At 63.2% G+C, this 113,011-nt stretch carries 108 protein-coding genes and 1 tRNA gene (2 of these 109 only partly in view); 77 read left to right on the forward strand and 32 right to left on the reverse strand.

Annotated features, from left to right (window positions below):
- Together gltA and gltX are read right to left on the reverse strand one after the other, a co-directional pair.
- Positions 1-751 carry the 5' portion of a citrate synthase gene (gltA, locus tag Amn_RS13425; protein WP_067962369.1) on the reverse strand. 539 nt of this gene lie to the left of the window's left edge, so the window shows 751 of its 1,290 coding nt (coding positions 1-751); the start codon lies at positions 749-751; its stop codon lies off the left edge, out of view.
- A gap of 184 nt (positions 752-935) precedes the next feature.
- Positions 936-2,363: a glutamate--tRNA ligase gene (gene gltX, locus Amn_RS13430; protein WP_286298042.1), complete on the reverse strand. Its 1,428-nt coding sequence runs from the start codon at positions 2,361-2,363 to the stop codon at positions 936-938.
- A 101-nt stretch (positions 2,364-2,464) separates the two neighbouring features.
- Between gltX and Amn_RS13435 the strand changes: the two genes are divergently transcribed.
- Entirely contained in the window at positions 2,465-5,026 is a 2,562-nt protein-coding gene (locus Amn_RS13435; RefSeq protein WP_286297714.1) for a ComEC/Rec2 family competence protein, read from the forward strand.
- A gap of 127 nt (positions 5,027-5,153) precedes the next feature.
- Here Amn_RS13435 and lexA read toward each other — a convergent pair whose 3' ends face one another.
- From lexA to Amn_RS13465, 6 genes are all read right to left on the reverse strand, one after another.
- Entirely contained in the window at positions 5,154-5,870 is a 717-nt protein-coding gene (gene lexA, locus Amn_RS13440; protein WP_067962367.1) for a transcriptional repressor LexA, read from the reverse strand.
- 105 nt (positions 5,871-5,975) lie between these two features.
- Complete coding sequence (locus tag Amn_RS13445) at positions 5,976-7,181, reverse strand: molybdopterin molybdotransferase MoeA (protein ID WP_286297718.1); 1,206 nt, start codon at positions 7,179-7,181, stop codon at positions 5,976-5,978.
- On the reverse strand, positions 7,182-7,664 hold the full coding sequence (gene moaC, locus Amn_RS13450; protein WP_286297720.1) for a cyclic pyranopterin monophosphate synthase MoaC: 483 nt from the start codon (positions 7,662-7,664) through the stop codon (positions 7,182-7,184).
- Position 7,665: 1 nt separating this feature from the next.
- Positions 7,666-8,475 carry an indole-3-glycerol phosphate synthase TrpC gene (trpC, locus tag Amn_RS13455; RefSeq protein WP_286297722.1) on the reverse strand — a complete coding sequence of 270 codons (810 nt, stop codon included), beginning with the start codon at positions 8,473-8,475 and terminating at the stop codon, positions 7,666-7,668.
- A gap of 4 nt (positions 8,476-8,479) precedes the next feature.
- The gene (gene trpD / locus Amn_RS13460; RefSeq protein WP_286297725.1) at positions 8,480-9,490 is read right to left on the reverse strand and encodes an anthranilate phosphoribosyltransferase; all 1,011 of its coding nucleotides are present in this window, start codon (positions 9,488-9,490) and stop codon (positions 8,480-8,482) included.
- Positions 9,487-11,382, reverse strand: coding sequence for a SurA N-terminal domain-containing protein (locus Amn_RS13465; RefSeq protein ID WP_067962358.1), 1,896 nt, complete (start codon positions 11,380-11,382; stop codon positions 9,487-9,489). Before Amn_RS13465 ends, trpD begins: the two co-directional genes overlap by 4 nt.
- A gap of 147 nt (positions 11,383-11,529) precedes the next feature.
- Here Amn_RS13465 and tpiA point away from each other — a divergent pair, with 147 nt between their 5' ends.
- The 20 genes from tpiA (at position 11,530) to Amn_RS13565 (ending at position 29,814) form a co-directional block, all read left to right on the forward strand.
- On the forward strand, positions 11,530-12,294 hold the full coding sequence (gene tpiA / locus Amn_RS13470; protein WP_067962354.1) for a triose-phosphate isomerase: 765 nt from the start codon (positions 11,530-11,532) through the stop codon (positions 12,292-12,294).
- 155 nt (positions 12,295-12,449) lie between these two features.
- On the forward strand, positions 12,450-12,899 hold the full coding sequence (secG, locus tag Amn_RS13475; RefSeq protein ID WP_154386025.1) for a preprotein translocase subunit SecG: 450 nt from the start codon (positions 12,450-12,452) through the stop codon (positions 12,897-12,899).
- A 262-nt stretch (positions 12,900-13,161) separates the two neighbouring features.
- The gene (locus tag Amn_RS13480) at positions 13,162-14,211 is read left to right on the forward strand and encodes a L,D-transpeptidase (RefSeq protein ID WP_312870920.1); all 1,050 of its coding nucleotides are present in this window, start codon (positions 13,162-13,164) and stop codon (positions 14,209-14,211) included.
- 149 nt (positions 14,212-14,360) lie between these two features.
- Positions 14,361-15,998, forward strand: coding sequence for a CTP synthase (pyrG, locus tag Amn_RS13485; protein ID WP_154386024.1), 1,638 nt, complete (start codon positions 14,361-14,363; stop codon positions 15,996-15,998).
- Between the two features lie 61 nt (positions 15,999-16,059).
- Positions 16,060-16,602 carry a DUF1697 domain-containing protein gene (locus Amn_RS13490; protein ID WP_182573881.1) on the forward strand — a complete coding sequence of 181 codons (543 nt, stop codon included), beginning with the start codon at positions 16,060-16,062 and terminating at the stop codon, positions 16,600-16,602.
- Positions 16,603-16,653: 51 nt separating this feature from the next.
- A complete protein-coding gene (locus Amn_RS13495; protein ID WP_286297734.1) occupies positions 16,654-17,499 on the forward strand; it encodes a VOC family protein in 846 nt (281 codons plus the stop codon).
- The gene (gene kdsA / locus Amn_RS13500; protein WP_067962342.1) at positions 17,496-18,329 is read left to right on the forward strand and encodes a 3-deoxy-8-phosphooctulonate synthase; all 834 of its coding nucleotides are present in this window, start codon (positions 17,496-17,498) and stop codon (positions 18,327-18,329) included. Before Amn_RS13495 ends, kdsA begins: the two co-directional genes overlap by 4 nt.
- Positions 18,330-18,418: 89 nt before the next feature.
- Complete coding sequence (locus Amn_RS13505) at positions 18,419-18,622, forward strand: dodecin family protein (RefSeq protein ID WP_067962338.1); 204 nt, start codon at positions 18,419-18,421, stop codon at positions 18,620-18,622.
- A gap of 92 nt (positions 18,623-18,714) precedes the next feature.
- Positions 18,715-19,080 carry a PRC-barrel domain-containing protein gene (locus Amn_RS13510; protein WP_067962336.1) on the forward strand — a complete coding sequence of 122 codons (366 nt, stop codon included), beginning with the start codon at positions 18,715-18,717 and terminating at the stop codon, positions 19,078-19,080.
- 435 nt (positions 19,081-19,515) lie between these two features.
- Positions 19,516-20,790, forward strand: a complete 1,275-nt coding sequence (gene eno, locus Amn_RS13515) for a phosphopyruvate hydratase (protein ID WP_067966597.1) — start codon at positions 19,516-19,518, stop codon at positions 20,788-20,790.
- Positions 20,791-20,923: 133 nt separating this feature from the next.
- On the forward strand, positions 20,924-21,253 hold the full coding sequence (locus Amn_RS13520; protein WP_154387072.1) for an FtsB family cell division protein: 330 nt from the start codon (positions 20,924-20,926) through the stop codon (positions 21,251-21,253).
- A 173-nt stretch (positions 21,254-21,426) separates the two neighbouring features.
- Positions 21,427-22,470, forward strand: a complete 1,044-nt coding sequence (gene pdhA / locus Amn_RS13525) for a pyruvate dehydrogenase (acetyl-transferring) E1 component subunit alpha (protein WP_067962334.1) — start codon at positions 21,427-21,429, stop codon at positions 22,468-22,470.
- Between the two features lie 14 nt (positions 22,471-22,484).
- A complete protein-coding gene (locus Amn_RS13530; RefSeq protein WP_154387071.1) occupies positions 22,485-23,873 on the forward strand; it encodes a pyruvate dehydrogenase complex E1 component subunit beta in 1,389 nt (462 codons plus the stop codon).
- Between the two features lie 18 nt (positions 23,874-23,891).
- The gene (locus Amn_RS13535; RefSeq protein WP_154387070.1) at positions 23,892-25,268 is read left to right on the forward strand and encodes a pyruvate dehydrogenase complex dihydrolipoamide acetyltransferase; all 1,377 of its coding nucleotides are present in this window, start codon (positions 23,892-23,894) and stop codon (positions 25,266-25,268) included.
- Positions 25,269-25,318: 50 nt separating this feature from the next.
- Positions 25,319-25,957: an SGNH/GDSL hydrolase family protein gene (locus Amn_RS13540; RefSeq protein ID WP_154387069.1), complete on the forward strand. Its 639-nt coding sequence runs from the start codon at positions 25,319-25,321 to the stop codon at positions 25,955-25,957.
- Between the two features lie 3 nt (positions 25,958-25,960).
- Positions 25,961-26,542 (forward strand): GNAT family N-acetyltransferase, encoded by a 582-nt coding sequence (locus Amn_RS13545; RefSeq protein WP_067962329.1) that lies wholly within the window; start codon positions 25,961-25,963, stop codon positions 26,540-26,542.
- 15 nt (positions 26,543-26,557) lie between these two features.
- Complete coding sequence (gene lpdA / locus Amn_RS13550) at positions 26,558-28,003, forward strand: dihydrolipoyl dehydrogenase (protein ID WP_286297745.1); 1,446 nt, start codon at positions 26,558-26,560, stop codon at positions 28,001-28,003.
- An 82-nt stretch (positions 28,004-28,085) separates the two neighbouring features.
- Positions 28,086-28,367 (forward strand): GlsB/YeaQ/YmgE family stress response membrane protein, encoded by a 282-nt coding sequence (locus tag Amn_RS13555; protein ID WP_067962325.1) that lies wholly within the window; start codon positions 28,086-28,088, stop codon positions 28,365-28,367.
- A 12-nt stretch (positions 28,368-28,379) separates the two neighbouring features.
- Positions 28,380-29,342, forward strand: coding sequence for a lipoyl synthase (gene lipA / locus Amn_RS13560; protein ID WP_067962324.1), 963 nt, complete (start codon positions 28,380-28,382; stop codon positions 29,340-29,342).
- A gap of 10 nt (positions 29,343-29,352) precedes the next feature.
- Positions 29,353-29,814, forward strand: a complete 462-nt coding sequence (locus Amn_RS13565) for a type II toxin-antitoxin system RatA family toxin (protein WP_067962323.1) — start codon at positions 29,353-29,355, stop codon at positions 29,812-29,814.
- On the opposite strand, the gene Amn_RS13570 is transcribed toward Amn_RS13565, so the two are convergent.
- Complete coding sequence (locus tag Amn_RS13570) at positions 29,790-30,296, reverse strand: CinA family protein (protein WP_067962320.1); 507 nt, start codon at positions 30,294-30,296, stop codon at positions 29,790-29,792. The genes Amn_RS13565 and Amn_RS13570 overlap by 25 nt on opposite strands.
- Positions 30,293-31,516: a bifunctional 2-C-methyl-D-erythritol 4-phosphate cytidylyltransferase/2-C-methyl-D-erythritol 2,4-cyclodiphosphate synthase gene (locus Amn_RS13575; protein WP_067962318.1), complete on the reverse strand. Its 1,224-nt coding sequence runs from the start codon at positions 31,514-31,516 to the stop codon at positions 30,293-30,295. Before Amn_RS13575 ends, Amn_RS13570 begins: the two co-directional genes overlap by 4 nt.
- A gap of 139 nt (positions 31,517-31,655) precedes the next feature.
- Between Amn_RS13575 and dusB the strand changes: the two genes are divergently transcribed.
- From dusB to hflX, 9 genes are all read left to right on the forward strand, one after another.
- Positions 31,656-32,684: a tRNA dihydrouridine synthase DusB gene (gene dusB, locus Amn_RS13580; RefSeq protein WP_154387068.1), complete on the forward strand. Its 1,029-nt coding sequence runs from the start codon at positions 31,656-31,658 to the stop codon at positions 32,682-32,684.
- On the forward strand, positions 32,681-33,817 hold the full coding sequence (locus Amn_RS13585) for a two-component system sensor histidine kinase NtrB (RefSeq protein WP_067962316.1): 1,137 nt from the start codon (positions 32,681-32,683) through the stop codon (positions 33,815-33,817). Before dusB ends, Amn_RS13585 begins: the two co-directional genes overlap by 4 nt.
- On the forward strand, positions 33,814-35,271 hold the full coding sequence (gene ntrC, locus Amn_RS13590; RefSeq protein WP_067962314.1) for a nitrogen regulation protein NR(I): 1,458 nt from the start codon (positions 33,814-33,816) through the stop codon (positions 35,269-35,271). The genes Amn_RS13585 and ntrC overlap by 4 nt, the downstream gene beginning before the upstream one ends.
- A 94-nt stretch (positions 35,272-35,365) precedes the next feature.
- Positions 35,366-37,699, forward strand: a complete 2,334-nt coding sequence (locus tag Amn_RS13595; RefSeq protein ID WP_376769283.1) for a sensor histidine kinase NtrY-like — start codon at positions 35,366-35,368, stop codon at positions 37,697-37,699.
- Entirely contained in the window at positions 37,689-39,050 is a 1,362-nt protein-coding gene (ntrX, locus tag Amn_RS13600) for a nitrogen assimilation response regulator NtrX (protein ID WP_067962312.1), read from the forward strand. The genes Amn_RS13595 and ntrX overlap by 11 nt, the downstream gene beginning before the upstream one ends.
- A 54-nt stretch (positions 39,051-39,104) precedes the next feature.
- Positions 39,105-40,481, forward strand: coding sequence for a Trk system potassium transporter TrkA (gene trkA, locus Amn_RS13605; protein WP_067962310.1), 1,377 nt, complete (start codon positions 39,105-39,107; stop codon positions 40,479-40,481).
- A gap of 79 nt (positions 40,482-40,560) precedes the next feature.
- Positions 40,561-41,424, forward strand: a complete 864-nt coding sequence (locus Amn_RS13610) for a D-amino-acid transaminase (RefSeq protein ID WP_067962309.1) — start codon at positions 40,561-40,563, stop codon at positions 41,422-41,424.
- 139 nt (positions 41,425-41,563) lie between these two features.
- A complete protein-coding gene (gene hfq / locus Amn_RS13615; protein WP_018428055.1) occupies positions 41,564-41,809 on the forward strand; it encodes an RNA chaperone Hfq in 246 nt (81 codons plus the stop codon).
- Positions 41,810-43,198, forward strand: a complete 1,389-nt coding sequence (gene hflX, locus Amn_RS13620; protein WP_067962308.1) for a GTPase HflX — start codon at positions 41,810-41,812, stop codon at positions 43,196-43,198.
- Positions 43,199-43,312: 114 nt separating this feature from the next.
- Here hflX and mazG read toward each other — a convergent pair whose 3' ends face one another.
- On the reverse strand, positions 43,313-44,137 hold the full coding sequence (mazG, locus tag Amn_RS13625; protein WP_286297763.1) for a nucleoside triphosphate pyrophosphohydrolase: 825 nt from the start codon (positions 44,135-44,137) through the stop codon (positions 43,313-43,315).
- 157 nt (positions 44,138-44,294) lie between these two features.
- Between mazG and crcB the strand changes: the two genes are divergently transcribed.
- The 6 genes from crcB to Amn_RS13655 all read left to right on the forward strand — a co-directional run bounded on the left by crcB (position 44,295) and on the right by Amn_RS13655 (position 49,494).
- Complete coding sequence (gene crcB / locus Amn_RS13630; RefSeq protein WP_067962305.1) at positions 44,295-44,672, forward strand: fluoride efflux transporter CrcB; 378 nt, start codon at positions 44,295-44,297, stop codon at positions 44,670-44,672.
- Between the two features lie 35 nt (positions 44,673-44,707).
- Entirely contained in the window at positions 44,708-45,691 is a 984-nt protein-coding gene (locus tag Amn_RS13635; protein WP_192316709.1) for an RluA family pseudouridine synthase, read from the forward strand.
- Between the two features lie 35 nt (positions 45,692-45,726).
- A complete protein-coding gene (locus Amn_RS13640) occupies positions 45,727-46,377 on the forward strand; it encodes an HAD family hydrolase (protein ID WP_067966594.1) in 651 nt (216 codons plus the stop codon).
- A gap of 146 nt (positions 46,378-46,523) precedes the next feature.
- A complete protein-coding gene (locus Amn_RS13645; RefSeq protein ID WP_286297768.1) occupies positions 46,524-47,450 on the forward strand; it encodes a DMT family transporter in 927 nt (308 codons plus the stop codon).
- Between the two features lie 2 nt (positions 47,451-47,452).
- Entirely contained in the window at positions 47,453-48,247 is a 795-nt protein-coding gene (locus Amn_RS13650; RefSeq protein WP_067962301.1) for an ATP12 family chaperone protein, read from the forward strand.
- A gap of 206 nt (positions 48,248-48,453) precedes the next feature.
- Positions 48,454-49,494: a glutamine synthetase beta-grasp domain-containing protein gene (locus Amn_RS13655; protein ID WP_067962299.1), complete on the forward strand. Its 1,041-nt coding sequence runs from the start codon at positions 48,454-48,456 to the stop codon at positions 49,492-49,494.
- A gap of 95 nt (positions 49,495-49,589) precedes the next feature.
- On the opposite strand, the gene Amn_RS13660 is transcribed toward Amn_RS13655, so the two are convergent.
- Complete coding sequence (locus Amn_RS13660; RefSeq protein WP_286297774.1) at positions 49,590-49,895, reverse strand: ribbon-helix-helix domain-containing protein; 306 nt, start codon at positions 49,893-49,895, stop codon at positions 49,590-49,592.
- A gap of 201 nt (positions 49,896-50,096) precedes the next feature.
- Between Amn_RS13660 and Amn_RS13665 the strand changes: the two genes are divergently transcribed.
- The 3 genes from Amn_RS13665 (at position 50,097) to Amn_RS13675 (ending at position 52,715) form a co-directional block, all read left to right on the forward strand.
- Positions 50,097-50,492, forward strand: a complete 396-nt coding sequence (locus tag Amn_RS13665; RefSeq protein ID WP_067962290.1) for a VOC family protein — start codon at positions 50,097-50,099, stop codon at positions 50,490-50,492.
- A gap of 68 nt (positions 50,493-50,560) precedes the next feature.
- Entirely contained in the window at positions 50,561-51,094 is a 534-nt protein-coding gene (locus Amn_RS13670) for a twin-arginine translocation signal domain-containing protein (RefSeq protein WP_286297777.1), read from the forward strand.
- A gap of 49 nt (positions 51,095-51,143) precedes the next feature.
- Entirely contained in the window at positions 51,144-52,715 is a 1,572-nt protein-coding gene (locus tag Amn_RS13675; protein ID WP_286297779.1) for a GMC family oxidoreductase, read from the forward strand.
- A 136-nt stretch (positions 52,716-52,851) separates the two neighbouring features.
- Here the strand turns inward: Amn_RS13675 and glnA are convergent, their stop codons facing one another.
- Positions 52,852-54,261 carry a type I glutamate--ammonia ligase gene (gene glnA, locus Amn_RS13680; RefSeq protein ID WP_067962285.1) on the reverse strand — a complete coding sequence of 470 codons (1,410 nt, stop codon included), beginning with the start codon at positions 54,259-54,261 and terminating at the stop codon, positions 52,852-52,854.
- A gap of 49 nt (positions 54,262-54,310) precedes the next feature.
- The gene (locus tag Amn_RS13685; protein ID WP_055976860.1) at positions 54,311-54,649 is read right to left on the reverse strand and encodes a P-II family nitrogen regulator; all 339 of its coding nucleotides are present in this window, start codon (positions 54,647-54,649) and stop codon (positions 54,311-54,313) included.
- Between the two features lie 321 nt (positions 54,650-54,970).
- Between Amn_RS13685 and Amn_RS13690 the strand changes: the two genes are divergently transcribed.
- Positions 54,971-56,470 (forward strand): NAD(P)H-hydrate dehydratase, encoded by a 1,500-nt coding sequence (locus Amn_RS13690; RefSeq protein ID WP_286297785.1) that lies wholly within the window; start codon positions 54,971-54,973, stop codon positions 56,468-56,470.
- Positions 56,471-56,842: 372 nt separating this feature from the next.
- On the opposite strand, the gene Amn_RS13695 is transcribed toward Amn_RS13690, so the two are convergent.
- Positions 56,843-57,589 carry an SDR family NAD(P)-dependent oxidoreductase gene (locus tag Amn_RS13695; protein WP_067966585.1) on the reverse strand — a complete coding sequence of 249 codons (747 nt, stop codon included), beginning with the start codon at positions 57,587-57,589 and terminating at the stop codon, positions 56,843-56,845.
- Positions 57,590-57,727: 138 nt separating this feature from the next.
- Between Amn_RS13695 and Amn_RS13700 the strand changes: the two genes are divergently transcribed.
- Positions 57,728-58,354, forward strand: a complete 627-nt coding sequence (locus Amn_RS13700) for a TetR/AcrR family transcriptional regulator (protein WP_154387073.1) — start codon at positions 57,728-57,730, stop codon at positions 58,352-58,354.
- A 43-nt stretch (positions 58,355-58,397) separates the two neighbouring features.
- On the opposite strand, the gene Amn_RS13705 is transcribed toward Amn_RS13700, so the two are convergent.
- The gene (locus tag Amn_RS13705; RefSeq protein WP_286297787.1) at positions 58,398-59,198 is read right to left on the reverse strand and encodes a DUF72 domain-containing protein; all 801 of its coding nucleotides are present in this window, start codon (positions 59,196-59,198) and stop codon (positions 58,398-58,400) included.
- Between the two features lie 217 nt (positions 59,199-59,415).
- Here Amn_RS13705 and Amn_RS13710 point away from each other — a divergent pair, with 217 nt between their 5' ends.
- Positions 59,416-59,961, forward strand: a complete 546-nt coding sequence (locus tag Amn_RS13710) for a hypothetical protein (protein WP_286297790.1) — start codon at positions 59,416-59,418, stop codon at positions 59,959-59,961.
- Between the two features lie 298 nt (positions 59,962-60,259).
- Positions 60,260-60,889, forward strand: coding sequence for an MBL fold metallo-hydrolase (locus Amn_RS13715; RefSeq protein WP_154387061.1), 630 nt, complete (start codon positions 60,260-60,262; stop codon positions 60,887-60,889).
- 71 nt (positions 60,890-60,960) lie between these two features.
- On the opposite strand, the gene uvrA is transcribed toward Amn_RS13715, so the two are convergent.
- Positions 60,961-63,882, reverse strand: a complete 2,922-nt coding sequence (gene uvrA, locus Amn_RS13720; RefSeq protein WP_067962280.1) for an excinuclease ABC subunit UvrA — start codon at positions 63,880-63,882, stop codon at positions 60,961-60,963.
- An 851-nt stretch (positions 63,883-64,733) separates the two neighbouring features.
- Here uvrA and Amn_RS13725 point away from each other — a divergent pair.
- Positions 64,734-65,444, forward strand: a complete 711-nt coding sequence (locus tag Amn_RS13725; protein WP_246765287.1) for an aspartate/glutamate racemase family protein — start codon at positions 64,734-64,736, stop codon at positions 65,442-65,444.
- Between the two features lie 183 nt (positions 65,445-65,627).
- On the opposite strand, the gene Amn_RS13730 is transcribed toward Amn_RS13725, so the two are convergent.
- The 3 genes from Amn_RS13730 to Amn_RS13740 form a co-directional block, all read right to left on the reverse strand.
- Positions 65,628-65,837 (reverse strand): hypothetical protein, encoded by a 210-nt coding sequence (locus Amn_RS13730; protein WP_154387060.1) that lies wholly within the window; start codon positions 65,835-65,837, stop codon positions 65,628-65,630.
- Positions 65,838-65,984: 147 nt separating this feature from the next.
- Positions 65,985-66,164 (reverse strand): hypothetical protein, encoded by a 180-nt coding sequence (locus Amn_RS13735; protein ID WP_067962273.1) that lies wholly within the window; start codon positions 66,162-66,164, stop codon positions 65,985-65,987.
- Between the two features lie 10 nt (positions 66,165-66,174).
- Complete coding sequence (locus tag Amn_RS13740) at positions 66,175-66,369, reverse strand: hypothetical protein (RefSeq protein ID WP_286288176.1); 195 nt, start codon at positions 66,367-66,369, stop codon at positions 66,175-66,177.
- Between the two features lie 228 nt (positions 66,370-66,597).
- On the opposite strand from Amn_RS13740, the gene Amn_RS13745 reads away from it, so the two are divergent.
- The 8 genes from Amn_RS13745 to Amn_RS13780 all read left to right on the forward strand — a co-directional run bounded on the left by Amn_RS13745 (position 66,598) and on the right by Amn_RS13780 (position 74,254).
- The gene (locus Amn_RS13745; RefSeq protein ID WP_286288178.1) at positions 66,598-67,884 is read left to right on the forward strand and encodes an extracellular solute-binding protein; all 1,287 of its coding nucleotides are present in this window, start codon (positions 66,598-66,600) and stop codon (positions 67,882-67,884) included.
- A gap of 185 nt (positions 67,885-68,069) precedes the next feature.
- Positions 68,070-68,960, forward strand: a complete 891-nt coding sequence (locus tag Amn_RS13750) for a carbohydrate ABC transporter permease (RefSeq protein WP_067962267.1) — start codon at positions 68,070-68,072, stop codon at positions 68,958-68,960.
- Positions 68,957-69,838, forward strand: a complete 882-nt coding sequence (locus Amn_RS13755) for a carbohydrate ABC transporter permease (RefSeq protein ID WP_286288183.1) — start codon at positions 68,957-68,959, stop codon at positions 69,836-69,838. Before Amn_RS13750 ends, Amn_RS13755 begins: the two co-directional genes overlap by 4 nt.
- Positions 69,835-70,710, forward strand: coding sequence for an ROK family protein (locus Amn_RS13760; protein ID WP_286288185.1), 876 nt, complete (start codon positions 69,835-69,837; stop codon positions 70,708-70,710). The genes Amn_RS13755 and Amn_RS13760 overlap by 4 nt, the downstream gene beginning before the upstream one ends.
- On the forward strand, positions 70,707-71,447 hold the full coding sequence (locus Amn_RS13765) for a GntR family transcriptional regulator (RefSeq protein ID WP_067962259.1): 741 nt from the start codon (positions 70,707-70,709) through the stop codon (positions 71,445-71,447). Before Amn_RS13760 ends, Amn_RS13765 begins: the two co-directional genes overlap by 4 nt.
- 21 nt (positions 71,448-71,468) lie before the next feature.
- Positions 71,469-72,263, forward strand: coding sequence for a sugar isomerase domain-containing protein (locus Amn_RS13770; protein ID WP_286288190.1), 795 nt, complete (start codon positions 71,469-71,471; stop codon positions 72,261-72,263).
- A gap of 237 nt (positions 72,264-72,500) precedes the next feature.
- Positions 72,501-73,094 (forward strand): single-stranded DNA-binding protein, encoded by a 594-nt coding sequence (ssb, locus tag Amn_RS13775; RefSeq protein WP_067962255.1) that lies wholly within the window; start codon positions 72,501-72,503, stop codon positions 73,092-73,094.
- A gap of 260 nt (positions 73,095-73,354) precedes the next feature.
- A complete protein-coding gene (locus Amn_RS13780; RefSeq protein WP_067962253.1) occupies positions 73,355-74,254 on the forward strand; it encodes an HNH endonuclease in 900 nt (299 codons plus the stop codon).
- A 38-nt stretch (positions 74,255-74,292) separates the two neighbouring features.
- Here Amn_RS13780 and Amn_RS13785 read toward each other — a convergent pair whose 3' ends face one another.
- Positions 74,293-74,898 carry a nucleotidyltransferase domain-containing protein gene (locus tag Amn_RS13785; protein ID WP_067962251.1) on the reverse strand — a complete coding sequence of 202 codons (606 nt, stop codon included), beginning with the start codon at positions 74,896-74,898 and terminating at the stop codon, positions 74,293-74,295.
- Positions 74,899-75,061: 163 nt separating this feature from the next.
- The gene (locus Amn_RS13790) at positions 75,062-75,691 is read right to left on the reverse strand and encodes a MarC family protein (RefSeq protein ID WP_154387050.1); all 630 of its coding nucleotides are present in this window, start codon (positions 75,689-75,691) and stop codon (positions 75,062-75,064) included.
- Positions 75,692-75,986: 295 nt separating this feature from the next.
- On the opposite strand from Amn_RS13790, the gene gyrA reads away from it, so the two are divergent.
- On the forward strand, positions 75,987-78,797 hold the full coding sequence (gyrA, locus tag Amn_RS13795) for a DNA gyrase subunit A (RefSeq protein WP_067962248.1): 2,811 nt from the start codon (positions 75,987-75,989) through the stop codon (positions 78,795-78,797).
- A 111-nt stretch (positions 78,798-78,908) separates the two neighbouring features.
- Here gyrA and Amn_RS13800 read toward each other — a convergent pair whose 3' ends face one another.
- Entirely contained in the window at positions 78,909-79,061 is a 153-nt protein-coding gene (locus Amn_RS13800) for a hypothetical protein (protein ID WP_165915867.1), read from the reverse strand.
- 206 nt (positions 79,062-79,267) lie between these two features.
- Here Amn_RS13800 and coaD point away from each other — a divergent pair, with 206 nt between their 5' ends.
- The 6 genes from coaD to tgt all read left to right on the forward strand — a co-directional run bounded on the left by coaD (position 79,268) and on the right by tgt (position 83,584).
- Entirely contained in the window at positions 79,268-79,768 is a 501-nt protein-coding gene (coaD, locus tag Amn_RS13805; RefSeq protein ID WP_067962246.1) for a pantetheine-phosphate adenylyltransferase, read from the forward strand.
- Positions 79,769-79,881: 113 nt separating this feature from the next.
- Positions 79,882-80,376, forward strand: a complete 495-nt coding sequence (locus tag Amn_RS13810) for a peptidylprolyl isomerase (RefSeq protein ID WP_246341036.1) — start codon at positions 79,882-79,884, stop codon at positions 80,374-80,376.
- 27 nt (positions 80,377-80,403) lie between these two features.
- Positions 80,404-80,919: a peptidylprolyl isomerase gene (locus Amn_RS13815; RefSeq protein ID WP_067962242.1), complete on the forward strand. Its 516-nt coding sequence runs from the start codon at positions 80,404-80,406 to the stop codon at positions 80,917-80,919.
- A 6-nt stretch (positions 80,920-80,925) separates the two neighbouring features.
- Positions 80,926-81,375 carry a DMT family transporter gene (locus Amn_RS13820; RefSeq protein ID WP_067962240.1) on the forward strand — a complete coding sequence of 150 codons (450 nt, stop codon included), beginning with the start codon at positions 80,926-80,928 and terminating at the stop codon, positions 81,373-81,375.
- Complete coding sequence (gene queA / locus Amn_RS13825; protein WP_067962238.1) at positions 81,375-82,451, forward strand: tRNA preQ1(34) S-adenosylmethionine ribosyltransferase-isomerase QueA; 1,077 nt, start codon at positions 81,375-81,377, stop codon at positions 82,449-82,451. Before Amn_RS13820 ends, queA begins: the two co-directional genes overlap by 1 nt.
- On the forward strand, positions 82,448-83,584 hold the full coding sequence (gene tgt, locus Amn_RS13830) for a tRNA guanosine(34) transglycosylase Tgt (protein WP_067962236.1): 1,137 nt from the start codon (positions 82,448-82,450) through the stop codon (positions 83,582-83,584). Before queA ends, tgt begins: the two co-directional genes overlap by 4 nt.
- Positions 83,585-83,594: 10 nt before the next feature.
- On the opposite strand, the gene dinB is transcribed toward tgt, so the two are convergent.
- Entirely contained in the window at positions 83,595-84,842 is a 1,248-nt protein-coding gene (gene dinB / locus Amn_RS13835) for a DNA polymerase IV (protein WP_286288220.1), read from the reverse strand.
- Between the two features lie 144 nt (positions 84,843-84,986).
- Between dinB and Amn_RS13840 the strand changes: the two genes are divergently transcribed.
- From Amn_RS13840 to Amn_RS13850, 3 genes are all read left to right on the forward strand, one after another.
- Entirely contained in the window at positions 84,987-85,961 is a 975-nt protein-coding gene (locus Amn_RS13840) for a threo-3-hydroxy-L-aspartate ammonia-lyase (protein ID WP_067966584.1), read from the forward strand.
- Between the two features lie 191 nt (positions 85,962-86,152).
- Positions 86,153-86,914 carry a class I SAM-dependent methyltransferase gene (locus Amn_RS13845; RefSeq protein WP_286288227.1) on the forward strand — a complete coding sequence of 254 codons (762 nt, stop codon included), beginning with the start codon at positions 86,153-86,155 and terminating at the stop codon, positions 86,912-86,914.
- A gap of 127 nt (positions 86,915-87,041) precedes the next feature.
- The gene (locus tag Amn_RS13850) at positions 87,042-88,664 is read left to right on the forward strand and encodes an ABC-F family ATP-binding cassette domain-containing protein (protein ID WP_067962231.1); all 1,623 of its coding nucleotides are present in this window, start codon (positions 87,042-87,044) and stop codon (positions 88,662-88,664) included.
- On the opposite strand, the gene Amn_RS13855 is transcribed toward Amn_RS13850, so the two are convergent.
- On the reverse strand, positions 88,665-89,075 hold the full coding sequence (locus tag Amn_RS13855; protein ID WP_067962229.1) for a DUF4864 domain-containing protein: 411 nt from the start codon (positions 89,073-89,075) through the stop codon (positions 88,665-88,667).
- Between the two features lie 269 nt (positions 89,076-89,344).
- Between Amn_RS13855 and Amn_RS13860 the strand changes: the two genes are divergently transcribed.
- The 6 genes from Amn_RS13860 to Amn_RS13885 all read left to right on the forward strand — a co-directional run bounded on the left by Amn_RS13860 (position 89,345) and on the right by Amn_RS13885 (position 95,138).
- Positions 89,345-89,581, forward strand: coding sequence for an Lrp/AsnC ligand binding domain-containing protein (locus tag Amn_RS13860; protein WP_067966581.1), 237 nt, complete (start codon positions 89,345-89,347; stop codon positions 89,579-89,581).
- A 153-nt stretch (positions 89,582-89,734) separates the two neighbouring features.
- Positions 89,735-91,147 carry a circularly permuted type 2 ATP-grasp protein gene (locus tag Amn_RS13865; protein ID WP_067962228.1) on the forward strand — a complete coding sequence of 471 codons (1,413 nt, stop codon included), beginning with the start codon at positions 89,735-89,737 and terminating at the stop codon, positions 91,145-91,147.
- A 17-nt stretch (positions 91,148-91,164) separates the two neighbouring features.
- Complete coding sequence (locus Amn_RS13870; RefSeq protein WP_067962227.1) at positions 91,165-92,106, forward strand: alpha-E domain-containing protein; 942 nt, start codon at positions 91,165-91,167, stop codon at positions 92,104-92,106.
- 12 nt (positions 92,107-92,118) lie between these two features.
- A complete protein-coding gene (locus Amn_RS13875) occupies positions 92,119-92,913 on the forward strand; it encodes a transglutaminase family protein (RefSeq protein ID WP_067966579.1) in 795 nt (264 codons plus the stop codon).
- Between the two features lie 34 nt (positions 92,914-92,947).
- Positions 92,948-93,679: a proteasome-type protease gene (locus tag Amn_RS13880; RefSeq protein WP_067962223.1), complete on the forward strand. Its 732-nt coding sequence runs from the start codon at positions 92,948-92,950 to the stop codon at positions 93,677-93,679.
- A 46-nt stretch (positions 93,680-93,725) separates the two neighbouring features.
- The gene (locus tag Amn_RS13885; RefSeq protein ID WP_286288239.1) at positions 93,726-95,138 is read left to right on the forward strand and encodes a pyridoxal phosphate-dependent decarboxylase family protein; all 1,413 of its coding nucleotides are present in this window, start codon (positions 93,726-93,728) and stop codon (positions 95,136-95,138) included.
- Positions 95,139-95,205: 67 nt separating this feature from the next.
- Here the strand turns inward: Amn_RS13885 and Amn_RS13890 are convergent, their stop codons facing one another.
- Complete coding sequence (locus Amn_RS13890) at positions 95,206-95,862, reverse strand: TerC family protein (RefSeq protein ID WP_067962220.1); 657 nt, start codon at positions 95,860-95,862, stop codon at positions 95,206-95,208.
- Between the two features lie 362 nt (positions 95,863-96,224).
- Between Amn_RS13890 and Amn_RS13895 the strand changes: the two genes are divergently transcribed.
- The gene (locus tag Amn_RS13895; RefSeq protein WP_067962218.1) at positions 96,225-96,998 is read left to right on the forward strand and encodes a DeoR/GlpR family DNA-binding transcription regulator; all 774 of its coding nucleotides are present in this window, start codon (positions 96,225-96,227) and stop codon (positions 96,996-96,998) included.
- Positions 96,999-97,037: 39 nt separating this feature from the next.
- Here the strand turns inward: Amn_RS13895 and Amn_RS13900 are convergent, their stop codons facing one another.
- Entirely contained in the window at positions 97,038-97,544 is a 507-nt protein-coding gene (locus tag Amn_RS13900; protein WP_067966576.1) for a BA14K family protein, read from the reverse strand.
- Positions 97,545-97,731: 187 nt separating this feature from the next.
- Between Amn_RS13900 and Amn_RS13905 the strand changes: the two genes are divergently transcribed.
- Positions 97,732-98,124, forward strand: a complete 393-nt coding sequence (locus tag Amn_RS13905; protein ID WP_154387039.1) for a hypothetical protein — start codon at positions 97,732-97,734, stop codon at positions 98,122-98,124.
- A gap of 119 nt (positions 98,125-98,243) precedes the next feature.
- Here Amn_RS13905 and Amn_RS13910 read toward each other — a convergent pair.
- A tRNA-Lys gene (locus tag Amn_RS13910) sits at positions 98,244-98,319 on the reverse strand.
- 262 nt (positions 98,320-98,581) lie between these two features.
- Between Amn_RS13910 and Amn_RS13915 the strand changes: the two genes are divergently transcribed.
- The 5 genes from Amn_RS13915 (at position 98,582) to Amn_RS13935 (ending at position 104,165) form a co-directional block, all read left to right on the forward strand.
- On the forward strand, positions 98,582-98,920 hold the full coding sequence (locus Amn_RS13915) for a hypothetical protein (RefSeq protein ID WP_067962214.1): 339 nt from the start codon (positions 98,582-98,584) through the stop codon (positions 98,918-98,920).
- Between the two features lie 221 nt (positions 98,921-99,141).
- Complete coding sequence (locus Amn_RS13920) at positions 99,142-99,888, forward strand: cytochrome c biogenesis CcdA family protein (protein WP_067962212.1); 747 nt, start codon at positions 99,142-99,144, stop codon at positions 99,886-99,888.
- Between the two features lie 99 nt (positions 99,889-99,987).
- Positions 99,988-101,355 (forward strand): bifunctional UDP-N-acetylglucosamine diphosphorylase/glucosamine-1-phosphate N-acetyltransferase GlmU, encoded by a 1,368-nt coding sequence (glmU, locus tag Amn_RS13925; RefSeq protein ID WP_286288249.1) that lies wholly within the window; start codon positions 99,988-99,990, stop codon positions 101,353-101,355.
- Positions 101,356-101,501: 146 nt separating this feature from the next.
- A complete protein-coding gene (glmS, locus tag Amn_RS13930; RefSeq protein ID WP_263007202.1) occupies positions 101,502-103,325 on the forward strand; it encodes a glutamine--fructose-6-phosphate transaminase (isomerizing) in 1,824 nt (607 codons plus the stop codon).
- Positions 103,326-103,409: 84 nt separating this feature from the next.
- On the forward strand, positions 103,410-104,165 hold the full coding sequence (locus tag Amn_RS13935) for a DUF502 domain-containing protein (protein WP_067962205.1): 756 nt from the start codon (positions 103,410-103,412) through the stop codon (positions 104,163-104,165).
- On the opposite strand, the gene recG is transcribed toward Amn_RS13935, so the two are convergent.
- A complete protein-coding gene (gene recG / locus Amn_RS13940; protein ID WP_286288259.1) occupies positions 104,117-106,225 on the reverse strand; it encodes an ATP-dependent DNA helicase RecG in 2,109 nt (702 codons plus the stop codon). The two genes, Amn_RS13935 and recG, sit on opposite strands and share 49 nt — an antisense overlap.
- 92 nt (positions 106,226-106,317) lie before the next feature.
- Between recG and Amn_RS13945 the strand changes: the two genes are divergently transcribed.
- Positions 106,318-106,605 (forward strand): FAD assembly factor SdhE, encoded by a 288-nt coding sequence (locus tag Amn_RS13945; protein ID WP_182574191.1) that lies wholly within the window; start codon positions 106,318-106,320, stop codon positions 106,603-106,605.
- A gap of 8 nt (positions 106,606-106,613) precedes the next feature.
- Positions 106,614-110,114: a transcription-repair coupling factor gene (gene mfd / locus Amn_RS13950; RefSeq protein ID WP_286288264.1), complete on the forward strand. Its 3,501-nt coding sequence runs from the start codon at positions 106,614-106,616 to the stop codon at positions 110,112-110,114.
- Positions 110,115-110,182: 68 nt separating this feature from the next.
- Here mfd and Amn_RS13955 read toward each other — a convergent pair whose 3' ends face one another.
- The 3 genes from Amn_RS13955 to Amn_RS13965 form a co-directional block, all read right to left on the reverse strand.
- Complete coding sequence (locus tag Amn_RS13955) at positions 110,183-110,650, reverse strand: GNAT family N-acetyltransferase (RefSeq protein ID WP_067962200.1); 468 nt, start codon at positions 110,648-110,650, stop codon at positions 110,183-110,185.
- Between the two features lie 303 nt (positions 110,651-110,953).
- On the reverse strand, positions 110,954-111,631 hold the full coding sequence (locus tag Amn_RS13960; RefSeq protein ID WP_286288267.1) for a DsbA family oxidoreductase: 678 nt from the start codon (positions 111,629-111,631) through the stop codon (positions 110,954-110,956).
- 28 nt (positions 111,632-111,659) lie between these two features.
- On the reverse strand, positions 111,660-113,011 hold the 3' portion of the coding sequence (locus Amn_RS13965; RefSeq protein WP_502874724.1) for an extracellular solute-binding protein. 469 nt of this gene lie beyond the right edge of the window; 1,352 of the gene's 1,821 nt are visible here — the last part of the coding sequence; the start codon falls outside the window, past its right edge; the stop codon is at positions 111,660-111,662.

Raw genomic sequence — 113,011 nt, forward strand, 5'->3', positions numbered from 1 at the left:
CGAACGGATTGGCACCCGACGAGCCGGCGAGGCGCACGGTCGAGGTCGAGGCGTTCTGTTCGTGGTCGGCGTGCAGGATGAAGATGCGCTCCATGGCGCGGGCCAGCACCGGGTTGACCTTGTACTCCTCGCACGGCACGGCAAAGCACATGTGCAGGAAGTTGGCGGCAAAGTTCAGCTCGTTCTTGGGGTAAATGAACGGCTGGCCGATGTGGTACTTGTAGGCCATCGCGGCGATCGTCGGCATCTTTGCGATCAGGCGGATCGAGGCGACCATGCGCTGGTGCGGATCGGAGATGTCGGTCGAGTCGTGATAGAAGGCCGACAGCGCGCCGACCACGCCGCACATCACCGCCATCGGGTGTGCGTCGCGGCGGAAGCCGGTGAAGAAGCGCGACATCTGCTCGTGCACCATGGTGTGGCGCGTGACGCGGTAGTCGAAGTCGTCCTTCTGCGCCTTGGTCGGCAGTTCGCCGTAGAGCAGGAGGTAGCAAACTTCGAGAAAGTCGCCGTGCTCGGCGAGCTGGTCGATCGGATAGCCGCGGTGCAGCAGGACACCGGCGTCGCCGTCGATGAAGGTGATTTCCGATTCGCAACTTGCGGTGGAGGTGAAGCCCGGGTCGTAGGTGAATGCGCCGGTCGTTGCGTAGAGCGATGCAATGTCGATCACATCTGGTCCGACCGTTCCGCCGCGGACCTTGAACTCGTGGGTCTGGCCGCGGAACTCCAGTTTGGCGGTCGAATCAGTCATCGCATACTCCTTAGTGCTGAGTTGCCGCCTTGCGCGGCGCAATCGTCATAACAAGGCAACCCATTAGGCCCGGAACGCTTGAACTCGCTTCCCAGCTTTCCCGCTGCTTTCAAATTGACCTGTTGCCGCAATGTTGCACCGCAACAGCCTCATTTCAATGCAAAACTAGGAAAGCACTGCTGACCTAATCGATTTGATCAAGAATGCGGGCTAGACTTTCGTCGCGCCCTAGAACGGCGAGCACATCGAACACTCCGGGGGAAGTGCTCTTGCCCGTCAGGGCGGCCCGCAAAGGCTGCGCCACGCCGCCCAATTTAAGATTTTCGCGGCCGGCAAACTCGCGGATCGCGGCCTCTGCATTGGCCGCCGTCCAGTCGGCGGCAGCGACCGTCGCGAGCGCCGCATGCGCGCCCTTGAGGATATCCTTGGCTGGGCCGGCGAGCAGGCCGGCGGCCTTCTCATCGAGCGGCAGCGGACGCTGGGCAAACAGGAAGCCTGCGCCGTCAGCCAGTTCGATCAGCGTCTTGGCACGCTCCTTGAGGCCTGGCATGGCGGCAAGCAGCTGTGCCTTGCGCGTGTCGTCGAGCCCGCCGAGGATGGCATCGCCGCCGGGCAGATAGGGCAAGGTGGCAACGAAGATGTCGAACAGCTTCTTGTCGTCCATCTGGCGCATATGAACGCCGTTCAGCGCCTCGAGCTTGGCAAAGTCGAAGCGTGCCGCGCCCTTGTTGACGTCCTCGATCTCGAACCAGCTGATCATGTTCTCCATGCTCATCACCTCGTCGTCGCCATGGCTCCAGCCGAGGCGGGCGAGGTAGTTGAGCAGGGCCTCAGGCAAATAGCCCATGGCGCGATAAGCATCGACGCCGAGCGCGCCATGGCGCTTGGACAGTTTTGCGCCGTCCGCACCATGGATCAGCGGGATATGCGCCATCACCGGCACGTCCCAGCCCATGGCGTTGTAGATGACGGTCTGGCGCGCGGCGTTGGTCAGGTGGTCGTCGCCACGGATGATGTGGGTGACGCCCATGTCGTGATCGTCGACGACGACAGCATGCATGTAGGTCGGTACGCCGTCCGAACGCAGGATGATGAAATCGTCGAGATCCTTGTTGGGAAAGCGCACATCACCCTGCACGCGGTCGAGCACCAGCGTCTCGCCGTCCTGCGGCGCCTTGATGCGAATGACCGGCTTGACGCCAGCCGGCGCCTCGGACGGGTCGCGGTCGCGCCAGCGGCCGTCATAGCGTGGCGGCTTGCCCTCGGCGCGCGCCTTCTCGCGCATCTCGGTCAGCTCTTCCTGCGAGGCGTAGCAATAATAGGCTTTGCCCATGCGCACGAGTTCTTCGGCCACCTCGCGATGGCGCGGCGCACGCTCGAACTGCGAAATCGGCTCACCCTCCCAGGTCAGGCCGAGCCAGGTCAGGCCCTCGAGGATCGCTGCAGTTGCGGCGTCGGTCGAGCGCTCGCGGTCGGTGTCCTCGATACGCAGCAGCATGGTGCCGCCGGTGTGGCGGGAATAAAGCCAGTTGAAGAGAGCGGTACGCGCGCCACCAATGTGCAGATAGCCGGTGGGCGAGGGGGCGAAGCGGGTGACGACAGGCATGGCGATTTCCAAGGGAAGCAGTGCGCTTGGCCGAAAAACCGGCGGCGCATGGCGTTTGTGTGCGGTTGATGTAGCATAGAAGGTCTGGGGCGCAAGAGGCAGGCCCGATGGGCGACCGCATGCGGGAGGGGCAGGCCGGTAACAATCCGGTGGTCGAAGCCAGCGAGCGCGACTTGCTGACCTCTCCAGCCGTGCCTGCCGTTGCGTGGACACCACCAGCTCTGCCCGAGAGAGATGCTGCTCCTGACGCCGATGCATCGCCGTTTCAGCGAGGACACAAGTCCTGGCTACGGCAAGGATCGCAATTGCTGGTCGGTCACCGGATCACCGCACGATCCACCCTGGCCGCGATCGAAACGGAACTCGACCGCGGTGCGGCGTTCCTGATTCTTCCGGTTTTTCTGGCCGCCGGTGCCCTGGTGTATTTCGCGCTTCCGAATGAGCCGGATCTCGCGCCGCTCGTCATTGTGTCAGCGACACCGGCCGTCCTCGCCTTCCTAACGCGCGGACGGCGGCCTGTTCACTACGCGCTGGCCGCACTCGCCGCCTCAATGCTCGGCATGGCGGGTGCAAAGTTCGAGACGGAACGCATGGCAACGAAGATGCTGGGCGCCGAGATCTCGACTGCCATCACCGGGCGCGTCGTCGAAATCGACAATCTGGACAAGGGCAGGGTGCGGCTGACGCTCGACGTTCTGGCGACCGCGCGCCCGGTCTTGCGTTATACGCCCGATCGGGTGCGGCTCGTTGCCCGCAAGCTTCCTGAGGGCGTCATGGCGGGGTCCGAGGTGACGGGTTATGTCAGGCTGATGCCGCCGTCCGGGCCTGTGCGGCCGGGCAGCTATGATTTTTCCTTCGAAAGCTATTTCGACGGCATCGGCGCCAGCGGCTTTTTCATGAAAGGCCCGGAGTTTGCTGCAACCACCCAGCCGCTGTCGGCCAGTGATCGTGCATTCGCGTCGATCGAGAATGTGCGCCAGAAGATTGCCCAGCGTATTCGCGACCGCATTGGCGGTCCGGAGGGCGAAATCGCGGCTGCCCTGGTCGTCGGCGTGAGCGGCGGCATTCCCGAGGATGTCAATGAGGCGCTGCGGCGTACCGGGCTCTACCACATCATCTCGATCTCGGGTCTGCACATGGCGATGGTCGCAGGCACGGTCATGCTTTTGATGCGGCTAGGCTTCGCCGCCTTTCCCGGCTTCACCTCGCACCGGCCGGTCAAGAAGTACGCGGCAGGCGCGGCACTGCTCGCCACCGGTGGCTATCTGTTCATTTCAGGCGCCGAGGTCGCGGCGCAACGCAGCTTCATCATGCTGGCGGTGATGCTGACGGCCGTGCTGCTCGACCGCGCAGCACTCACCATGCGCAACCTGGCGATCTCGGCCGTCGTCGTGATCATGATCTCGCCCCACGAAGTCGTCGGGCCGAGCTTCCAGATGTCGTTCGCCGCAACGGCAGCCCTCGTTGGCGCATATGCCTGGTGGTCGGACCGGCGGGAGGAGCAGGCGCTGCCGGTCGGTCAGAGATCGCTGCCGTCCAAAATCTTGCGCTGGCTTGCGACAGTTGCGATAGGTCTCGCCGCGACGTCGGTGATTGCCGGGCTCGCGACCAGCGCTTTTGGCGCATGGCATTTCCAACGTGTCTCGCCCCTCAGCCTGTTCGCCAATCTGGCAGTCAGCCCGTTTGTGTCTGTCCTGGTCATGCCCTTTGCCGTCATGGCTGGCATCTTCATGCCGCTTGGACTCGACGGCCCTTTCCTCGACACGATGGGCTTCGGCCTGAAGGCAATGATTGGCATCGCCACCTGGTTCTCCGAGCGCTCGCCGGTCGATGCGGTCGGCCTTGTCTCGTCACATGCGGTATTGTTGCTCACTGCAGCACTCGTCATCGCGTCGACGGCAACGACCTGGCTGCGCGCCGCCGCACTGCCATTCGCGGCCCTTGGGCTGCTGACGGTCGTGGAAACGGAAACGCCCAACGTTCTCGTTTCGGAAGATGGCCGCCTCGTCGGCGTCCCGGTCGACGATGGCAAGCTGGCCGTCAATCGCGTCCGGCCGAACCAGTTCACCGTCGACAACTGGCTGCGCGCGCTGGCGTCGGAAACTCTCGTCACCCCGGCCCGTTCGGCCGCGAATGCAACGAACGGGACTGTCCGTTTGCCCAGCGAGACCGGCTCACAGCCAACAGCCGAGGCAGATGTCGCCGGTACGATACCCGGCAAACCAGTATCTGGAGAGCTAAACGCCGTCGGCGCGGACGCCTTCGTCTGTGACAGCGGGCTGTGCACGGTTCAACAACCGGAGGGGGCACGGATCGTCCATGCGGCGAATGCGAGCGCCGCTGCACGAGCCTGCGACAACGCGGATCTCATCGTCGTCGACGATGCCACGGCAAGCGACGTCTGCCCCGGCGTGGCCGTGCTCACCAAGCGCGAGCTGGCGCGCCTTGGCAGTGCGTCGATATTCATCACAGCCGCGGCGGCTGGCGTAGATCGGGCGGTCGAGATACGCCACGCCGTGGCGGAACCGTACCGCCCGTGGCATGCGCAGCGCCAATTTTCGCGCGAGGCGAGGGGCCTTCCACCCTACAAGCGAGCGGAGATGCCCCCGAAGACACCTGCCGGGGCAACCACGGCGCACCCGAAAGCGCCGACTGCGACCACACGGTGAGTCCGAAATCTGTACCCGCCGTCGCAGAGCCGTCAGATACGGCACGATAGCAACAGGGCAGATCAGTCCGGCTTACAGATTGCAGCAGGATGGACAGGCCGAGGTGGCGGAAACGCAGCCCCGGCAATCAATAGCGGCGGATCAGGCCGACAAGCTTGCCCTGCACCTTGACCCTGTCCGGTCCGAAGATGCGGGTTTCATAGGCAGGATTGGCGGCCTCAAGAGCGATCGAGGCACCCTTGCGGCGGAAACGCTTGAGCGTCGCTTCTTCGTCGTCGACGAGGGCGACGATGATCTCACCGGGATTGGCCGTGGTCGAGCTGCGGATGACCACAGTGTCGCCGTCGAAGATGCCGGCCTCGATCATCGAGTCGCCCTTGACCTCGAGCGCGTAATGCTCGCCGCCCATGATCATGTCTGGCGGCACCGAAATCGAATGCGTCTTGTGCTGGATGGCGTCGATCGGCACACCGGCAGCGATGCGTCCCATGACGGGAATGGCAACCGCCGAAGCAACATCGTCGTCATTGCCGGCCGACATGCTGCGTGACGGCTCGGGTTTGCGGCCGAGGCTACCCTCGATGACGCTGGGCGAGAACTTCTTCGCCGCGTTGAGGCCAGGCGCGATCGAATCGGGCAGGCGCAGCACTTCAAGCGCGCGCGCCCGGTTGGGCAGACGCCTGATGAAGCCGCGTTCTTCGAGCGCCGTGATCAGGCGATGGATGCCGGACTTGGAGGCGAGGTCGAGTGCTTCCTTCATCTCGTCGAAGGACGGCGGAATACCCGCTTCCTTCAGCCGCTCGTGGATGAATAGCAAAAGCTCGTGTTGTTTACGCGTCAGCATCGCCACCCCCGAGGAATCAGAAGAAAAACAAACCCAGAACAAACACTATCTGTTCCAGTTGTGTTCCGCAACTGTTGATATTTCGTGAAGGGTGGAAGGTGCTGCTCAGCGCAACATCATCACCTGGCAGGCGCTGCCGGCTTCGACTGCAGGCGCGAAGGGCACCCGCACGATGGCGCAGTTGGCGTCGGCCAGCGTGCGCAGCATCGAAGAGTCCTGGATCAGGTAGGGTGTGACGACGAGACCCTCAGCGGTCTCGCGCGCATTCGCGCGGACAAAGTCCTGGCGCAGGTCGTTGGCCGCCATTGCCGTGTCGAGAATGCCGTTGCGCATGTCGGGTGAATAAGGGCGGCCGCCAAGCTTCGCCAGCAGAGGTTTCAGGAAAATCTGCGAGCAGATCAGGCTGGCGACCGGATTGCCCGGCAGGCCGACGCAGCGGCTGTTGCCGAGCCGGCCGAACATCAGCGGCTTGCCCGGGCGCATCGCGATCTTCCAGAAGTTGAGATCCATGCCGAGATCGGTCAGGACACGGTGAACGAGGTCGTGGTCGCCGACCGAAGCGCCGCCCAGCGTGACGATCACATCGGCGTCGGCGGCGAGCGCCTTGGCGACCAGTGCGGAGATTGCCTCGGTGCGGTCGGCGGCGATGCCGAGATCGAGTACGCGCGCGCCAACCGACTGAACGATCGCTGCGACGCCATAGGCGTTGGAGGCGATGATCTGGTCGGGCCCGGGATTGCTGCCCGGCGGCAACAGCTCGTCGCCGGTGGCGATGATGGCGACCAGAGGCGCCCGCAGCACTTCGACGCTGGGATGATTGGCAGCTGCGATCAGCGAGAGCGCTGCCGGGTCGAGCACACGTCCTGCATCAAGGATGAGGTCGCCCTGCTTGAAGTCGAGGCCCCTGGCGCGGATGTTGCGGCCAGCAAGCGTTGGCTCGAGCACCGCGATCTCGCCATTGCCGAGATCGCGAACGTTCTCCTGAATGACGACGGTATCAGTGCCTTGTGGCACCGGTGCGCCGGTGAAGATGCGGACGCACTCGCCTGGTCCGACGGTGCCCGTGAACTGCTTGCCGGCGGGTGCCTGGCCGATAACCTTGAGCTGCGCCGGCAGTGAAGCGATGTCGGCGGCCTGGACGGCGTAGCCATCCATGGCGGAGGCGTCAAAGGGCGGCTGGGTGCGCAGGGCGTGTAATGGAGCCGACAGCACGCGGCCTGATGCCTGGGCAAGGCCGACAGTTTCCGTGCCGCGTGGTTCGGCAGCGTCGAGCAGGCGCGCCAGGGCGTCGGCGACGGGCAGCAGCGCCATCTATTCGGCAGCCTTGTAGTCGCCCGACTTGCCGCCGGTCTTCTCGACCAGCCGGATGCCGGAGATCACCATGCCGCGATCGGCGGCCTTGGCCATGTCGTAGATGGTAAGGCAGGCGACCGAGGCAGCCGTCAGCGCTTCCATCTCGACGCCGGTCTTGCCGGTGACGCGGGCAAGCGCAGTGACGCGCAGGCCGGGCAGCGCCTCATCTGGCTCGATCTCGACCGAAACCTTGGTCAAAAGAATGGGATGGCAGAGCGGCACGAGCTCATGGGTGCGTTTGGCCGCCATGATGCCGGCGATGCGGGCGGTGCCGAGCACGTCACCCTTCTTGTCGTTGCCCGACAGGATCAACGCCAGTGTCTCCGGGCGCATGACGACATGGCCTTCGGCAATTGCCGTGCGTGTCGTCTCGGCCTTGTCGCCGACGTCGACCATGTTGGCCTCGCCGGTGGCGCCGATATGGGTGAGGGTGGTTGCCATGTCAGGCGCTTGCCAGGGCTGCGCCATCGAGCAGCGCACGCGTCGCCGAGGTCACGTCGGCCTGCCGCATCAGGCTTTCGCCGACGAGGAAACTGGAGATGCCGGATTTCTGCAGACGCAGGCAATCGGCATGCGTGAAGATGCCGCTTTCGCCGACCAGCAGCCGGTCTGCCGGCACCATCGGCGCGAGGCGCTCCGACGTGTCGAGGCTGACCTCGAATGTGCGCAGGTTGCGGTTGTTGATGCCGAGCAGGCGCGACTGAAGCTTCAGCGCGCGTTCTGTCTCTTCTTCGTCATGGACCTCGACGAGCACGTCCATGCCGATTTCGAACGCCTCATCCTCGATACGCCTGGCATCGTCGTCGCTCAGGCTCGCCATGATGATCAGGATCGCGTCCGCGCCCCAGGCACGTGCTTCGTGCACCTGGTAGGGTTCGAACATGAAGTCCTTGCGCAATGCCGGCAAGGCGCAGGCGTCGCGCGCGGCGGTCAGGAACTCCGGTGCGCCCTGGAAAGACGGCGTGTCGGTCAGCACCGACAGGCAGGCAGCGCCGCCGTCGGTATAGGCCCTGGCGAGCGCCGGCGGATCGAAGTCGGGACGGATCAGGCCTTTGGACGGGCTCGCCTTCTTGATCTCGGCGATCAGGCCAAAGCGGCTTTCACTGTGCCTGGTTTCGAGTGCCGCGAGAAAGCCGCGCGGCTTGGTGACGTCGCGGGCGCGCGCCTTGAGCTCGGCGAGCGGCAGCAGCGCCTTCGCTGCGGCGATCTCGTCGCGCTTGTAGGCTTCGATGCGGCGCAGGATATCGGCCATGTCTCTATCCGTTCGAAACGGCGACCAGTCGGTCGAGCACTGCCTTGGCGCGGCCGCTGTCGATTGCCTCGGCGGCAAGCGACACGCCTTCGCCGATCGTTGCAGCCTTGCCGGCAACGACTAGGCCGGCACCGGCATTCATTAGCACCGTGTCGCGATAGGCACCCTTGGCACCTTCGAGAACCCCGCGCAGGGCAGCGGCATTGTAGGCGGAATCGCCGCCGCGCAGCTCTTCGCGCGTATGCTTGCTCAAGCCGACCTGTTCGGGCGCCAGCGTAAACGTGGTGATCACACCGTCCTTGAGGGCTGCGACATGGGTCTCACCCGTCGTGGTGATCTCGTCATAACCATCGCCGTGGACCACCCAGACGTGCTGGGCGCCAAGTTCCTTCAGCGTCTCGGCCACCGGACGCACCCATTCGGGCGAGAACACGCCAACCAGTTGGCGGTTGACGCCGGCGGGATTGGAGAGCGGGCCGAGCAGGTTGAAGATGGTGCGGGTGCCAAGTTCGACGCGGGTCGCGCCGACATGCTTCATCGCCGGGTGATGCGCCGGCGCGAACATGAAGCCGACGCCGGCGTCATGGATGCAGCGGCCGATCGCCTCGGGCGTGAGGTCGATGTTGACGCCAAGGGCGGTCAGAACGTCGGCGGCGCCGGTCAGCGAGGACAGGCCGCGATTGCCGTGCTTGGCGACAGGCACACCTGCGCCCGCGATGACGAAGGCCGAGGCAGTCGAGATGTTGACGCTGTGCGAACCGTCACCGCCGGTGCCGACGATGTCGATGGCATCGGCAGGGGCTTCGACGCGCAGCATCTTGTCGCGCATGGTGGCAACGGCGCCCGATATCTCGCTTACGGTCTCGCCGCGCACCCGCAGCGCCATGAGAAAGCCACCGATCTGGCCGGGCGTGGCTTCGCCCGACATGATGATGTCAAAGGCCTCGCGTGCCTCCTCGAAGGTGAGAGGGGTGCCCGCGGCGACCTTGGCGATATGCGGCTTGAGTGCGCTCATGGCGTTCCCACCGCAAGTGCGCGGGTGATCGCCGCCTGGTTGATCGTTGCTTGATACTCGCCCTGGAGCTGGGCGACGATCTGGTCGAGCAGGTCGTCCGACATGCCCGAGGCAAACTGCTTCTGCGCGTCCTCTGGCACCGCGCTCTTGTCCGCACCGGCAGGCTCGAACACTTCGGCGACCTTGAACAGAATCTGCGCATCGCCGGCAGGGGCGGGGACGATGCCAGTGCCGCCCTGGCCCATTGCAAACATCGCGGAGGCACCCTCGCGGCCAAAATCGGCATCGTCGGCCTCGCGCTTGAGGCCGCGCTTGGTCTGCTTTTCGAGCTTGAGTTCGCCGGCGATCACGTCGAGCGAGGCACCGTCCTTGAGGCGCTTCTCCAACTCGTCGGCTTTTGCCTTGAGACGCTTCGTCGCTTCGGCAGCGGTCCAGTCGGCGACGACCTTCTCGCGGACCTCGTCGAGCGTGCGGTCGCGGGCAGGCGTGATCTCGTCGACCTCGTAGAAGACGAAACCATTGGTGCCGACATTGAGCGGCGGGTTTTCGGTGCCGGATTCGGCGGTGAAGGCCGCCTGGATCAGGTTGCGCGAGTCCGGCAGGTCGTTGACGATGGTGCCGTCTGGCTGCTGGCCGGCGCGGTCGATGGCATCGATCGTCACCATCTTGAGCTTCAGCTTGTCGGCGGCAGCCTTCATCGACTCACCTGCGGCGCGGGCGTCCTCGTAGGAGTCGTGCACGTCGAGCAGGATGCGGTTGGCTTCGGCCAGCGCCAACTCCTTGCGGATCTGGTCCTTGACCTCGTCGAAGGTCTTGACGGTTTCCGGCGTGATCTCGCTGACGCGGACCAGCACTGGGCCGAAAGCGCCCTGGACGACGTCGCTGACCTGATTGGCCTGCAGCGCGAAGGCGGCGTCGGCGACCGCCTTGTCGGCGATCCTGTCCTTGGTCAGCGAGCCGAGGGCCACGTCAGCCGCGGTCTTGCCCTGGTCGGCGACAACCTTGTCGAAGGTCGCACCACCCTTGATCGCATCGGAAGCAGCCTTGGCCGCATCGGCGCTCAGCACAAGCTGGTCGATCTTGCGCGTCTCGGCGGTGGTGAAGTGCGACTTGTTCTTGTCGTAGTCCTGGCGCGCCTGTTCTTCGGTCACGGCTGCGGCATCCATGATGTCTTCCGGCTCGAGCTTGACGTAGCTCAGCTTGCGGAATTCAGGGGCGGCGTAGTTCTTCTTGTTTTCCTCGAACCAGGCCTTGAGCACGTCGTCGCCCGGTGCCGCGATCGGCTCGACGAGCGACTTGGGCAGCGGCAGGTAGTCGATGGTGCGATCTTCGCCGCGGTAAAGTGCGACGGCGCGCAGGAAGGTATCAGGAGCCTCGAGGCCGTCGGAAACGGCTTCGACGATTTGCTGGCGGACCGCAACCTGGGCGCGGTTCTTCAGATAGTCTTCGGGGCGCATGCCGATCTGGCGCAGGATGTATTCAAAAGCCTGGCGGTCGAACTTGCCGTCGGCGCCGCGGAAGGTCGGGTCGTCCCAGGTGAGTTCGGCGAGGCGGTCCTTGGAGAGGCCGAGGCCGAGCTTGCGTGCCTGTTCGTCGAGCACCGCACCGGCGACGAGCTGCGAAAGCACCTGGTTGTCGATGCCGAGCGCGTTGGCCTGGTCGCGGGTCAGGCGCTGGCCGAACTGCTGCGACATGACGTTCAGCTGGCGGTCATAGGCGAGGCGGTATTCGACACCTGTAACATGCGTGCCGCCGGCCGTGACCACCTGGTCGCCGCCGAATTGGCTCATCATCTGACCCGAGATGCCCCAGATCGCGAAGCTGACGACGAGGAGCAGAAGCAACAGCTTCGCAACCCAGGTTCCAGCAGCACTTCGCATCGATTCGAGCATGTAACAGATCCCGTATACGCGCATTGTCGCATGCGCCTGCATGAACGAAGCGCAATAGCGCCCTTCGCCGCCAGTGTCGATTGCTTTGTGGCTTGTTTTTGGTAGTGAGGTTGCCCGAGCGAACATCGATTTCGAGGGAAGAGCACTATGACGCCAGGAATCCGCCCACTCGTTGCCGGCAACTGGAAAATGAACGGCACCAGCAACTCGCTCAACGAATTGCGCAACATTGCCGGCGGTTTTATGAGCGGCCTCGATGCCGAGACCGACGCGCTTCTGTGCGTGCCGGCGACGCTGCTTTCGCGTGCTGCCGAGATCCTGCACCGAACCCCGGTCAAGATGGGTGGCCAGGACTGCCATGCCAAGGAGAGCGGCGCCCATACCGGCGACGTTTCCGCCGAGATGCTCAAGGACGCCGGTGCCAGCCACGTCATCGTCGGTCACTCGGAGCGCCGCACCGACCATGGCGAAACCGACGAGATCGTGCGTGCCAAGGCGGAAGCGGCTTGGCGCGCAGGGCTGGTTGCCGTCATCTGTGTTGGCGAAACCCATGCCGAGCGGGAAGGCGGAACGACGCTGCAGGTATTGTCGCGCCAGATCGAAGGCTCGGTGCCGACGACGGCAACGCCTGCCAATGCTGTCATCGCCTATGAGCCGGTCTGGGCGATCGGCACTGGCTTGACGCCCACGGCTGCCGATGTCGCCGAGGCGCATGCCCATATCCGCGAACGCCTTGCCGCGAAGCTGGGGGCGTCGGCTGCCAAGATGCGCATTCTCTATGGCGGTTCGGTCAAGCCGTCCAATGCCAACGAATTGCTGGCTGTCGCCAACGTCGATGGCGCATTGGTCGGCGGCGCCAGCCTCAAGGCGGCAGATTTCCTCGGCATTGCCGACGCCTATCGCAAGCTCTGATTCACCACACGTGACCGTTGCAAAGGCAACGAGTCACCCCATATTCGGCCGGCGGGCTTGGAAATGCCTAGAAAGCATTGTATTGAGCCGCCTCCGGAGTGCCGGGCGCTTTTGTGCGCGGCCCTCCCACGTCAGGAAAGATCCCAGGAAGCGCAATGGAAACCGTCCTCATCGTCATCCACTTGATGGTCGTGCTCGCCCTTGTCGGCGTTGTGCTCCTGCAGCGCTCTGAAGGCGGCGGCCTCGGTATCGGTGGCGGATCGGGCTTTATGACGGCGCGCGGCGCTGCCAACGCGCTGACTCGCGCCACCGCCATCCTCGCGACGGTGTTTTTCGTCACGTCGCTGACGCTGTCGATCGTTGCCCGTTACGGCGCCAAGCCGACCGACATCCTCGACCGCGTGCCGACTACCCAGAGTGGAACCACCGGCGGCAACGGCGTTCTCGACCAGCTCGGCGGGTCGACCGCTCCGGCTGCTCCGGCATCAGACGCCACGGCACCCGCGGCACCCGCGACTCAGCCCGCCGCGCCTGCCGCTTCGGGCACCGAGCAGCCAGCTCCGGCCACGCCGGCGGCCCCTGCGACGCCGCAGGTTCCTAACTAATTATTTACCCTTTGCCGCAACCTGTTGTTGTTTGAACACAGTTGCGGCAAATGCCGCGTCAATCACGACAATTCGATTGGTCAGCCGGTGGTGCCTCCCTTGAGGCGCCTCCGGCTAATCTATTATAGCAGGGTTGCGGCATTCGGCGGGGGAGCCTTGGGGGCACCGCGGTTGGTCGCAAGAAAATTTCGCGTTGAACGTTCGGGATCCCTTCGCCATGCAGCTCCGCCGCATCCTTCTTGCTGGCCTTTGCGCCACTTTCATGAGCTCGACAGCCTTTGCCGCCACCTCGGCCGGCACCGTTGCGGCGCCGCAGCCTGCCGCAAGCGACGTCATCACTGTCGCCGCCAAGAGCGATGCTGCTGAACTCAAGCTGCTCAAGAAAAAGAAGAAGCCGACCGACGAGGACTTGTCGCGAATCAAGGACCTCGAAGCCAAGATCAAGGCCGATAAGGAAGTCGCCCGGCTGAAGATGCTCGAGGCCAAGAAGATGGCGATGCGGGCCGCAGCCAAGGCGAAGGCCGAACAGGCCCGCGAACTTGCCCGCCTGAAGAAGTCTGAAAAGGCTACCGCCCAGGTTGCCACCGCCTCAGCTCCGGCTCCCAAGCGCGATCTCCAGCCGCTCGCTGTGATGAAGCCGATCGAGCCACTGGCGCCTGATGTCGCGGAAGTGGCTTCTGCCGGCAACAATGGCGAGCTGCGCAGCGAGAGCCAGGATCGTCCGCGCCAGACCGGCCTGCTCGCCGGCATCTTCGGCGGCAGCGCGCCGCAGCAGTCGATGCTGCCGCAGACACGTGCGCTCGACGCCGTGCTGCAAGCCAAGCAGGCCAAGAAGCAGTTCAAGGTGAAGTCCGACTTCGAGCCGCAGGAAGTCTCGTTCTCCGGCTACGAGCGCGGCCAGATCGTCGTCGATACCGGCGCGCGCTATCTCTATCTGATCGAATCGTCGTCGACGGCGCGCCGCTATGCGATTGCGGTCGGCCGCGAAGGCCTGGAGTTCAAGGGCAAGGCCACCATCGGCGACAAGCAGGAATGGCCGCGCTGGATCCCGACCAAGGAAATGCAGGAACGCGAGCCCAAGAAGTACGGCCAGTACAAGGACGGCATGAACGGCGGGCCGGAAAACCCGCTGGGAGCGCGTGCCATCTACCTTTACCAGGGCAAGAAGGATACCCATATCCGTATCCATGGTACCAACCAGCCGCAGACGATCGGCACAAACTCTTCGAACGGTTGCTTCCGTATGGTCAACGACCACGTCATGGATCTCTACAACCGCGTGAGGATGGGCTCTGAAGTCATCGTCATGTAAGGCGTTTTCATAACGCTGATAGCGGGCCGGCGGTCACGCCGGCCTTTTTGTTTGCATGGCCTACAGGCAGCAACACTGAACAGCCAGATAGGGAAAAGTCCGACGCGGCGGATTTTTCTCTGGCGGAATCGATTTGGCCGCGTTAAGCGATGAATCCCATGGCGCGATATGTTTTTATTACCGGCGGCGTGGTCTCTTCCCTTGGAAAAGGCATAGCCGCAGCGGCCCTCGGGGCTCTTCTGCAGGCACGCGGATATCGCGTGCGCATCCGAAAACTCGATCCGTATCTCAATGTCGATCCGGGAACGATGTCGCCTTACCAGCATGGTGAGGTGTTCGTGACCGACGACGGCGCGGAAACCGATCTCGATCTGGGTCACTATGAGCGCTTCACCGGGCGTTCGGCGAACCAGAGCGACAACATCACCACCGGCCGCATCTACAAGAACATCATCGAACGCGAGCGGCGCGGCGACTATCTCGGCGCAACCGTCCAGGTCATCCCGCACGTCACGGACGAGATCAAGAACTTCATCCTCGACGGCAATGACGAGTACGACTTCGTGCTCTGCGAGATCGGCGGTACGGTGGGCGACATCGAGGCGATGCCGTTCCTCGAGGCGATCCGCCAGCTCGGCAACGACCTGCCGCGCAACAACGCTGTCTATGTCCATCTGACTTTGATGCCGTACATCCCCACCGCTGGCGAGCTCAAGACCAAGCCGACCCAGCATTCGGTCAAGGAATTGCGCTCGATCGGCATTGCGCCCGACATCCTCCTGGTGCGCGCCGACCGCGACATCCCGAAGGAAGAACGCCGCAAGCTGTCGCTGTTCTGCAATGTGCGCGAATCCGCCGTCATCCAGGCGCTCGACGTCGGCCACATCTACGACGTGCCGCTGGCCTACCATAAGGAAGGTCTGGACTCGGAAGTCCTGGCCGCCTTCGGCATCGATCCGGCACCCAAGCCGCGTCTCGACCCTTGGCAGAATGTGTCGCAGCTGATCCACAACCCGGAAGGCGAAGTTACCATCGCCGTGGTCGGCAAGTACACGGGCCTCAAGGACGCATACAAGTCGCTGATCGAGGCGCTGTCGCATGGCGGTCTCGCCAACAACGTCAAGGTCAAGCTCGACTGGATCGAAAGCGAAGTCTTCGAGAAGGAAGATCCGGCTCCATTCCTCGAAAAGGTCCACGGTATTCTGGTTCCCGGCGGCTTCGGCGAGCGAGGCTCGGAAGGCAAGATCCTGGCGGCCAAGTTCGCCCGCGAGCGCAAGGTGCCGTATTTCGGCATCTGCTTCGGCATGCAGATGGCGTGCATCGAGGCTGCCCGTTCGCTGGCCGGCATCGAGGCTGCTTCGTCGACCGAGTTCGGTTCGACCAAGGAGCCGGTCGTCGGCCTGATGACCGAATGGCTCAAGGGCAACATGCTCGAGAAGCGCAAGGCTTCGGGCGATCTCGGCGGCACGATGCGTCTCGGCGCGTTTGACGCCAAGCTTACCGAAGGCTCGAAGATCGCCGAGATCTATGGCGACACCGACATCTCCGAGCGTCACCGCCACCGCTACGAGGTCAACATCGACTACAAGGACCGCCTCGAAGAGTGCGGCCTGGTCTTTGCCGGCATGTCGCCCGACGGCGTGCTGCCCGAGACCGTCGAGTATCCCGACCATCCCTGGTTCATCGGCGTGCAATACCATCCGGAGCTGAAGAGCCGTCCGCTGGAGCCGCACCCGCTGTTTGCGAGCTTCATCGAAGCCGCTGTCGAACAGAGCCGGCTGGTCTGATATCCATGCGCGCCGACGTGAACTCGCCGGCGCGCATTTCTTTCCCCGGGTGGCCGGCCGCATGACCACCTTTGTCGCGCTGCTCTACAGCGTCGTTCTCGGACCCGGCCGTCGCCTCGTCATGTCCGACTTGCGTGACATGGCGACGGATCTCGGCCTCGAAAATCCGCGTACGCTGGTTGCAACCGGAAACCTCGTCTTCGAGGCAGAAGGCAAGACGGTTTCGGCACTGGAGCGCGAACTCGAAGCGGCGTTCGCGCCAAAATTCGGCAAGCATGTCGATATCATCGTCCGCGATGCCGCCGCCTGGCTGAAGCTCGTCGCTGCCAACCCTTTTCTCGCGGAATCCGAACTGCACGCCGATCAGGTCGGTGTCCGTGTGATGCGCGAGCCGGTGACTTCGGAAGTGATCGAGCGGCTTCGCCCCTATGCCGCCGCCGACGAAAAGCTCACCTCTGTCGACGGCGACATCTGGCTCTATTTTTCCCGCAATATGGCGTCGTCGCGGCTGCTTGGCGCTCTGACGCCCAAGCGCGCCGGTGGTGTCGGCACGTCGCGCAATTGGAACACGGTCCGCCGGCTGGGCGACATGGTGGCGTCGTAGCGCGAGCGGGGCACTCTTGCTTCACATCGGGATTTCGGGCACAGCGCAGCCATGACGAAAACCAACAGCCCGCGGCCGCTCGACCACGTGGTCCTGCCGACCGGTGACCTGACGCTGGCGCGCGACCGGCTTGCCGCACTTGGATTCAGCGTCTCGCCGCAAGGCACGCACCCGTTCGGAACCATCAATTGCTGCGTCTATCTCAGCGACGGCACCTTCCTGGAGCCGCTTGCCGTCGGTGACCGGGTCGCGGCCGACAAGGCGGTTCGTGAAGGCAACGCGTTTGTTGCGCGCGATCGTGTCTTCCGCGACGCGCATGGCGAGGAGGGCTTTTCGGCCGTTGTGTTCGGATCCGGTGACGCCGACGCCGACCATACCGCGTTCGTGGCTGCAGGCGTATCCGCAGGCAGCCGGCTCGATTTTTCGCGTCCTTTCGTCGACGCCTCGGGCAGGTCCGACGTAGCATCGTTTCGGCTGGCCTTCGCTGCCCAGCCCAATGCCGATGCCGACGCCTTCTTTTTCACCTGCGAGCGTGCCAACGTACCTGCCGTCGACCGGTCGGCGCTCCAGGCACATGCCAATGGCGCCAGACGCGTCTTGGCGATCGAGCTTGCTGCCGGAAACATCGCGGCGGCGGCCAAGTTGCTTGCGACAATCGCACGGAGTGCGGCCGACGATGCCGGCGTGGCACTCGCAAATGCGCGGCTAAGCATCCGCGACGGGCCATATGCGCCGGGCATTCGACTTGAAGCCATCGTCTTTGTCGTCGACGATCTTGCCGCGACAAGGGCGCTTCTTGTCGAACGCGCCGTCGCGCACGATCTAGACGGCCAGCGCCTTGTGGTTCCGGCTGCGCCGGGGCAGGGCGCAATCTTCATTTTCGAGGAGCAGAAATGACCAAGCCGAATGCAAATGTGACGGTCGGCAAGACCCTCTTCGCCAATGATGCGCCACTGTCGCTGATCGCCGGCCCGTGCCAGTTCGAATCGCGCCAGCATGCCTTCGACATGGCCGGCAAGCTCAAGGAACTTACCCAGAAACTCGGCATCGGCTTCGTCTACAAGTCAAGCTTCGACAAGGCCAACCGCAGCTCGCTGTCGAGCACGCGCGGCGCGGGCCTCGAAGCTGCGCTGCCCGCCTTCGCCGACCTGCGCAAGGAACTCGGTGTCACCGTCGTCACCGACGTCCACACCGAGGAGCAGTGCGCCATCGTCGCCGAAGTTGTCGACGTGCTGCAGATTCCGGCTTTCCTTAGCCGCCAGACCGACCTGCTGATTGCTGCCGCAAAAACCGGCAAGGTGGTCAACGTCAAGAAGGGCCAGTTCCTGGCGCCTTGGGACATGAAGAACGTGGTGGCAAAGGTGACCGGCTCGGGCAATCCGAACGTACTGGTGACCGAGCGCGGCACGTCGTTCGGCTACAACACGCTGGTCTCCGACATGCGCGGCCTGCCTGTCATGGCCGACATAGGCGCACCCGTGATCTTCGACGCCACCCATTCGGTGCAGCAGCCGGGCGGGCAGGGCGCCACCTCGGGCGGCGAGCGCCGCTTCGTCGAGACGCTGGCGCGGGCGGCCGTTGCCGTCGGCGTTGCTGGCGTGTTCATCGAAACACATGAAGACCCCGACAATTCGACCTCTTCGGACGGTCCCAATATGGTGCCGTTCAAGGACATGCCGGCCTTGCTCGAACGCCTGATGGCCTTCGACCGTATCGCCAAGGGCTGAGGCAGGCTGTCTGCAACTCCAGCTTGAGCCCGGCTTGCGCCGGGCGTAGGCTCGCTTCCGTGACTGAGCGTATCAGCCGGAGAGCCTCCATGTCTGTTGCCCGCGTTACCGAAATCACCTCGTCGTCGACCAAGAGCTTCAAGGACGCCATCGAAGAGGGCATCGCGCGCGCCTCGAAGACGCTCAAGAATGTCGAGGGCGCCTGGATTCAGGACCAGAAGGTCGTCGTCGAGGATGGCAAGATCGTCGCCTACCGGGTCAACATGAAAGTGACCTTCATCCTCAACGACTGAACCGCCGGCATTCCTGTCGCCGGGAAAATCGGGGAACCTCCACGCCGGGGGATCGTTAGTCCTGCATCCACAAACCAACGAGGAGCAGGATCATGACGACAGTCACTGGTCACACCAAAGCCATTCCCGCATCCAGGGTCATCGGCACCAACGTTTACAACACGTCGGGCGAGACCATCGGAACGATCGAGGACGTGATGCTCGACAAGCTGTCGAACGGCATCATGTTTGCCGTCATCGGTTTCGGCGGATTCCTGGGCATTGGCGAGCGCTACCACGCCATACCGTGGTCGACGCTGGACTTCGACAAGGGTCGCGGCGGCTATGTCGTCCCGTTTTCCAAGGAGCAGCTCAAGGCGGCACCCTCCTACTCGGTGAACGAACTGACCGAGGACGATGGCCGTCTGGCGCGCGATGCATCCTATGAACACTATCGCGTCGAGCCTTACTGGCACTAGGCGTGCTGGTGGCGAATGCCTGACAAGCAAAAAGCCCCGCCGAAGCGGACCCGCATTGCGGGGCTTTTCTTTTGTGCCGGCGACTTACCTTGGTGTCGGTAGTATCCGCACCTGCGACACGCCTTGCGGGGGCGGTTGACTGTCGCATGAGGTCAGAAACGCCGCGGCGATAAAGAACAAACTCAAGATACCACTCAACTCGGACATGGCGAAACTCCCTCTGTTTCGCCCCGCGCGCCCGCAGTTTACCCGAAAGTTTGGCCGATGCCTGCCTGTTCGGATGAATTATGATGACAGCGTTTTGTCTAAAGTGAATCCCGCGGCTGACGCAGCGTGATATTTGGCCGCCCGCGATTGCGTTTTCCTGATCTTTGGCTAAGACGGGCGCGGAAATCCAACCGATCCATCTGCGATCAGCTCCCGGGGATGCCTCACATGACAGCAATCATCGATATCGTCGGCCGCGAGATTCTCGACAGCCGCGGCAATCCCACCGTCGAGGTGGACGTGGTTCTCGAGGACGGCTCGATGGGCCGCGCCGCCGTTCCGTCTGGCGCCTCGACCGGCGCCCATGAGGCGATGGAACTGCGCGACGGTGGCCCGCGCTATCTCGGCAAGGGCGTCGAGCGCGCCGTCGAAGCCGTCAATGGCGAGCTGTTCGAGGCAATCGGCGGCATGGAAGCCGAGAACCAGATCCACATCGACCAGACGATGATCGAGCTCGACGGCACGCCCAACAAGAGCCGCCTCGGCGCCAACGCCATCCTTGGCGTGTCGCTCGCCGTTGCCAAGGCCGCTGCCGAATCGTCGGGCCTGCCGCTCTACCGCTATGTTGGCGGCCCGAACGCCCGCGTCCTGCCGGTGCCGATGATGAACATCATCAATGGCGGCGCGCATGCCGACAATCCGATCGACTTCCAGGAGTTCATGATCATGCCGATCGGCGCGCCTTCGCTGCGCGACGCCGTGCGCTGGGGTTCGGAAATCTTCCACACCCTGAAGAAGGGGCTGAAGGACGCTGGCCACAACACCAATGTCGGCGACGAAGGCGGCTTCGCGCCGAACCTCAAGAGCGCGCAGGCTGCGCTCGACTTCGTCATGGCATCGATCGAGAAGGCCGGCTTCAAGCCGGGCGAGGACGTGGCACTCGCGCTCGATTGCGCTGCGACCGAGTTCTTCAAGGGCGGCAACTATGTCTATGAAGGCGAGAAGAAGACCCGCGATCCCAAGGCCCAGGCCAAGTACCTGGCCAAGCTCGCCGCCGACTACCCGATCATCTCGATCGAGGACGGCATGGCCGAGGACGACTGGGAAGGCTGGAAGTACCTGACCGATCTGTGCGGCGACAAGGTGCAGCTGGTCGGCGACGATCTGTTCGTTACCAATTCGGCCCGCCTGCGCGACGGCATCAAGATGGGCGTTGCCAACTCGATCCTGGTCAAGGTCAACCAGATCGGCTCGCTGACCGAGACGCTTGACGCCGTCGAGACCGCGCACAAGGCAAGCTACACCGCCGTCATGTCGCACCGTTCGGGTGAGACAGAGGATTCGACCATTGCCGATCTCGCCGTTGCCACCAACTGCGGACAGATCAAGACCGGCTCGCTCGCCCGTTCGGATCGCACCGCCAAGTACAACCAGCTCATCCGCATCGAGGAAGAGCTCGGCAAGCAGGCGCGCTTCGCCGGCAGGTCGATCCTGCGCGGCTGATCGCTTGTTGCATAGATGATTGAAAAAGGCGGGATGTTTCCCGCCTTTTTTGGTTCTGGAAGCGGGTGAGCACCAGACCGTAACGCTCCATTAAGCACAATGGAGCGACAAGAGCCTGAAAGAGGTTCTGACCATGTGGACACGCCAGCATAAGCAGACAAACACCGGGCGCCTGATCGTGCCGGCGCTGGCGGTGATGTTCCTGTCCTATTTCGGCTTCCACGCCTATCATGGCGAATTCGGTATCTATTCCAAGTACAGGCTCGAGGCGCGCGCCATCGAACTCCAGGCCCGGCTGGACACGGTCAGGGCGCAACGCCTCGATGTCGAGCGCCGCGTCCACATGCTCCACGACGGCTCGCTGGAGAAGGACATGCTTGACGAACAGGCGCGCAACGCCTTGAATATGTCCCATGCTGATGAACTGACCATAATGCGGCCATCCGGGCGCCGTATTAACTGACTTCCAGTTAATCAACAAGAAATCCAACGTTTTTAGGCGCTTAACCGCATGCCTGCTATGCATTTTTCCGCATGGCGCAGCGTCACTCACCATGCTAGCGTTTGGACATGGAGAGGAGAGATTATGCATGATCTCCTCATTGTCCGCAAAGAGACGCCACTAGGGAGTGATGCATGGCCACCGCAGCCAAAAAAGCGCCTGCCAAATCTAGATCCGATTCAAAATCCCTTTCAGCGCCGGTAACACCCAAGCCGGTCGATTTCACCAAGGAACAGGACCTCGCGGCATATCGCGAGATGCTTCTGATCCGCCGCTTCGAGGAAAAGGCCGGCCAGCTCTACGGCATGGGCTTCATCGGCGGCTTCTGCCACCTCTATATCGGTCAGGAAGCTGTCGTCACCGGCTTGCAGATGTCGCTGATCGAAGGCGACCAGATGATCACTGCCTATCGCGATCACGGCCACATGCTTGCCATGGGCCTGTCGGCGCGCGGCGTCATGGCGGAACTGACCGGGCGTCGGGGCGGCTTGTCGAAAGGCAAGGGCGGCTCCATGCACATGTTCTCCAAGGAAAAGCATTTTTACGGCGGCCATGGCATTGTCGGCGCCCAGGTGTCGCTCGGCACCGGCCTGGCCTTCGCCAACCGCTATCGCGAAAATCCGAATGTTTCGGTGACCTATTTCGGCGACGGCGCTGCCAACCAGGGCCAGGTCTATGAGAGCTTCAACATGGCCGCGCTGTGGAAGCTGCCGGTGATCTACGTCATCGAAAACAACCGCTACGCCATGGGCACCGCCGTTACGCGTGCTTCGGCCGAGACGGATTTCTCGCAGCGCGGCGTGTCCTTCAAGATTCCGGGCATCAAGGTCGACGGCATGGACGTGCGCGCGGTCAAGGCCGCTGGCGATCTCGCCACCGAATGGTGCCGTTCGGGCAACGGTCCGATGATCCTCGAGATGGAAACCTACCGCTATCGCGGTCACTCGATGTCTGATCCGGCCAAGTACCGCTCCAAGGACGAAGTGCAGAAGATGCGCTCCGAGCACGACCCGATCGAACAGGTCAAGGCGCGCCTCATCGCCAAGAAGTGGGCCAGCGAAGACGACCTCAAGGCGGTCGACAAGGATGTTCGCGACATCGTGGCTGACGCCGCAGACTTTGCTCAGACCGATCCCGAGCCGGATGCTTCCGAGCTCTGGACCGACATCTTGATCTAAGGGAGGGCGCGAACATGCCGATCGAAATTCTCATGCCTGCGCTCTCGCCGACGATGGAAGAGGGCAATCTTTCCAAGTGGTTGAAGAACGAAGGCGACAAGATCGTCGCCGGCGACGTCATCGCCGAAATCGAAACCGACAAGGCGACCATGGAAGTGGAAGCTGTTGACGAGGGCACCCTCGGTAAGGTCCTGATCGCCGCCGGCACTGAAGGTGTCAAGGTCAACACGCCGATCGCTGTGCTTTTGCAGGACGGCGAAAGTGCTGCCGACATCGGTAAGGGTGCTGCGCCTGCCAAGGCCGAGGCACCCGCTGCCGCGGCAGCACCGGCCGCTGCCGCTGGTCCGGTTGCCGCCACCCCTGTCGCTGCCGCGCCCAAGACTGAAGTCGCTGCCGACCCCGACATTCCCGCCGGCACTGAGATGGTGTCGACGACGGTGCGTGAAGCGCTGCGCGATGCCATGGCCGAAGAAATGCGCCGCGACGGTGACGTCTTCATCATGGGCGAGGAGGTCGCCGAGTACCAGGGCGCCTACAAGATCACCCAGGGCCTGCTGCAGGAGTTCGGCCCGCGCCGCGTCGTCGATACCCCTATCACCGAGCACGGCTTCGCCGGCGTCGGCGTCGGTGCTGCGATGACCGGCCTCAAGCCGATCGTCGAGTTCATGACCTTCAACTTCGCCATGCAGGCGATCGACCAGATCGTCAACTCGGCTGCCAAGACGCTCTACATGTCGGGTGGCCAGATGGGCGCGCCGATCGTCTTCCGTGGACCGAGCGGTGCGGCTGCCCGCGTCGCGGCCCAGCACTCGCAGTGCTATGCCGCATGGTACAGCCACATTCCGGGGCTCAAGGTGGTGATGCCGTACTCGGCAGCCGACGCCAAGGGCCTGCTCAAGGCTGCCATCCGCGATCCGAACCCGGTCATCTTCCTCGAGAACGAAATCCTCTACGGCCATTCCTTCGACGTGCCGAAGCTCGATGATTTCGTTCTGCCGATCGGCAAGGCGCGCATGCACAAGACCGGCAAGGACGTCACCATCGTGTCGTTCGGCATCGGCATGACCTATGCGATCAAGGCCGAGGCAGAACTTCGCGGCATGGGCATAGATGCTGAAATCATCGATCTCCGCACCATCCGTCCGCTCGACTTCGACACCATCATTGCCTCGGTGAAGAAGACCAACAGGCTGATCGTGGTGGAAGAGGGCTTCCCGCAGTCGTCGGTCGGCGACCACATTGCCAACCAGGTGTCGCAGCGCGCCTTTGATCACCTCGACGCGCCTGTCATCACCATCGCTGGCAAGGACGTGCCGATGCCCTACGCCGCCAATCTCGAGAAGCTCGCTCTGCCGAATGTCGGCGAAGTGATCGAGGCGGTCAAAGCAGTCACGTATCGCTGACACGGGCGGGAGGTCATCATGCCGATCAATATCACCATGCCTGCCCTTTCGCCGACCATGGAAGAGGGCAATCTGGCCAAGTGGCTGGTCAAGGAAGGCGACAAGGTTTCGCCTGGCGACGTGATCGCCGAGATCGAGACCGACAAGGCAACGATGGAAGTCGAGGCCGTCGATGAGGGCACTGTCGCCAGACTGCTGGTTCCGGCCGGCACCGAAGGCGTCAAGGTCAATGCGCTGATCGCCATTCTCGCCGGCGACGGCGAAGATGTCGCGGCTGCAGCCAAGGGCGGCGATGCCGCTCCTGCCAAGGCAGACGCGCCGAAGGCGGAAGCACCTGTTGCCGCGGCACCTGCGGCGCCCGCTGCTGCTCCGGTCGCTGCCGCGCCCGTTGCTGCTTCGGCAGCCAAGCCAGCTGCGACCAACGGCGCTGCACCCTCCGGCGACGGCCGGACCTTTGCATCGCCGCTCGCCCGCCGCATCGCCAAGGATTCGGGCATCGACCTTTCGGCTGTCACCGGCACCGGCCCACATGGCCGTGTCGTCAAAGCCGACGTCGAGGCTGCGATCTCGGGTGGCGGCGCCAAGGCTGCTCCTGCTGCCAAGGCTCCTGCCGGTGCTCCGGCTGCAGCACCCGCTGCCAAGGGCATGTCGGACGAACAGGTGCTCAAGCTGTTCGAAGAAGGCAGCTACGAACTCATCCCGCACGACAACATGCGCAAGACCATCGCGCGCCGTCTTGTCGAGGCCAAGAGCACCATCCCGCACTTCTATCTGACGCTCGACTGCGAGATCGACGCGCTGCTGGCGCTCCGCGCCCAGCTCAACGCGGCGGCGCCGGTGCGCAAGACTGAAAAGGGCGACGTGCCGGCCTACAAGCTGTCGGTCAACGACATGATCATCAAGGCGATGGCGCTGGCCCTGACGGCCGTTCCCGACGCCAATGTGTCATGGACCGACCAGGCCATGGTCAAGCACAAGCACGCCGATGTCGGTGTTGCCGTGTCGATCCCGGGTGGCCTGATCACCCCGATCATCCGCCAGGCCGACATCAAGACGCTGTCTGTCATTTCCAATGAAATGAAGGACCTTGCCGGCCGGGCCCGCAACCGCAAGCTCAAGCCTGAGGAATATCAGGGCGGCACCAGTGCCGTCTCCAACCTCGGCATGTTCGGCATCAAGGACTTCTCGGCCGTCATCAACCCGCCGCACGCCACCATCCTGGCGGTCGGCGCGGGCGAGGAACGGGCGGTCGTCAAGAATGGCGAGATCAAGATCGCCAATGTGATGTCGGTGACGCTGTCGACCGACCACCGTGCCGTCGACGGTGCGCTTGGCGCCGAACTGCTCTCGGCCTTCAAGCGCTTCATCGAAAACCCGATGGGCATGCTGGTGTAGTTTCCCCATTTCCCCTCCCTGCCAAGGGAGGGGATTCGAGGACTTCAATCATGAAGACTGTGCTTTGTTACGGCGACTCGCTGACCTGGGGCTACGATGCCGCGGGGCCGGGCCGTCACGCGCTTGAAGACCGCTGGCCAAGCGTGCTGCAGGCCGAACTGGGCGAGGGCGTCGAAGTTATCGCGGAAGGGCTGAACGGCCGCACGACTGCCTTCGATGACAACCTTGCCGCTGCCGACCGTAATGGTGCGCGGCTTCTGCCGACCATCCTCGGCACTCATGCGCCGATCGATGTGGTCGTCATCATGCTCGGCGCCAACGACATGAAGCCTTGGATCCACGGCAACCCGCTGGCCGCGAGGCAGGGCATGGCGCGCCTCGTCTCCATCGTGCGCTCCTACGACCACGGCATGGGCCATGCCGCGCCAGAAATCCTGCTGGTTTCGCCGCCAGCTGTTAGTCGCACCGAAAATGCCGAATACAAGGACATGTTCGCCGGCGGCGACGCAGCTTCGAAGCAGCTGGCCCCGCTTTATGCAGCGCTAGCCGACGAGGTCGGCTGCGGTTTCTTCGACGCCGGCTCCATCGCCGAGACGACACCGCTCGACGGCGTGCATCTCGATGCTCAGAACACGCGGGCGATCGGCACGGCACTCGCGCCGATCGTGCGCGTCATGCTGGAGCTCTAGAGCTTGGCTGGCGCTATCACCATCCGCAGGGCCGAGCGGCGCGATGCCGCCGAACTCGCCATCCTCGTCGACCTGTCATCGCACGGGCTGGCGTCATGGCTATGGTATGGCGCGGTGCTGGAAGGCACGACGCAGACGGCTCTCGAGCATGGCCGCAACCAGCTGCGTTGCGACGACGACCGTGCCGGCTGGAAAAATGCCAGCCTGGCCGAGGTCGATGGCGAGATCGCCGGTCTGGTGATCGGCCATGTCGTCGAACCGTCCTTTGCCGAAGAGGAAGCGCCTCACCCGGTGTTCGAGCCGATCCTCGTGCTTCAGCAACAGACCATCGGCCACTGGTTCATCGACAGCGTCGGTGTCTACCAGCACCATCGCGGACATGGCATCGGCAGAAAGCTCGTCGATCATGAGCTCGAGCGTGCCGGCGCCCGGCCGGTCAGCCTGATCACCGAAAGCGACAATGACGTGGCGCTTGGCCTCTACAAATCCTGCGGGTTTGAGGAAATCGCGCGCCAGCCATCCGTATCGACCGACACCTACAGCAAACAACACGACTGGGTGCTGCTCACCCGCAGCGCGACCTGAACAAGAGGCACACTCATGGCTGACAATTACGACGTCATCGTTATCGGCTCCGGCCCCGGCGGCTATATCGCTGCGATCCGCGCTGCCCAGCTCGGTCTCAAGACTGCAGTCGTCGAGCGCGAGCACCTCGCCGGCATCTGCTCCAACTGGGGCTGCATCCCGACCAAGGCGCTGCTGCGCTCGGCCGAAGTGCTGCATCTCGCCGAGCACGCCAAGAATTACGGCCTGAAGCTCGAAGGCTCGATCTCGCCCGACCTCAAGGCCATCGTCGACCGGTCGCGCGGCATCGCCCAGCGCATGAATGGCGGTGTCGGCTTCCTGATGAAGAAGAACAAGGTCGACGTCATCTGGGGCGAGGCCAAGCTTACCAAGCCCGGCCAGATCGTCGTGTCGAAATCGTCGAAAAAGCCGATGGAGCCGCAGGCGCCGTTGCCCAAGAACACGCTGGGTGAGGGCACCTACAGCGCCAAGCACATCATCGTTGCTACCGGTGCCCGTCCGCGCGTGCTGCCCGGCATCGAGCCGGATGGCAAGCTGATCTGGACCTATTTCGAGGCGATGGTGCCGCCGGAGATGCCGAAGTCGCTGCTGGTCATGGGGTCCGGCGCCATCGGCATCGAATTCGCCTCGTTCTACCGTACGATGGGCGTCGAGGTGACCGTCGTCGAAGTGATGCCAGCCGTCATGCCGGTGGAAGACGCCGAGATCTCGGCCTTCGCCAAGAAGCAGTTCGAAAAGCAGGGCATGAAGATCCATCTCGAAGCCAAGGTTACCAAGGTCGAGAAGGGCGCCAATTCGGTTACCGCCCATGTCGAGATGAAGGACGGCAAGATAGAGAAGATCACCGCCGACCGCATGATCTCGGCCGTCGGCGTGCAGGGCAACATCGAAAACATCGGCCTCGAAGCGCTCGGCGTGAAGACTGACCGCGGCTGCATCGTCATTGACGGCTACGGCAAGACCAATGTGCCTGGCATCTATGCCATCGGCGACGTCGCAGGTCCGCCCATGCTGGCGCACAAGGCCGAGCACGAGGCCGTCATCTGCGTCGAGAAGATCGCCGGCCTGCCCAACGTGCATCCGATGGACAAGCTCAAGATCCCAGGTTGCACCTACTGCAACCCACAGGTCGCGTCCGTTGGCCTGACCGAAGCCAAGGCCAAGGAAGCCGGCCACGACATCCGCGTCGGCCGCTTCCCCTTCGTCGCCAACGGCAAGGCAATCGCGCTTGGCGAGGATCAGGGCATGGTCAAGACCATCTTCGACAAGAAGACCGGCCAGTTGCTCGGCGCGCACCTCGTCGGCGCCGAAGTGACCGAGCTGATCCAGGGTTTTGTCGTGGCGATGAACCTCGAAACGACGGAAGAAGAGCTGATGCACACCATCTTCCCGCATCCGACGATCTCGGAAACGATGAAGGAAAGCGTGCTCGACGCCTATGGGCGTGCGCTCAACGCATGACCGATACCCATCGGCGCGTCTGTTGCGGCGCGCCTGATGGAACTATATCAGCAGAACGTCCGCGAGTGGCCGGAGACGACTGATGGAACAGAGTTACGGAATCATGGGCATGCCGGGCGTCGGTTTCTTCGGCATGCTGCTCATCGGCTTCCTTGCCGGCTACGTCGCCGAGCGCACGATGAACCGCGACCACGGCTTCCTGACCAACATCCTCGTCGGCATCGCCGGATCGTTTGTCGGCGGCACTCTGGCGGGGCTGCTCGGTATCAATTATTACGGCTTCATGGGCAATCTGATCGTCGCCATCGCAGGCGCGGTCATCGTGCTCTGGATTTTCGGCCGCTCGCAAGCGCGTCGGCCTTGATAGGATAGACTGATGGTCACTGTGCTTGATCTCAAAGACCGTCCGCGCGCGCGGCACCCGGAAAAGGCCCACCGGCCCGATCAGGAGGTTCTGCGCAAGCCAGACTGGATCCGCGTCAAGGCGCCGGTGTCGCGCGGCTATCAGGAAACGCGCGAGATCGTGAAGTCGCACAAGCTGGTCACCGTCTGTGAGGAGGCCGGCTGCCCCAACATTGGCGAGTGCTGGGAAAAGAAGCACGCTACCTTCATGATCATGGGCGAGATCTGCACCCGCGCCTGCGCATTCTGCAATGTCGCCACCGGCATCCCGACGGCGCTCGACCCGAACGAGCCGGAGAGCGTGGCCAAGGCCGTCGCCCAGATGGGCCTGACTCACGTCGTCATCACTTCGGTCGACCGCGACGATCTTGCCGACGGCGGTGCCCAGCATTTTGCCGACGTGATCCACGCCATCCGCCGGCTGACGCCGACCACGACCATCGAGATCCTGACGCCAGACTTCCTGCGCAAGGAAGGGGCGCTGGAGATCGTGGTTGCCGCGCGCCCCGACGTCTTCAACCACAATCTTGAAACCGTGCCGTCGAACTATCTGACCGTTCGCCCCGGCGCGCGCTACTTCCATTCGATCCGCCTGCTGCAGCGGGTCAAGGAGCTCGATCCCTCTATCTTCACCAAGTCCGGCATCATGGTCGGGCTCGGCGAGGAGCGCAATGAAGTGCTTCAGCTGATGGACGACCTGCGCAGCGCCAATGTCGACTTCATGACCATCGGCCAGTACCTGCAGCCGTCGAAGAAGCACCACCCGGTCAAGAAGTTCGTGACGCCTGATGAATTCCAGTCCTACGCGACCGTCGGCAAGTCCAAGGGCTTCCTGCTCGTTGCCTCAAGCCCGCTAACGCGCTCGTCGCACCATGCCGGCGATGATTTCGCCAAGCTGCGCGCCGCGCGCGAAGCGCTGCTCACGAAAAAGGCCTGATCAGCGCCGGATGCCGAAATTCGAAACCACCCGTCACGTCGGCCACCCGCCGGACAAGATGTTCGCCCTGGTTGCCGACGTGGAGAAATACCCCGAATTCCTGCCGCTGTGCGAAGCACTCAACGTCCGCTCGCGGCGTGAGCGCGATGGACGTGAGATTCTCGTGGCCGACATGACCGTCGGCTACAAGGCATTCCGCGAGACCTTCACCACCCAGGTGCTGCTCACCCCTGACGAAAATACCATCGACGTCAAATATCTCGATGGCCCGTTCCGCTATCTCACCAATGAATGGAAATTCGTCCCAGCGCCCGACGGTGGCTCCGGCGTCGAGTTCTTCATCGACTACGAGTTCAAGAACCGCATCCTCGGCGCCCTGATGGGCACCATGTTCGACCGCGCCTTCCGCATGTTCGCCGAAGCTTTCGAGAAGCGCGCCGACGCGATCTACGGTCCGGCGAAGCCGGCCTGACCGACGGCCCGCAGGCCCAGTCCCAGCGCTGTCCTGACCGTCTCACGGCGGATGAAGTCGCGGCCCTTGTCTTCGAAGATGCGGAACTCCGCTTCCACTGGCGCGCCTTTGCGCGCGACGCCGAACCAGACCAGGCCGACTGGCTTTTCGGCCGAGCCGCCGCCGGGGCCGGCGACGCCTGTTACCGCAAGCGCCAGGCTGGCACGCGAATGGGCAAGCGCACCCGCTGACATTTCAAGCGCAGTTTCGCGCGACACCGCGCCGTGGACCTTGAGCGTCGCCTCGGAGACGCCGAGCATCTCCATCTTCGCTTCGTTGGAATAGGTGATGAAGCCGCGGTCGACGACGGCCGACGAGCCGGCAATATCAGTCAGGGCAGCGATGATCATGCCGCCCGTGCAGCTTTCGGCCGTTGCGATCATGATGCCCTGGGCAAGGCAGGCGTCGAGCAGGGCCGAGGCGAGGGCGGTGACGTCGCTCATTCCGGCAGTTCCCCGGGATAGACCACGCTTGCGGTTGCGATCGCGGCGATGCCCTCTTCACGCCCGATGAAGCCGAGCTTCTCGTTGGTCGTTGCCTTGATCGAGATGCGCTCGGGCGCGATGCGCAGCATGTCTGCGAGTTCCGCCGTCATTGCCGCACGATGGGGACCGACCTTTGGCGCCTCGCAGATCAGCGTGACGTCGGCATTGGCGATGCGGCCACCGCGCGAGCGCACGATCGCCGCCGCATGTTCGACGAACTGGCGTGACGCGGCACCCTTCCACTGCGGGTCGGATGGCGGGAAATGGGTGCCGATGTCGCCGGCGCCGCAGGTGGCCAGCAATGCGTCGGTCAGCGCATGCAGTCCCACATCGGCATCGGAATGTCCGTTCAGCTTCTTCGAATGCGCGATCTTCACGCCGCACAGCCAGACATGGTCGCCTGCTTCGAATGAGTGCACGTCGTAACCGTTGCCGGTACGGACGTCGGGAAAGCTGATTGCTTGGCCGGAAAGGCGCTGATCGGCCATGGCGATGTCCTTAGCCCAGGTGAGTTTGACGTTGTCGGGCGAGCCGAGCACGAGGCGAACCGGGATGCCTGCCCATTCTGCGATGGCGGAATCGTCTGTGAAATCGCTGCGGCCGGCCTCGAAGGCGCGCTGGTGCGCGGAAAAGATCGGATCGAAGGGAAAGCCTTGCGGCGTCTGCGCCGAATGCAGGCCCGCGCGCGGCACTGTTTCGGCCACGGTACGGTCGAAGGCTTCTTTCTTGAGGGTGTCGGAAACTGGCAGCGACGGCAGTGAGCCGTGACTGGCGTCGATGCCCGAAATGGCGCGATCGATGACTTCAGGGCTGATGAACGGCCTGACGCCATCATGGATCAGCACGGCCTGTGGCCTGGATTGCTGCAAGGCAATGAGCGCAAAGCGCGTCGAATCCTGGCGCGTTGCGCCGCCGACGACAGTGGTGACGCGCGCGGCCAATTCGCCGGCAGCTGAGGCAAAAAGCTCGCTGTCGTCGGCGTGGATGGCAACCGCGATCGGGCCAACCTTGGGGTGGTCGAGAAATGCCTTCAGCGTGTGCCAGATCACCGCCTTGCCGCCGATCCGGCGATATTGCTTCGGTCCGTCAGCCTGGCCGGCGCGTTCACCGCGCCCGGCCGCCACGACCACGACGGCGACGTTCGAATTCTGCTGGTTCGGCAACGGCTTCGGATTCATGTGCAGAGGCTTAGCCGCGAGCCCTCAGGAAGGCCAGAGGAATCCAGAAAGGCCGCATTCGGCTGTCATTTCGCAGTTGCACAATGACCCGACAGTGGCTACTCATTGTGCAGCAGTGAATGGTGCTTTGTTTTTGTGCATGACTGATCTGGAAAAACTCGGCGAGCCGCTTTCGATCGGCGATGTGACAATCCGCAATCGGGTGTTCCTGGCGCCGATGTCGGGTGTCACCGACGAAGCCTTCCGCACGCGCGCTTATGCCCATGGGGCCGGCCTTGTCGTGTCGGAGATGGTGGCGAGCGGCGAATTGGCAAAGGGGCGCGGCTCCAGCGGCTTCCGCATCCGCCACTCTGGCCTGCCCGTGCACATGGTGCAGTTGGCCGGCCGCGAGGCAGCGCATATGGCCGAGGCCGCCCGCATCGCCGTCGGCGAAGGCGCCGATGTAATCGATATCAACATGGGCTGCCCGGCCAAGAAGGTGACGGGCGGTTATGCCGGCTCGGCGCTGATGCGCGACCTCGACTACGCGCTGACCTTGATCGATGCCGTCGTTGGCGCAGTCGACGTGCCCGTGACGCTCAAGATGCGGCTGGGCTGGGACGACCACGTGCTCAATGCCCCCGAACTGGCCCTCCGTGCTGAGCAGGCGGGCGTCCGGATGGTCACCGTGCATGGCCGCACGCGCTGCCAGTTCTATCAGGGCAAAGCCGACTGGCGCGCCATCGCGCGCGTCAAGCAGGCAGTCAGCATTCCCGTCGTCGCAAATGGCGATGTGGCGACACCGGGAGATGCGATGGGCATTCTCGAGCAGTCGGGTGCCGATGCCGTCATGGCGGGGCGTTCGCATTATGGTGCGCCATGGACTGCTGGCGTGATCGCCGCTGCCGCAGGCAGGAGCGGTGCAACTGATGTGCCCAGGTCGTCGTCCGACCTGGTCGACTATGTCGTTGCCCATTACGAGGACATGCTGGCGCTCTATGGCATCGCGAGTGGCCTGCGCCAGGCGCGCAAGCATCTCGGCTGGTATCTCGATCGCCACACCGCTTCACTGCCTGACGAGCTGCGCCGCCGGGTGCTGACATCGTTCGAGCCGCAGCAGGTGATTTCATCGCTGCGTGAAGCACTTGCGGCTTTCGGCGAATGCATGTTCGAAAGGAATGCGGCATGAGTTTCGACCGGGCGCCTCAGTCGGTTGATGCCGCGCAGATCGTGCTGAACACGATCCGTCGCCCGGTCATCATGATCGGGCCGGACAATTTCATCACTTTCGCCAATGCCGATGCCGAGGACTTCTTCCGTTCCAGTGCTGCCATGCTGTCGCGCAGCGAGCTGTCGCGCTTCGTGCCTTTCGGCAGCCCCATCCTGACGCTGGTCGAGCAGGTGCGCGAGCGCAACACGCCCGTCAACGAGTACCGCGTCGATGTTTCGTCGCCCCGGCTGGGCATCGAGAAGATGGTCGATCTCTACGTCGCACCTGCATCCGAGTTGCCGGGATCGGTGGTGGTGATGTTCCAGGAGCGCTCGATGGCCGACAAGATCGACCGTCAGATGACGCATCGCGGTGCCGCGCGCTCCGTCACCGGCCTGGCCGCGATGCTGGCGCATGAGATCAAGAACCCGCTCTCCGGCATTAGGGGGGCCGCGCAGCTTTTGGAGCTCTCCGCTTCCGACGAAGACCGCGCGCTGACGCGGCTGATCGTCGATGAAACCGATCGTATTGTTTCGCTCGTCGACCGCATGGAGGTGTTTTCGGATGAGCGACCTGTTGACCGCTATCCGGTAAACATCCACGTCGTGCTCGACCATGTGAAGGCGCTGGCCAGGAACGGCTTTGCCAATGGAATCAAGATCCTGGAGGATTACGATCCGTCGCTGCCGCCGGTTTATGCCAACCGTGACCAGCTGATCCAGGTGTTTCTCAACCTGGTCAAGAACGCCGCCGAGGCGATCGGCCACGACCCGCATGGCGAAATCACGCTGTCGACCGCCTTCAAGCCCGGCATCCGCATGTCGATCCCTGGCACACAGGATCGTGTCTCGTTGCCGCTGGAATTCTGCGTCCACGACAACGGATCGGGCGTGTCAGAGGACATCCTGCCGATCCTGTTCGACCCTTTCATCACCACCAAGCCCAATGGCTCGGGTCTCGGTCTGGCGCTTGTCGCCAAGATCGTCGGTGACCATGGCGGCGTGATCGAGTGCGATTCGACCCCGCGCGGCACCACCTTCCGCATCCTGATGCCTGCCTGGAAGGAACTGCCCGTGCATCTCGACGACGACAGCGAAGGAGCCCATCGATGAGCGTGCGCGGAAACATTCTTGTCGCCGACGACGATGCGGCGATCCGCACGGTGCTCAACCAGGCGCTGTCGCGCATGGGTCATGAGGTTCGCGTCACCTCCAACGCCGCGACGCTGTGGCGCTGGGTGGCGGCCGGCGAGGGCGATCTTGTCATTACCGACGTGGTGATGCCCGACGAGAACGCCTTCGACATGCTGCCACGCATCAAGAAGGCGCGCCCGGAGCTGCCGGTTATCGTGATGAGCGCGCAGAACACATTCATGACCGCCATCCGCGCGTCGGAGACCGGTGCCTACGAGTATCTGCCCAAACCCTTCGATCTCACCGAGCTGCTAAGCATCGTCAATCGTGCGCTGTCCGAGCCACGGCGGCCGAAGAGCGACCAGCGCCATGACGAGCAGCCCGACGCCATGCCACTTGTCGGCCGTTCGGCGGCGATGCAGGACATCTACCGGATGCTCGCCCGCATGATGCAGACGGACCTGACCGTCATGATCTCGGGCGAATCGGGCACCGGCAAGGAGCTGGTGGCGCGCGCGCTCCATGAATATGGGCGTCGCCGCAACGGACCGTTCGTTGCCATCAACATGGCCGCCATCCCGCGCGACCTGATCGAATCCGAGCTGTTCGGTCACGAGAAGGGCGCTTTTACCGGGGCGCAGAACCGCTCCACCGGCCGGTTCGAGCAGGCCGACGGCGGCACTTTGTTCCTTGACGAGATTGGCGACATGCCGATGGAGGCGCAGACCAGGCTGCTGCGCGTGCTGCAGCAGGGCGAATACACCACCGTTGGCGGCCGCACCCCGATCAAGACCGATGTGCGTATCGTCGCAGCCACCAACAAGGATCTGCGCACGCTCATCAACCAGGGCCTGTTCCGCGAAGATTTGTTCTATCGTCTCAATGTCGTGCCGCTTCGCCTTCCAGCGCTGCGCGAACGTTCGGAAGATGTCCCCGACCTCGTCCGCCACTTCTTCAAGCTCGGCGTCAGCGAAGGGCTTCAGGCCAAGCGTATCTCGGCCGGCGGCGTCGAGTTGATGAAGCGCTATCCTTGGCCGGGCAATGTGCGCGAGCTGGAAAATCTGGTGCGCCGGCTGGCTGCACTCTATCCGCAGGACGAGATTTCGGCCGAAATCATCGAATCCGAACTCAAGACCGGCGAGCAGCCGGTTGTCCCAGGTGGCAATCTCATCCCCGACGATCTGTCGGTCGGCCAAGCGGTCGAACATTTCCTGCAGCGCTATTTCGCGATGTTCGCCGGCGACCTGCCGCCGCCCGGGCTCTACCAGCGCATCCTTGCCGAGGTCGAATACCCGCTGGTGCTCGCTTCGATGACGGCGACGCGCGGCAACCAGATCAAGGCCGCAGAACTTCTGGGCCTCAACCGCAACACGCTGCGCAAGAAGATCCGCGAACTCGGCGTCAACGTCTACAAATCGTCGCGGCCGGCCTGACGCGCGAACATCGCGTCGGGACTGAACACGCTTATCTGTCGATAGCCCGTCTAAACATTTTTGCTTCGGGCGAAAATGTTGCATAATCGCCACAATGCGTTGCATAGATGCGCCGCAATCAATGTCTCTACACGGCAGCATGGCGAGCCAGGCAAAACCTCTAAACGACAAGACGCCCGTACACCCTCGGCAGGAAGGTCGCCGCCTTCTCGCGCTTCCGGGCGTGCTGGCTATCGCCGCCGCGCTGGTTTCGGCAGCGGTGTCGTTCGCTATTCTGATCGGCGTCACCCCGATCACGCCTGATTCGACGACGACGCTGGCGCTGATCGCCATCAATGCCGTGCTGGTGCTGATCCTCGTCGGACTGATCGCCTTCGAGATCCAGCGCATCGTCATGGCCCGCAAGCGCGGCAAGGCCGCGTCGCGGCTGCATGTGCGCATTGTCACGATGTTCGCGCTGGTGGCAGCCTTGCCGGCGCTGCTTGTCGCCGTCGTCGCCTCGATCACGCTCGACATCGGCCTCGACCGCTGGTTCCAGATCCGCACCACGACGATCGTCAATTCATCGCTGTCGATCGCCGAAGCCTATGTCCAGGAAAACGCCCGCAACCTGCAGAGCACGACGCTGTCGATGGCCAACGACCTCGACAACAACCGTCCGCTCTACGGTCTCGACCGCAGCGGCTTCCTCGACTTCATGGGCCGGCAAGCGCAATTGCGGGCGCTGGCCCACGCGGCCCTGATCAGCGCCGACGGCTCCTTCGTCATGAGCGCCAAGACCGGCGCCGATTTCGCCATGCCCGAGCCTCCGGCCGTTGCGGTCCAGACCGCCGCCGACGGCAAGCCGGTGCTGATCGAGCCGAAGACGCGCAACATCGTCGGCGCCATCATCAAGCTGCGCGAGATCGAAGGGCTCTACCTCTACACGATCCGGCTGGTCGATCCGGAGGTGATCAAGGCGCGCCAGATCGTCACCGCCAACACCGAGGAATATCGCGACCTCGGCGCCAACCGGCGTACCACGCAGATCGCCTTTGCGCTGCTCTATCTCGGCCTGACGCTGATCGTCGTGCTGTCGGCGATCTGGACCGGTATTGCGGTCGCTGACCGCATCGTCCGGCCGATCCGCCAGCTGATCGGCGCCGCCGACGAGGTTGCCACAGGCAATCTCGACGTCTCGGTGCCGGTGCGGCAGTCGGATGGCGACGTCGGCGCGCTGAGTGACACGTTCAACAACATGCTGCTCGAGCTCAAGTCGCAACGCAACGAGATCCTGACCGCCAAGGACGTCATCGACGAGCGCCGTCGTTTCTCGGAAGCCGTGCTGTCGGGCGTTACCGCCGGCGTCATCGGCGTCGACCCTTATGGCAGCATCACCATCGTCAATCCGTCGGCGGAGGCGATGCTGGCAATCTCGGCTTCCGAGTCGCTTGGCCAGAACCTGTCGATCCTGTTGCCGCATGTCGGTCGCGTCTTCGAGATCGGCCGCAAGTCAGGCCGCGCCGTCTACCGCGAGCAGGTCACCTTCTACCGCGCCGGCGCCGAGCGCACCTTCAACGTGCAGGTGACGGTCGAGGAGGGCGAGAGCGAGGTCGGCGACAAGTCCTATGTCGTCACGATCGACGATATCACCGACCTAGTGACCGCGCAGCGCACCTCCGCCTGGGCCGACGTTGCGCGCCGCATCGCCCACGAGATCAAGAACCCGCTGACGCCGATCCAGCTGTCGGCGGAACGCATCCGTCGGCGCTACGGCAAGGTCATCACCGAGGACCGCGAGGTCTTCGACCAGTGCACAGAAACGATCATCCGCCAGGTCGGCGACATAGGCCGTATGGTCGATGAATTCTCGGCCTTCGCGCGTATGCCGAAGCCCGAGATGAAGGTGATCGACATCCGCGAACCGCTGCGCGAGGCGTCGTTCCTCGTCGAGGTCAGCCGCGCCGACATCGCCTTCGAGCGCGAGATCACGCCGGGACCGCTCAAGGGAACGTTTGACAGCCGCCTGATGGCCCAGGCTTTCGGCAATGTCATCAAGAATGCCGCGGAGGCGATCGAGGCGGCGGAACGCCAGACCGGTGAGGCCGGGTTCATCAAAATCCGGGCGCGGCGGGACGGCAACTCGATCCGCATCGATGTGATCGACAATGGCAAGGGATTGCCACGCGAGAATCGCCAGCGGCTGCTCGAGCCCTATATGACGACACGCGAGAAAGGCACGGGGCTCGGCCTCGCTATCGTCAAGAAGATTGTCGAGGACCACGGCGGAAGATTGGAACTTCACGACGCACCAGCCGATTTCCATGGCGGGCGCGGCGCGATGATCAGCATGATCCTGCCTGCGGCGGCCGAAGAGGCCGCGGCACCCAAGGGTGCCGACGACGCAGTACAGGGCAGAGAAACCGAAAAGGTCGGAAATGGCGTCTGATATTCTTATCGTTGACGACGAGGAAGACATCCGCGAGCTGGTTGCGGGCATCCTGAGCGACGAAGGTCACGAAACCCGCACGGCGTTCGACGCCGACAGCGCGCTTGCCGCGATAGCGGATCGTGCGCCGCGCCTTGTCTTTCTCGACATCTGGTTGCAGGGGTCGCGGCTCGACGGCCTGGCGCTGCTCGACGAAATCAAGACGCTGCACCCCAATCTGCCTGTCGTGATGATCTCCGGCCACGGCAACATCGAAACGGCCGTTTCGGCGATACGCCGCGGCGCCTACGACTTCATCGAGAAGCCGTTCAAGGCCGACCGGCTGATCCTGATCGCCGAGCGCGCGCTCGAAACCTCGAAGCTTAGGCGCGAGGTTTCCGACCTCAAGATGCGTAGTGGCGAAACCCACGACCTGATCGGCATGTCGTCGGCGATGAGCCAGTTGCGCCAGACCATCGACCGTGTTGCGCCGACCAATAGCCGCATCATGATCATCGGCCCGTCGGGTTCGGGCAAGGAAATGGCCGCGCGCGCCATCCATGCGCTGTCGTCACGCAAGAACGGCCCGTTCGTCGCGCTCAATGCCGCGACGATCACGCCGGAGCGCATGGAGATCGAGCTGTTCGGCACCGAATCGAACGGCGGCGAACGCAAGGTGGGAGCACTCGAAGAGGCGCATCAGGGTATCCTCTACCTCGATGAAATCGCCGACATGCCGCGTGAGACGCAAAACAAGATCCTGCGCGTGCTCGTCGAGCAGCAGTTCGAGCGCGTCGGCGGCACCAAGCGGGTCAAGGTCGACGTCCGCATCATCTCGTCGACGGCGCAGAATCTCGAGGCGATGATCGCCGAGGGGCGTTTCCGCGAGGATCTCTATCACCGCCTGGCGGTCGTGCCGGTCATGGTTCCGGGGCTTGCCGAGCGCCGCGAGGACATTCCTTACCTCGTCGACAACTTCATGAAGCAGATGGCCAAGCAGGCCGGCATCAAGCCGCGCCGCATCGGCGACGACGCGCTCGCCGTGCTCCAAGCCCACAACTGGCCGGGCAACGTCCGCCAGCTGCGCAACAATGTCGAGCGCCTGCTGATCCTTGCCCGCAGCGACAACCCCGAAGCGCCGATCACGGCCGACTTGCTGCCGTCTGAAATCGGCGACGTCATGCCGCGCGCGCCCAACCAGTCGGACCAGCACATCATGGCGCTGCCACTGCGCGAGGCGCGCGAGATGTTTGAGAAGGAGTATCTGATCGCCCAGATCAACCGCTTCGGCGGCAACATCTCGAAGACGGCCGAATTCATCGGCATGGAGCGCTCCGCACTTCATCGCAAGCTCAAATCGCTTGGCGTCTAGCATGCTCGATGCGGTTTCAGCTGAGACGGTGGACAGGCAGGATCGGTCGATGACATGCGCGTAATCATCTGTGGGGCGGGGCAGGTCGGTTACGGCATTGCGGAGCGGCTGGCGGCTGAAAAGAACGATGTCTCGATCATCGACACCGCGCCCGAGCTGATCCAGGCGGTGCGTGACCAGCTCGACGTGCGCGGCTTCGTCGGCCACGGCTCGCATCCAGAGGTGCTCGAAGCCGCCGGTGCGCAGAACGCCGACATGATCATCGCGGTGACGCTGTTCGACGAGGTCAATATCGTCGCCTGCGAGGTGGCGCACGCGCTTTTCAACGTGCCGATGAAGGTCGCGCGCATCCGCTCGCAATCCTATCTGCAGCCGCACTACCAGGACCTGTTCTCGCGCGAACACCTGCCGATAGACGTTATCATCTCGCCGGAGCTGGAAGTCGGCGAAATGGTGCTCAGGCGCATCACGTTGCCCGGCGCCGTCGATGTCGTCCGCTTCGCCGAAAACCACATCATCATGGTGGCGATCGAATGCCTGGAGGATTGCCCCGTCATCAACACGCCGCTGGCGCAGTTGAGCGAGCTGTTCCCCGATCTGCCTTCAACCGTTGTCGGCGTGACCCGCAACGGCCGCCTGTTCATCCCCCATTCGGCCGACCAGCTTGTGGCGGGCGACCTTGCTTATGTGGTGACCACCAAGGAGCAGGTCCGGCGCACGCTCGGCCTGTTCGGCCATGACGAACAGGAGGCAACACGCATCGTCATCGCCGGCGGCGGCAATATTGGCCTGTTTGTTGCCCGCACGCTCGAACAGCGCCAGAGCCGCACCAAGATCAAGATCATCGAGGCCAACAAGGAGAGGGCGGTCAAGGTCGCCGACGTGCTCCGCCGCACGGTCGTTCTCAACGGCAGCGCGCTCGACCAGAAGCTTTTGATGGAAGCCGACATCCAGGATGCTGACCTGATGGTGGCGCTGACCAACAACGACCAGGTCAACATACTGTCCTCGGTCATGGCCAAGCGCCTGGGCTGCAAGGGCAACCTGGCGCTGATCAACAACCCGGCCTATCACGACCTGACCAAGCCGCTCGGCATCGATGCGCATGTCAATCCGAGTGCAGTGACCATTTCGCGCGTATTGCAGCACGTCCGGCGCGGCCGCATCCGGCAGGTGCACTCGATCCAGCGCGGTGCCGCCGAGATCATCGAGGCGGAGGCGCTCGAAACCTCGCCGCTGGTCGGCACGCTGCTGCGCGACCTGGAACTTCCCGATGGCATGCGCATCGGTGCCATCTACAGGGATGGCCATGTCGTCAAGCCAAGCGGATCGGTGAAGATCAAGCCTCGGGATCGTGTCGTCATCTTCGCGCTTGATAAGGCGGTCAAACAGGTCGAGCAGATGTTCCGTGTCAGCCTCGAATTCTTCTGACCTGGACCAGCCTTTTGCGGATTGCCGCGTGGCACAAATCGACTAGAACTCCGTTTGAATTTTCGGGGACACGAAAACCATGCCGCGCATAGCCTACGTCAATGGCCGCTATCTCCCTCATGCCCAGGCAGGTGTGCATATCGAGGACCGGGGCTATCAGTTCGCTGACGGCGTCTATGAGGTCTGCGAAGTGGCGCGCAGCTTCATCGTCGACAGCGTCGGCCACCTCAACCGCCTCGATCGCTCGCTTTCGGAACTCAGGATCGCCTGGCCGGTCAATCGCGCCGCGCTGGTCCACATCATGCGCGAGGTCATCGCCCGCAATCGTGTCCACAACGGCATGGTCTATCTCCAGGTGACGCGTGGTGTTGCGCCGCGCGACCACGTCTTCCCGGCTGGCACAACACTTTCTTCGCTTGTCGTGACAGCCAAGCGCACCGACCCGGTGGCATCGGCCAAACGCGCGGCGGCCGGCATCAAGGTGATCACTGTGCCGGAGAATCGCTGGGAGCGTGTCGACATCAAGTCGGTCGGTTTGCTGCCCAACGTGCTGGCGCGTCAGCAGGCCAAAGAGGCCGGCGCCCAGGAAGCCTGGTTCGTCGACCCGGACGGAACCGTCAAGGAAGGGGCGGCGACAAACGCCTGGATCGTCACCAAGGACGGCCATCTCGTCACCAGGCCCGCCGACAGCGGCATCCTGCGCGGCATCACGCGTACGACGCTGATGGATGTCGCCAAGAAGCTCGGCCTGAAGGTCGAGGAGCGTGGTTTTACCGTCGAGGAAGCCAAGTCGGCGCGCGAAGCGTTCATGACGGCTGCGACCACGGTGATCATGCCGATCGTCGCCATTGACGGCCAGCCCGTCGCCAACGGGCATCCGGGATCGGTCGCGCTTTCGCTGCGTGAGGCATTTTTTGACGTTGCGGAAAAAATCCAAGCCTGATAACCGCTTGGGCGTAAATGGTTAAATTCATCTCGTTCAGCTTGCCACGCGTTGTGGCAAGGGGGTGTTTGCTGGCTTGACATGGGCCCGGTAATTTGGCGCATTGGCAGCAGACAGGGATCGGCGAAAGAAAAAAACAATGGCGGAACGATCGCAGAATCTTCAGGATCTTTTCCTGAATTCAGTTCGCAAGAGCAAAAACCCACTCACCATTTTCCTGATTAACGGCGTGAAGTTGACCGGAGTAGTGACCTCCTTCGACAATTTCTGTGTTTTGTTGCGCCGTGACGGGCACTCGCAGCTCGTCTACAAGCATGCCATCTCCACGATCATGCCGAGCCAGCCGGTTCAGATGTTCGATGGCGAGGAAAGCCAGGGCGGCTGATTGGCACGCGACAGGACTGCCGGCGCCAAGGCCGGCGACAGCAATGGACCCGAATCGGTAGGGGGCGATAAGGCCCCCACGCGTGCGGTCGTCATCGTGCCGGTGCTGACGCGCCAGCCTAAGAATGACGACGACAGCGCGCGCCCGCGGTTGCAGCGTTCGGCCGAGGCGCGCCACGACGAGGCGGTCGGGCTTACCCGCGCCATCGATCTCGAACCCGTTCACACCGCGATCGTGACCCTCAACGATCCGCGTCCGGCGACGTTGCTGGGCAGCGGCAAGGTTGAGGAGTTCGCGGCGATCGTGAAGGAGCGCGGGGCGGAACTGGTGATCGTCGACCATCCGCTGACGCCGGTGCAGCAGCGCAACCTCGAAAAAGAGATGCACGCCAAGGTGCTCGACCGCACCGGGCTGATCCTCGAAATCTTCGGCCGGCGCGCCCGTACCAAGGAAGGCACGCTGCAGGTCGAGCTTGCCCACCTCAACTACCAGAAGGGCCGGCTGGTTCGCAGCTGGACCCACCTCGAGCGCCAGCGTGGCGGTGCCGGGTTCCTCGGCGGCCCCGGAGAAACCCAGATCGAATCCGACCGGCGCGCGCTGCAGGAAAAGATCATCAAGCTCAAGCGCGAGCTCGAAACCGTCGTCCGCACTCGCGACCTGCACCGCTCCAAGCGGCGCAAGGTGCCGTTCCCGGTGGTTGCCATCGTCGGTTATACCAATGCCGGCAAGTCGACGCTGTTCAACCGGCTGACCGGTGCCAGCGTGCTGGCCGAGAACATGCTGTTTGCGACGCTGGATCCGACCTTGCGCCGGGTACGGTTACCGCATGGCACGCCGATCATCCTGTCCGACACCGTCGGCTTCATCTCCGACCTGCCGACACACCTGATCGCTGCCTTCCGGGCGACGCTGGAAGAGGTGGTCGAAGCCGATCTCGTCATCCATCTGCGCGACATTTCCGATCCCGATACCGCGGCTCAGGCCGACGACGTCGAGCGTATCCTGTCCGATCTCGGCGTCGATGCGGCCGACACCGACCGGGTCGTCGAGGTCTGGAACAAGATCGACCAGCTCGACGAAGGCAATCGCGAGCGCCTGCTTGCCGACAGCAGTGACGGTCGCAAGACGCCGCCGATAGCCATTTCAGCTGCTACGGGCGAGGGCCTTTCCGCGCTCACCGGCCTGATCGAGCAGCGGGTTTCGGGTGAGCTCGAATCCATCGACGTCACGCTGGAACCGAGCCAGCTCGGCCAGATCGACTGGCTCTATCGCAATGGCGATGTGGTGAAGCGCAAGGACAATGACGACGGCAGCGTGTCGATGACGCTCAAAGCGACCGCCTCGGCGCGCGACGAGATCGCGGCCAAGATTCTCAGGAACAAGCGCTAAGCCTGGCGTGCTCGGGGTTCCTCGCCCCCGTGAAGCGGGGGGAGAGATGTTTCGCGCAGCGAACCAGGGGGCGGCCACGCTGAGCTTGGCCGCAATCCTGTCTAAGGCAGCCGGCTACTTCGCCGTCTTGGCCTGCTGCCAGAGCGCTTCCATCTCATCGAGCGTCGCCGCTTCCAGGCTGTGCCCCGCGTCGTCGAGCGCCTTTTCGACATAGTGGAAACGTGTGCGGAACTTGTCATTGGTGCCGCCCAGCGCGGCCTCCGAGTCCAGTCCCAGGTGGCGACCGAGATTGACCAAAGCAAACAGCATGTCGCCGAACTCGTCCTTGACCGCTGATTGATCGCCCTTGGCCATGGCCTCGCGCAGCTCGCCGATCTCTTCCTCGATCTTATCGAGGATCGGTGCTGCCTCGCCCCAGTCGAAGCCGACGCGTGCCGCTTTTTCCTGCAGCTTCAATGCCCGAGTCAGCGCCGGCAGCGCCACCGGTACACTGTCGAGAAAACCCTTGCCATGATCTTCGGGGTCGAGGCCGCGGGCGATGCGCGCGGCGCGTTTTTCCGCCTTTTCCTCAGCCTTGATCTTTTCCCACATGCCCTTGGCCGAACGGGCTTCCCGTGCCTTGGCGTCGCCGAAGACATGCGGATGCCGGCGGATCATCTTGGTCGTGATGCCTTGCACCACATCGCCGAAGGTGAACTCGCCGGCTTCTTCCGCCATTTGGGCGTGGTAGACGACCTGCAGCAACAGGTCGCCGAGCTCTTCCTTGAGATGGTCGATGTCGTTGCGCGCAATCGCGTCGGCGACCTCATAGGCCTCCTCGATCGTATAGGGTGCGATCGTCGCGAAATTCTGCTCGATGTCCCAAGGGCAGCCGGTTTCCGGCTCGCGCAGGGCGGCCATGATCTCGATCAGGCGGGTGATGTCTTTGGAAGGTTGCATGGGGCGATGCTATAGCCCGGTTGTCGCCCTCCCAACAACGCCCTGTTGCCCGCAGCCCTTGTCCACAAGCAATTCGGCGGCAGGGGCAGGCCGCCGCGCTGCCTGCGAGCCGTTCCGTGCTATTGACCTGACATCAGCGCGCAGGCAGGACAGGCTCATGCTAAACCTATCTCTCGTTGCACTCGGCGGCGCCATCGGGGCCGCACTGCGCCATCTCGCCAACCTTCTGGCGCTCAGGCTGGTCGGGCCGAACTTTCCCTGGGGCACGCTTGCGATCAACGTTGTCGGCTCACTGGCGATGGGGCTGTTCGTCGGGCTTTTGGCACGCCGCTTCGGCGGCTCGACCGAACTCCGGCTGTTCGTCGCCACAGGCATTCTCGGCGGCTTCACCACCTTTTCGGCCTTTTCGCTCGATTTTGCCACGCTGTGGGAGCGTGGAGCGACGTTTTCGGCCTTCGGTTATGCCTTTGCCAGCGTCATAACAGCCATTCTGGCACTGTTCCTGGGAATGTGGCTCGCAAGAAGCATCGGCTGATGCTATTGGGCCGCTTCGAAAAGGACGATTGAATTATGGCAGGCGTTGAACAGATCACGGTGGAAGCCGGCGAAACGGGCATGAGGCTCGACCGCTGGTTCAAGTCCCATTATCCGGGGCTCGGCTTCGGCCACCTGCAGAAGCTGCTGCGTTCGGGCCAGATCCGCGTCGATGGCGGCCGCGCCAAGGCTGACACGCGCGTCGAGCCAGGCCAGGTCATCCGCATTCCGCCGCTGGAAGTCGACAAGAAGAGCGACGGCCCGCTGACGGCGCGCACCATGCGCAATCAGGACGATGGCGACGTGCTGGCGCAGATGCTGCTTTACGAAGATCCCAAGGTCTTCGTCTTCAACAAGCCGGCCGGCCTTGCCGTGCAGGGCGGATCGGGCGTCGCCCGCCACGTCGACGACATGCTCGAGGCCTGGCGCAACAAGAAGGGCGAGAAACCGCGCCTGGTCCACCGCCTCGACCGCGACACGTCAGGCGTGCTGGTCGTCGCCCGCACGCGTCTTGCCGCGATGAAGCTTGCAGAGTCCTTCCGCGCCCGCGAAACACAGAAGACCTACTGGGCGCTGGTCAAGGGTGTGCCGCCCAAGCGCGAAGACAAGATCTCGACCTGGCTGATCAAGGAAATGACACCGGACGGCGACCGCATGCGCATCGCCAAGCACGGCGAAAAGGGCGCCGACCATGCCGTGTCCTATTACCGGGTGCTCGAACAGGCGGCGCAGGCGCTTACCTGGCTCGAAATGGAGCCCTATACCGGCCGCACGCACCAGTTGCGCGTGCATGCCGCCCATATCGGCTGCCCGATCATCGGCGATCCCAAATATTTCGAGCACGACACCAATTGGGAATTCCCTGGTGGCATCCAGAACCGTCTGCATCTTCATGCCCGCCGCATCGTCATTCCGCATCCCGACCAGGGCGTGATCGACGTCACAGCGCCGATGCCGCCGCACATGCGCCAGAGCTGGAACCTGATCGGCTTCGACGACGAGAGCGGGGAGCCGGCGTGACGTCTGTTACATCGCCGGAGCGCGACGCAGGCGTCTTGAAGCTCGTCCTGTTCGATTGCGACGGCACGCTGGTCGACAGCGCCGACATCATCCATGCCTCGATGCTGGCCACGTTCCGCGAGGCCGGACTTCCGGAACCCGACAAGGCCGCGACCAAGGGCATCATCGGGCTCACCCTCGACATTGCGATCGCGACCTTGCTTAAGCGCGCACCGGATGCCGAAAGCACAAGGCTTGCAGCGCGTTACAAGGAACACTTCATCGCCTCGCGCCACCTGCCGAGTTTCAAGGAGCCGCTCTATGACGGCATTGGCGAACTGATCGAAGCGCTCGCACGCCGTGATGATGTGCTGATCGGCATGGTCACCGGCAAGTCGCGCCGCGGCGTCGAGCGGGTCATGGAAACGCATGGCTTCGGCCGCCATTTCGTGACCATCCGGACCGCCGACGACTGCCCGTCCAAGCCGCATCCGGCGATGGTGCTGGAATGCTGCGCCGAGATGGGTGTCGATCCGGCGTCGACCTTGGTCATTGGTGACGCTGTCTACGACATGCAGATGGCCCGCAATGCCGGTGCCCGCGCCATCGGCGTTGCCTGGGGTTACCACAACCGTGAAGGCCTGTTTGCCACTGGCGCGCACGCCGTCATCGACAGACCTGGGGAACTGCTACCCCTTATCGGCTAGCTGGACCAATTTGCGGCAGCTGCCGTGCGTTAAGGTGCGGCCCGCCGCGCAGTTGGACCCGAGTCCGCTGCCGCCAGCCTGCCTCGCAATGCGGCCCGGCCAGCCCTTGTCCATCAGCATCGCGCTCGGTGAGCGTGGAGGAATTCATGACAGTCGTCACACAGCCATTGGAACGTCGCGACGCGATCGATACGGCAGCCGTCGTGTTCATGCTCATGCTGACCATGTCCTGGGGCATGAACGGTGTGGCGGCCAAGCTGGCGACGTCGGGCTACAACCCGATCTTCCTCAATGTCGCGCGTTCGGGCATTGCCTGCGTGCTGGTCTATCTCTGGTGCCTCTACCGCCGCGTTCCGCTGTTTGCCCGCGACGGCACCTTGTGGGCGGGCATCCTGGCCGGGCTGCTGTTCGGCACCGAGTTCATTCTGGTTTTCGTCAGCCTTGAACACACGACGGTTGCGCGCAACTCGCTGCTGGTCAACACGATGCCGTTCTGGGTTCTGATCGGCGCGCATTTCTGGCTTGGCGAGCGTATGTCGCTGCAAAAGCTGTTCGGCCTGATCCTGGCTTTCGGCGGCGTCGCGGTGGTCTTTGCCGACAAGCTCGGCGATGCCGGCGGTCCGACGCTGTTCGGCGATCTTCTCGCACTCGTCGCCGGACTGCTCTGGGCGCTGACCACGTTGGCAATCAAGGGCACCAAGCTTGCCAGCGCCGGGGCCGAGAAGGTGCTGCTCTACCAGCTTGTCGTCTCAGCGCTCATGGCGATCCCGCTCGTCTCGCTCGCCGGTCCGGCATTCCGCGACGCATCGACGGTCGCCACCGGAGCGTTGCTGTTTCAGGCTGTATATGTCGTCGCCTTCACCTATATTCTGTGGTTCTGGCTGATGCGGCGCTATCCTGCGGCGGGCCTCTCCAGCTTTGCCTTCCTGTCGCCGGCATTCAGCGTGATATGCGGCTGGCTGGTGCTTGGCGAAGCCCTGACCTGGAACATTTTTCTGGCGCTCGGTCTCATCGCGACCGGGCTGATCATTGTAAACCGGCCATCGCGCAGACGTGCGGCCGGAGCGGAGTAAAGATGCGAGAAATCCTGAGCGACCTCGAAACCAGCGACGGCCTGTCCGATCCCGATCCCATCCGCCGCGCCCAGAGCACGTTGCGCAAGCAGCTGCCCAAGCGCTTCTACGAAGCAGCCAGCGTCGCTGCGTTTGAAGAAGGCTATGCCGTCCTGCTCGACGGCAAGTCGGTGCGGACGCCGGGCAGGGCGCTGCTCGCGCTGCCGACGGCGGCTGCGGCACAGCTGGTTGCCGACGAGTTCGTCGCCCAGGTCGAGGTCATCGATCCTTTCACCATGCCGGTGCTGCGCCTGGTCAACACGGCGATCGACGGCGTCGCCACCGATCCGCAGGCGGTGCTCGAGGATATCCTGCGCTTCTCGTCAAGCGACCTGTTGTGCTACCGCGCCGACAGCCCGGAAAAGCTCGTCGAGCGCCAGGCAGAGGCCTGGGATCCGGTCCTGGACTGGGCGCGTGCGTCGCTCGGCGCACGCTTTGTACTGGCCGAGGGCGTCATGCATGTCGAGCAGCCGCGCGAGGCCATCGCAGCGCTTGGCGTGCACCTGTCGCAGCGCACCGAGCCGATGAAGCTCGCGGCCCTGCATGTCATGACCACCCTGACCGGTTCGGCGCTTCTCGCCCTTGCCGTCGAGACCGGCGAATTGACGGTCGAGGAAGCCTGGGCAGCGGCCCATGTCGACGAAGACTGGCAGATCGAGCATTGGGGCCAGGACTCGGAGGCTGTCGCGCGCCGTGCCACCCGCAAGCGCGATATGCTCGCTGCTGTCGCCCTGCTTGAGGCGCTCAAGGCAGCTTAGCCAGCCGGCAAGGCAGATCAGCCCGAGTCTTGGGCAAAATGTCAGCCATGCTGCCGTAGTCTGCCTATTTCTTGAGCAGTTGCTTTTCCGTGCAACTGCCTTCCCTGCTAAGAATCTGGGATTTTCGAGTTGGCACGGGGCTTGCTTTCTCTCTTGTGACACGCCGGCCATCCCAGGGCCGGCAGGCACGACACTGAGAGGATAGCATGACGAAGTACAAGCTCGAGTACATCTGGCTGGACGGTTACGCCCCGGCAGCCAATCTCCGCGGCAAGACCCAGATCAAGGAATTCGCGGAGTTCCCGAAGCTCGAGCAGCTTCCGCTCTGGGGTTTTGACGGCAGCTCGACCCGCCAGGCCGAAGGCAAGAGCTCGGATTGCGTGCTGAAGCCCGTCGCTGTGTATCCCGATCCCGCCCGCAAGAACGGCGTGCTGGTGATGTGCGAAGTGATGATGCCCGATGGCGTCACCCCGCATCCGTCCAATACCCGCGCCACCGTCCTCGACGACGAGGGTGCCTGGTTTGGCTTCGAGCAGGAATATTTCTTCTACAAGGACGGCCGCCCGCTCGGCTTCCCGGAAAACGGTTTCCCGGCGCCGCAGGGTGAGTACTACACTGGCGTCGGTTACAAGAACGTCGGCAGCATTGCCCGCCAGATCGTCGAAGAGCATCTCGACCTCTGCCTCGAGGCCGGCATCAACCATGAAGGCATCAATGCCGAAGTGGCCAAGGGCCAGTGGGAATTCCAGATTTTCGGCAAGGGCTCGAAGAAGGCTGCCGACGAGATGTGGCTTGCCCGTTACCTGCTGCAGCGCCTGACCGAGAAGTACGAAATCGACATCGAGTATCACTGCAAGCCGCTTGGTGACACCGACTGGAACGGCTCGGGCATGCACGCTAACTTCTCGACCGACTACTTGCGCGACGTCGGCGGCAAGGCGTACTTCGAAGCGCTCATGGAGGCCTTCGGCGATGCCCGCGAAGAGCACATTGCCGTCTACGGTCCCGACAACCACCTGCGCCTGACCGGTAAGCACGAGACGGCTTCCATCGACGTCTTCACCTGGGGCGTTGCCGACCGTGGCGCTTCGGTGCGCGTGCCGCACAGCTTCGTGCGCAACGATTATCGTGGTTATCTCGAAGATCGCCGCCCGAACTCGCAGGGCGACCCCTACCAGATCGCCTCGCAGATTCTGAAGACCATCAACTCGGTGCCGACCAGCGTCGAGACCAGGGCTGCTGCCTAATTTCTAGGCAACATATGGGTCGCAAATCAAAAACCCGGGGCGACCCCGGGTTTTTTTGTTCGTGTTTTCTAAGCGTTATCGATGGAAGCTGAAGGTCACGCTGCGTAGCGCTTCAGCGCGTTGACTTCGTCAGCGGCCGGCTTGTGGCCGCGCAGGTAGAGCGCGCAGGTGGTGCGCAGCATCGAGGCAAAGTTCGGAATCTCGCCGTTGATCTCGATCGCCTCGTCATAAAGCTTCGAAATGAATTTCGGCGTCGTCAGCTCCTGGGAGGTGGCGATCTCGTCGAGCAGGTCCCAGAAGGTCGCTTCCAGCTGAATGCTGGTCGAATGTCCGGCGATCCGGATCGACCGGTTGATCTGGCGATAGCCCTTCGGATCCTGTCCGGCAAATACCTTGCACATGTCATTTCTCCCGCTGGCTTGCCCGGGCTGACAGCGCCGGTGCTGGCTCTTGAGCGCCATCATCGACCCAACGGCACGCCATCGCAACCATGCTTTCGTTGCTGACTAGCAAACCATGCTCCTGAAAGCGTGGTAACGGGCTGCCACCACTTGGCTTTGCAGCGATTCATAATCCTCCCGTTCCAACTGCCAGGAGGGCGAATGGCCAAGGCAATCCATTCCATGGTGCGTGTGCTCGACGAAGCGCGCTCGCTGTCATTCTATCACACGGCTTTCGGCCTCGAAATCGCCGACAGGCTCGACTTCGAGACCTTCACGCTGATCTATCTCAGCAATCCCGAGACCGAGTTCGAAGTCGAGCTGACGGTCAACAAGGGCAGGGCCGAGCCCTATGCTCTCGGCGACGGCTACGGCCATCTCGCCGTGTCGGTGGCCGATCTCGACGGCGAGCGCGCCCGCATGCTTGCCGCCGGGCTCAGCCCCAGGGACATCGTCGAGTTTGCGCCGGGCGGTACGCCATTGGCCCGCTTCTTCTTTATCGAGGATCCCGACGGCTACAAGATCGAGGTTTTGCAGAGGGGCGGCCGCTTCAAGTGACATGTCGCGGCGGAGGAGCGCCGTGCCAGCCAAGCGCCGAGCGCGCATAGCAAGCAAGGGAGGAAATCATGGTGACGATCTATCAAGGCAGGTCCGGCCTTTCGCGGCGTGAGCTGCTCAAGCGCGGCACAGCCGCCGGCGCGCTACTCATCATCAGTGGCTCTGCCGTACTCAGCACCGGCGAGGCCTGGGGGCTCGAAAGCACGGCGCTGAAACCCGAAACCGTGGCGACGCTGATCCAGATGGCGCGCGATGTCTATCCGCACGACCAGGTGCCGGACAAGTTCTACGCCATTGCCATCAAGAGCCATGACGAGCTCGCGGGCAAGGATCCGGCCCACAAGGAGCTGATCGAGAAGGGCATCGCCGATCTCGACCAGAAGGCCGGCGCCGGCGGTTACACCGGCCTTGGATGGGAAGACCAGCGTGTTGCCGTCCTCCGGCAGATCGAAAGCACTCCGTTCTTCCAGGAAATCCGCGGCGGACTCGTCGTCGGCCTCTACAACCAGAAGGAGCTGTGGCCGATCTTTGGCTATGAAGGCGAGTCCTACTCCAAGGGCGGATACATCGCGCGCGGCTTCGACGACATCGAGTGGCTCTGATCGGCCCCAGTCGCGAACCCAGCCTTTTCAGCATTCCCGGGAGGAAAACATGCCTGCACCATATGGTCTTAACGACGATAGCGTCGTCGTCATCATCGGCTCCGGCGCCGGTGGCGGCACGCTCGGCAACGAACTCGCCCAGAAGGGTATCGACGTCGTCATTCTCGAAGCCGGCCCGCGCATCGAATATGAGGACTTCATCAACGACGAATGGGATTCTTTCAGCCAGCTCGCCTGGCTCGACAACCGCACGACAGGCGGTGGCTGGCGCGTGCACAAGGATTTTCCCAACCTTCCGGCCTGGATCGTCAAGGCGGTCGGCGGCACCACCACGCACTGGGCCGGCGCCTCGCTGCGCTTCCAGGAGCATGAGTTCAAGACGCTGACCAACTACGGCAAGGTCGAAGGCGCAAACCTGCTCGACTGGCCGATCGCGCTCGCCGACCTGGACCCCTATTATGCCAAAGCCGAGGACAAGATGGGCGTCACCCGCACCAACGGCATCGAAGGACTGCCCGGCAACAACAACTTCAAGGTGTTCAAGGCCGGCGCCGACAAGCTCGGCTACAAGGAGTGCCACACCGGTCGCATGGCAATCAACTCCGCCGACCGCGATGGCCGCATGGGATGCCAGCAGACCGGCTTCTGTTTCCAGGGCTGCAAATGGGGCGCCAAGTGGTCGACGCTCTATGCCGAAATCCCCAAGGGCGAGGCGACCGGCAAGCTGGAGGTCAGGCCCAACAGCCACGTGCTCAAGATCGAGCACGACGACAGCGGCAAGGTGACTTCGGTCGTCTATGCCGACAAGGACGGCAAGCTGCAGAGCCAGAAGGCGCGCATCGTCTGCGTCGCCGGCAATTCCATCGAAAGCCCACGGATCCTGCTCAACTCGGCATCGTCGAAATTCCCTGACGGCTTGGCCAACTCGTCAGGGCAGGTGGGCAAGAACTACATGCGCCACACCACCGGCTCGGTCTATGCGGTGTTCGACAAGCCGGTGCATTTTTGGCGGGGCACGACCATGGCCGGCATCGTCAGGGACGAGGCGAAGCACGATCCGTCACGCGGTTTCGTCGGTGGCTACGAGCTCGAAACGCTGGCGCTGGGCCTGCCGTTCATGGCGGCATTCCTCGATCCCGGCGGCTGGGGCCGTTCGTTCACCACCGCACTCGACCACTACGACAAGATGGCCGGCATGTGGATCGTCGGCGAGGACATGCCGCAGGAGCAGAATGCGGTGAAGTTGCATGGCGAGCTCAAGGACAAATACGGCATGCCGATCCCCGACGTCTGGTTCACCGACCATCCCAACGACGTCGCCATGCGCAACCATGCCTACAAGCAGGGCATGGCGATGTATGACGCGGTCGGCGCAACCAGAACCTTCCCGACGCCGCCTTATCCCTCGACCCACAATCTCGGCACCAACCGGATGAGCGAGAAGGCGTCCGACGGCGTGGTCAACAAATGGGGCCAGGCGCACGACATCAAGAACCTGTTCGTCTCCGACGGTAGCCAGTTCACCACGGGTGCCGCCGAAAACCCGACGCTGACCATCGTGACCTTGGCGATCCGCCAGGCCGACTACATCGCCGAGCAGATGGGCGCCAAGAGTATCTGATCGTCTGGCGGCGCATCCTCCGCAGTCGCCGAACCTTGCCGGTGACTGCCTCGCCAAACAAAAAAGCCCCGCCCAATGAACTGACCCCCGAAAGTTGGACAACGATCCGGGGCTTTTTCTCATTGTTTTCCGATGATTACACCGAATAGTACATGTCGTATTCGACCGGGTGCGGGGTCATTTCGAAGCGCATGACCTCGGCCATCTTGAGCTCGATGAACGAGTCGATCTGGTCGTCGTCGAAGACGCCGCCGGCCTTCAGGAAGCCGCGGTCCTTGTCGAGGCTCTGGAGAGCTTCGCGCAGCGAGCCGCAGACGGTCGGGATCTTCTTCAGCTCCTTGGCCGGCAGGTCGTAAAGATCCTTGTCCATCGGCTGGCCGGGATGGATCTTGTTCTTGATGCCGTCGAGGCCGGCCATCAAGAGGGCAGCGAAAGCGAGGTAGGGGTTCGCGCCCGGGTCTGGGAAGCGGACTTCGACGCGCTTGGACTTCGGCGAATTGCCGAACGGAATGCGGCAGGAGGCCGAACGGTTGCGCGCGGAATAGGCGAGCAGGACGGGGGCTTCATAGCCGGGGACCAGGCGCTTGTAGGAGTTGGTCAGCGGGTTGGTGAAGGCATTGATCGCCTTGGCGTGCTTGATGACGCCGCCGATGAAATAGAGGCAGCTTTCCGACAGGCCGGCATATTCGTTGCCGGCGAAGGTCGGCTTGCCATTCTTCCAGATCGACAGGTGGACGTGCATGCCCGAGCCGTTGTCGCCGAAGATCGGCTTCGGCATGAAGGTTGCCGTCTTGCCATAGGCGTTGGCGACCTGGTGCACGACATACTTGTAGATCAGCATCTTGTCGGCGTTGCGGACCAGCGTGTCGAACTTGACGCCGAGCTCATGCTGGGCGGCAGCGACTTCGTGGTGGTGCTTTTCGACGCGCACGCCCATCTCTGTCAGCACCGTCAGCATTTCCGAACGCATGTCCTGGCAGCTGTCGATCGGCGGGACCGGGAAGTAGCCGCCCTTGACGCGCGGACGGTGACCGAGGTTGCCGGTCTCGTAGTCGGTGTCGTCGTTGGACGGCAGTTCGGTCGAGTCGAGCTTGAAGCCGGTGTTGTAGGGATCGGCCTTGTACTTGACGTCGTCGAAGACGAAGAATTCGGCTTCCGGGCCGACATAGACGGTGTCGCCGATGCCTTCGGCCTTGAGGTAGGCCTCAGCCTTCTTGGCGATGCCGCGCGGGTCGCGGTTGTAGGCTTCGCCCGAAACCGGATCGAGAATGTCGCACAGGATGACCATGGTCGACTGGGCGAAGAACGGGTCCATGTGGACCGTATCCAGGTCGGGCATCAGCACCATGTCGGACTCGTTGATGGCCTTCCAGCCGGCGATCGACGAGCCGTCGAACATGACGCCGTCGGCGAACATCTCTTCCTCGACCTCGGCGATGTCCATGGTGACGTGCTGGAGCTTGCCCTTGGGGTCGGTGAAGCGCAGGTCAACGAACTTAACGTCGTTGTCCTTGATCTGCTTCATTACGTCTTTGGCTGTCGTCATGTGGGGTTTTCCTGTCTTGATGACGTTGAAACGAGAATTCTTTGCGAGGTCAGATGGCGTCGACGCCGGTCTCGCCGGTGCGGATGCGAACGACTTCCTCGATGTTGGAGACAAAGATCTTGCCGTCGCCGATGCGGCCGGTCTGGGCCGCCTTGCGGATCGCCTCGATGGCCGCCTCGACCGACTCGTCGCCGAGAACGACTTCGATCTTCACCTTGGGCAGGAAGTCGACGACATATTCGGCGCCGCGATAGAGTTCGGTGTGACCCTTCTGGCGGCCAAAACCCTTGGCTTCGGTGACCGTGATGCCCTGCAGCCCGGCTTCCTGGAGCGCTTCCTTCACTTCGTCGAGCTTGAACGGCTTGATGATCGCTTCGATTTTTTTCATGCGGATATGGCCTCCACTGCCGTAACTCAGGGGTGATGCACCCACTCGCGCAACTTCAAGCACGAAGCATGCCAAGTCGAGTGGGTGCGGCAACTTTGTTCGGTTTGCCCAGGAGGCAGCCGAAGACGTGGGCGATTGGAGCCGATTTCCAGCGTCGGGTCGAGATGCGCACAAAAATTCATCGTTTTCGCAACGCTGGTGGTGCACAAAAATACGGCAACATGCCTTCGATTTGTGCGTGGTTGAATTGAGGCATGGCCGTTTGGGCCGAGTGGCTGCGGCGTGCTAACTCGGTAGCAGGATTCATCCGGGATGACTGCCATGGCATTTGAACTGCTGACCCCCAGCGAGATGGCTGAGGCCGACGGGCTGACGATCGCCGCCGGGCCCGTCGACGGCATCGGCCTGATGCGGCGGGCGGGCTGCAGCGTTGCCGATGTGGTGCTCCAGCGGTTTCCCGGTGCGAAGGCCGTCCATGTGCTGTGTGGGCCGGGCAATAATGGCGGCGACGGTTATGTCGCGGCGCGCCTGCTTGCCGAAAGCGGCGTTGCAGTCAGGCTTTTCGCGACCGCTGCGCCGCGCAGCGGCGGCGATGCGGCGCTGGCTGCTGCCGAATGTTCGGTCAAGGTGGAGCCGTTGGCTGCCTTCGCTCCCGAGTCGGGCGCGATCGTCGTCGATGCGCTTTATGGCGCCGGTCTTTCCAAGCGGCTCGACGGTGAGGTGGTCGAGGCGATAACACGGACGAATTCGGCCGTTGTTCCGGTGATTTCGGTCGATCTACCCTCCGGCGTGTCGGGTGCTTCCGGCGAGATTTTGGGCAGTGCCTTCCAGGCGACGGTGACCGTGACTTTTGCCCGCAAGAAGCCGGGGCACCTGCTCTATCCCGGGCGTGCGCAGTGCGGCGAGGTGGTGGTTGCCGATATCGGTATTGCCGCGGCCATAGTTGGCGCTACGTCCGTGCGCTGCTTCGAAAACGATCCGGCATGGTGGCGGCGGCATTTTCCGTCGCCGGCGAATGACGCCCACAAATATAGCCGCGGCCATGTCGGCGTCTTTTCCGGTGGTCCGTCGGCCACCGGTGCTGCGCGACTGTCGGCGATGGCGGCAGCACGGGCAGGGGCGGGTGCGGTGACGGTGTTGTCACCTGGAGCGGCACTGGCTGCCAATGCGGCGCACCTGACCTCAATCATCCTGAGGCGTTCCGATACGCTTCAAGATGCGCTGGCCTTCCTCGGCGCACGCAAGCCCGAGGTGCTGGTTTATGGCCCAGGCCTTGGCTCCGAGCCTGAAATCGGGCGTTTTGCGCTGGAGCTGATGTCTGTCGCCGAGGGCCGCTTCGCAGCACTTGTGCTCGATGCCGACGGCATCACCTCGCTTTCGCATCGCCGCGCCGCGTTCTTCGAGGCGCGAAAACGCCCGAATGCGCCAGCGCTTGTGTTGACACCGCATCATGGCGAGTTCGGCCGGCTGTTTCCCGAGATCGCCGCCGATGCGTCGCTGTCCAAGCTCGAGCGGGCGCGGGTGGCGGCGGCCAAGGCCAATGCCATCATCATATACAAGGGCCCCGACACGGTGATAGCTGTGCCCGACGGGCGTGCTGCGATCAATGCCAATGGCACGCCGCTGCTGGCGACCGCAGGGTCGGGTGACGTGCTGTCCGGCATCGTTGCCGCCCTTCTGGCGCAACGGGTGCCGGCTTTCGAGGCGGCCTGCGCCGCCGTCTGGATTCACGCCGAGGCGGCACGGCGTTTCGGGCCCGGCCTGATCGCTGAGGACCTGCCGCTGGCATTGCGGGAGGTGGTGGCGGCGTTGAGCGGGTGAGGGCGCGCGCTTTCTCCGCGTCGGGCGTGGGCAATCGGGCCGGACCATCCACGCGGATTGGGTGACGGATGGTGACAACGGACTTGGTCAGTTTGGCAGGTGTCGTGCGAAGCAATCCTTTGCTTCGCGTTCCTTCCCCCCTCTGGCCTGCCGGCCATCTCCCCTGCAAGGGTGGAGATCAGTCGCGTCGCCGGCGGCGCCCATGCTGTGATGTCCCAATGTGCAACCATGGCGATTGACTGCGAGGTCAATGACGGCCTGATATCCCCTTTTGCGTGGGAGATGGCCGGCAGGCCAGAGGGGGTGGGAAGGATCGCGACAAAGGTGAAATGCGCTCAACGCTCCGTAGGCAGGGTGGTGGAGAGGACGTGATCAGGCGTTGGTGCCGCCGTCGATCGTCAGCGCTGCACCCGTGACGAAGCGGGATTGCGGGCCGGCCAGCCAGGTTACAAGGCCGGCGATGTCGTCGGGCAAGCCGAATTGCGGGATTGCCATCAGGCTGCGCTGGTAGTCGGCGACGTCGCCCTCGGCGGGGTTCATGTCGGTTTCGGTCGAGCCGGGATGGACGACATTGACGGTGATGCCGCGCGGGCCGAGGTCGCGCGCGAGGCCCTTGGTCAGGCCGACAAGCGCTGCCTTGCTGGCCGAATAGAGCGCGATGCCCTCGAAGGGAACACGGTCAGCCAGGTTGCTGCCGATCGAGATGATCCGACCGCCGTCATGCATGACGCCGGCCGCTGCCTTCGAGGCGATGAAGGGGGCGCGGAAATTGACCGACATCACTTCGTCGAGCTGTTCCAGCGAAACCGTGTCGATGGGGCCGTGGTGCCAGATGCCGGCGCTGTTGACCAGGATGTCGAGACGGCCGAACGCCGCGATGGTGGCAGTCACCGCCGCTTCGACGGCTGCGGCATCGGCATTGTCGGCCTGGATCGCCAGGCCACGCCGCCCAAGGGCTTCGACCTGCCCGACGACGGCCTCGGCCTTTTCCGCAGAGCGGACATAGGTCAGGGCGACGTCGGCGCCTGATGTGGCGAGCTGGACGGCAATGGCAGCACCGATGCCACGGCTGCCGCCGGTCACCAGGGCGACCTTGCCGGCCAGTTCCAGACCGGACAGTTTGAGCCCGGAGTGTTGTTTCGTATCGCTGAGGGAGGACATGATTTATCTTTCTGTATTGAACGATACAAAATAGATGGCAGCCTTGCGCAAGGGCGTCAAGAACATTATGTATCGTTCATAACAGAAAGGTTTGAGATGTCTCGGAAGGGTCGTCCACGCAGCTTCGACCGCGATGCAGCGTTGCGGCAGGCAATGCGCGTGTTCTGGAAAAAGGGCTATGACGGGGCGTCGCTGGCGGAGCTGACGACGGCAATGGGCATCAATTCGCCCAGCCTTTACGCGGCTTTCGGCAGCAAGGAAGCGTTGTTTCGCGAGGCTGTCGATCTCTATGGGGCGACCGAAGGTGTTGATATCTGGGGCGCCTTCGAACGCCCCGGCAGTGCCAGGGAGGCGATCAGCGATTTTCTGCGTGCGTCGGCGCGGGCGTTCAGCGAACCTGGCGATCCCAGGGGGTGCCTTATCGTGCTGGGCGCACTCAATGTCAGCGAAACCAATGCCGAGGTGTTCCGCGATCTCAGCGAACGCCGCATGTCGAGCGCGCGCGACTTGGCCGGCCGCCTGAAACAGGCCGTGGCTGCGGGCGAACTGCCCGAGTCCGCCGATTGTGACGCGATTTCGGCGTTTTACCTTGCCGTGCAGCAAGGCATGTCGGTGCAGGCACGCGATGGCGCCTCACGTGCGGCGCTGCTGGCCATTGCCGATGGGGCGATGGCCGCCTGGGATGCGCTGACGGCCGGTTCCGGACGCAACGCCGGAGCTTGATCAAAGCCTTTCTGGAAAACTGCGGCGGCTCTCCTGGAGTGCGCTAGCCGTTGATCCTGTTCATGAACGCCATGGCGCCGAAGGGCGCGCGGACCTTGCCCTCGGTGATGAAGTAGACGAACACGTCGCGCGGCTTGACCGGCGCCTCGGTGCCTGGATCGGCACGGGGCAGGTCGGCAGGTGTGCCGCCGTCAGCCCAGACCTTGGCGCGTTCGGCCCACACATCAAGTGCCTCCGACGTGTAGCAATCGTGATTGTCGTCGCTGCCGGTCTGCAGCCGCGCATAGACAAAATCGCCGGTGATGTCGGCAATTGCCGGATATTTGGCGTGGTCGGCATACACGATGGCGACGTCATGCCTCCGGGCCAGCGCGGCGAACTCGGGCACGATGAAGGAATCATGGCGCACCTCGACCGCATGGCGCAGTTTCACGCCATCTTGCTTTTCAGGCAAAAGCTTGAGGAAGGCGCCGAAGTCGGCTTCGGCGAATTTCTTGGTCGGCGCAAACTGCCACAGGATCGGGCCGAGCTTGTCGCCAAGTGCGGCAACGCCGGAGCCGAGAAACCGCGTCATCGATTCGCCAGCCTCACCAAGTACGCGGCGGTTGGTGACGAAGCGGTTGCCCTTGAGCGCGTAGACGAAACCATCAGGGGCTTCGCTGGCCCATTTCAGGAAGGTCGGTTCCTTGAAGGATGAATAATAGGTACCGTTGACCTCGATCGTCGGCACGTGGCTGCTGGCGAATTGTAGCTGCTTGGCCTTGGACAACTTTTCCGGGTAGAACGTGCCCTCCCAGGGCTCAAACGTCCAGCCGCCCATGCCTGCCCGGATGTTTCCAGTCATCGATCTATCCCTTCTCAGTCGCTGCGGTCTCTTCTAGCGGAAGGCAGAGGAGCGTCAAAGCCGCGAACGATGTCTTGGGCAAGCATCCTGACAGCAACTTGCGCGAAGGCCGAGGCCGGCAGGCAATATATCGCGCGGAACCGGTGTGAGATTTACTGTTTGTCGGAGGGTAGCCGGCTAGCGAAGCTCATACAAACACTAACATGTCTGAGCCTTCATGTCGACGATTCCAGGGGCGCGGGCCGCTTCGCCCTACGGGGTGGTGCGGATGGGCATGATCGCCCTGGCCGGGGCAACCATCGTGTCGCTGATAGCCTGCGATTTCGCGGTCAACGACCGTGACCTGCTGGCCAAGGACCGTCTCGACTGGACGATGTTCGGGCTGGTCAGGCCATTCGTCGCCCTGGTCTCTGCCTGCCTGCTGGTCGCGGCGCTGTATCAGCCTGATCATGCGCGATCGCCTTTGGATGACGGCCAGGCGCTGCTGCTGCTCGGTGCATCCTACCTGATGGCCGGTGCACTGCTGGCCGCGGCGATAGCGGTTGCCGCTGTGCCGCCGGTTCTCAACGAGACGGTGCGGGAAGGGCAGGTGCTGAGCATCCTGATTGAGGTGGTTTTCATCGGCGCATTGGTTGCGCTCGGGGCCGCAGCCTGGCGCGACCGCCGCAACCGCGCCAGGGTGCGGCGGCGCATGACCTTTTCCACGCCCAGGCCGCCTTCTCGGCCTCGGTCAGGACGGCATCGAAGCTGCGGTCGTTCTTGAGTCATCGCTCCCTCCCAGGTCGAAAAGATGGCGACCAACAGGCGTATCGTAGATGGCTGAGCCCTGGCCTTAGAACACAGCAAAAACCGATTGCAAAACAAGATCGGTCAAATTATCTTCGAACCGGTTGCGTAATGCAATCGGAGTGATGGGGTGGGAGTGGCATGGCCGCGTTCGCGATGAGGAGGGCCGCGTCGACCACGCGGCGTTTCAGCCAAGCCATGCGCCCGCGCGCGACATCATTGGGGGGCATGCACGACCTGAACGGCTGCCTGGAACATGTCGAAGGAGAAGAAGGATGACCGCCCACGCCTCGATCACCATCACGCCAATCCTCGTTGCCGAGTTGAGCGTCGAGGGCGAGTGGATGCCAGTCTATGTACATGTCATCGACCATCCCGAAGCGCGCATTCTGGTCGACACCGGCATGACGGACCTGCACCCGACCTTGGTGGCGGCCTTCAATCCCCGTCTCCATCCGCTGGACAAGCAGGACTTCGACACCGCCGGCATCGATATCGTCGTCAATACACACCTGCACGCCGACCATTGCGGCGGAAACCACCTCTTCGCCGGCAAGCCGATCTATGTCCAGCGTCGCGAGCTCGACGACGCGCGTAGCGACGAGAACGAATACCCAATGCGCGAGTGGGTCGACGCGCCCGGCGTGCAGTATGTACAGATCGACGGCGAATTCGAGCTGCTTGCCGGGCTCCGGCTCGTCCCGGCGCCGGGCCACACAGCCGGCATGCAGGTCGTCGTCATTGAGACTGGTGGGCGCCCGATCGTCGTTGGCGGCGACGTAGCGGTCTGGTTCGGCGAGCTGGATGAGCCGTACAGCGAAGGTCAGTTGCGGGTGCTCGCGCTCGACCCCGAACTGGTTTGGCTCACGCACGAACACGAGCCGTGGCGCCCACGCATCGCATAGACCCTCCGGCATCCTGCTGCCGGGCTGCGTCAACTTGACTGAGCAAGCGCCTCCCTGGCGCCTGCCAATCGCTACTCCGCCGCCTCCTGCTTGCCGCGCGGGCGGCGTTCCAGCAGTTCCTTTAGGAACTGGCCGGTGTAGCTGCGCGGTTCGGCGACGATGTCTTCGGGCCTGCCCGAAGCGACGAGTTCGCCGCCGCCGTCGCCGCCTTCGGGGCCGAGGTCGAGCACCCAGTCGGCGGTCTTGATCACCTCGAGGTTGTGCTCGATGACGATCACCGTGTTGCCCTGGTCGACGAGCTCGTGCAGCACCTCGAGCAGCTTGGCGACATCGTGGAAGTGCAGGCCGGTGGTCGGTTCGTCCAGGATGTAGAGCGTCTTGCCGGTTGCCTTGCGCGACAGCTCCTTGGCCAGTTTGATGCGCTGGGCTTCGCCGCCGGACAGCGTGTTGGCCTGCTGGCCGATGTGGATGTAGCCGAGGCCGACCTGGTTGAGCGTCATCAGCTTGTCACGCACCACGGGAACGGCAGCGAAGAATTCGACACCTTCCTCGACCGTCATGTCGAGCACGTCGGCGATCGACTTGCCCTTGAACAACACGTCGAGCGTTTCGCGATTGTAGCGCTTGCCGTGGCAGACGTCGCAGGTGACATAGACGTCGGGCAGGAAGTGCATCTCGATCTTGATGACGCCGTCGCCCTGGCAGGCTTCGCAGCGGCCACCCTTGACGTTGAACGAAAAGCGGCCGGGCTGGTATCCGCGCGCCTTGGCTTCCGGCAGGCCGGCGAACCAGTCGCGGATCGGCGTGAAGGCTCCGGTGTAGGTGGCCGGGTTGGAGCGTGGCGTGCGGCCGATGGGCGACTGGTCGATGTCGATGACCTTGTCGAGGAATTCGAGGCCCTCGATGCGGTCGTGCTCGGCTGGATGCTCGCGCGAGCCCATGATGCGGCGCGACGCTGCCTTGAACAGGGTCTCGATGAGGAAGGTCGACTTGCCGCCGCCCGACACGCCGGTCACGGCGGTGAAGGTGCCCAGCGGGATCTCGGCGCTGACATTCTTGAGATTGTTGCCACGCGCGCCAACGACCTTGATGCGCCTGTTTTTCTTCAATTCGCGGCGCTGGGCCGGAACCGCGATCTCGAGTTCGCCCGACAGATACTTGCCGGTGATCGAGTTGGGGTTGGCCATGACCTGCTGCGGCGTGCCTTCGGCGATGATCTGGCCGCCATGGATGCCGGCGGCCGGGCCCATGTCGACGACATAGTCGGCGGTCAGCACCGCGTCCTCGTCATGCTCGACGACGATGACGGTGTTGCCGATGTCCCTGAGGTGACGCAGCGTGTCGAGCAGGCGGGCATTGTCGCGCTGGTGCAGGCCGATGGACGGCTCGTCGAGCACGTAGAGCACGCCGGTCAGCCCCGAGCCGATCTGCGAGGCCAGCCTGATGCGCTGGCTTTCGCCGCCCGACAGCGTGCCGGAATTGCGCGACAGCGTCAGATATTCGAGGCCTACGTCGTTGAGGAAGCGCAGGCGTTCGCGGATTTCCTTGAGCACGCGGACGGCGATCTCGTTCTGCTTGTCGTTGAGCAGGGCCGGCAATTCCTCGAACCAGGCATTGGCCTTGCGGATCGACTGCTCGGTGACTTCGCCGATGTGCTTGCCGCCGACCTTGACCGCCAATGCTTCCGGTTTGAGGCGGTAGCCGGCGCAGGTCGGGCAGGGCGTGGCCGACATGAAGCGCTCGATCTCCTCGCGCATCCAGGCGGATTCGGTTTCCTTCCAGCGGCGCTCGAGATTGGGGATCACGCCCTCGAAGGTCTTGGTCGTCTTGTAAGAGCGCAGGCCGTCGTCATAATTGAAGGTGATTTCCTTCGAGCCTGTGCCGCGCAGGATGGCCTCCTGCGCCTCAGTCGAAAGGTCGCGCCAGCGGTCGCCGATCTTGAAGCCATAGACCTTGCCGAGCGCTTCCAGTGTCTGGGTGTAGTAGGGCGAGGTCGACTTGGCCCAGGGCGCAACCGCACCCTCGCGCAGTGAAACATGCTCTTCCGGCACGACGAGTGCCGGGTCGATAGCGCGCTGGTTGCCCAGGCCGTCGCAGGCCGGGCAGGCGCCGAACGGGTTGTTGAAGGAGAACAGGCGCGGCTCGATCTCCGGGATGGTGAAGCCCGAGACCGGACAGGCGAATTTCTCCGAGAACAGAATGCGTTCGTGGGTTTCGTTGGCGGACTTGTTGATAGCGTCCGCGCCGGTCTGGCTGGCGTCGAGCGGCTTGTCGGCGAATTCGGCGACCGCCAGGCCTTCGGCCAGCTTGAGCGCGGTTTCGATCGAGTCGGCCAGACGCGTGGCGAGGTCGGGGCGGACGACGATGCGGTCGACGACGACATCGATGTCGTGCTTGTACTTCTTGTCGAGAACGGGCGCTTCGGCGATCTCGTAGAAGGCGCCGTCGATCTTGACGCGCTGGAAACCCTTCTTCTGGAGCTCGGCGAGCTCCTTCTTGTACTCACCCTTGCGGCCGCGGACGATGGGCGCCAGGATGAACAGGCGGGTGCCTTCGTCGACCGCCAGCACGCGGTCGACCATCTGGCTGACCGTCTGGCTCTCGATTGGCAGGCCGGTCGCCGGCGAATAGGGCACGCCGACGCGCGCGAACAAGAGGCGCATGTAGTCATAGATCTCGGTGACGGTACCGACCGTCGAGCGCGGGTTCTTCGAGGTCGTCTTCTGCTCGATCGAGATCGCCGGCGACAGGCCGTCGATCTGGTCGACGTCGGGCTTCTGCATCATCTCGAGGAACTGGCGGGCATAGGCCGACAGGCTCTCGACATAACGGCGCTGGCCCTCGGCATAGATGGTGTCGAAGGCGAGCGAGGATTTGCCCGAGCCGGACAGGCCGGTCATGACAATCAGCTTGTCGCGCGGCAGGTCGAGATCGACGTTCTTGAGATTGTGTTCGCGCGCACCGCGAATGGAAATGTACTTGTGATCGGCCATTGCCGCGCCGCCGCCTCAAATCTGGAATTGCTTGGAGTGGCGGGCGAGCCCAACCATCCCTCATGTAGGTAATTTCGCCGCCCGGTCGAGAGGTGCGGCAACCAAATGCGTTTAAGCGCCTTTGGCGCGCAGGGGCAAGTGGAAAGAACAAAGGCCGAACGCGCTCCTGACAGCGTTATGGCAGGAGCGTCACGCGAATCCGGGGCCACGAAAGCCGACTTCGATCACATTTTTCCCGACTAACAATGTTGTGGTTGACGCCGCCGAATCAGGGATGCAGACTGCGTATGTCGCCTGAGGCCGAGCCTCCTTGAGGGCTCCTCACCATGCTACGGTCGGTCTGCGAGACGCCGCAGACACGCGAGTTGAGCAGCAGGCGAACACATGGCGCAACTGACGTAGGAGCAGAGCATGACTCCACCGGACAGTCCCAAAGGGTTCCGCTAACAGGACGGAACCACAGCAGGCGCAGGTGCCTGGCTTTCCCTAGCGAAAAGCCTCACGCAAACCCCGACCTGTTGTTCCCCCAGACAATTTGAAACCATGGTCGGATCGTTGGCTGTGAGCCACGAAGCATCCGAGAGAGCAAAGCCGGTAAACCGTTCCCGGCAGGCAAGGGTATAACCCGACAACAGGCCCCGTGCGCTCCTGGTAGCGGCGGGGCCAACTTTTTTGGGCCCGCCTGTCCCTGGGCTGCGCCTGTCCCTGGTCTGTTTGTCCCTGCCGATTCCGGGCTCGATTTTCCAAAGCATGCGAGGTGCTGAAACTCCGCTTGTACAACCCTTGCACAATCGCCTGATCGTTCCGACCTAGCATTGAGGCCGCCAGCACGGCCGAGCGGGGGAACAATCGTGACTGTTGACCGGACCAGGCTGATCGGACTTTTGGGCGGGATGAGCTGGGAGTCCAGCGCGCTCTATTACCGGCTGATAAATCAGGCGGCACATGCCAGGATGGGCGGGCATCACAATGCGCGCTCGCTGATGTTCACGCTCGATTTCGACGAACTCAATCGGCTGGCAGCCGAAGGCGACTGGATGCGGGTTGCAGCGGTGATCTCGGAGGCGGCGCGCAGCCTTGAAAAGGCGGGAGCCGCCTTCGCCATGCTGACAGCGGTGACGCCGCACACGGTTGCCGATCAGGTGGCCGGCGCGATCGGCATTCCGCTGCTGCACATCGCCGACCCAACCGGCGAAGCGATCCGTGCCGCCGGCATCAAGCGCGTCGGGCTGCTCGGAACGCGCTACACGATGGAACTCGGGTTCTTCGCCGAGCGGCTGCAGCAGCGTTTTGGCATCGAGGTGATCGTGCCATCGGAGGAACAGCGCACGGCACTGCATCGCATCATCATCGACGAACTGACGCTCGGCTTGGTGAAGCCGGTGTCGGCCGCGGTGCTGCAGCAACTGGCCGGCGATCTCGGCGCGCGCGGGGCAGAAGCCGCCGTCGTCGCCTGCACCGAACTGCCGCTGCTGCTCGGTATGGATGCCTATCCGATGCCGGCATTCGACGTGGTCAAGCTGCATGCCGAGGCGGCGGTGGAGCTGGCACTGGCGGGTTGAGGGAGCGTCTGGGCGCTTGGCAACCGACAGCGAGGAGTGGTCGGAGGCGATCTGCCAGGCGTGGTACGGCAATGTGCTGTGGGAGGCATTCCTGGCGGGCAGCAGGAGTATTAGGCGAGCGCCGCAGCGCACCGCCATGCCTGCTGGGCAGGGCGTGGAGTTCCGACTGTACCGCCGCTGCTGTTACGATCCGGCCGCGATAAGGGCCATCACCTCGTCGGGCGTCTCCATGACCTGCCAGGGGTAGGGCCTGTCGCCGCCGGAGCGGACCTGCACCACTGCCTTGCCGGTGTTCGGACTGCTCGTGCCGGCGGCCACGCCGACGATGTCGGCGATGCGGATGTAGGATGTTGCCCCCGAGGGCGAAACCGCCGTGACCTTGATGAAACCCATGCCCTGCCTCTCTCCGTTTTCCGCTGCAAATAAGAGCAGGCGGGCGCGGCGGCGGCAAGCCGGAGGTGCGCGATCACGGCACGCCGAGCTTTGCCTTGAACAGCGCGGGTTGCTGCGTTGGCCTCGAAGCCGATGCCTGTTCGCGGATCAGTCCGCCTTGGGAGAAGCGTCCAACTGAGCGTAACCCCAGTCGATAACCGGCCTGCCAGCGCGCAGAACATCGGTGACGACTGCGACGATGCTTGTTGTCAGGCCGCCGGACGCAATCGCCGGGTCGGCGTAGCGCGAAATGGGGATTGTGGCCTCCCCGATTTCAGTAATGCGCATCGCGCGCTCGTCAGGACGGAGCAGCGATACCGAGGATGACGGCGATCAGCATCAGGAGCAGGCCCATCCACTTGAACTGGCGTACGAGGTTGGCGAGCCAGGGCTGGTTGGGAGACGTCGTCAGATCGATATAACCGAAGCCGACGGCCGTCATCCAGGCGCCGGCGCAGAGCATGATGAACTCGTCGATATAGGCGGCAATCAACGGATCCTCCCCGAAGCGTGAGTCGTTGCCGAGTTCAGTTGTCGTGGACCGTGTCTGGCACTGCAAGACAAGGGCGGTCGGTCTCCTGACAAAGTGCGCACCTGAAATTGCGGCTGTGCGAAACGCGCCGGAAATCGAAACCTGCTGTCTTGACAGGTCAGTATGACGTTATAACCTCTTGGCGCGGGTTAAGCTGGGAACGTGGCCCCGCATGTGGAGGACGATTTTATGAAACTCGCGTGGATCAAGGGCGCGCTGGCCGCCGGCATCTCCCTGTTGCCGAGCGCCGTATGGGCGCAGTCAATCAATGTTTCCTACCTGACCCACTGGTCGCCGGAGACGGTGGCGCTGCTGGAACAGGCGGCCAAGGATTTTGCCAAGGACCATCCCGACGTGGCGGTAACAGTGCGCGCCGTGCCGTTCGGCGACCTTTTGACGACGCTGCGCTCGCAGGGTGGCGGGCAGGCTGCCACCATCGCCGGCATCTACGATCTGTGGCTGCCGGAACTGGCGCGCGACAAGCTCGTTGCCCCTGCACCCGAGACGGTTGCCGGCGAGGTCAAGGGTGCCTGGCCGGCAGGCGTGGTGACGGCGGCGAGCGTCGGTGGGGTGCTCTACGGCGTGCCCAACGAGATCGATGTTTATGCGCTGAACTACAACAAGGCGCTGTTCAAGGAGGCGGGCATCGAAGCGGCGCCCAAAACCTGGGACGAGCTGAAGGACGCCGCCGCCAAGCTGACCAAGAAGGATGCGGGACAGCAGGGGTTTGGCATGATCAACAGCTGGGCGGCGGGCGTGGTGCATCCGTTTTCGTCGCTGCTGGTGTCCAATGGCGGCGAACTGGTGACCGGCGGCAAGCCGGTGTTGGACAGCAAGAACGCCGGCGAGACCTTCCAGCTCTATGAGGAGCTGATCAAGTCGGGCTCCAGCAACCCGGCCATGGGCACGGCCGACGCCAACACGACAGGGCCGTTCCTCGACAATTTCGTCTCCGGCAAGACCGGCATGATCATCATGGCCAACTGGTGGGAGAGTGCGCTTAAGACAGGCATGGGCGACAAGTTCGCCGATATCGCCACGGCGCCGATCCCTGTCGGGCCCTCAGGCGACAAGCCGCGCTCGATCTCCTATTCGTGGATGACCGTGGTGAATGCGGGCGCGGCGGAGGCCGAGCAGAAGGCGGCGTGGGATTTCCTCGCCTGGCTGAACAGCCCGAAGTCGGGCCCGAACGGCGCTTCGGCCATGGCCAACATCCTGATGTCGATGGGCATCCTGCCGTCGCGCAGTTCCGACGTCGATGCCTTCAAGGACAAGCTTGGTTCGGAATTCCTGTCTGGTTATGTCAGCGTGCTGGGCGATGCAAAACCATTCCCGGTCGTTCTCGGCGGCCAGGAGTTTTCGGAGTCGCTGCAGCAGACCATCGAGGCGCTGCAATATGGCAAGGTTTCAGCCACCGAGGCGCAGACCAATGCGCAGGCCGACGCGGCTGCGATCCTGGAGAAAGCTGCGAAGTAGGCGCTCACCACCTTCTCCCCGTTCACGGGGAGAAGGTGGTCCGAAGGGCCGGATGAGGGGCGGCTCCATGTTCGGAGAGGTAAGCTCTGCCCCTCATCTGCCTGCCGGCATCTTCTCCCCGTGAACGGGAAGAAGCACGCAGTGTCACCGTCTCGCGCACCCCTCGACTGCAACTGATCCATCTCATGACCAGAACCCACCAACATTCCGTCTGGATGATGCTGGCGCCGGCCGTCTCGCTGATCGGCGCCTTCATCGTCGTGCCGATGGTGCTGACGGTGTGGCTGTCGCTGCAGGACTGGTCGACGCAGACCGGTTTCCAGACGGCCGAATTCGTCGGGCTCGACAATTTCCGCGAGATTTTTGGCGCAACCTCGGTGGGGCGCGACTTCAAGGGCGCATTGGTCAATACGGCGCTCTACACGCTGATGTCGGTGGCGCTGATCTTGCCTGTTTCGGTTGGCCTCGGGCTGCTCGTCTACCAGCGTAATGTCGCCGGCGGCAACGCGCTCAGGACCATCCTGTTTTCGACCTACATGGTGCCGATGATCGCAGTGGCGCTGGTGTGGTCGAAACTCTATTCGCCGAGTGAGGGACCGATCAACCAGATGCTCGGCTGGCTGGGTATCGGCCCGCAGCCTTGGCTGTCGTCGCCCAGCACCGCGCTCGTATCAATCGTTGTTCTCAATGTCTGGCAGCAGGTCGGCTATTTCACCGTGCTTGTCGTGGCCGGGCTGACCCAGATCCCGACCAGCCTCTACGAGGCCGCGACCATCGACGGTGCGGACGGGCGCCAGCAGTTCACGGCGATCACCCTGCCGCTGCTCAAGCGGACGCTGCTGTTCAGCGCCGTCATTGCCATCATCAATGCCGTGCAGGTGTTCGAGCCGGTGGCGCTGATTACGCAGGGCGGGCCGGTGGGCTCGACCAACGTGTTGACCTATCATATAAGGCGTGTCGGCATCGAACGCGCCCAGGGTGGCCTGGGCTCCGCCATGGCGGTGACGCTGATGTTGTCGCTGATCGTCGTGATCTTCGCTTTGTTCGCTATCGCTCGGAAGGGGGACGACGAATGAGCGCGGCTGGCGAATGGCGGCCGCGCCGCGGCTTGTTTTTCTTCAGGTCACGCCCAACCAGCGGCGACTATGTCGTGGCAACGCTGATGCTTGTGGTCGCCGTGGCCTCGGCCTTTCCGCTGGTGTGGATGGTACTGTCGAGCCTGAAGACGCCGGCCGAAACCATGCAGGTGCCGCCGGTGTGGCTACCCGAGAGCCCGGGCCTGGAGGCCTTCGGCAAGGTGTCTGGCGTCATCAATGTCGGCCGCTCGATGCTGAATTCGGCCGTCATCGCCGCCATCACCACGGCCGGCATCATCGTCACCAGCCTGATGGCAGGTTACGCCTTTGCCAAGCATCGCTTCCATGGTCGCAATGCACTGTTTGCGCTACTGATCGCGACCATGTTCCTGCCGCCGATCGTGACGTTGATCCCGCTCTACCGGATGATCGGCACCATCGGGCTCGACGGCAGCCTGGCAGGCGTGGTCCTGCCCAACCTGGCCAATGCCTTCGGCATCTTCCTGATGCGGCAGTTCATTGCCGGCGTGCCCGACGACTTGATCGATGCGGCGCGCATGGACGGCGCTTCGGAGATGCGCATCCTGTTCGTCATCGTGGCTCCGCTGGTGACGCCGGCGGTGGCAGCTCTCGCGCTGTTTGCCTTCGTCTATCACTGGAACAGCTATCTCTGGCCGCTGACGGTGCTGCAGGGCAACGCCGACCAGTACCCGATCGTCATCAGCCTCAGCCGGCTGTTGAGTTACAACAGGGGTGCGATGAACACCAACCTGGTCATGGCGGGTGCGACGCTGGCCGTATTGCCGCCGCTGGTGCTGTTCGTGTTCCTGCAGCGCTTCTTCGTCGACTCCATCGTAAGCTCCGGAGTGAGGGGATGAGCAAGGTTCTGGCCGTCGACCTTGGCGGCACGCAGCTCAGGGCAGGGCTTTGCGCCGCCGCCGCGCCTGCCGCCGTCGAGCACATTGGCGCCTGGCCGGCGCCCAAGGGGCTCGACGGTTTCCGCGAGGCGATCGCCCGGATGGCGCACGACCATGGTGCCGAGCGGTTCGGTGTGTCGGTGCCAGGCACGGCACGCGGAACGCGCTGCCTGTGGATCCCCAATCTGCCCTGGCTCGACGGCGTCGATCTCGCCGGGCTGTTCCCCAATCTCTCGATCGGACTCGGCCAGGATGCGCAGCTGGCGCTGCTGGCTGAGGTGTCAGCTGGTGCGGCCAAGGGGCTGTCGGACGCGATGCTGGTGGCGATCGGTACCGGCATCGGTTCCGCCGTGCTGTCGGGTTCGCGTATCATGCGTGGCGGGCAGGGAGCTGCCTGTTCCTTCGGCTGGGCCTGCGCCGATCTGGACGATGAAGGCCACGACCGCGACGGCTGGCTGGAGCGGCAGGCATCGGGTCGGGCGTTCGATGCTATCGGGCGGCAGGCCGGCTTCAGTGACGGTCGCGGGCTGGTGGCGGCGGCGCGTGCGGGCAATGTGACTGCGATTGATGCATTGGCGCGGCCGGCGAAGGCGCTGGGCGTGAGCCTGGCAACCGCCGTGGCGCTGCTCGACCCGCAAACAGTGATCCTAGCCGGCGGCGTGGCCGAGGCGGCCGACGTGCTGGTGCCGATGGTGCGAGCCGCGATGGCAAAGCAACTGCCGCCGCATCTGAGACGCGTGCGCATCGAGGTCGGCAGCTTCGGCAAGGACGCCAGCCTTGTGGGGGCAGCATTCGCCGGCGCGCGCGGCCAACAATGGGACGAAATCCGATGAGCGGAATCTTTGCAAAACCCAACCGCAACCGGCCGGAGCCGCTGTGGCACCAGGCCGAGCAGGCGATGCGGACGCTGATTTCGTCCGGCGAGTGGGCGACGGGCGCGCAGATCCCCAATGAGGAGCGCCTGTGCGACCTATTGGGAGTGAGCCGCATCACCGTGCGCCATGCCCTGCGCAACCTCGAGGATTCCGGCCTGCTCAGCCGCGAACATGGGCGCGGCACCTTCGTGCGCAGCCCGACCGTCATTGCCGGCGTGCGCGGCCTGACCAGCTTCACCCAGGAGATGGCCAATCTCGGGCTCAATCTGGGAACCAGGCTGCTCGACGCCCGGATCATTGCCGCGGACGCTCAGGTGGCCGGCGCGCTGGAGATCGAGGAAGGCACGCCGGTACTCCAGTTGCGCCGCCTTCGGCTTGGCAACGACCAGCCGATCGGTATCCAGACCGCGCATCTGCCGGCGGCGCGCGTGCAGGGCCTGCTGGAAACGGCGGCAAGCGTCTCCTCGCTCTATGAGACGCTGAAGGCGAGCTACGGCATCGTGCCTCAGGAGGCACGCGAAATCTACCGCATCGGCGAGGTCAAGCCGGAGGATGCCGAGCTGATCCAGCTGAAGGCCGGCAGCTCCGCCTTCATGGTCGAACGCATCGCCTTCGACCGCTCCGGCCCGTTTGAATTCACGGTCTCGACCATGCGCGGCGACCGCTACGAAATCCGTTCCGTTCTCCATCTCTGACCATCTGAAAGGTTCTTTCCCATGACGACTTCCTACATCAGCCGGCTGGCCAAGCTCATCGACGGGGCCGCAAGCGCCAACGAGGCCGCGTTCGAGACCGTTTCGGCACGGCTGGCCGAGACGCTTGCCAACAAGGGGCTGGTGCATCTCTATGGCTCGGGCCATTCGGTGCTGCCGTGCCAGGAGGCGTTTCCGCGCTACGGCTCCTATGTCGGCTTCAATCCGCTGACCGACCCGCGTGTGATGTGGCACAACGTGCTGGGTTCGGGCGGCGTGCGCGAACTCCTGTGGCTCGAACGCACCGAGAACTACGCGGAAAAATTCCTCGACCACCAGCCGCTCAACCCTGGAGATTCCATCATCATCTATGGCCATAGCGGCCGCAACGCGTCGGGCATCGACACCGCGCTCTACGCCAAGAAGCGCGGGCTGTTCGTCGTCGCCATCACCAGCAAGAACAATTTGGACAAGCCGGCGAGCCATTCCTCCGGCAAGCGCCTGGCCGATGCCGCCGACGTCGTCATCGACACGACTTCACCGATCGAGGACGCCATCGTGCCGGTGAAGGGCTGGAGCCGCCCCGTGGCCGGCTCGTCGACGGTGCTCGCTATGATCATGACGCATGAGCTGATCGCGCGCACGGCGCAAAAGCTTGCCGACCGCGGCATCGAGCTGCCGACCTTCGCCTCGCCGACAATCGAAGGCGTGACTTTGCACGATACCGACGTGATCTACGGCCTCTACCGCGAGAAGATGATCGAGGCGCAGCGCAAGCATCTCGACTTCTTCAAGGAACGGATGCAGGGCGAAGCGTAATCCTGTTCCTGACACCGATAAGCTGGCGAGCCGTCCGGAAGGGCGGCCCGCTCGCATTCGGCACGATGCCTCTTGCCATTTTCAATTGTTGGCGATAGAACAAAATAAGAACAAAAATGACTTGTGGACGGCACGAGCTTTTCCGCTGCCAGGGGGCGCGGGCGGAGGGTGCAATGGGCTAGTGTGCGCCCTCACATTTTCTTGGAATTTGGTTTCGGACGAGCGCGGAGCGGTGTCATGGCAGGTAGCGTCAATAAGGTCATTCTGGTCGGCAATCTGGGCGCTGACCCTGAGATCCGCCGGCTCAATTCGGGCGAGCCAGTCGTCAACCTGAGGATCGCGACTTCGGAAAGCTGGCGCGACAAGAATTCGGGCGAACGCAAGGAAAAGACCGAGTGGCATCAGGTCGTCATCTTCAATGACAACCTCGCCAAGGTTGCCGAGCAGTACCTGAAGAAGGGTATGAAGGTTTACATCGAGGGCCAGCTCCAGACCCGCAAATGGGAGAAGGATGGCATCGAGCGTTACACCACCGAAATCGTGCTGCAGAAGTTCCGCGGCGAACTGCAGATGCTCGACGCGCGCGGCCAGGGCGGTGACGCAGGCTATGGCGGCGGTGGCGGCCAGGTTGGTTACGGCGGCGGTCAGGGTGGCGGCTATGGCGGCGGCGGCCGTTCTGACTTCGGTCAGTCGAGCCCGACCGACAGCTATGGCGGCGGCAACCGCGGCGGCTTTGGTGGCGGCGGCGGTGGCAATCGCGGCGGCCAGGGCGGCGGTGGCGGCATGGGCGGCGGCGGTTCGCGCGACCTCGACGACGAAATCCCGTTCTGAGTGTAGCCAAGGAGGCGAGCGATCGAGGTCGTTGATCGTCTGCCTGGGCGACGCGGGCCGTGAGGTGAAAGCCTTTCAAGGCCATTACAAAACAGCTGTGCCAACGCCGTTGCGAAAGCGATGCGCGGCGTCGAGCAGGACTACATGGGCAGCTGGCTTTGCAGTTGCACGCTGACGGCCTGCGACAAGGCAAGAGTTGGTTGCTGGATTTCGTGAACGACTGTTCTCGCGAATCTTTCTGCTTCGCGTTACTAAGGTGAATGGGGCACGGGGTCTTCATTCACCGATCGGATTCGATCTACGACGACAGTCCTGCCGAACGGTATCAGTTCCCGCCGCAATATTTCGGCCGGGTGCAGGCCTGTGTCGGCGATTGGATCGTCTACTACGAGCCACGTAAGGTAGCCGACACCAAGGGATACTTCGCAGTTGCCAAGGTGCAGCAGGTCATCCCGGATCCCAGCGCGAAGGGCATGTTTCTCGCGCTTATCGAACCAGGCAGCTATCTCGATTTTGCCAATCCAGTTCCCTTCAGTGATGCTGACGGTGTGATCGAGCGCGGGCTTCTCAACGACGACGGGCGAATTTCCGGGCGCGCCCAGGCGGCGGTAAGGCCGCTTTCTCCAATCGATTTCAGTCGCATCGTAACGTTGGGGCTGGATCAGGCAGAATCCACGCTTCCGAGGGTCGATCCGGTGGCGCCAGCTGGCGGCTTCTTCGAAGACCAGGCGCCTTTTGTGTTTGAGGAGAGCCGAGAGCGTGCGCAGTTCCTGACATCCCGCATCGTGCGTGACCGCGTCTTCCGAAAGATCGTCCTGCGTGCCTATGACGAGCGCTGTGCGATCACGGGATTGAAGCTCATCAATGGTGGCGGAAGGGCGGAAGTTGCGGCGGCACATATTCGCCCTGTCGAGGCCGACGGACCGGACGTCGTCAGCAACGGCATCGCGTTATCCGGAACAGCCCACTGGATGTTTGATCGCGGCCTTATCAGCCTATCGGATGATCTTGAGATCCTGATTTCCCGCCAGGCAAACGATCCCGATGGCATTAAGGGCATCGTCAATCGCAGCGGCCGAGCAATCGGCCCCCAGCGTCTATCCGATCGTCCTCATCCACACTTCCTGCACTGGCATCGCGAGCATTGCTTCAAGCAATAGGTCGGGCGTGCTGGCACGAAAATTCGAGATGGACGAGGTTACAGCCCTTCTGCCCATCGATGTCCCTGGTGGCATAGGTCGAGGCAGTCCTTCAGCCAGCTGCGTTCCGACTGCTGCAGCTTCGGCAGGGCGTTGGCGAAATCTACTTCGTCCTTGGGGCGCCCGTGTTTCGCCTTGAACAGCAGGATGGCTGCCGGCTTGAGGTAGGCGATGCCGGCCGGTGTCGTGGCGACAATGTCGGCGCGCGGCACTGATATGGCGGGGTTTCGCTTGTAAACCCACAGATCCGGCGAACCCTCCTCGATCATCATGTCGACCCGCCAGCAATGTTGCACAACGTCCAGGCACCAGACCTGGGAGATTTCAGCAGGCGGAGCACTTTGCGCGGGCAGGTGCTTAACGATGCCGTCTCCGGCAGTGTGGAATTCCATGTCGGCCAGTGCGCGGCGGAAGACGGGTACGTCGCTGCGCAGGACCGTGAATTCGAGGTCTTCGTGCTCGCGTGTTTGATGGCCGTGCCAGAGGTCGAGCGCCCATCCGCCGGCGACGCACCATGGCACGGAGACGCCGGTCAGGCGACGTGCCAACTCGGTTGGATGCCAGGCGCACCACGCGTCATGGTCCGGCGCATCGGGCTGTTTCATGCGTGGCTGTCCTTTTGCGCTGCCTTAACCGTATCGAGGGCCGGGTCAAGGCTGCTTCGTGCGACGAACGGCTGACTTCAGGCCCCTGCAGCCTGTTGCGCAGGTGACGAAGGCCGGTGGTCTGGATCGACGGGGTCAGAACGGCCCAGTGGGCTGTCGCGCCTTAAGCCGCCATCAGTGCCTTGATACCGTCGGCGACGAATTGCACGGCGAGGGCTGCCAGGATCACACCGAGGAGGCGAGTCAGGATCGAGCGGCCGGTTTGGCCGAGGAACTGGTCGATGCGTTCGGCGAGAACGAAGACCAGATAGGTGGCGGCGAGGCAGGCGAGGATGATCAGGACCAGCGCCAGCTGGCCGGCCCAACCCTGAAATGAGCCGGAGAGCAGCACCGTCGCCGAGATCGCGCCTGGACCGGCGATCAGTGGGATGGCGAGCGGGAAGGCGGCGATGTTGTGGATGTGGTCGCGGGTGATCGCGACATCCGAAATCTTCTCCTTGCGGTCCTGGCGCTTCTCGAAAACCATCTCGAAGGCGATGAAGAACAGCAGGAAGCCGCCGGCGACGCGGAAGGCGGGCAGCGTGATGCCGAAGACTGTGAGGATGGCCGCACCGGCAACGGCGAAGACCGCCAGCACGACAAAGGCGATGACGCTGGCGCGCACCGACACTTGCAGGCGCTGTTCGCGGTTCATGCCGCGCGTCACCGCAAGGAACAGCGGCGCCAGGCCCGGCGGGTCGATGGTTACGAGGATGGTGACGAAGGCATTGAAAACAGTGTCGAAAAGCGGCATCAGGCATCTCCCCGGCGAATGCAGGCTAACCTGACGACAGTTGCCGCGCCAGTGGCGAAATCAGATCGAGCGGCCGTCATTTGGCCATGGCCGGCAGTTGCCGCTGCCGGATCGTGGGGTCGTCGGGTGCAAGGGCGGCAAGAACAGGCAGGACATCTCGCCGCAATGTTGGAAGGATAAGCTATCCTTTTGAAATCGCGTCCCAAATCAGCATTGGAAAAGCGAGGCCGAAATTGGTCATTCGACGACCGTTCCTATATATAAGGTAAATGATTCCCAACATGCGTGATCCGAGTTGACCGACCAGAAATCACCGCGTGGACCTGACGGTCCCTCCGGCATCGAGCCGATTTCCATCATCGAGGAGATGCAGCGCTCCTACCTCGATTACGCGATGAGCGTGATCGTGAGTCGCGCCCTGCCAGACGTGCGCGACGGCATGAAGCCGGTGCATCGCCGCATTCTCTTCGCCTCGCATGAGAGCGGCTACCACTGGAACCGCAAATATGTGAAGTCGGCGCGTCCGGTCGCCGACGTGATGGGTAAATATCACCCGCACGGCGACGCCTCGATCTATGACGCCTTGGTGCGTATGGCGCAGGACTGGTCGATGAGCGTGCCGCTGATCGATGGGCAAGGCAATTTCGGTTCGATCGACGGGGATCCGCCCGCGGCGATGCGCTACACCGAAGCGCGCCTGACCAAGGTCGCGCATGAGCTGCTTGAGGATATCGACAAGGACACTGTCGACTTCCAGGATACCTACGACGCGTCGGGCCAGGAGCCGCGTGTGCTGCCGGCGCGTTTCCCGGCGCTGCTGGTCAATGGCGCCGGCGGCATCGCCGTCGGCATGGCGACCAACATTCCGCCTCACAATCTCGTCGAAGTCTGCAACGGCGCCATCGCCGTCATGGAAAACCCTGCGATCGACCTGCCTGACCTGATGGAGATCATTCCCGGCCCGGATTTCCCGACCGGCGGCCTGATCCTCGGGCGTTCGGGCATCTACAACGCCTATTCGACCGGCCGTGGCTCGGTCATGATGCGCGGCAGGGTCAATATCGAGCAGAGCCGCGGCGACCGCGAGGCGATCATCATCACCGAAGTTCCCTTCCAGGTGAACAAGGCGACGATGATCGAGAAGATGGCCGAACTGGTGCGCGACAAGCGCATCGAGGGCATCTCCGACATCCGCGACGAATCCGACCGCCAGGGCTACCGCGTTGTCATCGAGCTCAAGCGCGATGCCAATGCCGAGGTCATCCTCAACCAGCTCTACCGTTTCACGCCGCTGCAGACGTCGTTCGGCGCCAACATGGTGGCGCTCAACGGCGGCAAGCCCGAGGTGCTGACGCTGCTCGACATGCTGAAGGCGTTCGTCGCTTTCCGTGAAGAGGTGATCAGCCGTCGCACCAAGTACCTGCTCAAGAAGGTGCGCGACCGAGCCCACATCTTGGTCGGCCTGGCGATCGCGGTTGCCAATATCGACGAGGTCATCAAGCTGATCCGTACCGCGCCCGATCCGCAGACGGCACGTGACCAGTTGATGACGCGACGCTGGCCGGCGTCCGACGTCGAGTCACTGATCCGCCTGATCGACGATCCGCGCCACCGCATCAACGATGACGGCACCTACAACCTGTCGGAAGAGCAGGCCCGCGCCATTCTCGAACTGCGCCTGCAGCGCCTGACGGCACTTGGCCGCGACGAAATCGCCGACGAACTGAACAAGATCGGCGCCGAGATCACTGACTATCTCGACATCCTGTCGTCGCGGGCTCGCATTCAGCAGATCGTCAAGGACGAGCTGGTTGCCGTGCGTGACGAGTTTGGCGTGCCGCGCCGCACCGAGATCACCGACGCCGGCTCCGACATGGAAGACGAGGACCTTATCCCGCGCGAGGACATGGTCGTCACCGTCAGCCACTCCGGCTACATCAAGCGCGTGCCGCTGTCGCTCTACCGGGCACAGCGTCGCGGCGGCAAGGGCCGCTCCGGCATGTCGACGAAGGACGAGGATTTCGTCACCCGCCTGTTCGTCGTCAACACGCACACGCCGGTGCTGTTCTTCTCGTCGCGTGGCATCGTCTACAAGGAAAAGGTCTGGCGCCTGCCGATCGGCAATCCTCAGTCGCGTGGCAAGGCTCTGATCAACCTGTTGCCGCTGCAGCAGGGCGAGCGCATCACCACGATCATGCCGTTGCCGGAGGACGAGGCAAGCTGGAGCGAACTCGACGTGATGTTCGCCACCACGCGCGGCACCGTGCGCCGCAACAAGCTGAGCGACTTCGTCGACGTCAAGCGTAATGGCAAGATCGCCATGAAGCTGGAGGAGGAAGGCGACGAGATCCTCGGCGTCGAGACCTGCACCGACAATGACGACGTGCTGCTGACCGCCGATTCCGGCCAGTGCATCCGCTTCCGCGTCGACGACGTGCGCGTGTTCCAGAGCCGAAACTCGGTCGGCGTGCGCGGCATCAGCATGGCCGACGGCGACCGCGTCATCTCGATGGCGATCATCGAGCATGTCGAGGCAAGCCCGGCCGAACGTGCCGCCTATCTCAAGCGCTCGGTCGCCGAGCGGCGACTGGCCGCCGGAGTCGCCGCCGGCGAGGACGAGGATATCGCGTTGACCAACGAGGATGTCGGCGAGGAAGCCGACATCGCCGAGGAGCGCTACCAGTTCCTTGGCGAGCATGAGCAGTTCGTGTTGACGGTCACCGAATATGGCTATGGCAAGCGTTCGTCGTCCTACGATTTCCGCCTGACAAACCGCGGCGGCAAGGGTATCCGCGCCACCGACGTGTCGAAGGTGGCGGAGATCGGCAAGCTGGTGGCGACCTTCCCGGTCGGCAATGACGACCAGATCATGCTCGTCTCCGACGGCGGCCAGGTCATCCGCGTGCCTGTCGACGGCATCCGCACGGCCAGCCGCGCCACCAAGGGCGTGACGATCTTCAACACCGCCGACGGCGAGAAGGTGGTGTCGGTCGAGCGGATTTCCGAGCCGCAGGGCGAGGATGAGGCCGACGAGGCGGTCAATGGTGACGGCGTTGCCGGCGACGCACCGAGCGCAGACCCTGCACCCGAGGGGGAACAGGGCTGATCTTTGCGGGCGCCTGAAAATGGCGTCTGTTCAAGAGCTTGAGATCAGACAATCAGGAAGAGAAAGAAGCGGCGCCGTGGCGCCGCTTCTGCCTGGAGGGGCAGAAACTGTTCAGCGCGGGGCGCGCGGATTGCGCCAGCCCGGAAGCTGCACGCGGGCGGTCTGCACCTTGGTGCGGACGCGGTGAGCCTCCTGGTGGAGGCTGAAGGCGGTGGCGACAAGCATGGCCAGAGTCATGGCCGCGGCGAGCATGTAGATCATCATGGCGCTGTTCTCCTGGTGGAAACAACGGACGAGACGCTGTTTGGTTTCACCCACTATAATGACGTTCTATTCACATCCGCTTGAACTGATCCTGAGATTGCCGTTCATCTCGCATTCATCTCGTAACCAATTTTTCGGTCGGAGACGGAGCAGGTTGGCGGCAAAGCGTGCTTCCACCTTTGGCGCCGATGTTCTAGAAGCAGCCCATGACTGATCGCATCGCCATCTATGCCGGGTCGTTCGACCCGCTCACAAACGGCCATCTCGACGTGCTCAAGGCGTCGCTGGCCGTTGCCGACGTCGTCTATGCCGCTATCGGCATTCATCCCGGCAAGAAGCCTCTGTTTTCCTTCGAAGAGCGTGTGACGCTTATCGAGGAAGCGACGACGGCGGAATTCGGCGCCGATGGCGGACGCATCAAGGTGGTGGCCTTTGACGGGCTGGTGATCGACGCGGCGCGCAAGGAAGGCGCCTCGATCATGATCCGCGGCCTGCGCGACGGCACCGACCTCGACTATGAGATGCAGATGGCCGGCATGAACGAGACCATGGCACCGGAATTGCAGACCGTTTTCCTGCCGGCGAGCCCTTCGGTTCGCACCATTACCGCCACACTTGTCCGTCAGATAGCCTCGATGGGCGGCGACATACGTCCGTTCGTGCCGGCGGCGGTTGCCGGCGCGCTCAACGCCAAATTCGCGAAATAATTTTTCCGGAGTATCGAAACATGCAGCTTAGGAAGCTTGCCTCGTCCGTCGTCGTCCTCGCCGGCCTTTTGGCCGGATCGGCTGCAGCCATTGCTGCCGAGCCCGAGAACACCATGGTCATCACGCTGAAGGGCGGCGACGTGACCATCGCGCTGCGTCCCGACCTCGCGCCCAAGCATGTCGCGCAGATCAAGACGCTGGTGCGCGAAGGCGCCTATGACAACGTCGCGTTCCATCGCGTCATCGGCGGCTTCATGGCCCAGACCGGCGACGTCGAGTTCGGCGACATGAAGGATGGCTTTGATCCCAACCGCGCCGGCATGGGCGGCTCGAAGCTGCCCGACATCCAGGCCGAGTTCTCGCAGGAAAACTTCAAGCGCGGCGTCGTCGGCATGGCACGCTCGCAGGACCCGAATTCGGCGAATTCGCAGTTCTTCATCATGTTCGACACCGCGTCCTCACTCGACGGCCAGTACACCATCGTCGGCGACGTCGAGAGCGGCATGGATCTGGTCGACGCCATCAAGAAGGGTGACGCGGCCAATAATGGGTCGGTCAGCGACCCCGACCGCATGATCAAGGTCCGCATCGCCGCGGACGCCAAGTAAACGAAAACGAAGAGAAGGAATTTCATCATGGCCGAGATCAAGGATCGCGAGAACGCGCTGATCATGGAAACGACCAAGGGCAATGTGGTCATCGAGCTGTTCCCGGACCTGGCGCCCGGCCATGTCGGCCGCATCAAGGAACTGGCGCGCGAAGGCGCCTATGACGGCGTGGTGTTCCACCGCGTCATCGACGGCTTCATGGCCCAGACCGGCGACGTCAAGTTCGGCAAGTCGGGCGGCAAGGACTTCAACCCGTCGCGTGCCGGCATGGGCGGTTCGGACAAGCCGGACCTGAAGGCCGAGTTCAACAACATGAACCACGCCCGCGGCACCTGCTCGATGGCGCGTGCCCAGAACCCGAATTCGGCCAACTCGCAGTTCTTCATCTGCTTCGAGGATGCCGGCTTCCTGAACCGCCAGTACACGGTCTGGGGCCAGGTCATCGAAGGCATGGACAATGTCGACAAGATCAAGCGCGGCGAGCCGGTGCAGGATCCCGACAAGATCGTGTCGCTGAAGGTTGCGGCCGACGTCGCGGAATAACTGACAATGGCTGGCGCTCTCTGGTCGCTTCTCGGCGTTCTGGCGGGCGCCTTCATTGCCATTCAGGCACCGATTAATGCACAGCTGGCGCGCGGCCTCGGCGTGCCCGTCGCGGCGGCTGCGATCTCTTTCCTCGCTGGTGCTGTCGTGCTCGGCGTGGTCACCTTGCTCACCACGCGCATGCCAGGCGCAGCTATCGACTGGAGAGCGCCGGCACCTTGGCTGTTCGTGACTGGCGGTGTGCTCGGCGCGGCCTACGTCACCTCGACCGTGCTGCTGACCCCACGCATCGGTGCGGCGGCATTGATGGCTTTCCTGGTGACGGGGCAGCTCTTGGCCGGCATGCTGGTCGACAAGGCCGGCATTTTGGGTGTTGCCGTGCGTGAGATTTCCATGGGCCGCATCGTCGGTGCCGTGCTTCTGCTCACCGGCGCGCTGATGATCCGTATCTACTGATGCGCGTTGATCTTTTCGATTTCGAGCTGCCGGAGGCGAACATTGCGCTGCGCCCGGCCGAACCGCGCGACATGGCGCGGCTTTTGTGCGTGCGGCCGGACGAAGCGCTGGCCGATCTGTCGGTGCGCGACCTGCCGTCGCTTCTGAACCCTGGCGATGTGCTGGTGCTCAACGACACGCGCGTCATTCCGGCTCAGCTCAAGGGTGTTCGGGTGCGTGGCGAGGCCGTGGCGCATGTCGATGCGACACTGCACATGCGCACCGCACCCGACCGCTGGCTTGCCTTCATGCGGCCAGGCAAGCGGGTTGCCATAGGCGACCGCATCCGGTTCGGCCACGATGCCGAGGCCTGCATGCTCGGCCAGCTCGACGCCACGGTGTTGGAAAAAGGCGAGGGTGGTGAGGCGCTTCTGGCCTTCGACCTCTCTGGACCGGGGCTTGATGAGGCGTTGCATGCCGTCGGCCACATTCCGCTGCCGCCCTATATCGCTTCGAAGCGCCCGGATGATGAGCGCGACCGCAAGGACTACCAGACCGTTTATGCCCGCGAAGAGGGGGCTGTTGCTGCGCCCACCGCCGGCCTGCATTTCACGCCGGAATTGTTTGCGGCGCTCGAGGCGCGCGGCATCGAAAAGCAGTTCGTGACGCTGCATGTCGGCGCCGGCACTTTTTTGCCCGTAAAGGCCGATGACACCGCCGACCACAAGATGCATTCGGAGGTCGGGTACGTTTCGGCCGAGACTGCAACCGTGCTGAATGCGGCGCGGGCGCGGGGCAACAAGGTGGTTGCCGTCGGCACCACGTCGCTGCGCCTGATGGAGAGTGCCGCGCGCGAAGACGGTACCTTGGCCGCCTGGTCAGGCCCGACCGACATCTTCATCACACCCGGCTACCGCTTCAAATTCGTCGATGCGCTGATGACCAACTTCCACCTGCCGCGCTCGACGCTGTTCATGCTGGTTTCGGCCTTTGCCGGACTGGAGCGCATGCGCGATGTCTATGCGCATGCCATTTCGAGCGGCTACCGCTTCTATTCCTACGGCGATTCAAGCCTGCTGTTCAGGGACGACCGATGAGTTCTGAGTTCACCTTCAAGCTGCTCGCGACCGACGGCAAGGCGCGGCGCGGTGAAATCACCATGCCACGCGGCACCATCCGTACGCCGGCCTTCATGCCTGTCGGCACAGGCGGCACTGTCAAGGCGATGTATATGGATCAGGTGCGCGGCGTCGGCGCCGACATCATCCTCGGCAACACTTATCATCTGATGCTGCGTCCCGGCGCGGAACGGGTGGCCAAGCTCGGCGGCCTGCACGACTTTGCTCGTTGGCCGCATCCGATCCTGACCGATTCCGGCGGCTTCCAGGTGATGTCGCTGTCGAAGCTGCGCAAGATCAGCGAAAAGGGCGTGACCTTCCGCTCGCATATCGATGGCGCGCCCTACGAGATGTCGCCGGAGCGTTCGATCGAGATCCAGGGGCTGCTCGATTCCGACATACAGATGCAGCTCGACGAATGCACGGCGCTGCCGTCGACGCCGAAGGAAATCCAGCGCGCCATGGAAATGTCGCTGCGCTGGGCCGAGCGCTGCAAGACCGCCTTCGGCGACCAGCCGGGCAAGGCAATGTTCGGCATCGTGCAGGGCGGCGATATCCCTGACATGCGCGTGCGCTCGGCGCAGGCGCTGACGGGGCTGGAGCTCAAGGGTTATGCCGTCGGCGGCCTCGCCGTCGGTGAGCCGCAGGAGGTGATGCTCGACATGCTCGACATCACCTGTCCGGAACTGCCGCAGGAGAAGCCGCGCTATCTGATGGGCGTCGGTACGCCCGACGACATCATCAAGTCGGTGGCGCGTGGCATCGACATGTTCGATTGCGTGATGCCGACGCGGGCTGGCCGCCACGGCCTTGCCTATACACGCCGCGGCAAGGTGAACCTGCGCAATGCGCGCCACGCTGACGATCCGCGGCCGCTGGACGAGGAAAGCGATTGCCCGGCGGCGCGCGACTATTCGCGCGCCTACCTGCATCATCTGGTGCGGTCGGGCGAGGCACTGGGCGCGATGCTGCTGACTTGGAACAACCTGTCCTATTACCAGCACCTGATGAGCGAGATCCGTGCCTCGATCGAGGCCGGGCGTTTTGCCGACCGTACCACGGAGATCAGCGAAGGATGGGCGCGCGGCGACATCTCGCTGCACAAGGGCTGAGATCAGCCGCTCACAGCTCTTTCTCGGCCAGTTCGCGGAAGGCATCGGGCACGGACCCCGCGTGCCCGAGCGCGACCGAGGCGTAGCCGACCGCTTCCCAGCCGAAACGTTCGCGGATCGCGTCCATGGCACGGTCAGCGCCCCAGCGCGCCTGGCCTTTTCGCGTGCCTGGTCGGTGTTTTTCGTCGGCGAGCCCAAGCGGCAGTTCGAGCTGCAGGCCGGAATGTTCCTCGAGATGCGAGACAGAGATTGCCAGAAGCGATATGGCGCGTTCGCTCGGGTACTGGGCGAGCACGCCGCGCACCAGTTCTTCGGCGACTTCCGTGATCATTGCGGTGGCCGAGATCGGCGCGTCGAGCGTGATTGACCGCGTCACCGAACGCAGGTCGGCAAAGCGGACGCGGGCGGTGATGGTGCGACCGGGGCGTGATTTGGCCCGGAGGCGCGAAGCGACGCGGTCGGCGAGGTGGCGCAGGACAGGCACGTAGATATCGGGCCGCGCCGGTTTCATACCGAGCGCCGACTGCGCGCCGGCGGAATGGGCGCGGCGATGCGGCTGGAGGCGGCGTGGATCGCGGTTCCAGGCAAGTGCCGCCAGCTTTTCGCCTGATGCGTGACCGAGCAGGCGTTCGAGCAAATGCCGGTTGGCGTTGGCCAGTTGGCCGATGGTGGTGATGCCGGCGTCCGCCAGGCGCGTTTCGGTCGCTGGGCCTACACCCCACATCAGGCCGACAGGCAAGCCGTGCAGGAATGCGATTTCCGCACTGCCATCGACCACGACGATGCCGTCGGGCTTGGCGACCTGCGAGGCGATCTTGGCGAGGTGCTTGGTGCGGGCGACGCCGACTGATATCGGCAGGCCGAGTTCGGTCCGGACCCTGTTCCTGATCTTCCGCGCGATCTCCTCGGGCGAACCGAACAGGTGGGTGCAGCCGGCGACGTCGGCGAAGGCCTCATCGATGGAGATGCGCTCGACCAGCGGCGTGAAATCGCCGAGCACCGCGATCGCTGCGTCGCCCAGACGTTGGTACTCCCTGAAATTGCCGCCGACGAAGATGAGGCCGGGGCACAGTTCGCGGGCGCGCCGGCCCGGCATGCCGCCATGGACGCCGAACGCCTTGGCTTCGTAGGACGCGGCGAGCACCACCCCACCGCCGACGGCGATGGGCTGTCCGCGCAGGCTCGGGTCGAGCAACTGTTCGACCGACGCATAGAAGGCGTCGAGGTCGGCATGCAGGATGGTGGCTGCGCTTTCCATAGAGGCGATCTGTCGAGAGTATTCGGAACATAAAGGGAACATACATGCGAAAAGTCAAGCGCGCTGGCGCAAGCGGTGGCGTCCGGTGCGGGCTTATGGAAATCGCTGGCGTCGACTATGGTGCCGCAATCCAAGGAGAATCCCATGACTGTTTCGCTGCGCGTTCCAACATTTGAAGACGTCAGGGTTGCGGCTTCGCGCATCGATGGCGAGGCGCATCGGACCCCGGTGCTGACCTCGCGCGCTGCCAATGCCAAGATTGGCGGCGAGCTGTTCTTCAAGGCCGAGAATTTGCAGCGCGCCGGTGCTTTCAAGTTCCGCGGTGCCTACAACGCCGTTTCGGCGCTGTCGCCGGAAGCCAGGCAGAAGGGCGTCGTCGCTTTTTCCTCTGGCAACCACGCTCAGGCGCTCGCCTATGCGGCGACGCTGCTCGACGCGCCGTCTGTCATCGTGATGCCCAAGGACGCTCCCGAGATCAAAGTTGCGGCGACCCGGGGCTATGGCGCTGAGGTGGTGTTCTTCGACCGCTACAAGGATGATCGCGAGGCGATGGCGCGCGGGATTTCCGAGGAACGCGGCATGACCGTCATCCCGCCCTTTGATCACCCCGACATCATTGCCGGCCAGGGCACGGCGGCACTTGAGCTGATCGACGAGGTTGGACAGATCGACATCCTCATCGCGCCGCTCGGAGGCGGCGGCCTGCTTGCCGGCTGTGCGCTGAGCGCCAAGGCACTGGCGCCTGGCTGTCGCGTCATCGGCGTTGAGCCGGAGGCCGGCAATGACGGACAGCAGTCGCTGCAGAAGGGTGAGGTGGTTCGCATCGCGCCGCCGAAGTCGATCGCCGATGGGGCGCTGACCACCTATGTCGGCGACCACAATTTTCCGATCCTGCAGGCCAAGGTCGACGGCATCGTCACGGTCAGCGATGCGCAACTGGTGTCGACGATGCGCTTCTTTGCCGAACGCATGAAGCTGATTGTCGAACCGACCGGCTGTCTGGCGGCGGCGGCAGCGCTCAACGGCGTCGTCGACTGTGCGGGCAAACGCGTCGGTATCGTGCTCAGCGGCGGCAATGTCGACCTGAAGGCATTGAGTGGGTTCTTCGCCGACGCCTGACGTCTGACCTGAGCCTGTGGCGCGCAACTCTCCGCCTGAAGGCGTTGTGTCCGCGCCACAGCGACCACGCAACGCTCGTTCCCGAAGATTTGGTGGCTGGACGTGGCAAGCAAGTCCGTCGTATGGCGCGGACATGCTTGGCCGCGCGAAGGTCAGCGGAAATTGCTGTAGATCAGACGGGGCAGGCGCGCATGAACAACAGATACGGAACGCTCGCCTCCTGGGTCTACAATCTCGACAAGCCGGTTGGGCGCTCTTTCGGAGACATCGAATATTATCGTGGGCGTCTTGCGGATTGTGCCGGCTCCATCCTGGAGCCTGCTGTCGGCAATGGTCGCTTTTTCGTGCGGATGCTGGAAGCCGGTTTCGACATCAGCGGCTTCGACCCCTCGAACGAGATGCTTGGCTATTGTCGCAGGGCCTGTGCGGAGCGCTCGCTCGACGAGGGGCGGATCAGCCATGGGACGTTCGAGACCTTTGCCTACGATCGCCGCTTTGCGGCAATCGTCGTGCCGCTTGGCTCGTTCCAGCTGATCACCGACATGGCTGTGGCGAAGGCCGTTTTGCGGCGGTTCTTCGATCATCTGGCGCCGGGCGGGCGGCTGATGATCGACCTGGACGCCATCGGCGGCTTCCTGGGCGAGGGCGGCCGGGTGCGGAGTTGGACCACCTGGGACGGCGATCTGATGACGCTGACCGATGCGCGCGTTTCAACCGACTATGTCGCGCAGACCACCGTGACGCATCTGCGCTACGAACTGTGGAAGGACACCAAGCTCGTCGATTCCGAACTGGAGCTGTTCAGCCTGCGTTGGTGGGGCGTCGAGGAATTTGCCATGGCGCTGCGGGAAACGGGTTTCGTCGACGTCGTCGCCTCTGGTGACTATCGTTACGGCCAGGCGCCGGCCACTGGCTGCGAGACGATCAGCGTCGAGGCGCGCCGGCCGGAATGAAATCAATGGCTTGAACCAAGGCGGCAGCTCGACTATCTAGCAGCCATCAGTAATTTCAACAGGATGTGTGCCTCAATGGATTTTTGCCCGACAGCAACGCCGAACCGCATTGCCATTGGGGAATTCCATGCCTGCATCAATCTCTCTGTCGAATATTGCCTGGTCCACGCCTGACGGCCGGACGCTCTTTTCCAATCTATCGCTGAACTTCGAAGCAGGCCGTTCGGGGCTTGTCGGACGCAATGGCGTTGGCAAGTCGACGCTTCTGTATCTGATATCGCGCTCCATGCTACCGGAGACCGGCAATGTATCCGTCGCTGGCACGCTAGGGCTGCTGCGCCAGGCGGCGCAGATCTCGCCAGGCGAAACCGTGGCCGACCTGTTCGGGGCATCTGAGGGGCTCGACCTGCTGCGGCGTGCTGGGGCCGGACTTGCCAGTGTCGAGGAATTGACCAATGCCGACTGGACGCTGGAGGCGCGCATCGAGGCTGCACTCGCCCGCGTCGGGTTGAGCGCGGAGCCTGCCACGGCGCTCGATGCCCTGTCGGGCGGCCAGCGTACGCGTGCGGGGCTCGCCGCGCTGGTCTTTGGCGAGCCCGACTTCATCCTGCTCGACGAGCCGACCAACAATCTCGATCGTGACGGCCGGAAGGCGGTGATCGACCTGCTGGCCGGCTGGCGCACCGGGGCTATCGTCGTCAGCCACGACCGCGAGCTGCTCGACACCATGGACGCCATAGTCGAGCTGACGTCGCTGGGCGCGACGCGTCATGGCGGCAACTGGAGCCATTATCGCGAGCGCAAGGCGATCGAACTGGCCGCGGCCGAGCACGATCTGCTCGACGCTGAACGACGTGTGTCGGAGGTTGCCGTGAAAGGCCAGGCGACGGCCGAGCGCAAGGCACGCAAGGACGGTGCCGGCAAACGCAAAGCGGCCAAGGGTGACATGCCACGCATCCTGATGAACGGGCTGAAAAACCGCGCCGAGAACACATCAGGCGAAAACATCCGCCTGGCCGAGCGCCGGCGCGCCCAGGCGGAAGCAGATGCCGCCGCCGCCCGCGAGCGGATCGAGGTGCTGCAGCCCATCTTGCTGAAATTGCCGTCGACGGGCCTGCCGCCCACGAAGTCGGTGCTGCGCGTTGATCGGCTGACGGCTGGCTACGAGCCGGGAAGGTCGGTCATTTCGGACTTTTCCCTCGCTGTGACCGGGCCGGAGCGTGTCGCGCTGGTGGGCGGCAACGGCAGCGGCAAGACAACGCTGCTCAAGGCGATCTCGGGCGAACTCGAGCCATGGGCGGGCAGTGTCTCCATACTGACCGCCTATGCCATGCTCGACCAGCAGGTCGGCTTGCTCGACGCCAAGGCTTCGATCCGCGACAACTTCCGCCGCATCAATCCCGAGGCGGACGAAAATGCCTGCCGTGCGGCGCTGGCGCGCTTCATGTTCCGTGCAGATGCGGCGTTGCAGGTCGCGAGCAGCCTGAGCGGCGGCCAGTTGCTGCGGGCTGGACTGGCCTGCGTGCTCGGCGGCAAGGCGCCGCCAGCGTTGCTGATCCTCGACGAGCCGACCAATCATCTCGACATCGACGCCATCGAGGCCGTGGAAGCCGGATTGCGCGGCTATGACGGGGCGCTGCTGGTGGTCAGCCACGACCAAGCATTCCTCGAGGCGATCGGGATCACCAGGCGGGTCGACTTGGCTGACAGGAGCCGGATGCGTTCGGGCGATCGTCGGTCGCGGCTCTGATCAGGTGCTGAGCGAGTTTGAGGCACGCAGGCTGACGCCGGTGATGCGCCAGACGCCGTCGGGCTGGAGTTCGAGCGTGTAGACGGCTTCGTAGTCCTTTCCGTCGGCACCGACGATGATCACCTGCTGGACGATCGATGTCGGGCTCGTTTCCTGGAATTTTCCAAAGGAGAAGCTCTGCGGCTTGTGCACTGGCTTGTACGCGCCCGTGACCATGTTCATGAAAGTGTCGAGGGTCGGGAAAATGCGCTTCACATTGGGGGCGGCGTAGCTGTAGGCAGTGGCGTCGTTGCCCGAGCGGAAGGCATGGAGCTGGCCCGAAATGCTGTCTTGTGCTGCCTTGATTTCGGCCTCACCGGCATAGGCCGGGAGGGACATGAGCAGGCAGGCAAAAAGGGCGGCGCGGCGCATGAGGTTCTCCGGTCGCCAACCATGGGCGATGCCAGCAGACACGCTGGACCGCGCAAAATGGTTGCATCGGCAAGGAGTTTATCAGATCAGCCGGTTGCGCATCAGGCATTCCCGTGCTGTTGGGAGGACAGGCTGCAGCTCCGTTCGCAGGTTCGGGAAAGTCGTCGCATCCGTAATCAAATCTCTTTGCCGTGGTCACAACGCAGCTGTCGCTTGAAAGGCATGGTCCGTTCTGCGACAAGACGGGCAACGATGGAACGGACGAAGCGATGAAGACCTTTTTCGTGCAGATCAAATGTGAGCTCGGCAAGGCCTATGAGGTGGCGAGCGCATTGGCGGACGCCGAAATCGCCTCGGAGATCTATTCGACTGCCGGCAACTACGACCTGCTGGTCAAATTCTACGTCGATGACGAAGAGGACATCGGCCACTTCGTCAACGAACGAGTCCATGCCATCGGCAACATCAAGGATACCTTCACCACGGTGACGTTCCGCGCGTTCTGAGCGGGACAAGGGCAGGGATCTGCTCATATCGCCTGCATACTGCCGAAAATACGGGCAATTTTCCGATAAATAAGCCGGCTGTCGCCAAAACCGGCGATTGCGCTTGATTTTCTCTCCCGAGGTCATTTCACTGGCCAAGAGGGGAGTTTGCCATTGGTTGCGTTCGACGAAATGCTGCCGGCAGAAGCCGGTTTGAGAAGACCCTATGAGGCCTATGACGGCTGGCTGAAAAACCAGGACCCCGCCCGACTTACTGAAAAAATGCGCGATGCCGAGCGCGTTTTTCGCAAGACCGGCATCACCTTTGCCGTCTATGGCGAGCAGGAGGCATCGGAACGGCTGATCCCGTTCGACATCGTCCCCCGCATCATTTCAGGCAATGAATGGCGCCGGCTGACGCAGGGCATCGAGCAGCGCGTTCAGGCGCTCAACGCTTTTCTCGACGACATCTATCATCGCCAGGAGATCCTCAGGGCAGGGCGCGTGCCACGCGAGCTGATCGCCACCAATGAGGCCTTCCTGCCGGAGATGATCGGGGTTCGGCCGCCGGCGGGCGTCTACACCCACATCATCGGCGTCGACATTGTACGCATCGCCGAAAACGAGTTCTACGTGCTCGAGGACAATGCGCGCACGCCCTCGGGCGTATCCTACATGCTGGAGAACCGCGAGACGATGCTCCAGCTCTTTCCCGAGCTGTTCCAGCGCATCAAGGTGCATCCGGTCGAGAACTATCCGCAACTGCTCAGGCAGTCGCTGGCGGCGGTGAAGCCGAACGGTGTGAACGGTGCGCCGACTATTGCCGTGCTGACGCCGGGCAGCTTCAACTCGGCCTATTTCGAGCATGCGTTTTTGGCCGACCAGATGGGCGTGCAGCTTGTCGAGGGACAGGATCTGCGCGTCGTCGACGGCCATGTCGCGATGCGCACGACCGAAGGCTACAAGCAGATCGACGTGCTCTACCGCCGCGTCGACGACGCCTATCTCGACCCGCTGACCTTCAAGCCGGATTCGGCACTCGGCGTGCCCGGCATCATGGACGTCTACCGCGCCGGCAACATCACGATTGCCAATGCGCCAGGCACCGGTATCGCCGACGACAAGGCGATCTATTCCTACATGCCCGAGATCATCGAGTTCTACACCGGCCGCAAGCCGATCCTCGGCAACATCCCGACGTGGCGCTGCTCGGAAGCAGACAGCCTGAATTATGTCCAGGAGCATCTGGCCGAGCTGGTGGTCAAGGAAGTGCACGGCTCGGGCGGCTACGGCATGCTGGTCGGCCCTGCGGCTACCAGGAAGGAGCGCGAGGAGTTTTCCAAGAAGCTCGCGGCCCGGCCGTCGAACTACATCGCCCAACCGACGCTGTCGCTATCGACCTGCCCGATCCTGACCGAGAAGGGGCTTGCCCCCAGGCATGTCGACCTCAGGCCGTTCGTGCTGGTCTCCGACCGTATCCGCATTGTGCCGGGCGGGTTGACGCGTGTGGCCCTCAAGGAGGGGTCGTTGGTGGTGAATTCATCGCAAGGTGGCGGGACCAAGGATACCTGGGTTCTGGACGACTAGGGGGACGTTGATTCTTCATGCTTCTGGGACGCACCGCCAACGGCCTTTACTGGATGAACCGCTATATCGAGCGGACCGAGAACATGGCGAGGCTGATCGATGCCGGCCTGCGCATCGCGCTGACCCGCAGCCAGGATGCCTCCGAGGAATGGAAATCGGTGCTGCTCTCCGCCGGTGCTGCCAGCTCGTTTGCCGGGAAACACTCAGACTACACGGCGGAAAACGTTGCCGATTTCCTGCTGCGCGACATGTCGAACCCGTCGAGTGCCGTGGCGGCGATGGAGACCGCGCGCAACAATGCGCGCATGGTGCGCACGGCTTTGACGCGGGAGACCTGGGAGAGCATCAACGAAGCGTGGATGGCCCTGAAGCGCATGCTGGCGTCTCCGATCGATCAGCGCGAATTGCCCGGCGTGCTCGACGCCATCAAGCGTGAAACCGCGCTGATCCGCGGTTCGTTCTATGGAACGATGCTACGCAACGAGATCTTCGATTTCGCTCAGCTCGGCACCTACATGGAACGCGCCGACAACACCGCGCGTATCCTCGACGTCAAATATTACGTGCTTTTGCCCTCGGTCTCCTGGGTTGGCTCGTCGCTCGACAACTACCAGTGGGAATCAATCTTGCGGTCGGTTGCGGCGCACCGGTCCTATCGCTGGGTCTACGAGGCCGAATACAAGCCGACCAACATCGCCGAGTATCTGATCCTCAATGCGCGCATGCCGCGTTCGCTGTCGTTCAGCTATCGCTTCCTTGCCGAGCATCTGAAGTTCCTCGGCGAGGACTATGGCGCCCGGCATCCGGCGCAGGAGATCGCCGAGCGGATCTATGCCCGTCTGCGTGGCACCGAAATCAAGGACATCTTCGAAACCGGTCTGCACGAGTTCCTGGCCGACTTCATCAGGGACAATAACCGGCTGGGCGATCAGGTCGCCCAGGATTTCGGCTTTTATTGATCGGATAGGATGATGCGGCTCAAGGTTAGCCACCGCACCGAATACAGCTATGACGAGCCGATCCGCTACGGCCTGCAGCGGCTCAGGCTGTGGCCGGCGAGCGGTCCGGCGCAGACGATGCTGACCTGGGCGCTGCACATCGAAGGCGCGCGGGAGGAGGTGCGTTTCCTCGATCAGTTCGGCAACGACACGCGGCTTCTGTCCATCGATGGAGATCCGCATACGATCAGCGTGGTGGCTGAAGGCGAGATAGAGACCAACGATACGGCTGGTGTTTCGGGACCACATCGCGGTTTTGCGCCGCTCTGGCTGTTCGAACACCAGACGCCGCTGACGGCGCCCGGCACAGCGATCCGCGATCTGGCGGCAAGCGTCGGCGATGGAGGCGATCTGCAGCGGCTGCACGGGTTGATGGCGCTCATCCAGCAGCGGATAGCTTATGTCACCGGCACGACGGACTCGCGCACGACCGCCGAGGAAGCACTGGTGAAAGGGACCGGCGTCTGCCAGGACCACTCACATGTATTTGCCGCTTCGGCCCGGCTGCTTGGATTTCCCGCGCGCTATGTCAGCGGCTACCTGATGATGAACGACCGGGTCGACCAGGTTGCCACGCACGCCTGGGCGGAGGCCTATGTCAGCGACCTCGGCTGGGTCGGCTTCGATGCAGCCAACGGCATGTCGCCCGACGAACGCTATGTGCGCGTGGCTGTCGGCCGCGACTATCGCGAGGCGATGCCGATAGCCGGCATTCTGATCGGGCATGCGCAGGAACGGCTTGCAGTCCACATCACGGTAGAGCAGTAATCCGGCATAAGAACATTCGCCGGAACTGGAATCGATGACCTATTGCGTCGGCATGAAAATTGACCGTGGCCTGGTGTTCATGTCGGACACGCGGACCAATGCCGGGGTCGACAATATCTCTACCTTTCGCAAGATGCGCATCTGGGAGCAACCGGGCGAGCGCGCGGTCGTCTTGATGTCGGCCGGTAATCTGGCCACCACGCAGGCCGTGGTCAGCCTGCTCGACGAGCGCACCAAGGCTGCCGCCGAGCGGGCGCCGACGCTGCTCGAAGCGCCTTCGATGTTCCAGATCGCACGCATCGTCGGCGACACGGTCAAGGAAGTGATCGCCCAATCGGCCCCGGCCGGCCAGACAGCGGATGCTGCCTTCAACGCCTCCTTCATTCTCGGCGGCCAGGTCAAAGGCAGCGAACCCCGACTGTTCATGATCTATCCCGAAGGCAATTTCGTCGAATGCAGCGACGACACGCCGTTCTTCCAGATCGGCGAGACCAAATATGGCAAGCCGATCATCGTGCGCGCCTATGACCGCGCAATGAGCTTTGCTGAAACGGTGAAGCTTTTGATGGTGTCGTTCGATTCGACGCTGAAATCGAACCTGTCGGTCGGCCTGCCGCTCGATCTGGCGTTCTACGAGAAGGACAGTTTCAAGATCGGGCTGAAGAGGCGCATCGGCCCCGACGATCCCTATTACCGGAGTGTGTCCGAAGGCTGGTCGGATGCCTTGAAGGCCGCGTTCCAGAGCTTGCCCGATTTCATCGAATAATCGAATGCCTGGCCGGTCCTGAGGCTGATGGGGAGGGAGAATTGCCATGCATAGCGAGGCGTTTCGCCATTGGTCGCAGAAGGCCGCCGAATGGGGCGCCGACTATCGTGACGGCCTGCGCGACCTGCCGGTGCGACCGCGCCTCGAGCCGGGCCAGGTGCTGAACACGATTGCCGCCAGCCCGCCTGAGGCCGCCGAGCCGATGGACGAGATCTTCGCCGACTTCGAGGCCAAGATCGTGCCGGGCATGACGCATTGGCAGCATCCGCGCTTTTTCGCCTATTTTCCGGCCAATGCGGCACCGGTGTCTGTGGTGGCGGAGTATCTGGTGAGCGCAATGGCGGCGCAATGCATGCTGTGGCAGACCTCGCCGGCGGCGACCGAACTCGAGACCCGCGTCGTCGACTGGATGCGCCAGGCCCTCGGTCTGCCTAAAAGCTTTGCCGGTGTGATCCAGGATTCGGCCTCGTCGGCGACGCTTGCCGCCGTGCTGACGATGCGCGAACGCGCACTCGACTGGCAGGGCAACAAGTCGGGCCTGTCGGCTGCGCCCCGGATCCGCGTCTACTGCTCGGAGCACGTGCACACGTCGATCGATCGCGCCATCTGGATATCAGGCATTGGCGATGACAATCTGGTGCGCATTCCGAGCGAGGGGCGCTTTCGTGCCTTGTCGCCCGAGGGACTGGATGCGGCAATCGTCGAGGACCGCAACAATGGCCTGCTGCCGGCTGGCATCATTGCCTGTGTCGGCGGCACCAGCGTGGGCGGCACTGACGACGTGGCGGCGGTCGTGGGGGTGGCCAGGCGCCACGGCCTCTACGTTCATGTCGACGCCGCCTGGGCTGGCTCGGCGATGATCTGCCCGGAGTTCCGCCATTTCTGGGCAGGTGTCGAGGGCGTGGATTCCATTGTCTTCAATCCGCATAAGTGGCTGGGGGCGCAGTTCGACTGTTCGATCCAGTTCATCCGCGACCCCGAAAGCCTCGTACGCACGCTGGCGATCCGGCCGGAGTTCCTGAAGACGCATGGCCGCGACGGGATCACCAATTATTCGGAATGGTCGGTGCCGCTCGGCCGACGCTTCCGGGCGCTGAAATTGTGGTTTCTGCTGCGTGCGCATGGGCTGGATGGCTTGCGCGGGATGATCCGCAATCATGTCAGATGGAGCGAGGGGCTGGCGCAGCGGCTGGGTCGTGAGGTCGATTTCGAGATCACCAGCGAGCCTATGCTGTCGCTGTTTTCGTTCCGTCATGCGCCGCCGGGCGTTGACGATCTCGACGACCACAATCTGGCGCTGGTCGAGGCGATCAATCGCGACGGACGCATTTATCTGACGCAGACGCGGCTCGACGGGCGCGCCGTAATCCGCTTCCAGGCCTGGCAGTTCGAGGCGACGGAAGCCGATGTCGACACGGCTTTCGAGGTGATCGTCGAGATCGCACGGGCTGCGGGATAGGCGTCAATCGTAGCAAAGACCAGCCGGAACAGGACGTTCCGGCTGGCTTCATTGTTCAGGCAATGTGTCAGGCGCCCTGGATGTAAGGCAGCACCTCGATCGTGCCGCGATAGATCATCTCGCCGGCGACATAGAGGATGATGACCAGGCCGACATAGGCGATCCAGCGGTGCTTCTGCAGCAGGTTGGCGATGAAGCTCGCGGCAACGCCCATCAGCGCGATCGACAGCACCAGGCCGAAGATCAGAACGTTGGGATGGTCGCGCGCGGCACCGGCGACGGCCAGCACATTGTCGAGAGACATCGAGACGTCGGCGATGAGGATCTGCCAGGCGGCCTGGGCAAAGGTCTTGCGCGGCGCGGTACCCGCGACCTTGCCGTCCTTGTCGATATCCTGGTCGGACAAGGCTTCGACGGCCTGGGTTTCCTCGGCATGGCTGTGGCGGAGTTCACGCCACATCTTCCAGCACACCCACAGAAGCAGCACGCCACCGGCGAGCAGCAGGCCGACGATCTGGAGAAGCTGGGTCGTTGCAGCGGCAAAGCCAATACGGAGCACCGTTGCGGCGATGATACCGACCAAGATCGCCTTGGCGCGCTGGTCCTTGGGCAGGCCCGCGGCGGCGAGGCCGATGACGATGGCATTGTCACCGGCCAGAACCAGATCGATCATGATGACCTGGAAGAGGGCGGTCAGGGCCTCGGGGGTAAAGAATTCTGTCATATGGCACCCTTTGCTTTCAGCAAGGGCGGCGTGGCTTGCAGACATGATCTGCCGCACCGGGATGGCTCCGGTCGAGCAAGAATCAGGACGTGCTGAGTGGTGAATGCATCTTGAGCCAGGCCGCCGGATTGGAAACTCCAGTCCGACATCGCAGCCATGGTGACTGCCAGAGGGGCCCGGCCTGGGTGGCAGGTTGGTAATCGATCGCTGCGCGGATTTCAAGGCCGAAACCGCATTTGTTCCACATCCCGGGGAGGCCGGCTATTCGACCAATGCGGCTTCGATGTGACTTTCGAAGTGCCTTTTCACTGCTTTCGTTCTGGCCTATCGTTGCTCAAAACGAAATTCAGGGAACGCTCATCATGTATCTGTCGCCGCGCCAGTCCGAGATCATCCAACTGGCCAAGGACAACGGACGCGTGCTGGTCGACGACCTGGCGAGCCATTTCCAGGTGACGCCGCAGACGATCCGCAAGGATCTCAACGATCTCTGCGACCAGCGGCTGTTGAGCCGCATCCATGGCGGGGCGCTATTCCCCTCTGGCATCGAGAACCTCGAATATGAGGCGCGGCGCAAGATTGCCGCCGACGAGAAGGACGCGATCGGCCAGGCGGCGGCGCGCATCATTCCCGACAACGCCTCTTTGTTCGTCAATATCGGCACCACCACGGAGGCCGTCGGCAAGGCGCTGCTCGACCATAAGGGGCTGATGGTCATCACCAACAACATCAACGTCGCCAACAGGATGCGGGTCTACCCTGACATGGAGGTGGTGATCGCCGGTGGTGTGGTGCGCGGCTCGGACGGTGGCATCGTCGGCGAGGCGGCGGTCGACTTCATCCGCCAGTTTAAGGTCGATTATGCGGTGATCGGCGCCTCGGCGATCGACCATGATGGCGCTTTGCTCGACTTCGACTTCCGCGAAGTCAAGGTGGCGCAGGCAATCATCGCCAACGCACGCCACGTCATCCTTGTCTCCGACCAGACCAAGTTCGAGCGCACCGCACCGGTGCGCATCGCGCATCTGTCGCAAATGGACACCTTCATCACCGACCATTGCGACATTCCCAGCATCCGCAAGATCTGTGCGGAATCGGACGTGCAGCTCGTCGAAACGAAAAGACCCGCGCCGTGAGCGCGGGTCCTGAGTGAGCGCGCCTGAGCGTCAGCGTGCCTAGTAAGGCGAATAGCACTGCTGGCGCGGCCCGTTATAGGGCTGGAAGGTGTTGTCATAGGCCCGGTAGGACCGGTAGCGGTCATAACACCATTGGACATGCGCATTGCCGTAGCGGCTCGGCTGGACGTAGCGGGGCTGGGGCTGGTTGGCGATGGCGCCGCCGATGATCGCACCCGCTATGAAGGCGCCTGCCGGGAACCAGAAATTGTTGTGGCGACGATAGCCGGGTCGGTAGTCGCGATAACCGCGATGACCATTGAAATACACCACGTCGCCACGTTCGCGATAGAAACCGCTGCGCGGTGCGCGGAAATGGCTGGCGCTGTCGCTGCGCATCACACGGCGCTTTTTCCAGTAGCCGTCATACTGGACCTGTTGGATAGCCGTGTCGGCCTGGGGAGCTTTGGGCACGAAGGCCGGCGCCGCCATCGCCTCGGCCACAGGCAGCACCGCAAATGAAGCCGCGATGGCCGTTGCCATGACGCTTGAGATGAATTTGTTCATGATCGTTTCCTCGTAAAGCGGATGTTCCTTCACGGGCATAACGGCGGGAGACGACAATTGTTCCTGGGGCGGCGAGACGGAATCAGCAGATCCAAGGTTCGAATCCCTGGGCGCTCACCTTTCTGCGTCACAGGATTTTTCCGCATCGAACTGCCAATGCCACCTGCGGCCGCAGGCATGTTTCGCCTTGTCGTGGCGCAAGCGTGATCGGTTTCAAGGAAATCCGGTACGCAGTCATGGAACACGAGGCATTCCGGCGAACGATCGATTTTGCTCGCCGATTTTTCGTCATCCGGCGTTCATCGTGAACATGAGAAGTTTGGACAACACGATAGCCAGCGCTACCCGCACTGGCATGGGCATGGCGTCCGAACAGTTCACCGATGCTGACGTCATGTTGCGGGAATTTGTGTCGGAAGGTGCTTCTGACGTCTTCCACGTTCACTACGATGACTACGCCCGTAACGCGTCAGCACTGCGCGGTCTTTTCGACTTCCTCGGCGCCTCGTTCAACGAGGCTAGCATCCGGGACGTACTCAACAAGAAGCACTCAACATTCGCTGAACCCGTTTCCGCATGAACAAGCCGGAAACGCCGTGCGAGAAAAGTTTCTCCACACTTCTCCCTTTTATCCCTCGTTCCGTTTCCGTTCACGGAAGCCGACAACGCTGAAGACCTTGATCTGTAAGGGTTTGAAGGTGGTGAGCGCGCAGGGATTCGAACCCTGGACCTACTGATTAAAAGTCAGTTGCTCTACCGGCTGAGCTACGCGCTCCCGGGGGGCGTATGGCGACCCCGAAATTGCGGCGGAACATAGGGAGAGTGTCCCGGCGGGTCAACCGGAAAAACATCATTGCAAACAGGCTGTCGAATGGCCACCGGCAATTGGCTCTCGACCCTGCAACTCAACTCGCTCGGCATTTCCTGGCAACCCCTCACGCGCGTAATATTACCTCTTGGTGATATTGCTGGCATCCGGCAGCGCTGCTAGACATCGGGGGCCCAATATCGGGCTTATCGTTTTGGACATTTGATAGATGCGTATTCTTTTGAAACTCGCCGTTGCTTCCGTTTTCGCAACTTCCGTCATTCCCGCCGTCGCACAGGCAGAAGATCTTGTCTTCACGCTCAAGAACGGCACGAAATCGGTGCTGACGAATTTCTACGCCTCGCCGGTTGGCGTTGACCAGTGGGAAGACGACATCTTCGGCCGCGACACGCTGGGCGCAGGCGAAAGCATGCAGATCACCATCGCCGATGGCCGCAGCGTCTGCGAATACGACATGCGCTTCGAATTCGAGGAAGGCTCAGACCTCGACACCACCGAGGACAAGCAGAACCTCTGCGAACTCGGCGAATACACGATCCACGAATAGGGCTGGCTTCGAGCAAGCCCCGGGCTGGTCACGCCGCGAATAGATTCGGCACCTTTTGCGCCGAACCCCGAATAGAGTGGCTATCGGCAATGCACGCCGCAGGAACGCCGAAGAAAACTGCACCGGGCCGGAAGCAACCGGCCCGTCTGCCACAAAATGGTGATTGGTACCTGATTGCCGCTGCCGCTATAGCGGCCCTGCACATTGTGGAGCGGCATTGAATGGCATTGGACGTCGGTTATCTCAGCGCATTGGGGGCGGGCGCCCTGTCGTTCCTGTCGCCTTGCGTGCTGCCGCTGGTGCCGCCTTACCTCTGCTACATGGCGGGCGTTTCGGTCGACGACTTCCGGGCCGAGGGCGGGGCCGCAACCGTTTCCCGCGCCCGCGGCGCGCTTTTGACCGCGTCGGCCTGCTTCGTGCTCGGTTTTTCCACCGTCTTCGTGGCGCTGGGTGCTGGCGCCTCGACGATCGGGCAGCTGTTGCGAACCTGGCAGGAACCGCTGGCGATGGCGGCTGGCGTGCTGATCATCCTGATGGGCCTCAATTTCCTCGGCATCCTGCGCATTCCGCTGTTTTCGCGCGAGGCGCGCTTCCAGTCGCAAGGCAAGCCGGCGAGCAATCTCGCCGCCTATCTGATGGGCCTAGCCTTTGCCTTTGGCTGGACGCCGTGCATCGGACCGGTGCTGGGGCCGATCCTGACGCTGGCCGGCGGCCGCGAGACGGTGGGAGAGGGCGCTGCCCTGCTGGCTGTCTATTCGCTCGGCCTTGGCATTCCGTTCCTGATCGCGGCGCTGTTTTCGGGCGCTTTCATGCGGTTCCTGCAGAAGTTCCGCGTCCATCTCGGCAAGGTCGAAAAGGCCATCGGTGCGCTTCTGGTGGTTGCAGGCGTGCTGTTCCTGACCGGTGGCGTGCAGACCGCATCCTACTGGTTGCTGGAGCGCTTTCCGGTGCTCGGCCAGCTCGGCTAGCTCCAAAAACGTCCAGATAGCCTGTGCATTGGAGGCGATTGCCAGCAATGCTAGAAAGGCGGGCGAATCCCGCCGCTTCTTGCCAATCCGGACGACGCCATGACCTCGAGAACCTGCCTGTCGATCATCCTTGCCGCCGGCGAGGGCACTCGGATGAAGAGCGCGACACCCAAGGTTCTGCACCAGATTGCCAATCTGCCGATGGTGGCGCATGTCGCCAGGGCCGCCGAGAGCGCAGGCGCCGACGCAGTCGCGCTGGTGGTGGGGCATGGCGGCGACGCGGTGAAGAAGGCAGCGGAGGCGTTCGCGCCGAAGGCGGATGCATTCGTCCAGGCTGAGCGGTTGGGTACGGCTCATGCGGTGCTGGCGGCACGGGCGGCGATCGCCAAGGGCCATGACGACATTCTGGTAATGTTCGGCGACACGCCGCTGGTCGAGGCCGATTCGCTTGCCTTGGCGCGTCAGAAGCTTGCCGAGGGGGCTGCCGTGGTCGTCATCGGCTTCCGGCCGCCGAACCCGGCAGGTTATGGCCGCCTTTTGGAGAAGGATGGGCGCCTAGTCGCCATTCGCGAGGACAAGGATTGCACCGACGAAGAACGCAAGATCGGATTCTGCAATGCCGGGCTGATGGCAATTGCGGGCAAGGATGCGCTGAGGCTGCTCGATCAAGTCGGCAATTCAAACGCCAAGGGCGAGTTCTACCTTACCGACATCGTCGAGATCGCCGACAAGGCCAGTCTCATGGTTGTTGCCACCGAGGCGAGCTTCGAAAGCGTGCTTGGCATCAACAACCGGGCGGAACTCGCCGAAGCCGAGGCGATCTGGCAAAAGCGCCGCCGCCGGCAGGCCATGCTCGACGGTGCGACGCTGATTGCGCCCGAAACCGTCTATTTTTCGCATGATACGGAGATCGGCGCCGACGTGCTGGTCGAGCCGAACGTCTGGTTCGGTCCTGATGTGAAGGTTGCCGACGGCGCCGTCATCCATGCGTTCAGCCATCTCGAAGGCGCCGATGTCGGCCCCCGTGCCGAGGTCGGGCCATATGCCCGGCTGCGCCCGGGTGCGGAGCTGCATGAGAAAGCCAAGGTCGGCAATTTCTGCGAGGTCAAGAAGGCGACGGTCGAGAAGGGCGCCAAGATTAACCACCTGACCTATATCGGCGATGCGCGCGTCGGCGTCGGCGCCAACATCGGCGCGGGCACGATCACCTGCAACTATGACGGCTACTCGAAATTCTTCACCGATATCGGCGAGGGCGCATTCATCGGCTCGAACTCGTCGCTGGTTGCGCCGATTGTCATCGGGGCCGGCGCCTATGTCGCCTCGGGCAGCGTCATAACAGAGGAAGTGCCCGGGAATGCACTGGCCTTTGGTCGGGCGCGCCAGAAGACCTTGCCGGGCAAGGGCAAGGAATTGCGCGAACGCTTCGCCTCTGCCGCCGCTGCGAAAAAGGCGGGTGCAAAGTAACGGCATTTCAATCCTGCCGTGCCATGGATGGTCCTTCTTGCCCGGTCGGGCGGCTGATACGTTGCGAAACGGAATGTGACTTCCGCTTGGCTGCTGTGCTGCCTAAAAGGCCGACAGGGTTTTGAGGGATTGGACGGGGCAAAATCATGTGCGGAATCGTTGGTATCGTCGGCCAGACGCCGGTTGCGCCGCTGATCGTGGATGCGCTGAAGCGGCTGGAATACCGCGGTTATGATTCCGCCGGTGTCGCCACGATTGAGAATGGCGAACTGGCGCGCCGCCGCGCCGAGGGCAAGCTTGTCAATCTCGAGCGCCGGCTCAAGGCCGAGCCGCTGGATGGCAATATCGGCATCGGCCATACGCGCTGGGCAACGCACGGCGTGCCGAACGAGACCAATGCGCACCCGCATTTTTCCAACGGCGTGGCGATCGTCCACAATGGCATCATCGAGAATTTTGCCGAGCTGCGTCAGGAACTCATGGCCGATGGCTATGAGTTCACGTCGCAGACCGACACGGAGGTCGTGGCGCATCTGATTGCGCGTGAACTGGCGCGTGGCACCAAGCCTATCGATGCAGCGCATGCGGCGCTGAAGCGCCTCAACGGCGCCTTCGCGCTCGCCATCATGTTCAAGGGCGACGAGGACCTGATCGTCGGCGCCCGCAATGGGCCACCGCTGGCTGTCGGCCATGGCGAGGGCGAGATGTTCTTGGGCTCGGATGCGATTGCGCTTGCGCCCTTCACCAACTCGGTCACTTACCTTGAAGACGGCGACTGGGCGGTGGTGCGCCGCAACGAATTCCAGATCTACACGATGGATCGTGTGCCGGTGGAGCGCCAGCGGCGCCAGTCGGTCGGCACAAGCTATCTCGTCGACAAGGGCAATCACCGCCATTTCATGGAAAAGGAAATCCATGAGCAGCCGGAGGTGATCTCGCACACGCTGGCGCACTATCTCGACTTCACGCAAGGGACGTCGAAGCCGCTCGACTTGCCGTTCAACTTCGCCGACATCGACCGCCTCGCGGTTTCGGCCTGCGGTACGGCCTATCTTGCCGGGCTCGTCGGCAAATACTGGTTCGAGCGCCACGCACGGCTGCCGGTCGACATCGATGTCGCCTCGGAGTTCCGCTACCGCGAGATGCCGATCTCGAAGAAGAGTGCTGCGTTCTTCGTCTCGCAGTCGGGTGAAACCGCCGACACGCTGGCGTCGCTGCGCTACTGCCGTAAGGAAGGCGTGCCGATCGGCGCGATCGTCAATGTACGCGAATCGACGATGGCGCGCGAATCCGACGTCGTGATGCCGACGCTTGCCGGCCCCGAGATCGGTGTTGCCTCGACCAAGGCCTTCACCTGCCAACTTTCGGTGCTGGCGGCGTTGACCATACGGGCCGCCTCGCAACGCGGGACGATTACGGCGGAAGAAGAAAAGGCGCTGGTGCGCAGCCTGTCGGAGACGCCGCGCTATGCTGCCCAGGTGCTCAAGCTCGACAAGCAGATAGAGAAGGTTTCGCGTGAGCTGGCTTCCTACAAGCACGTGCTCTATCTCGGCCGCGACACCAATTTCCCGCTCGCCATGGAAGGCGCGCTCAAGCTCAAGGAAATCTCCTACATTCATGCCGAGGGTTATGCCGCCGGCGAGCTCAAGCACGGCCCGATCGCACTGATCGATGAGAACATGCCTGTCATCGTCATCGCTCCACATGACCGCATCTTTGAAAAGACCGTGTCGAACATGCAGGAAGTGGCGGCCCGCGGCGGCAAGATCATCCTGATCACCGACCAGAAGGGTGCCGCGCAGGCGACGGTGAAGACACTCGAGACCATCGTGTTGCCCGACGTGCCGGAGTTCATCGCGCCGATCATCTATGCCTTGCCGATCCAGATGCTGGCCTATTTCACGGCCGTGTTCATGGGCACCGACGTCGACCAGCCGCGCAACCTGGCAAAGTCGGTGACAGTGGAGTAGGGCCGACACCCCCTACCAAGATCTGTGTTCCAAAGCGTCGCGCGCTTGACTAATGTTGCGCTGCAAACGGTGCGGCGGTGAACGATGTCGGATGGCCACAAGACTTCTGGGATGACGCGGCTGAGGAACTATTTCCTCACCGGTTTCATCGTCTGCGCGCCGCTGGTGCTGACCATCTATATCGTCTGGTCGTTCATCGGCTGGGCCGACTCCTGGGTAAAGCCGTATATTCCGGCGAGCTACAATCCCGATACCTATCTGTCGATTCGGGTGCCGGGTTTCGGCCTGATCGTCGCCCTGGTGATGATCACGCTGATCGGTTTCCTGACGGCCAACTTCATCGGACGCGCCATCGTCGGATTCGGCGAGCGGCTCCTGAACAGGACCCCGCTGGTGCGCGGCCTGTACAAGACGCTGAAGCAGCTGTTCGAGACCGCGCTGTCGAATAAGAGCGACATGTTCCGGACCGTCGGCATGGTCGAATATCCGCGCAAGGGTGTCTGGTCGATCGTTTTTGTCGGCAATGAAAAGCGGACGGAGATCAATGACAAGCTCGACAAGGAAGGCGACCCGCTGATTGCGGTGTTCATGCCGTGCACGCCCAATCCGACCACGGGATTCCTGATGTATGTGCATCGCTCCGAGGTCGTGCTGCTCGACATGAGCATCGAGGACGGCGCCAAGCTGATCGTCTCGGCTGGCCTTGTGGTGCCAGAACCGGCGCCGGGCGCAGCAGCCAAGAGCAAGGCGATCGAAGGGCCCATCGGCAACCCTCCTGCCGGCGCGCTGCCTCAGCCGGCCCTCAGCAAGCGCACGGCCTCGTCCCTGCCGAACACGTAAAGCAGCAGGCGCAACGCTTCCCCGCGTGGCGACACGAGCTCTGGATCACGAGCAAGGATCAGGCGCGCGTCGTCGCGGGCGATTTCCAGGAGGTCGGCGTGCGCTTCGATGCGCGCGATCTGAAAGCCCGGCGTGCCGGACTGGCGCGTGCCCAGCAACTCGCCTTCGCCGCGCAGTTTGAGGTCTTCCTCTGCGATGAGGAAGCCGTCCTCGGTTTCACGCATGACCGACAGCCGGCGCTTGGCGGTTTCGCCAAGCGGATCCTTGTAGAGCAGCACGCAGGAAGATGGTTTCAAACCGCGGCCGACGCGACCGCGCAGCTGGTGCAACTGGGCGAGGCCGAAGCGCTCGGCGTGCTCGATGACGATGATGGTGGCGTCGGGCACGTCGACGCCGACTTCGATGACGGTGGTGGCGATCAGCACACGCGTTTCGCCCTCCTTGAAGGCGCGCATGGCCTCGTCCTTCTCCGCGCCCTTCATCCGGCCATGAACGAGGCCGATACGTTGGCCGAAGACCGGCTGCAGCGAGGCGAAACGATCCTCGGCAGACATCAGCTTGATCTCTTCGGATTCCTCGACCAGCGGGCAGATCCAATAGACCTTCTGGCCTTCGGCGACGGCGTCGCGCATGCGGCCGACGAGTTCCTCCAAGCGCTCGAGCGGCATGGTGACAGTGCGGATCGGCTGTCGGCCGGCCGGCTTTTCGGTCAGGCGCGACACATCCATGTCGCCGAAGGCGGTGAGCACCAGCGTGCGTGGGATCGGCGTCGCGGTCATGACCAGCATGTCGGGCGCCTGGCCCTTGGCGTTCATGGCAAGGCGCTGGTGCACGCCGAAGCGGTGCTGTTCATCGATGACGGCCAGCGCCATGTCGCGGAAGGTGACTGTATCCTGGAACAAGGCGTGGGTGCCGATTACGATGTCGATCTCGCCGCTTTCGAGCCCCGCCAGCGTCTGGGCGCGGTCGCGGCCCTTTTCGCGGCCGGTCAGGATCGCCACGCGCATGCCGACTCGTTCGGCCAAGGGCGCGATTGTCGCCAGATGCTGGCGGGCAAGGATTTCCGTCGGCGCCATCAGTGCCGCCTGGCCTCCCGCCTCGACGGCTCGAGCCATGGCCAGAAGTGCGACCACCGTCTTGCCCGAGCCGACGTCGCCCTGAAGCAGGCGCAGCATGCGTTCGGGTTTGGCGAGGTCGGCATCGATCTCTTCCAGGGCGGCCTGCTGCGAGCCGGTCAGTTGATAAGGCAGTGCCGCGCGGAGTGCGTTGACGAGGCGGCCGTCGCCAGTCAGTGGCCGACCATGCAGCTTGCGCACGCGGGCGCGGACGAGGGCGAGCGACACCTGGCCGGCAAGCAACTCGTCATAGGCGAGGCGGCGCCAGGCGGCATTTTCGGGCGAGGCGTCGATCGGATCAGCAGGATTGTGGACGCGTTGCAGCGACGCCGCGAAAGCGGGAAAACTCTGCCGGCGTATGACATCGCCGTCGAGCCACTCAGGCATCTCAGGCACCCGTTCGAGCGACTGGCCGATGGCGCGGCGCAGCACCTTGGCCGACAGGCCCGCCGTCAGCGGATAGACAGGTTCGACCAGCGGCAGCTTGTCGGCCTCGCTGGCAAGCGCGATGTGGTCAGGATGAACCATCGAGGGGCGGCCGTTGAACCACTCCATGCGGCCCGAGACGATGACTTTCTCGCCCTCGGGCATCGCCTTTTCGAGATAGGCGGCATGCGCATGGAAGAAGGTCAGCGTGATCTCACCTGTGTCGTCATGCGCAAAGACGCGGTAGGGCGCCGAGCGGTTGCCGCGCGGCGCTGGCTGGTGGCGGTCGATGCAGACCTCCAGCGTGACGATGGCACCTTCCGCGGCGAGCGCGATACCAGGTCGGTTGCGGCGGTCGATGACGCTGTTGGGCAATATGAAAGCGAGGTCGCCGACGCGGGCGGACCGGTCGCCGAGATCGGCAGGAACGACCTTTTCGATCAGCACGGCAACCTTAGGTCCGATGCCGGTGAGCGAAGTGACGGGGGAGAACAGGGGATCGAGAAGGGATGGACGCATCGTGTCAGCTTATGCGCTGCTGCAGCCCGGGCAAAGGCTGACATGGCCGGCTATCCACGCTATATGCGCCTCGACATCAGAGGATTGCTGACATGACCGGATCGACACGCTCGAGCGAAGGGCTTGATACGCGCAGGCGCAAGCTTTTGTTCCGCTCCTGGCATCGCGGCATGCGCGAGATGGACCTGATCCTCGGCAGTTTCGCCGACGCCAATATCGACAGGCTGAGCGATGCGGAGCTCGACCTCTACGAGGTGCTGCTCGACATCACCGACAAGGAGCTGCTGTCCTGGATCATCGGCGAGCACCCTGTGCCTGAAGCTGTCGACCATGACGTCTATCGCCAGATCGTGGCGTCGCGCGGCGCGTTCACAGCCTGAGTGAAATCATGAGCCTGACCAAAGCAATCGGCCTGCCCAAGGGTCGCGCCGGACAGTTCATCGTCGACGGCGTCGCCGACGGCTATGAGGCCTTCGCGCTCGCCATCGCCGCCGCCGAGACGGCGCCTGACAAGCCGCTGCTGTTTGTCGCGCGCGACGGACAGCGGCTGCCGCAGATCGTCGAAGCGCTGGCTTTCGTCGCGCCCGACCTGCCGGTGCTCGAACTGCCGGCCTGGGACTGCCTGCCCTACGACCGCGTGTCGCCGGGGTCGGATACGGCAGCGCGCCGGCTCGATGCGCTGGCGGCGATAATCGCATTGAGGAAAGAGCCGCATCGGGCGATCGTGCTGACGACGGCCAATGCGCTTCTGCAGCGCATGCCGCCGTCGGCTGCGCTCGAAGCGCAGGAATTCCGCGCCAAGCCGGGCAACCAGGTCGAGATGAACCAACTGGTGGCGCGGCTCGAACGGGCTGGCTTCGAGCGCGTGCCGACGGTGCGCGGCGTCGGTGAATTCGCCGTGCGTGGCGGCATCCTCGACCTATATGCGCCGGGTGCCGCGGATGCGCTGCGCCTCGACTTCTTCGGTGACACGCTGGAGACGATCCGTGCCTTCGACGTCGCCAGCCAGCGCACGACGGGCAGCCGCAATCAGGTGGTACTGCAGGCGATGAGCGAGGTGGCGCTGACGCCGGAAACGATCAGCAAGTTCCGCCGCAGTTACATCGACGCCTTTGGCGCGCCGTCGCGCGACGATGCTCTGTACGCCGCGGTCAGCGAAGGCAGGCGCTTTGCCGGCATGGAGCACTGGCTGCCGTTCTATTACTCGCATCTCGAAACGATCTTTGACTACCTGCCCGACGCGCCTGTGGTGTTCGACCATCTGGCGCGCGAGGCTTTGAGCGAGCGCCATGCGCTGATCCTTGATCACTACGAGGCCCGCCGCAAGCAGGGCGAGGGCAAGGGGCTCAAAGATGCCGTGCCCTATAAGCCTGTGGCGCCAGATCAGATGTATCTGTCGCCCGAAGAGGTGTTCACCGCGCTCGCCGACCAGGTCAATGCTGAGCTTACGCCGTTCGACACGCCGTTTTCGAGCGGACGCAAGGTGCTGCATGCCGGTTCGCATGTCGGCCGCAGCTTTGCCGAGGAGCGCGCCGACCCGAACGCCAACGTCTTCGACGTGGTGGCCCGGCACATCGCCGACCAGCGGGCGGCCAAGCGCCGCGTCGTTGTCGCCGGCTGGACCGAAGGCTCGCTCGACCGGCTGACGCAGATCCTCGACGAGCACGAGCTCGGCAACCTCAAGCGTGTGGTGAACATGGCCGAGGTCGAGGCGCTGAAGCCGGGCGAAGCGGGCCTCGCGGTGCTGCCGATCGAGGCCGGCTTCGAGTCAGGTGACCTCGTCGTCGTTGCCGAGCAAGACATTCTCGGCGACCGGCTGATCCGGCGCTCGAAGAAGCGCAAGCGCGCTGCCGACTTCATCGCCGAGGCAGCGTCGCTGTCGTCGGGCGACATCGTCGTCCACGCCGACCACGGCATCGGCCGCTTTGTCGGCCTCAAGACAATCGAGGCGGCCGGTGCGCCACATGACTGCCTCGAAATCCACTACGCCTCGGACGGCCGGCTGTTCCTGCCGGTCGAAAACATCGAGCTTCTGTCGCGCTATGGCTCGGACTCAGCCGAGGCCCAGCTCGACAAGCTCGGCGGCGGCGCCTGGCAGTCGCGCAAGGCCAAGCTCAAGCGGCGCCTGCTGGAGATGGCCGGGCAACTGATCAAGCTTGCCGCCGAACGGCATATGCGCGAAGCACCCGCGATGAACCCGCCTGATGGCGTCTATGGCGAATTCGCGGCGCGGTTCCCCTATGAGGAGACCGACGACCAGCAGAGCGCCATCGATTCAGTGATGGAGGACCTGGGTGCCGGCAAGCCGATGGACCGCCTGATCTGCGGCGACGTCGGCTTTGGAAAAACCGAGGTTGCCCTCCGCGCGGCCTTTATTGCCGCCATGGAAGGTTTCCAGGTGGCGGTCGTGGTGCCGACGACCTTGTTGTCGCGCCAACATTTCAAGACCTTCTCGCAGCGTTTCGCCGGCCTGCCGGTCAAGGTGCGGCAGGCCTCCAGGCTCGTCGGCAGCAAGGAACTTGCCGAGACCAAGCAAGGCATATCAGACGGTACTGTCGACATCGTCGTCGGCACACATGCACTGCTCGGCTCGTCGATACAGTTCAAGAACCTCGGCCTGCTGATCATCGACGAGGAGCAGCATTTCGGCGTCAAGCATAAGGAGCGGCTCAAGGAGCTGAAGAGCGACGTGCACGTGCTGACTTTGTCGGCGACGCCGATCCCGCGCACGCTGCAGCTGGCGCTGACCGGTGTGCGCGAGTTGTCGCTGATCGCCACGCCGCCGGTTGACCGCATGGCGGTGCGCAGCTTCATCTCGCCCTTCGACCCATTGGTCATCCGCGAGACGCTGCTGCGCGAGCGCTATCGCGGCGGCCACAGCTTCTATGTCGTGCCGCGCATCGCCGATCTCGCCGAAATTCATCAGTTCCTGCAGGAATCGGTGCCTGAATTGAAGGTGGCGGTGGCGCATGGCCAGATGCCGCCAGGCGAGCTCGACGACATCATGAACGCCTTCTACGACGGCCAGTACGACGTGCTGCTGTCGACGACCATCGTCGAATCGGGCCTAGACATTCCGACCGCAAACACGCTGATCGTGCACCGCGCCGACATGTTCGGCTTGGCGCAGCTCTATCAGCTGCGTGGGCGCGTCGGGCGCTCTAAGGTGCGCGCCTATGCGTTGTTCACGCTGCCCGCCAACCGGACGCTGACTGCCACCGCCGACCGCAGGCTCAAGGTGCTGCAGTCGCTCGATACTCTGGGCGCCGGCTTCCAGCTCGCCAGCCACGACCTCGACATCCGTGGCGCCGGCAACCTCCTCGGCGAGGAGCAGTCGGGCCACATCAAGGAAGTCGGCTTCGAGCTCTACCAGCAGATGCTGGAAGAGGCAGTGGCCGAGCTGCGCGGCAGCGGCGAGGCGATCGACACCGGCTGGTCGCCGCTGATCGCTGTCGGCACGGCGGTCATGATCCCGGAAGGCTATGTGCCCGACCTGCAGCTCAGACTGGCGCTCTACCGTCGACTTGGCGATCTCGAAAACACCGAGGAGATCGACGGTTTTGGCGCCGAGCTCATCGACCGCTTCGGGCCGTTGCCGGAGGAGGTCAAGCACCTGCTCAAGATCGTCTTCATCAAGGCTTTGTGCCGCAAGGCCAATGTCGAAAAGCTGGATGCCGGGCCGAAGGGCGTGGTGGTGCAGTTCCGCAAGAAGGAGTTTGCCAACCCGGCGGGTCTGGTGCGCTACATCGCCGAGCAGGGTACGCTGGCCAAGATCAGGCCGGATCACTCGGTGGTGTTCGCCCGCGACTGGCCGAACCCTGAAAAGCGCCTGGCCGGCTCGGCCGTCATCATGACGCAACTGGCGAAGTTGGCCGAACAGGCGGCTTGAGATGCCGTGCGCATGGGATAGGGACCGGCATCGCAGGGGCGCGATGCCGGAGCAGCCGCTGGATTGGATCAGGTGTCCGTAAGGCGCAACGTCATGTTCCAGCGGTCCAACCCTGGCGCGAAACCATCGGGCGTGACTCTCGAGGCGGTGAAGCCGAACTTCTCATAGAAGCCATGGGTGTGTTGGCTGGTTTCCAGGATCAGTTCTGCGATGCCAGGGATAGCGCGTGCCTGCGCCAATCTGGCCTGCGTCAATCTGGTCCCCAGACCCTGTCCGTGAAACACCCTGTCGACCATTCCCCATGCCAAGCTGGCGCGCTTGCGTTCTGGCTCGACTGCCAGCCCGCCACAGGCGATGACCGACCCATTGCGTGTGAGCACCAGATAGGGCCAACCTTCGGTATCGATGCTTTCCAGAAATTGGCAAAAGTCCGCGCGCTCTTCCGGAGCAAAGAAGGTCGGCACGTTGCTGTCGAATATCGCCAGACAGGCGGCAAAGTCTTCGGCCACGTAGGGCCGGGACGCTATGTCTTTCATTGCGGAAATTGCCTCGAACGATCGCGGTTACTTGCGTAGCCCAAATTGCTGTTTCTGGCCAAGAGTGGCCTGAGCAGGCGAGGGGTGTCATGCTCACGCGTCGTCGCGAATTCACACAAGGCCCTTGGCCGCTCCATGCCGTGGCGTCCATGAAGCCATTAATCCCCGATGTCGGCCCCAATGGGCACTGACGCTCCATCGCTGGCACTGCTTATCGCCAACACCAAAAAAGCCCCGATCGCCGAAGCGAAGGGGGCTTTGGATACATTGTATCACACCGACCGGCGCAGCGGCCGGGCGGGCTTAGTTGAGCGTCGGCTCGCCGGCAGCCTTTTCGGCTGCCACCTGGCGAATGGCATCGGCAAGGGTGGCCGAGTCCTGGGCGCCCATGACCGCGTATTTGCCGTCGAGCAGGAAGCAGGGCACGCCTGTGATCCCCATGCGCGAGGCGGTGACGATCTCGTTGGTGACGTCGTCGCGGTCGGCGTCGGTGGCGAGCAGCGATTCGACGACCGCCGTATCCATGCCGGCTTCGCGCCCTGCTTCGACCAGCACGGCGTGGTCACCGATGTTCTTGCCCTGCTCGAAATAGAGGCTGAACAGCAAACGCGCGAGCTTGTCCTGCACGCCGTCTCCCGAAGCCGCTGCCCAGCGAATGAGGCGGTGGGCATCGAGCGTGTTCGGCGCAACCGTGATGGCGTCGAAGTCGAACGAGATGCCTTCGACAGCACCCAGCGAGACCAGATTGGCGTGGACCTGTTTCAACCGGTTCTCGTCCGAGAATTTCGCCAGCATGTAGGCCTTGCGTTCCTTGCCCTCGGGCGGGATCGTCGGGTCGAGCTGGAACGGGCGCCAATGCACCTCGGCCTTGATGTCGGGCAGGCTGGCAAGGGCGTTTTCGAGGCGCTTCATGCCAAGAAAACACCACGGGCAGACAACATCCGAGACGACGTCGATGGTGATCCGGTTCTGTTCAGACATGGAAAAGTCCTTAGCTCAAGCAGTTCGATTAACCGCCCTGACTCCACCAGACCGGCAACTGATAGCCAAATATGGGTGTTTTTTCCGGATGTTTTAGTCTCTTCGCAAATGCGATCCACTGCTCGGAGTTGTGTTGGAACGGCACCATGTAGTTGCCGGAGATCAAGAGACGGTCGAGGGCACGCACCGCAGCCACGAAATCTTCCTTCTCGCGCGCCTTGAGCATGGCGTCGATCATTGCGTCGACGGCGGGGCTGGAAACGCCGGCAAGATTGAATGAGCCAGGCTTCTGGGCCGACGACGAGCCCCAGCGCCCGATCTGTTCGATGCCCGGCGACAGGGTCCCGGTGAAGCCTGTGACGCCGATCAGCGCGTCGAATTCGAAAGCCTGCTTGCGTGACTGAATCTGGTCGGCTTCGAGCGCGCGGATGGTAACCGCGATACCGAGCTTTTCCAGCGTGCGCTGGTAAAGCGCGGCAAGCCGCTGCTCGGCCTCGGACGAAGTCAGGATCTCGAAGGCGAAGGGCGCGCCTTGTGCATCGAGCATCTTGCCGCCCTGCAAGGTGTAGCCGGCGGCCTTGAACAGCTCGAATGCCTGTTTCATCACCTTGCGGTCCTGACCGGAGCCGTCGGTGACAGGTGGGCGCCATGTGCCGTCCATGATGTCGGGGCGCACCGCATCGGGGAAGGGCGCCAGCAGCGCCTTTTCCTTGTCGTTGGCCGGCACGCCAAAGGCGGAAAGCTCCGAACCCTGCCAATAGCTGACGGTGCGCTCATACTTGCCGGCGAACAGGTTTCGGTTGGCCCATTCGAAGTCGTAAAGCATGCCGAGCGCCTGGCGAACCTCAGGGTTGGCGAATTTCGCCAGCCGGGTGTTGAACATGAAGCCGGTGACGACAGGCGGAAGGCCGCTCTTGAAGGTCTCGGCGACGATGTCGCCGTTCTTGAAGGCAGGGAAATCGAAGCCACGTGCGCGCTTGACCGGATCGGCCTCGGTGAAGGTGTCGCAGATGCCCTTCTTGAACGCCTCAAACTGGGCAGCGGCGTTGAGGAAATACTCGATGGTGATCTGGTCGTAATTATCGAAGCCGCGCTTGGACGGGATGTCGCGTGCCCAATATTCGGGATTGCGCTTGAAGACGATGCGCTCGCCGGGCTTCACTTCGGCAACCGTATAAGGGCCGCTGCCGACGAGCGGTTTCAGTGTGGTCTGGTCGAACGTGTCCTTGGAGAAGGCGTGTTTGGGCACGATCGGCGTCAGCGCGATGATAAGTGGGAATTCGCGGTCGGCCTTGTCATTGAAGTTGAAGCGGACGCTGTTGTCCCCGGTCTTTTCGATCTTCTCGATCTTGGCCATGCGGTCGCTGTAGGGCGGGCGTC

Source organism: Aminobacter sp. Y103A, from assembly GCF_030294925.1.
Lineage (GTDB): Bacteria > Pseudomonadota > Alphaproteobacteria > Rhizobiales > Rhizobiaceae > Aminobacter > Aminobacter ciceronei.

Excerpts from the sequence above, each read along its gene's own strand:
- Amn_RS13435 (WP_286297714.1), top strand. The coding sequence starts at position 2,465 with ATGGGCGACCGCATGCGGGAGGGGCAGGCCGGTAACAATCCGGTGGTC.
- lexA (WP_067962367.1), bottom strand. The coding sequence starts at position 5,870 with ATGCTGACGCGTAAACAACACGAGCTTTTGCTATTCATCCACGAGCGG.
- Amn_RS13445 (WP_286297718.1), bottom strand. The coding sequence starts at position 7,181 with ATGGCGCTGCTGCCCGTCGCCGACGCCCTGGCGCGCCTGCTCGACGCT.
- moaC (WP_286297720.1), bottom strand. The coding sequence starts at position 7,664 with ATGGCAACCACCCTCACCCATATCGGCGCCACCGGCGAGGCCAACATG.
- trpC (WP_286297722.1), bottom strand. The coding sequence starts at position 8,475 with ATGGCCGATATCCTGCGCCGCATCGAAGCCTACAAGCGCGACGAGATC.
- trpD (WP_286297725.1), bottom strand. The coding sequence starts at position 9,490 with ATGAGCGCACTCAAGCCGCATATCGCCAAGGTCGCCGCGGGCACCCCT.
- Amn_RS13465 (WP_067962358.1), bottom strand. The coding sequence starts at position 11,382 with ATGCTCGAATCGATGCGAAGTGCTGCTGGAACCTGGGTTGCGAAGCTG.
- tpiA (WP_067962354.1), top strand. The coding sequence starts at position 11,530 with ATGACGCCAGGAATCCGCCCACTCGTTGCCGGCAACTGGAAAATGAAC.
- secG (WP_154386025.1), top strand. The coding sequence starts at position 12,450 with ATGGAAACCGTCCTCATCGTCATCCACTTGATGGTCGTGCTCGCCCTT.
- Amn_RS13480 (WP_312870920.1), top strand. The coding sequence starts at position 13,162 with ATGAGCTCGACAGCCTTTGCCGCCACCTCGGCCGGCACCGTTGCGGCG.
- pyrG (WP_154386024.1), top strand. The coding sequence starts at position 14,361 with ATGAATCCCATGGCGCGATATGTTTTTATTACCGGCGGCGTGGTCTCT.
- Amn_RS13490 (WP_182573881.1), top strand. The coding sequence starts at position 16,060 with ATGACCACCTTTGTCGCGCTGCTCTACAGCGTCGTTCTCGGACCCGGC.
- Amn_RS13495 (WP_286297734.1), top strand. The coding sequence starts at position 16,654 with ATGACGAAAACCAACAGCCCGCGGCCGCTCGACCACGTGGTCCTGCCG.
- kdsA (WP_067962342.1), top strand. The coding sequence starts at position 17,496 with ATGACCAAGCCGAATGCAAATGTGACGGTCGGCAAGACCCTCTTCGCC.
- Amn_RS13505 (WP_067962338.1), top strand. The coding sequence starts at position 18,419 with ATGTCTGTTGCCCGCGTTACCGAAATCACCTCGTCGTCGACCAAGAGC.
- Amn_RS13510 (WP_067962336.1), top strand. The coding sequence starts at position 18,715 with ATGACGACAGTCACTGGTCACACCAAAGCCATTCCCGCATCCAGGGTC.
- eno (WP_067966597.1), top strand. The coding sequence starts at position 19,516 with ATGACAGCAATCATCGATATCGTCGGCCGCGAGATTCTCGACAGCCGC.
- Amn_RS13520 (WP_154387072.1), top strand. The coding sequence starts at position 20,924 with ATGTGGACACGCCAGCATAAGCAGACAAACACCGGGCGCCTGATCGTG.
- pdhA (WP_067962334.1), top strand. The coding sequence starts at position 21,427 with ATGGCCACCGCAGCCAAAAAAGCGCCTGCCAAATCTAGATCCGATTCA.
- Amn_RS13530 (WP_154387071.1), top strand. The coding sequence starts at position 22,485 with ATGCCGATCGAAATTCTCATGCCTGCGCTCTCGCCGACGATGGAAGAG.
- Amn_RS13535 (WP_154387070.1), top strand. The coding sequence starts at position 23,892 with ATGCCGATCAATATCACCATGCCTGCCCTTTCGCCGACCATGGAAGAG.
- Amn_RS13540 (WP_154387069.1), top strand. The coding sequence starts at position 25,319 with ATGAAGACTGTGCTTTGTTACGGCGACTCGCTGACCTGGGGCTACGAT.
- lpdA (WP_286297745.1), top strand. The coding sequence starts at position 26,558 with ATGGCTGACAATTACGACGTCATCGTTATCGGCTCCGGCCCCGGCGGC.
- Amn_RS13555 (WP_067962325.1), top strand. The coding sequence starts at position 28,086 with ATGGAACAGAGTTACGGAATCATGGGCATGCCGGGCGTCGGTTTCTTC.
- lipA (WP_067962324.1), top strand. The coding sequence starts at position 28,380 with ATGGTCACTGTGCTTGATCTCAAAGACCGTCCGCGCGCGCGGCACCCG.
- Amn_RS13565 (WP_067962323.1), top strand. The coding sequence starts at position 29,353 with ATGCCGAAATTCGAAACCACCCGTCACGTCGGCCACCCGCCGGACAAG.
- Amn_RS13570 (WP_067962320.1), bottom strand. The coding sequence starts at position 30,296 with ATGAGCGACGTCACCGCCCTCGCCTCGGCCCTGCTCGACGCCTGCCTT.
- Amn_RS13575 (WP_067962318.1), bottom strand. The coding sequence starts at position 31,516 with ATGAATCCGAAGCCGTTGCCGAACCAGCAGAATTCGAACGTCGCCGTC.
- dusB (WP_154387068.1), top strand. The coding sequence starts at position 31,656 with ATGACTGATCTGGAAAAACTCGGCGAGCCGCTTTCGATCGGCGATGTG.
- Amn_RS13585 (WP_067962316.1), top strand. The coding sequence starts at position 32,681 with ATGAGTTTCGACCGGGCGCCTCAGTCGGTTGATGCCGCGCAGATCGTG.
- ntrC (WP_067962314.1), top strand. The coding sequence starts at position 33,814 with ATGAGCGTGCGCGGAAACATTCTTGTCGCCGACGACGATGCGGCGATC.
- Amn_RS13595 (WP_376769283.1), top strand. The coding sequence starts at position 35,366 with ATGCGTTGCATAGATGCGCCGCAATCAATGTCTCTACACGGCAGCATG.
- ntrX (WP_067962312.1), top strand. The coding sequence starts at position 37,689 with ATGGCGTCTGATATTCTTATCGTTGACGACGAGGAAGACATCCGCGAG.
- trkA (WP_067962310.1), top strand. The coding sequence starts at position 39,105 with ATGCGCGTAATCATCTGTGGGGCGGGGCAGGTCGGTTACGGCATTGCG.
- Amn_RS13610 (WP_067962309.1), top strand. The coding sequence starts at position 40,561 with ATGCCGCGCATAGCCTACGTCAATGGCCGCTATCTCCCTCATGCCCAG.
- hfq (WP_018428055.1), top strand. The coding sequence starts at position 41,564 with ATGGCGGAACGATCGCAGAATCTTCAGGATCTTTTCCTGAATTCAGTT.
- mazG (WP_286297763.1), bottom strand. The coding sequence starts at position 44,137 with ATGCAACCTTCCAAAGACATCACCCGCCTGATCGAGATCATGGCCGCC.
- crcB (WP_067962305.1), top strand. The coding sequence starts at position 44,295 with ATGCTAAACCTATCTCTCGTTGCACTCGGCGGCGCCATCGGGGCCGCA.
- Amn_RS13635 (WP_192316709.1), top strand. The coding sequence starts at position 44,708 with ATGGCAGGCGTTGAACAGATCACGGTGGAAGCCGGCGAAACGGGCATG.
- Amn_RS13645 (WP_286297768.1), top strand. The coding sequence starts at position 46,524 with ATGACAGTCGTCACACAGCCATTGGAACGTCGCGACGCGATCGATACG.
- Amn_RS13650 (WP_067962301.1), top strand. The coding sequence starts at position 47,453 with ATGCGAGAAATCCTGAGCGACCTCGAAACCAGCGACGGCCTGTCCGAT.
- Amn_RS13655 (WP_067962299.1), top strand. The coding sequence starts at position 48,454 with ATGACGAAGTACAAGCTCGAGTACATCTGGCTGGACGGTTACGCCCCG.
- Amn_RS13660 (WP_286297774.1), bottom strand. The coding sequence starts at position 49,895 with ATGTGCAAGGTATTTGCCGGACAGGATCCGAAGGGCTATCGCCAGATC.
- Amn_RS13665 (WP_067962290.1), top strand. The coding sequence starts at position 50,097 with ATGGCCAAGGCAATCCATTCCATGGTGCGTGTGCTCGACGAAGCGCGC.
- Amn_RS13670 (WP_286297777.1), top strand. The coding sequence starts at position 50,561 with ATGGTGACGATCTATCAAGGCAGGTCCGGCCTTTCGCGGCGTGAGCTG.
- Amn_RS13675 (WP_286297779.1), top strand. The coding sequence starts at position 51,144 with ATGCCTGCACCATATGGTCTTAACGACGATAGCGTCGTCGTCATCATC.
- glnA (WP_067962285.1), bottom strand. The coding sequence starts at position 54,261 with ATGACGACAGCCAAAGACGTAATGAAGCAGATCAAGGACAACGACGTT.
- Amn_RS13685 (WP_055976860.1), bottom strand. The coding sequence starts at position 54,649 with ATGAAAAAAATCGAAGCGATCATCAAGCCGTTCAAGCTCGACGAAGTG.
- Amn_RS13690 (WP_286297785.1), top strand. The coding sequence starts at position 54,971 with ATGGCATTTGAACTGCTGACCCCCAGCGAGATGGCTGAGGCCGACGGG.
- Amn_RS13700 (WP_154387073.1), top strand. The coding sequence starts at position 57,728 with ATGTCTCGGAAGGGTCGTCCACGCAGCTTCGACCGCGATGCAGCGTTG.
- Amn_RS13705 (WP_286297787.1), bottom strand. The coding sequence starts at position 59,198 with ATGACTGGAAACATCCGGGCAGGCATGGGCGGCTGGACGTTTGAGCCC.
- Amn_RS13710 (WP_286297790.1), top strand. The coding sequence starts at position 59,416 with ATGTCGACGATTCCAGGGGCGCGGGCCGCTTCGCCCTACGGGGTGGTG.
- Amn_RS13715 (WP_154387061.1), top strand. The coding sequence starts at position 60,260 with ATGACCGCCCACGCCTCGATCACCATCACGCCAATCCTCGTTGCCGAG.
- uvrA (WP_067962280.1), bottom strand. The coding sequence starts at position 63,882 with ATGGCCGATCACAAGTACATTTCCATTCGCGGTGCGCGCGAACACAAT.
- Amn_RS13730 (WP_154387060.1), bottom strand. The coding sequence starts at position 65,837 with ATGGGTTTCATCAAGGTCACGGCGGTTTCGCCCTCGGGGGCAACATCC.
- Amn_RS13735 (WP_067962273.1), bottom strand. The coding sequence starts at position 66,164 with ATGCGCATTACTGAAATCGGGGAGGCCACAATCCCCATTTCGCGCTAC.
- Amn_RS13745 (WP_286288178.1), top strand. The coding sequence starts at position 66,598 with ATGAAACTCGCGTGGATCAAGGGCGCGCTGGCCGCCGGCATCTCCCTG.
- Amn_RS13750 (WP_067962267.1), top strand. The coding sequence starts at position 68,070 with ATGACCAGAACCCACCAACATTCCGTCTGGATGATGCTGGCGCCGGCC.
- Amn_RS13755 (WP_286288183.1), top strand. The coding sequence starts at position 68,957 with ATGAGCGCGGCTGGCGAATGGCGGCCGCGCCGCGGCTTGTTTTTCTTC.
- Amn_RS13760 (WP_286288185.1), top strand. The coding sequence starts at position 69,835 with ATGAGCAAGGTTCTGGCCGTCGACCTTGGCGGCACGCAGCTCAGGGCA.
- Amn_RS13765 (WP_067962259.1), top strand. The coding sequence starts at position 70,707 with ATGAGCGGAATCTTTGCAAAACCCAACCGCAACCGGCCGGAGCCGCTG.
- Amn_RS13770 (WP_286288190.1), top strand. The coding sequence starts at position 71,469 with ATGACGACTTCCTACATCAGCCGGCTGGCCAAGCTCATCGACGGGGCC.
- ssb (WP_067962255.1), top strand. The coding sequence starts at position 72,501 with ATGGCAGGTAGCGTCAATAAGGTCATTCTGGTCGGCAATCTGGGCGCT.
- Amn_RS13780 (WP_067962253.1), top strand. The coding sequence starts at position 73,355 with ATGGGGCACGGGGTCTTCATTCACCGATCGGATTCGATCTACGACGAC.
- Amn_RS13785 (WP_067962251.1), bottom strand. The coding sequence starts at position 74,898 with ATGAAACAGCCCGATGCGCCGGACCATGACGCGTGGTGCGCCTGGCAT.
- Amn_RS13790 (WP_154387050.1), bottom strand. The coding sequence starts at position 75,691 with ATGCCGCTTTTCGACACTGTTTTCAATGCCTTCGTCACCATCCTCGTA.
- Amn_RS13800 (WP_165915867.1), bottom strand. The coding sequence starts at position 79,061 with ATGATGATCTACATGCTCGCCGCGGCCATGACTCTGGCCATGCTTGTC.
- coaD (WP_067962246.1), top strand. The coding sequence starts at position 79,268 with ATGACTGATCGCATCGCCATCTATGCCGGGTCGTTCGACCCGCTCACA.
- Amn_RS13810 (WP_246341036.1), top strand. The coding sequence starts at position 79,882 with ATGGTCATCACGCTGAAGGGCGGCGACGTGACCATCGCGCTGCGTCCC.
- Amn_RS13815 (WP_067962242.1), top strand. The coding sequence starts at position 80,404 with ATGGCCGAGATCAAGGATCGCGAGAACGCGCTGATCATGGAAACGACC.
- Amn_RS13820 (WP_067962240.1), top strand. The coding sequence starts at position 80,926 with ATGGCTGGCGCTCTCTGGTCGCTTCTCGGCGTTCTGGCGGGCGCCTTC.
- queA (WP_067962238.1), top strand. The coding sequence starts at position 81,375 with ATGCGCGTTGATCTTTTCGATTTCGAGCTGCCGGAGGCGAACATTGCG.
- tgt (WP_067962236.1), top strand. The coding sequence starts at position 82,448 with ATGAGTTCTGAGTTCACCTTCAAGCTGCTCGCGACCGACGGCAAGGCG.
- dinB (WP_286288220.1), bottom strand. The coding sequence starts at position 84,842 with ATGGAAAGCGCAGCCACCATCCTGCATGCCGACCTCGACGCCTTCTAT.
- Amn_RS13840 (WP_067966584.1), top strand. The coding sequence starts at position 84,987 with ATGACTGTTTCGCTGCGCGTTCCAACATTTGAAGACGTCAGGGTTGCG.
- Amn_RS13845 (WP_286288227.1), top strand. The coding sequence starts at position 86,153 with ATGAACAACAGATACGGAACGCTCGCCTCCTGGGTCTACAATCTCGAC.
- Amn_RS13850 (WP_067962231.1), top strand. The coding sequence starts at position 87,042 with ATGCCTGCATCAATCTCTCTGTCGAATATTGCCTGGTCCACGCCTGAC.
- Amn_RS13855 (WP_067962229.1), bottom strand. The coding sequence starts at position 89,075 with ATGCGCCGCGCCGCCCTTTTTGCCTGCCTGCTCATGTCCCTCCCGGCC.
- Amn_RS13860 (WP_067966581.1), top strand. The coding sequence starts at position 89,345 with ATGAAGACCTTTTTCGTGCAGATCAAATGTGAGCTCGGCAAGGCCTAT.
- Amn_RS13870 (WP_067962227.1), top strand. The coding sequence starts at position 91,165 with ATGCTTCTGGGACGCACCGCCAACGGCCTTTACTGGATGAACCGCTAT.
- Amn_RS13875 (WP_067966579.1), top strand. The coding sequence starts at position 92,119 with ATGCGGCTCAAGGTTAGCCACCGCACCGAATACAGCTATGACGAGCCG.
- Amn_RS13880 (WP_067962223.1), top strand. The coding sequence starts at position 92,948 with ATGACCTATTGCGTCGGCATGAAAATTGACCGTGGCCTGGTGTTCATG.
- Amn_RS13885 (WP_286288239.1), top strand. The coding sequence starts at position 93,726 with ATGCATAGCGAGGCGTTTCGCCATTGGTCGCAGAAGGCCGCCGAATGG.
- Amn_RS13890 (WP_067962220.1), bottom strand. The coding sequence starts at position 95,862 with ATGACAGAATTCTTTACCCCCGAGGCCCTGACCGCCCTCTTCCAGGTC.
- Amn_RS13895 (WP_067962218.1), top strand. The coding sequence starts at position 96,225 with ATGTATCTGTCGCCGCGCCAGTCCGAGATCATCCAACTGGCCAAGGAC.
- Amn_RS13900 (WP_067966576.1), bottom strand. The coding sequence starts at position 97,544 with ATGAACAAATTCATCTCAAGCGTCATGGCAACGGCCATCGCGGCTTCA.
- Amn_RS13915 (WP_067962214.1), top strand. The coding sequence starts at position 98,582 with ATGCGTATTCTTTTGAAACTCGCCGTTGCTTCCGTTTTCGCAACTTCC.
- Amn_RS13920 (WP_067962212.1), top strand. The coding sequence starts at position 99,142 with ATGGCATTGGACGTCGGTTATCTCAGCGCATTGGGGGCGGGCGCCCTG.
- glmU (WP_286288249.1), top strand. The coding sequence starts at position 99,988 with ATGACCTCGAGAACCTGCCTGTCGATCATCCTTGCCGCCGGCGAGGGC.
- glmS (WP_263007202.1), top strand. The coding sequence starts at position 101,502 with ATGTGCGGAATCGTTGGTATCGTCGGCCAGACGCCGGTTGCGCCGCTG.
- Amn_RS13935 (WP_067962205.1), top strand. The coding sequence starts at position 103,410 with ATGTCGGATGGCCACAAGACTTCTGGGATGACGCGGCTGAGGAACTAT.
- recG (WP_286288259.1), bottom strand. The coding sequence starts at position 106,225 with ATGCGTCCATCCCTTCTCGATCCCCTGTTCTCCCCCGTCACTTCGCTC.
- Amn_RS13945 (WP_182574191.1), top strand. The coding sequence starts at position 106,318 with ATGACCGGATCGACACGCTCGAGCGAAGGGCTTGATACGCGCAGGCGC.
- mfd (WP_286288264.1), top strand. The coding sequence starts at position 106,614 with ATGAGCCTGACCAAAGCAATCGGCCTGCCCAAGGGTCGCGCCGGACAG.
- Amn_RS13955 (WP_067962200.1), bottom strand. The coding sequence starts at position 110,650 with ATGAAAGACATAGCGTCCCGGCCCTACGTGGCCGAAGACTTTGCCGCC.
- Amn_RS13960 (WP_286288267.1), bottom strand. The coding sequence starts at position 111,631 with ATGTCTGAACAGAACCGGATCACCATCGACGTCGTCTCGGATGTTGTC.